This window comes from Streptomyces sp. NPDC048057, from assembly GCF_040653095.1.
Taxonomy (GTDB): Bacteria; Actinomycetota; Actinomycetes; order Streptomycetales; family Streptomycetaceae; genus Streptomyces.
The window spans coordinates 117,905-211,134 of the sequence record NZ_JBEZNF010000016.1 but is presented as its reverse complement, the minus strand read 5'-3'; the positions used below and the strand labels follow the sequence as shown (position 1 = coordinate 211,134).

Sequence of the window (93,230 nt, the reverse complement as noted above, 5' to 3'; positions counted from 1 at the left end):
GTGCAACGGCGGCGTCGTGCTGCGCATCCACCGCGGCTTCGGCTGCCACTCCCGGCCCGGGCCGCCGCACGCGCCGTCGCGGATCAGCGCTCCGAGAGCGGCTTCGGCGCCTCCTGCACCGCCCAGCTGTTGCCGTCGGGGTCCCGGAAGAAGACGAACGAGTTCCACTCGCGCCCCGGGCCCTCGACCCAGCCGTTCTCCCCGGTGTGCATGACCTCGCTCACGTCCACGCCACCGGCCACCAGCGCCGCCCGGGTGGCGGCGATGTCCGTGGTGCACAGCTGGAGCCCGTGCACGGTGCCGGGCTCCGGCGTCGGCTGGCCGTTGGGCCGGGGGAAGACGCTCGACGTCAGGGCGACCGAGCAGCGGGACCCCGGTGGGGTGAGCTGGACCATGCGGATGCCGGGTGCCGGCTGCATGTCGAAGTCGACGGTGAAGCCGCACCCCTCCTCGTAGAACCGCTTGGCCCGGTCGAGGTCGGAGACGGGGACGTCGATCAGCTCAAGTGTCAGTTCCGTAGGTTCCATCGGTGGATCCCTTCGATCGAGTGATGCACAACCGGCCGTCGTGGACGCGGGGCCAGGGGCGCCGTGCCGTCGCCCGGTGGCCGGCCGGGGAGCCGTCCCGCGTCGTGTTGACCACCGCGCGCTCCCCAACCCGGCCACGGACGACCCGTATTCATTCACATGTTCGATTTTTGAGTCCAGTCCCCTCACCCGGGAATGCCGAACGCCGCCGCCGCGGCCCCACCGCAGCGGCGGAAACCCGTCGTGACCACGACGGGACGGCGCACGCCGGGTGAGCACCGCCCGCCTCTTTGGCTAGGCTCGACGCCGGACGTTGATCGTGGGACGGGAGCGCGGGATGACGGCGGCGCCGGGACGCAGAAGCAGCACCTTCACCCGCCTGCTCCGGCACGGCTTCACCGACCCGGGCGCGGCGGAGCGGCTGCTCGACCTGGACGCGATGGCGTCCGTACGCGACGATCCGCTCCTCCTCGACGCCCTCGGCGCCACCGCCGACCCCGATCTCGCCCTGCGCTCGCTGGTCCGCCTGGTGGAGGCCCAACCGGCCAGGGACGGCGACGGCGAGCGGGCCGACCGGGTCCTGCTCGACACCCTCGTCACCGCGAAGCCGCTGCGCGACCGGCTCCTCGGCGTCCTCGGCAGCTCCGAGGCGCTCGGCGACCACCTGGCCCGCCACCCCGGGGACTGGCGGGCCCTCGCCACGTACGAGTCGACCGATCTGCACCCGGGCGTGGAGGAGTTCGAGCACTGCCTCGCCGACGCCACCGACCCCGTCTCGCTCCGCGTCTCCTACCGGCGCTGTCTGCTCTCCATCGCCGCCCGCGACGTCTGCGGCACCACCGACGTCGCCCAGGCCGCGGCCGAACTCGCCGACCTCGCCACCGCCACCCTGCGCGCCGCGCTCGCCATCGCCCGCGCCCACGCGCCCGAGGACGCCGCCCACTGCCGCCTCGCCGTCATCGCCCTCGGCAAGTGCGGCGGCCAGGAGCTCAACTACGTCTCCGACGTCGACGTCGTCTTCGTCGGCGAGCCGGCCGGCGACGCCGACGAGAACGCCGGGCTGCGCGCCGCCACCCGCCTCGCGTCCCACATGATGCGGATCTGCTCCGAGACCACCGTCGAGGGCACCATCTGGCCCGTCGACGCCAACCTCCGCCCCGAGGGCCGCAACGGGCCGCTGGTGCGGACCCTGAGCAGCCATCTCGCGTACTACCAGCGCTGGGCCAAGACCTGGGAGTTCCAGGCACTGCTCAAGGCGCGGGCGGTGGCCGGGGACCCGCTGCTGGGCGAGGAGTACATCGAGGCCGTCTCCCCGATGGTCTGGCAGGCCGCCGAGCGGGAGAACTTCGTCACCGACGTGCAGAAGATGCGCCGCCGCGTCGTCGACAACATCCCGGTCACCGAGGTCGACCGCGAGCTGAAGCTGGGCCCCGGCGGGCTGCGCGACGTCGAGTTCGCCGTACAGCTCCTGCAACTGGTGCACGGCCGCAGCGACGCCACCCTGCACAGCGGCAGCACCCTCGTCGCCCTCCAGGCGCTCGCCGCCGGCGGATACGTGGGGCGCGTGGACGCCGCCCAACTGGACGACGCGTACCGCTTCCTGCGCGCCATGGAGCACCGCATCCAGCTGTACCGGCTGCGGCGCACCCACCTCGTCCCCGAGGACCAGGACGACCTGCGCCGCCTCGGGCGCTCCCTGGGCTTCCGCACCGACCCCGTGGGCGAACTCAACCGCGAGTGGCGCCGGCACGCCGCCGTCGTGCGACGGCTGCACGAGAAGCTCTTCTACCGGCCGCTGCTCGACGCCGTCGCCCAACTGGCGCCCGGCGAGACCCGGCTGAGCACCAAGGCCGCCGGCCAGCGCCTGGAAGCCCTCGGGTACGCCGACCCGGCCGCCGCCCTGCGCCACCTGGAGGCGCTGGCGTCCGGCGTCACCCGCAAGGCCGCGATCCAGCGCACCCTGCTGCCCGTGCTGCTCGGCTGGTTCGCCGACTCCGCCGACCCCGACGCCGGGCTCCTCGGCTTCCGCAAGGTCTCCGACGCCCTCGGCAAGACGCCCTGGTACCTCCGGCTGCTCCGGGACGAGGGCGCGGCGGCGGAGAACCTCGCCCGGGTGCTGTCCGCCGGTCGCCTCGCCCCCGACCTGCTGCTGCGCGCCCCCGAAGCCGTCGCGATCCTCGGCGACCCCAGCGGGCTCAAGCCGCGCGCCCGCAACCACCTGGAGCCGGAGGTCCTGGCCGCGGTGGGCCGCGCCGACACCGCGGAGGGCGCGGTCGCCGCCGCCCGCGGCGTGCGCCGGCGGGAGCTGTTCCGCACCGCGGCGGCCGATCTGATCGGCACGTACGGCACCGAGGAGAGCCCCGCCGAAGCCGACACCGGCGCCCTCGTCGACCAGGTCGGCAGTGCCCTCACCGACCTCAACGCCGCCACGCTCGCCGGCGCCCTGCGCGCCGTGGTCCGCGAAGGGTGGGGCGACCAGCTCCCCACCCGCTTCGCGGTCATCGGGATGGGCCGCTTCGGCGGCCACGAGCTGTCCTACGGCTCCGACGCCGACGTCCTCTTCGTCCACGAACCCCGCGAGGGCGTCGACGACCAGGAAGCGGCGCGGGCTGCGAGCGCCGTCGTCGCGGAGATGCGCCGACTGCTGCAAGTGCCCACCGCGGACCCGCCGCTGCTGATCGACGCCGACCTGCGCCCCGAGGGCAAGAACGGCCCCCTGGTGCGCACCCTCGCCTCCTACGGGGCGTACTACCGCCGCTGGTCCCTGGTGTGGGAGAGTCAGGCCCTGCTGCGCGCCGAACCCATGGCCGGCGACGCTGACCTGGGCGCGCGCTTCATGGAACTCGTCGACCCCCTGCGCTACCCGGCGGAGGGCCTGGGCGAGGACGCGGTCCGCGAGATCCGCCGCCTCAAGGCCCGGATGGAGTCCGAACGGCTGCCGCGCGGCGCGGACCCGACGCTCCACACCAAGCTGGGCCGCGGCGGGCTGAGCGACGTCGAGTGGACCGTCCAACTGATCCAGATGCGCCACGGCTGGGCCGAGCCCGGCCTGCGCACCACCCGCACCCGCGAAGCCCTGGCGGCGGCCCACGCCGCGGACCTCCTCTCCACGGACGACGCCCAGACCCTCGACGAGGCGTGGGTCCTCGCCTCCCGCGTGCGCAACGCGGTGATGCTGGTGAGGGGCCGCCCGAGCGACACGTTCCCCGCGGCGGGCCGCGAACTGGCTGCGGTGGGCCGGTACTTGGGCTACGGCCCGGGCCACGTGGGCGACATGCTCGACGACTACCGCCGCGTGACGCGCCGCGCGAGGGCGGTCGTGGAGGCCCGTTTCTACGACGCGACGTAGCGGGAGCGGACCGGGCCGCCCTGCGGGCAGGCGCCCGCGCCACCGGGAGACCCTCGCCGCAGCGCCGGGGCTCCGGCGCCACCTGGACATCGCCGCCGCATCCCTGCGGGCGCGTTGGTCTGCGCGGCCCGCTGGACGGCTGGTCGCGCAGTTCCCCGCGCCCCTGATTGCCCACGCCCTGCGGGCGTAGGGCCGCGGTGTGACCTGGACGCATCCGGGACGGAGCTTCGTGAGCAACCAGCCATGGTCCGCAGAGAAACGAGGGTTTGGGGGCGCGGGGAACTGCGCGACAAGCCACAGAGGCCCGCAGAGACCAACGTTCGCGCAGGGGTGTGGCGCGTGCGTCTGAGTAGTGCCCGGCCCGTCCCGCCCGCGGCGCAGGGGTTTTGGGGGCGCGGGGAACTGCGCGACCAGTCACCCACCGGGGCGCGGAGGCACACGCACCCCCTACCACTGGGCGATGGGCGGGGCGTCCCGCCCGTGACGTTGCCAGGCCGCGTTCAGGCGGACGAGGCGAGCGGCGGTGGCGACGCCGCGGACGGTCGCGACCTTGCCGCCGGCGAGGTCGAACGTCACCGCGCCGATGACCCGGTCGCGGACGACGAAGAGGATCGCGGGGGTGCCGTTCACGCGGGCGTAGTGGGCGGAGTACGCGCCGCCGACGAGACGCCGCTTCGCGGCGGTGGGCTTGAAGCCCGCCCGCGCCACCGCGGCGACGCGCTCCGGAGTGTCGAACCGCAGCAGCTTCTTCGTCAGGCCCGCGCCGTCGGAGATCGCCGTCGCGTCGTCCGTGAGCAGCGCCACCAGCCGCTCGGTGCGGCCCGAGGACGCGGCGGCGAGGAACTCCTCGACGATCCTGCGGGCCGACGCCGCGTCGGCCTCCCCGCCGCCGCGCCGCGCAGCGGACACGCGCCGCCGGGCCCGGTGCAGGTGCTGCTGGCTCGCCGCCTCCGTGATGCCGAGGACCTCGGCGATCGCGGCGTGGCTGTCGGAGAACGCCTCGCGCAGGACGTAGACGGCCCGTTCGACGGGGGACAGGCGTTCCAACAGGGTCAGCACCGCCAGGGAGACGGACTCCCGCTGCTCGAAGGTGTCGGCGGGGCCGAGCATCGGGTCGCCGTCGAGCAGCGGTTCGGGCAGCCAGGCGCCGACGGCGCGTTCGCGGCGGGCGTGCGCCGAGCGGAGCCGGTCCAGGCACAGGTTGGTGACGACCTTGGTCAGCCACGCCTCCGGGACCTCGATCCGCTGCCGGTCGGCGGCCTGCCAGCGCAGGAACGCTTCCTGCACGGCGTCCTCGGCGTCGGTGGCGGACCCCAGCAGCCGGTACGCCAGGGAGGCCAGCCGGTTGCGGCTGGCCTCGAACCGGCCGGCGTCGAAGCGATCCGCGGCGGTGCCGTCCACGCGTACCACCTTAGGAGGCGGCGACACGACCGTCTTCCTTGCCGGCGGACACGTCCGTCACCGCGGCCAGGCGGTGCCTGCGGTGGGGCAGGCCGAGGGTCGGGTGCCGGGTGGCCCACAGCGACATGTTGAGGATGCCCGCCTTGATCCGCGCGGCCTTCCGCCCGCCCACGTACTTCGGCTTCGCCCGCCCTTCCTCGTCGACGAACTGAAGGATCCCGTCCCGTCGCCCGAGGCTGATGTGGTTGCCCACGTACGTCAGCCTGGTGTTCGGGACCTCGCGGCCGGTCAGGCGTCCCACGATCGCGGCCGTGGCCTGCCGGCCGGTGTCGCCGGCGGACGCGCAGGACATCGGCAGCGGGCGGCCGTTGTCGCGGACGGCCCGGGCGCTGTCGCCGGCGGCGTACACGTTCGGGTGCGAGCGCGACCGCATGGTGCGGTCGACGACGATCCGGCCCTGCTCGGTGACCTCCAGCCCACCGGCGGCGGCGATGGGGTCGACCGTGAACCCGGCCGTCCACACGGTCGCGTCCGCCGTCAGGGCGGTGCCGTCGGCGCACAACACCCGGGCCGCTTCGACGGCGTCGACCCGGGTGTGCTCCCGGACGTCGACCCCCAGCCGCTCGCAGGCGCGGCGCAGATGGCCGCGGGCCCCGGGGGAGAGCGGTGCGCCCAACTCGCCCCGGGCCACCAGCGCCACCGACAGCCCGGGCCGGGACTCGGCGATCTCGGTGGCGGTCTCGATGCCGGTCAACCCGTCGCCCACGACCACCACCCGTCCGCCGTCGCCCACGCCGTCCAGCCGCTCGCGCAGCCGCAGCGCCGAGGGCCGGCTGGCGACGTCGAAGGCGAACTCGGCCGCGCCGGGGACGCCGTGGTCGGCGCCGCGGCTGCCGAGCGTGTAGACGAGCGTGTCGTACCCGATCTCGCCCCCGCCCTCGGCATCGGCCACGGTGACGACCCCGCCCTCGGGGTCGACGGCGGTCACGCGGGCCAGCCGCAGCCGTACCCCCGAGCCCGCGAAGACGTCGGCGAGCTGTGGAGCCTCGACGTCCTGGCCGGCCGCGAGCTGGTGCAACCGCAGCCGCTGAACGAAGTCCGGCTCGGCATTGACCAGGGTGATCCCGACGTCCGCCGACACCATCCGCCGCGCCACGTTCGCGGCCACATGGACCCCGGCATAGCCGGCCCCGAGAACGACGATGCGGTGCTTCATGTGATGCTCCCGTCGATTGGCGTGCTTTCACCGACTTGAGCGAAACGGCTCCTCGATCCCTGACAGCGACTGACTGTGTTCCGGCTCACACCCCTCACTCCGTGCGTCCCCGCCCCGTGGCTGCATCTGCCGTGTGCACGGGTCTTTGCGCGGTCATCGTGCGTGGTCATCGCGGGGCGCTGGAGGGACTCGCCGTCTTCCTGCGGGCGCGTGGGCCGCGGCGCTGGTGGAGGGCAGCTCCACCCGTATCAGCAACGCATCCGAGGAGCCCCGCACCGGCTCAGAAACCAGACAAGAGGCCGTTCTCCCCCTATGCGCTCCCGAGCGGGCGCAGGACAATCCCCGGTACCGATTCCCCGCCGTTGCGGCGAAGTCCATCCATGCACGCACCGGCGCGCCCCGGCGCCCGGGAGCGAGGCCGCACCGTCGTGGCCGCTCCCGCCGCCGGGCCGCCCCCGCGTGACCGGAGGTGTCTCATGACCACCAGCCACGAGGTTTCCATCCCGGTCCTCGGCAGCGACGGAGGTGGCCGGCTGTACGAGCAGATCGAGGAGCTCCGCGCCGCCGGGCCCGCCGTGCGGGTCCGGCTGCCCCAGGACGTCATCGCTTGGTCCGTCACGCGCGGCGACGTCGTCAGGCGGCTGGTCACCCATCCCGATGTCACCAGGGACGCCCGTGGCGTCTGGGCCGGTTACCAGCCAGGCGCCGTCCCCTGGCTCTTCCCCTGGGTCGACGCCCGCTCCATGGCCACCTCCGAAGGGCCCGAGCACACCCGGTTACGGAGGATGGTCGGGCCCGCGTTCACACCGCGACGCATGGAGTCGCTGCGGCCCTCGATCGAGTCCGTCGTCACCGACCTCCTGGATGGTCTGGAGGACCTGGAGGACGGCGCGGCAGTGGATCTGCGGGAGCACTTCGCACACGGTGTGCCGACCCGTGTGATCTGCGATCTCTTCGGTGTCCCCGAGGAGCAGCGCCCCGCCATGCTCTCCGTCGTCGATGCGGTCCTGGCCACCGATGTCCCCCCGGGGGAGTCGGAGGGGATCAGGAGCGAGCTGAACACCGTCATGCACCGCCTCGTGGAGGCGAAGCGGCGGGAGCCCGGCGATGACATGACCAGTCTGCTGCTCACCGCCCATGAAGGGGACCGGCTGACCGAGGCGGAGCTGATCTCCACCCTGATCCTGATGATCGGCGCCGGGAGCCAGACCACGATCGCGCTGATCGGGAGCGCCGTCCGGGCGCTCCTCACCCACCGTCAGCAGCTGAGCGCGACCCTGGCCGAGCCCACCCGCTGGGCCGATGTCATCGAGGAGACCCTGCGGCTCCATCCGCCGGTCGTCCATCTTCCGTTGCGGTTCGCGGTCCGTGACATCGATCTCGGCGAGGGCGTCACCGTGGCGGCCGGGGAGGCCATCCTCATCGGGTTCGGGGCGCACGGCCGGGACCCGTCGTTCCACGACACCGCGCACGGCTTCGACATCGACCGCGTGGACAGGGACCATCTGGCGTTCGGGTACGGCGTCCACTACTGCCTCGGCGCCCCGCTCGCCCGGCTGGAGGCCGCCGTCGCGCTGCCCGCCCTGTTCGACCGGTTCCCGGACGTCGTGCTTGCGGACGAGGGGAACACCCCTGACCCGCAGTCGTCGTTCATCGGCAACGACGTCCTCGCCCTGCCCGTCCTCCTGCGGCCCGCCGGGCGTGCGGCCCGGTGAGCCGACCGCTCCGGTGAAAGCGGACCGTCTGTCCCCCGTGGGCGGGCGGTTCACCCGGTCATGCGGGTGGCCGTCGATGACGACATCACCGCGGTCAGCCGCTGCCGCAGCATCGACCTGCCCACCACCGCCAAGAAGTGGCGCGGCCCGGCCGCCCGTCCACCGTGCCCGCCCCGTACGACCTCACGCATCCCCGCCCGGCGAAGCCACCCGTAGCGATGCGAAGTGCGACAAGCACCCCGTCAGCGCCAGCTCGAACGCCGTGTTCGCGCGCGGCCCCGCCGGCCCCGACAGCGCCCGCGCCAGCCACGGCGTCGCCGACTCGTCCGGCAGCACCCACATGGGCTCCGGCGCCGCCATGTCGAGCGCCGAGCCCAGGATCAGGTTCTCCAGCGCGATGATCACCTTCATCACGTCGTCGACGGCGAACCCCGCGTCCAGCAGCACCCGAACCGCCCGCTCGTAGTGCTCCAGCACCCGCGGCGCCCGTACCGGGGAGGCCATCAGCAGCGGGATGGCCCGCGGGTGCGCCGCGAACGCCGCGCGGTACGAGCGGGCCCAGCCCGCCAGGGCGTCCTCCCACGCGGGCGCCCCCAGCGCACCCGGGTCGATCGCCTCGCAGACCCGTTCCCGCAGCAGCTCGACGATCCCGTCCCGCCCGTCCACGTGGTGGTACAGCGAAGCCGTCTGCACCCCGAGCCGCCGCGCCACCTGCACCAGCGTGAACTCGCCCTTCTCGTCGACCAGTTCCAGCGCGGCCGTGGCGATGCGCTCGCGATCTATCAGCGGTGTCCGCGGCCGTCCCATTCGTCCGATCCCCCTGTACGTCTTCCCGGATCCTCCGTCGGAGGCTACATTGCGGAAAACCGAATGCCGTTAGGTTTCCGTTCACCTCCGCCGAAAGGGCTTCCGCAGGTCCGGTTCACCCGTCTCCACCCTTCGCCAGGAAGGCTCCACCCGCATGTCAGAAACCTCTCCAGGGCTGAGAAGGGGCACCCTCGGGACCACCGACATCGCCTTCTTCGTCGTCTCCGCCGCGGCCCCGCTCACCGTGATGGCGGGCGTCGCGCCCATCGCCCTCACGCTCGGCGGCCTCGGCGCCCCGGCCGGCTACGTCCTCGCCGGCATCACCCTGGCGATCTTCTCCGTCGGCTTCACGACGATGAGCCGCCACGTCCGCAGCGGCGGCGCCTTCTACGCGTACATCACCCGCGGCCTCGGCCCCGTCGCCGGCATCGGCGCCGCGCTGCTGGCGCTGATCGGCTACAACGGCATGGAGATCGGCATCTTCGGGCTCCTCGGCTCGGCCACCGCCGACACCGGCGCGGCCCTGTGGGGCGTCGACATCCCCTGGCTGCCCGTCTCCCTCGCCGGGATCCTGCTCATCTGGTACGGCGGCTTCCGCTCCGTCGACTTCGGCGCCAAGGTCCTCGGCGTCCTGCTCGTCGCCGAGACCGGGATCCTGCTGCTGCTCGCCGGCGGCGTGCTCGTCGAGGGCGGGGCGAACGGCCTGGACCTCGCGCCCTTCGCGCCGTCCAACGTCCTGGTCCCCGGCACCGCCGCGGTACTCGCCTTCGCGTTCGCCGCGTTCACCGGCTTCGAGTCGACCGTGATCTACCGGCGCGAGGCCCGCGACCCGGCCCGCACGGTCCCGCGCGCCACCTACGCCGCCGTCGCGTTCCTCGGGATCTTCTACGCGTTCATCGTGTGGACCGTCATCCAGGCGTTCGGCAACGACCAGGTCGTCCGCGCCGCCACCGACGACCCCGGCGGGCTCTTCTTCGCCGCCATCACCACGTACGTCGGGAGCTGGGCCGCCGACCTGATGCACGTCTTCATCGTGACCAGCATCGTCGCCTCGCTGCTCGCCTTCCACAACGCGATCAACCGCTACGCCCTCGCGCTCTCCGAGGAGGGCGTGCTGCCGAAGGCCTTCGGCCGGGTCCACCCGCGCCACCGCTCCCCGTACGTCGCGGGCATCGCCCAGAGCGTGCTGGGCGCGGTCATCGTGCTCGGCTTCGCCGCGGCCGGCGCCGACCCGTACACCCAACTCCTGCTCTGGGTGAACACCCCGGGCATGGTCGGGCTGATGGCGTTGATGCTGCTCGCCGCGATCGCGGTGCCGTGCTACTTCCGGCGCGTGCGGCACGACGAGGGCGCGCTGCGGACCGTCGTCGCGCCGGTGCTGGCCGCGGTGCTGCTCGCCGTGGCGATCTATCTGATCGCGACCAAGGTCCACCTCTTCACCGGGGCGTCCACCCTGGTCAACACCGTGCTCCTGGCGCTCGTCCCGACCGTCTTCGCCATCGGCGCCCTGCTGGCGCTCTGGCTCAAGCGGCGACGGCCCGAGGTGTACGAGGGGTTCGCCGCGGAGCCGACGGAGCAGGCCCCCACGGCTGACGTCGTCGCGCCGCGCGACTTCGACCACCCAACGACAAGGAAGGCAACGCACCGTGCCAGCAGCTGACATCGTCCTGACCGGGGCCGCGGTCCGCACCCTCGACCCCGCCCGGCCGCACGCCACCGTCGTGGCCGTCGCCGGCGGCCGGATCGCGGCCGTCGGCGACGAGGCGGACGTACGGGACTGGCGCGGACCCGGCACCGAGACGGTCGACCTCGCCGGCGCCACCCTCGTCCCGGGGCTCACCGACGCCCACAGCCACCCCGTGTGGGGCCTGGACCTGGCGTCGGGTGCGGACCTCACCGCCGTCACGGACCTGGAGGGGCTACGGGCCGCGCTGCGCGACGCCGAACGGCGCGACGGATGGGTGCTGGCCTGGGGACTCGACCACAACGCCTTCGGCGGACGCGACATCCACCACGACCTCGTCGAGGACGTCCTGGCCGGCGCCCCCGCCTTCGTCCGGCTCTACGACGGCCACTCCGCCCTGGTCAGCGCCGCGGCGCTACGGGCCGCCGGCGTCGACGGGCCGCGCACCTTCGCCCAGCGGGCCAGCGTGGTCTGCGACGCGGCCGGCCGCCCGACCGGCCACCTCGTCGAACACGCCGCCATGGACCTCGTCGCGCAGGTCGTCCCGCGCGCCCCCGCCGCCGAACGCGGCGCCCGACTGCTCGACCTGCTGTCGCAGATGGCCGCGACCGGGCTCACCGCGGCGCACGTGATGGACCTCGGCGGGGACGCCCTGGAACTGCTCGCCGCCGTCGAGGACTCCGCCGACCTGCCCGTACGGCTGCGGCTCGCACCCTGGTGCATGCCCGGCGCGGGGGAGGGGGAGTTGGCGGAGCTGATCGCCCTCCAGCGCGAGCACGGCCGGGACTGGCGCGTCGGCGGCGTGAAGTTCTTCATGGACGGCACCGTCGAAGGCGGTACGGCCTGGTTGGAGCACGCCGACTGCCACGGCCAGGGCACGGACGCCTTCTGGCCCGACCCCGTCGCGTACAGCGCCGCCGTCCGCCGGCTGCACGAGGCGGGCGTGGCGACCGCGACCCACGCCATCGGCGACGCCGCGGTACGGCACGTGCTGGACACCGTCGAGGCGCTGGGCCCGCGCGGCGCCGGGGCTCCGGTGCACCGCATCGAGCACATCGAGACCGTGCCGGACGACCAGATCCCCCGGTTCGCCCGGCTCGGGGTCGCGGCGTCCATGCAGCCGCCGCACACCGCGTACACCCGCGCCGACCACACCGACGAGTGGTCCAAGCGACTCGGCGACGAACGGGCCTCCCGCGCCTGGCGCTACCGCGACCTGCGCGACGCCGGCGCGACGCTCGCGCTCGGCTCCGACTGGCCCATCGCCCACTACGACGTGCGCCAGGTCCTCGCCACGGCCCTGGCTCCGCGGGGCGCGGCGAGCGTCCGCGCCGGGCTGACCGGCCTGATGGCGCTGGAAGGCTGCACCACGCACGCCGCGCGCGCCGCCGGCGAGCAGGACGCGGCGGGCCGGATCGCGGTGGGCCACCGCGCCGACCTGACCGCGCTCGGCGTGGACCCGGGGACGGCCACCGCGGACGAACTCACCGAAGCCCCGGTCCCGCTGACCGTCACTTCGGGCCGCATCACCCACCGCGGGTGACCCCGGCGCCCTCCCGGCGCCCCTGACCCCGGAGCCGCCCGCAATCCCCCGGCGGGCGGCTCCGGCCTTCCCTCCCACGGCTGCGGGAAAATCACTTGAGCGGTGCCGACGCTGCCCGGTAACGTCCCGTGACATGTGTGGTGTAGCAGCAGCCTCTTCCGCCGCGACGCGGACCCGCCGCTCCTAGCGGCGGACCCCCTCTCCTCCTTCGGGACCCCCGCCGCTCTCGTGCGTACGCGCCGAGCGGCCCTCTGTGCTGCCCGGCTGACTTCGAAGCCGCGGAGACACCTCCTTGCACTCGCACCACCCCGGTCGGCATGAACTCGGCCAGAACTTCCTGATCGACCGGCACACCATCGACGCCTTCACCGAACTCGTGAGGCGCACCCACGGGCCCATCATCGAGATCGGCACCGGAGACGGCGCCCTGACGCTGCCGCTCCAGGGGCTCGGCCGCGACCTCACCGGGATCGAGATCGACGGCCGGCGCGCCGCGAAGCTGCGCAGCCGCACCGACCGCTCCACCACCATCGTGACGGCGGACTTCCTGCGCTACCGGACCCCGACGACCCCGCACGTGCTCGTCGGCAACCTGCCCTTCCACGAGACGACGACGATGCTCCGCCGCATCCTGCGCTCCTCGGGGTGGACCGACGCCGTGCTCCTGGTGCAGTGGGAGGTCGCCCGGCGCCGGGCCGGCGTCGGCGGCGCGACGATGATGACGGCCCAGTGGTGGCCGTGGTACGCCTTCCGCCTCGAACGCCGGGTCCCCGCCGCCGCGTTCCGCCCCCGGCCGAACGTCGACGGCGGCCTGCTGACCGTCGCCCGCCGCCCCCGCCCGCTGGTGGGCGCGGCGGACCGGCAGGACTACCAGGACCTGGTCGCCCGCGTCTTCACCGGAAAGGGCCGCGGCCTGGCGCAGATCGTCGCCCGCGCCGCCCCCGAACTCCCGCGGCGCCACGTCCAGGAGTGGCTGCGCACCCATCGGATCGCCGCGACCGCGCTGCCGAAGCAGCTCACCGCGGAGGAGTGGGCCGACCTCCACGCCCGGTGCGCGCTCCAGCGCCGCTGACCCGGCCGACCAACTCGCCGCGGCGCAGCACCACCACGCATCCGCAGGGCGCGGAGCAGTACTCCACCACGCCCTCGGAGGTGCGGTGCGCGGACCGCAGCGCCCAGTCGCCACCACCGCCGGGCGCCCAACAGTACGGACAACAGTCCCCGGCGGCGGCGACGACGACGGGCGGGGTGGCGGGCGCGGGCGGTACGGTGCCGCCGCGCCCGTACACCGCCGCCGCGCTCGCCACCACGATCAGCAGCACCGCCGCCGCCTCCCGCGCACTCAGCACCTCCCCGAGCACCAGGGCCCCCACCACCGCCCCCACGGCCGGACTCAGCGCCAGCAACACCCCGAACGTCCGCACCCCCACCCGCCGCAGCACCACCATGTCCAGCGTGTACGGCACCAGCGACGACAACACCGCGACGAGCGCCCCCACGGCCAGCACCTGCGGATGCGCCACGACCTGGTGCCCCCCGGTCGCCGCGGCCACCGGCGCCAACAGGCACGCCCCGACGGCAAGGGCCAGCGCCAGCCCCGTCGCGTCGTCAAACCCCCGCCCCACCCGATGACTCAGCACGACGTACGCCCCCCGACACACCGCTGCCCCCGCGCCCCACAGCAGCCCCACCCACGCCAGGTCGGCCCCCGGCGCCGTCAACAAGAACACCCCACCCGTCGCCGCAGCGACCACGGCCAGATCCCTTGGCCGTCGCGACAGCGCAGCCGCCAGCGCCAACGGCCCCAGCAACTCCACCGCGGACGCCACCCCGATCGGAAGGTGCGCGATCGCCTGGAAGTACAGGGCGTTCATCAGCGCGATGACCGCCCCGAAGGAAATGACGGCCCGCCACTGCGCCCCGTCCAACTCCCGCGGCCGGGGCCGGACGACCGCGCAGATCACCGCCGCCGAGATCACCAGCCGCAGCCCGGCCAGCGCTACCGGCCCGACCTGCCCGTACACCCCCTTCGCGACGGCCGCCCCGAGCTGAAGGCTCAACATCTGCCCCAGCACGAGCAACACGGGCAGCCGCGCGTTTCGACTGTCGGTGACCAACGACCTCACCCCCCTTCCGGCCGACACGACGGGGACCGGTCCGGGGCCACGATGAGGTAATGCCCATATGCAGTTCAACCATTACAAGGCGAGGCGCCCCGGCCCGACGCTGCACCCCCGACCACTCGCCCACCCGGCGAGACTCCGAGCGGTGACGAAGCCGGGCCTGCCTGCGTCATGTGCTGTGCTTCGCCCGACTGGCTCGGCTGCTGAGCATCCCCGCGAGCGCGGGGCCGACCGTACCGGCACCCCGTGCGGGTGGTGCGCGATGGGAACACCTCCGCGGGCGCGGGGTCGACTCTTGTTGACCTGGGGTTCTTTCAGAGGGTGACGCAGATTTCGTTTAGTTGGAACGCGGGGGCACGGCTACAGGCCGAGCATGCGTGAGGGAAATCAGGCACCGCTGTGGTCGTCATCACCGAAGAACCTTCAGAGGCAGGCATGAGGCCATATGACGCGCCAGACCACCCCTCGTCGCGGAATGGTCGAACAGCATCGCCATCGTTCCCCACGCCGCCGATCCCCGCCCAGCACGCCATGGACCCTTGGAAGCCCCGTGCTTTGCCCCCGACGGGTGGAACAGGGTGGCTCCTACTCGGGGATGGCCAGCGCGTCCGCGAGCCCGTCGCGGCCGGGGGTGTCGCGTGGCAGCGTCCGGTACAGCGCAGTCGCTCGTGTCCGCGTGAGCCCGGTTCGGTAGGGCTCGGGCAGCTCGCCGAACGCCTGGGATGCGATGCGTGCCGCAGCCTCGCGCTCGCCGTCTTGAGCCCGGCACGATGCCTCGTCGATGGCGATGAGCGCCCGCGTCATCACGGATGGGGACCGCGAGAGCGTGAGCGCCGCTGCCTGAGTTTCGTAGGCCCGGCGGGTCTCCCCGAGGTGGGTGAGGGCCTGGGAGAGGTGCACGTGGTGCTTCTGCATGGGGTAGCCGAACCAGGTGTCCGTACGTTGCTGCGGAGTCAGCTGCTCGGCGGCCCGCTCCACTTCCGCGACCGCAGTGAGCGCGCGTTCCCTGTCGCCGCTGACCGCGTGCGCCCGTGCGGCGACGGCCGCCGCCAACGCGCCCGCGGGGCTTGGTTGGGAGCCTGCGAGGTTGCGAGCCTTGTCCGCGAGCTTGGCCGCCGCCGGCGCCGCGCCGAAGTTCAGCGGCACCATGGCTTCCCTGGCCAGGACCCATGCGTGCAACTGGTGGTCTCCGGACCTTTCGGCTGCACGAGTTGCGGTGGCGCTCCACCCGTGAGATTCGCGATGGTGCCCGAGGTCGTGCAGGACGATGGCGACCATTCCGGCCATCTGCGCCGTGACGTGCGCGAGGGCCGCTCGGTTCCGGTCGGTCTGCGGGCGGTCGAGCAGGGGGCGCAGCTCATCGAACTCGGCGATCAGATCGCCCAGGACGGCGACGGGTGCTTGGCCGTGGTAGCCGTGGCCGTAGCGTTCGGCGGTGGACTGCCATCGGTCGAGGTCGGTGGCGTGGTCGGTGGCGGCGAGTGCCGCGTCGATGTCGGTGCGGGTGGTCGTGAGTGCGGCGGCGAGCCCGGGACCGGCCAGTCCGGCCACGAGCGCGCCACGCAGGATGTCGCGGCGCTTCACTGGGTCCTCTTCTTCCTCAGGATGGGGGACGGGGAGTGGGGCCCCGGTCTCCCATGGACGTGCCGCCAAGCCTAAGTAGGCGCCGGGGATTTGGAGCCCGTCGCAGATGCGCTCCAGAACGGGGAGCGACGTGACGGTCCCGTCTCCGCGCGCCATCTTGCTGACGCGCTCCGGGCGGATGTCGCACGCTTCGGCGATCTTGTTGTAGCTGATACCGCCTTCGTCGTGGGCGAGCGCGAAGACGGCTCCGACGTCCCGTCGCGCCAGCGCCCCCCGGACTCGCGGATCGTTCCGCAGCTCGCTGGGCAGTGCAGCCGGTGACACTGGTCGCTGCATTCTCGCTCCCTGGCTGAACAGCAGTACCCACACCATGTGTACCCCCAAGCGAGGGGCCGCACCGTGTGGTTACCGCACCTTCCGACCTGACCTTGACTGGTCCAACGAGCTGATCGGTGGGAAGGAGCGCAGCCGTGGTCAGTGCGGGCAAGGGCGCGGAAGCCACGCGGCAGATCGCCGAGATGGGCATGGAGCCTGTCTGGCTGGAGCGACCCCGGCGTGCGGATGACGTAGACGTAGGAGCCTCCCTCTGCAACCTGGCCGGGCTCGGGGTGTGCCAACTGGATGGAGTCGACGCGATGCAACGTACTGGCGACCACCGCCGCGCGGGAGGTTCCCCGCCGGGTGCCGAACTCGGCCCGGCGCACGAGCGCGAAGTGGTCAGACCGTCCAACGAGGCGCAGTCCGCGATGACGATTCGGGTGTATCGCGTCGGTGTGGACGGTACGCGGTGGCCGGTGGAGCGGGAGGTCAGTGTGGTTGCGGGGAAGGACGTGCCGGCCGAGCCGATGAAGTTCCCGCCGTGCACCTGCCCGCGCTGTGCGCGGAGGGTCTGGTGAGCCCGCGCGTGAGTCTGGTGGACGTCACCCGTGACGTGCGCCTGGCGGGTGCGGTGTGTCTGAGCCGGCCGCCGAGCGCTGCTGTTGAAGCGCTCCGGGATCGGTTGCGGGCGCACATCGCGATGCTGGTCGTACCTGCTGAGGAGTACGGGCGCAGTCTGAGCGGGGAGTGGTACGGGCAGCACGTGCTGACCTGTGTCGCGAGTGCGAGGAAGGCGGCGATCGGGGTCGAGCCCGGCATACGCATTGATGAGGAACTGCTGCTTCTGGCCGAGTACGTCAAGACGCTGCTCATGTACACGGGGCGTAAGCCGCGGCACAGCGCCTGAACTCCGTGTGCCGGCGCACGGGCAAGGGACCAACGCGTCGGCACACGGGTCCAACCGGCCCCGGCCCTGCTTTCCGATCCCCCGCGACAGGGCCGGGGCCACCCACCCACAGGAGCACCACATGCTCACCCTGATCCCCGTCAGCGCAGCCAAGCTGACCGCGACCGACGTCACGACATGCGAGGCGTGCTGGCGCCAACCCGTCACCACGATTCGCACCGCACCCGGCGTCCGGGACCTGCTGTGCGACACCTGCGCCACAGAAGGCAACCCCGTACGCGTCGAACTCTTCCCGCCCCTCGGGATCTACCGCCTCACCGAACGCCAGCTGGAAGCGGGTAAGCACGGGAAGCCCACGCCGCAGATGCCGCCGGACCCCGGCCCGCATCCGCCCCGACCGGCACCCACCCCAACGCCCGGTGTACCCCCGGTGTAGGAGACGCGCCGGCGGTCATCAGGAGGTGGCTGCATCGGGCGACCGTGGCGTTCCAGGCTTAGTTCGGCGGCTGTTCGAGCTGCGGAGAGGCCCCCGCTGAAGCGGGGACGACGACCACCGCCTTGTCCTGCTCTGCTTCGAGGAAGGAACACCCCCATACACGTAGCAAACGCAACCACTCCCTCCCACAGCCCAAGACCATGCTGTAATGCCCGTATGCAGTTCAACCATTACGGCGGAGAGGCCGCCCAACTCGCTGTAGATCTGGTGAACAGCTCAGCGCTCTGGACCCCGGACGAACTGGAACGGCTCCTGGTGCGGCGTCGGCTGGCGCCGGGGCTGCCCGACGTGGATGAGATCGCGGGCGCTTGGGAATGGCGCGAACGGTTGGCGGGCTGTTTCGGGGCGCAGCCGCTGGAGCAGCGGTGCGGCATCATCAACGACCTGCTTGATGAGGCTGCGAGTCGGCCGTACATCTCGCTGCACAAGGGGCCGCCGCATCTGCACTACACGGCGGAGTCGGCTGGGCGGCCGGCGAGGCTTCGGGCGGTGACGGCGACCGGGCTGTCGTACGTCGTCTGCTTTGCCTCGGCCGACCGGCTCGGCCGCTGTCACCGCGCGGAGTGTTCCAGGGTCTTCGTCGACACCTCACGCAACGGGCGGCGCAGTTACTGCTCGCTGCGGTGCGCCAACACGGACGCGGTTCGCAGGCACCGCGCTCAGCAGCGCGGTGCCGCGAAGCCCCTGGGGGCCTGAAGCCGGACGCGTGCTCGCCTCAGCGTCCCCAATCCTTGACTGCTTTCACAGCAGTCACTTCCGACCCTTTCCTCACTTCACTTCCCGCAGCAACCCCGTCTCCACGTCGAAGACGAATCCGCGAATGGAATTCTTGTGCGGTACGAAGGGGTCGACCTCGATGCGGCGGATCGACTGCCGAACGTCTTCGTCGAGATCGGTGAATGCCTCGGGGGCCCAGGGTGGGCGAATTCCCGTCTCGCCGTGGATCTCCGCCTTGAACTCGTCGTCCCTGAAGGTCTGCATGCCGCAGTCCGTGTGGTGGATGAGCATGATCCTTCGGGTGCCCAGAAGGCGCTGGCTGATCGACAGCGACCGGATCGCGTCCTCCGTCACCTCGCCGCCCGCATTGCGGATGACGTGCGCATCTCCCTCCCGCAGGCCCAGCATCGAGAAGATGTCGAGCCGCGCGTCCATGCACGCGACGACGGCCAGTCGGCGCGCCGGCGGGAGCGCCAACTGGCCGCCGAAGGAAGCGGCATATGCCTCGTTGTTCACCAGTGATTCATCGATGACGGACATCTTTTCCTCCCGTTTTTCTTGCACTGCGGAGCGCTGAGGGGAGCCCCGCACGCGGCACTTTTCTCCGCCCTGGAAGAAAACGTACCCACCCCAAATTCGAACACAGGAGAACGTGGCAGATATACGCCACGGGTGCGTCGCCACCGCCGGGCGTGTACCCGCCAACGGTCGAAAGGTCAACTGGTGTAGACCTCTTGTGCGGTGCGGAATGGCCGGATACGTTTCTCCCCGCAGATCACTGGTTAGCCCGATGAAACGTCACTTCTGTTGGTTCGGTTAGGTATCAGAGGAGTTGCGTCCATGGTGAAAAGGTTCGGAGTCCTCGTTGCGGCGCTCGCCGCCAGCGCCGGTCTCGTCCTCAGTGCCGCGCCCAGCGCGTCGGCGACCGGCGGCTTCTACGTCCGCAGCCATCACTCCAGCTACGCCGACTGCGACGCGGCCGGCAAGGCGGGTGCGCACTTGTGGGGGCAGATCTACTTCTGCAAGCCCTTCCCGCCGAAGCCCAGCGTCTACGAGCTGTGGGCCCGCTAGCCAGCGGAGCCGGCCGCTGACAGGAGCCGATCCTCCCGTCGAGCCCCCACTCTCCCCGTCGTTCACGAGCCGCCCTCCGCCCACCCCGCGGAGGGCGGCTCACGCGCGTCGGCCCCGGGTGCCCCTCCCCGTCCCGGCCGCGCTCGCGGGCGGACGCCTCGCTCTCGGCGAGTGACGAAGCGCGACGCCTTCAGGGCCGGGTCGAGGGGGAGGCGGTGGTGCCGGTGCGGGAACGGTTGGCGCGGATCTCGTCGTGGTGCTCGGCCGCCCAGCCGATCAACTGCCTGACGATGTCGTTCAGGCCACCGCCGAGCGGGGCGAGCGCGTACTCGACGCGCGGGGGCACCTCGGCGTAGGCGGTACGGCTGATCAACCCGTCCTCGGTGAGTTGGCGAAGGGTGCGGGTCAGCATGCGCTGGGAGATGCCCGGGATCTGGCGCTGCAAGTCCGTGTAGCGCATCGGGCCGCCCTCCAGGACGGCGATGACCAGCATGCTCCACTTGTCGCCCACCCGGTCGAGCACCTGGCGGATGAAGTCCATGTGATCGACGGGGATGCTCGCGCACGGCCCGACCGAAGCTGCCATCCCGATATCCGCGCTGTCCTGCATGGCGTCCCTTCCTCTCCGTCGCGCACACCGATGTGCCTTTTGTGTCGCCTTCCATGCTGGCTCATAGTGGCGTTACGAACAAACAGTAGGAATTGGAGGTCAGGCCATGAAGGTAGAGATCTGCCAGGTCTGGGACGAGGCCCGTCCGCCCGTTCTCGGTGCCGAGGGCGACGCGGCGGTCTGCGGCCCGGACGGCTGCGCTGTCACCGTCGACCACGCCGCCCACACGTCCGACCCGCACGCCTGATCCACATCCCTGATCCACGCGCCGGCCGGGCAGCCGATCTCGGCGTGCCCCGGCGGCCACCACACGGAAGAGGTCCCACTGTGCCCACTCTCGCCATCGTCGGCGCCGGCCCCGGCATGGGCCTGGCCATCGCCCGCACCTTCGGCAGTCGCGGCTTCGACGTCGCCCTGATCGCCCGCACCAAGGAGAAGCTGGAAACGCTGGTCGCCCAGCTCGGTCGGGAGGACATCACGGCCGCCGCGTTCCCCGCCGACATCCTCGACCGCGCCTCACTCACCGACGCCCTGGACGCGGCCAGGGCCCGCTTCGGCTCGATCGACGTGCTGGAGTACTCGCCGGCCCCGCACTCCCCGGTGCCCGGCCTCACCCTGGCCGCTCCCTCGGAGGTCACGGTGGACAACCTGCAGCCGATGATCGAGTACGGCTTCTACGGCGCCGTCGCGGCAACCCGGGCCGTACTGCCCGCCATGCGCGAGGCGGGCGCCGGGACCCTGCTGTTCACCACCGGTGGTGGTTCCGTGGACCCGGTGCCGATGTTCGGCAACGCCAACGCGGCCCAGGCGGCCCTGCGCAACTGGGTGATCAACCTGAACAAGGAGCTGGCCGGCAGCGGTGTGCACGCCGCCCATGTAGCGATCAACGTCTGGATCGGCGGGGGCGGCCCGGAAGGCGGCCCGGCGGCCACGCCCGAGCAGATCGCCCCCCTGTACTGGGACCTGTACGAAGACCGCAACCGCTCCGAGGTCGTCTTCGACGCCTGATCGGCCAACCGGCCAACCGGCCAACCGGCCAACCGTTCAACTCGCCCCGTACGCGCACTCCAGCGCCCTCGCGTCACCACACTCCCCCCCCAAATACGAATCTCAGATTCGTGTTAGTTAGAGTCGGTGCCGTGCGGATGACCAAAGGCACCGATCTCGCCCTTCGCATCGCCATGCGCCTCGCAGTGCTCGGCGATGACGACGGCGCGCCCACGACCCGAGACGTCGCCGACGCCGTCGGCGTCCCCTACAGCCACGCCGCGAAGGTCGTGACCCGCCTCCAACGCCTCGGCGTCGTCGAGGCCCGCCGCGGCCGGGGCGGCGGCCTCGTCCTCACCGCCGAGGGCCGCACCGGCTCGCTGGGGCGGATCGTGCGGGAGCTGGAGGGCGCCGGCGACGTCGTGGGCTGCGAGGACGACCCGCCGTGCCCGCTGCGCTCCGCCTGTCGGCTGCGCGGGGTGCTGCGCCAGGCGCAGGAGGCGTTCTACGCCGTGCTCGACCCGTACACCGTCGACGCGTTGGTCGCCGATCCCACCGGTCCCGTCCTCCTCGGCCTCCCCCTCGGGCCGCCTCCCGGCTCCCGGCCCGATCCGCGCGCCCCTGGCGCCGTCCGGCCGGAGCCCTGACCGCCGCGCACCCACCCCGGGGCGCGGCGCACCACCCACCCGTCACCCACCCCACCAGGAGTTCGACGATGCTGTCCGAAACGTCGGCCGCCACCATCCGCGCCTCGCTGCCCGCCGTCGGCGGTGCCATCGGCGCGATCACGAAGTGCTTCTACGGCAGGCTCTTCGTCGCCCACCCCGAGCTGCTGCGCGACCTGTTCAACCGCGGCAACCAGGCCAACGGCGAGCAGCAGCAGGCCCTCGCCGGATCCATAGCCGCCTTCGCGTCCGCCCTCGTCGCCCACCCCGACGTACGGCCCGACGCCATGCTGGAGCGCATCGCCCACAAGCACGCCTCGCTCGGCGTCACCCGCGACCAGTACGCCATCGTGCACCGGCACCTCTTCGCCGCGATCGTCGAAGTCCTCGGCGACGCCGTCACCGACGAGGTGGCCGCGGCCTGGGACGAGGTGTACTGGCTGATGGCGAACGCGCTGATCGCCATCGAGGCCCGGCTGTACGACGCGGCCGGCGCCGCCCCCGGCGCCACCCTGCGCCCGTACGACGTCGTCGCCCGCCACCGCGAGACCGACGACGTCACCACCTTCGTCGTCCGCCCCGCCGACGGCACGCCCGCCCCCGCGTTCCGCGCCGGGCAGTACGTCTCCGTCCAGGTCGAACTCGCCGACGGGGCCCGTCAGATACGTCAGTACAGCCTCTCCGGAGCCCCCGGCCGGGACCTCCAGTTCACCGTCAGGCGCGTCGCCGCGACCGTCGACGGCGACCCGGCCGGCGAGGTCTCCCAGCACCTCCACGACCACGCCCACGAGGGCACCGCGCTGCTCGTCTCCGCCCCCTTCGGGGACGTCCAGCTCGACGAGGGCGCCGGCCCGCTGCTGCTGGCCTCCGCCGGCATCGGCTGCACCCCCATGATCGGGATGCTCTCCCACCTGGCCGCCGCGGGCTCGCACCGCCGTGTCACCGCGGTGCACGCCGACGTCAACCAGTCATCCCACGCCTTCCGCGCGGAGCTGGACCGGCTCGTCGCCAAGCTCCCGCAGGCCGAGAGCCACGTCTGGTACGAGTCCCCCGAAGGGGACTGGCCCGCGCACCGCACCGGCCGCGCCGACCTCACCCTCCTCTCCGAGCAGCCCGGCATCGAGCTGGCGCCGGACACCACGGCGTACCTCTGCGGCCCGCTGCCCTTCCTGCGCGCCGTCCGCACCCAGCTCATCGAACGCGGCCTCGCCCCCGCCGCGATCCGCTACGAGGTCTTCGGCCCCGACCTGTGGCAGGCCGAGCGCTGACCCCAACCGACCCCAGGGTTACGGTCCGTCGGGGCCCAGCTCCTCGCCCCGGCCGAACGCCTCCGCGTACCCTTCGGCGCCCAGTCGGGCCCGTGCGCCCGCGCTGACGCGGTCCACGTCGCCCCGCTCGCCGAGGGGGAGCGGCACCCCCACCGAGGCGCGCGCCCGGGCCGCGGCGCCCAGGAGTTCGGCCGCGTGCACGGCGCGGCCGGACGCCAACTGGGCCCCGGCCAGCCCTTCCAGGGCCAGCGCCACCGCCCGCGGATCGCCGGCGGCCCGCGCCGCGACCAGCCCCTGCTGCTGGAGCTGCCGGGCCTTCGCCGACTCGCCCCGCGCCTCGGCGACGAACCCCAACTCGGCCAGGATCAGCGAAGGCACGCCCGGCTCGTACCGCTGCTCGCGGTGCAGCCGCAGCACCGCCTCCAGGTGTTCCTCGGCCGCCGCGAGCCGGCCTTCCCTGCGGGCGCCCATCCCCAACCCGATCTCGGCGTACTGCTCGCCGAAGGCGTCGGACTGCTCGACGGCCATGCGCCGCGCCCGCTCGTGGTACTCCCTGGCCTGCGCCAGGTCCCCGGTGAGCAGGGCGATCCGGCCGAGCCCGGAGAGCTGGAACGACACCTCCGGCCACAGGCCCAGGTCCTCCGCGATCCGCAGCCCGTCCCGGTACAGCCGACCCGCGAGCGGATAGTCCCCCACCACCTCGGCGTGCGTCTGCAAGGGCACCATCGCCTGCAACTGCCCCCATCCGTCGCCCAGGTCGCGGAAGATCGCCAGGCTCCGCTCGCCCTGCTCGCGCACCGCGTCGAAGTCGCCCCGCAGCTTGGCCTGGAACGCCCGGCTCGCCAGCGCCGCCGCGGTGCCCCACGCGTCCCCGAGGGCACGGAAGGTCATCAGCGCCCGGAGGACCAGGTCCCGGCTGGGCGCCAGGTCCTTCACGCCGTAGAGGTTGGAGCCCACGTACCACCGGGCCCTGGCCAGCCCTGCCGGGTCGTCGACGTGTTCGTACGGCTCAAGGGCCGCCCCGTACTCCGCCAGCGGATCGCTGCTGCCGCCGAGCGCCAGCCGCATCCCGCCGAGCCAGGCCCTGGCCGCCGCCACCTGCACCTGGCCCCGCCCCGAGGGCGCCAGCGCGAGCGCCTGCGTCAAGGAGCGCTCCGCCTCGCCGTACCGGCCGCGCAGCCGCCAGTACCAGGCGAGCGCGTTCACCAGGCGCAGGGCCCGCACCGCGTCCCCGGCCTCGACGGCGCCCTCCAGGGCGGTGCGGAAGTTGGCGCTCTCGGCGTCCAACAGCCGCAGCCAGCGCCGCTGCTCGGGACCCCGCAGATGGGGCTCTGCGCGCTCCGCGAGCGCGGCGTAGTGGTCCCGGTGGCGCAGCCGCAGCTCCGCCGACTCGTCACGTTCGCGCAGCTGCTCGACGCAGTACGCCGCCACGGACTCCCACAGGCGGTAGCGCGGCCCGTCCGGGGTGTCGGTCACCACCACGAGCGACGCCTCCACCAGCCGGCCCAGCAGGTCGAGCACCTGCGCCCGGTCCACTCCGGCCGTGGGGCACACCTCCTCGGCGGCGGCCAGGGTGCAGCCGTCCGCGTGCACCGCGAGCCGCCGCAGCACCACCTGCTCCGCGTCCCCCAACAGCCCCCAGCTCCAGTCGATCACCGCCCGCAGGGTGCGCTGCCGCGCGGGCGCGCCCCGTACCCCGGAGGCCAACAGGTGGAAGCGGTCGTCCAGTCGGGCGGCGAGTGCGGCCACCCCCAGCACCCGCACCCGCGTCGCGGCCATCTCCAGCGCGAGCGGTATGCCGTCCAGCCGTCGGCAGATCGCCGCCACGGCCTCCGTGTGGGTCGCGTCCAGCGCGACGTGCGGGGCGGCGGCCCGCGCCCGGGCCGTGAACAGCTCCTGGGCGTCCCGCCCGGCCAGCGGCTCCACCTCGTGCAGCCACTCGCCGTGGACCTGGAGCGGCACCTGGCCGGTCGCCAGCACGGTCAGCGAATCCGTCGTCGACAACAGGTCCGCCACCAACGCGGCCACGGGCTCCACCACGTGCTCGCAGTTGTCGAGGACCAGCAGCGTCGGCCGCTCGCCCAGCGCCTGCGCCACCCGGTCCGTCAGCGACGGCGGCTCGGCGGCGGCCGTCGGTGCGACGTCGTCCCGTACGCCGAGCACCCCGGCGACCAGCTCCAGCACCTCCGGCGCCGCCGCAGTGCGTACGGGGGCGAGCGCGGCGAACTCCACCAGCCGCACCCCGCCGGGGAACGCCCCGCCCAGCCGGGCCGCCACCGCCAGCGCGAGCTGCGTCTTGCCGACGCCGCCGGGGCCGGTGAGCGTGACGAGCCGGCGCCCGGTCACGGCCGCCGCCAACTCCCTCAGCGCCCCGTCCCGGCCGATCAGTTCGGTCAGCGCGGCACGGGGCACGTTCGACGGCGGACGGGCCGCGGTCGTGGCCGGCGACGGTACGGCGGTGAGCGCCGGGTCCTGCGCCAGGACCGCCCGGTGCAGCGCGGTCAGCTCCGGGCTCGGGTCCACCCCCAGGCGGTCGGCCAGCACCTCGCGTGCCTCGGCGTAACTGCGCAGCGCAGCGCCCTGCCGCCCGGCCAGGTACAGCGCCCGTACGTGCGCGGTGCGCAGCCGCTCCCGCAGCGGATGGAGCGCCACCAGGTCGCCCAGGTCGTCGGCGACCAGCGCGTGTTCACCCAGCTCCAGCCGGGCCTGCGCCTGCTCCTCCAGCGCGGTCAGCCGCTGCTCCTCCAGGGAGGCGGCGGCGACGCGGGTGAACTCCTCGTCGGCGAAGTCGGCGTACGCGGGCCCCCGCCACAGCGCCAACGCGTCCGCGAGCAGCGCGGTGCGGGTGCGCGGGTCGGCGGCGGCCCGGGCGCGCTCCACGAGCCGTTGGAAGCGGTCGGCGTCCACCGCGTCGTCGTCGACGAGGAGTTGGTAGCCGGGGGAGCGGGCGGCGAGCAGCGCGCGACCACCGGGCTCGGCGCCCTCCAAGGCGCGGCGCAGGTGCCAGACCTTGTTCTGGAGGGCGGCGGCGGGCCGGCCCGGCGGCCGCGCGCCCCACAGGTCGTCCACGAGCCGGTCCGCGGACACCGGCCGGTCCCGGTGCACCAAGAGGCCGGCGAGCAGGGCGCGGACCTTCCGTTCGGGCACCCGGACCGGTCGCCCGGCGGCGGTCCACACGCCCAAGGGCCCGAGCACTCCAAAACGCATGCGAGCACGCTAACCGAGCAGTGCCACCGGTCGCACGGGCGTTCCACGCCGGTACCCGGGGGTGGCGAGAGGTGACCGAGAGCGGACCGAGAGCGCCGCCGCGCACCGTGGAGCCGCGGCGGTCGCCGGGCCCGTACGCCCCTCTTCGGACAGCTCCGCCCTCCTCTCCCCGTCCGCCCGCACCCGCACCAGCCCGGCGCATCCGCGCGCCACGGAAAGGAACTCCATGTCGTCCACCGCATCCCCGGGCGCGGCCCCGCAGAAGGCCGGCGCCCGGGAATGGGCCGGGCTCGCCGTCCTCGCGCTGCCCACCCTGCTGCTCTCGCTCGACCAGAGCGTGCTCTTCCTGGCGCTGCCGCACCTCGCGGAATCCCTCGCCCCCACCGGCACCCAGACCCTGTGGATCATGGACGTGTACGGGTTCATGATGGCGGGCTTCCTGGTCACCATGGGCACCCTCGGCGACCGGATCGGGCGCCGTCGGCTGCTGATGATCGGCGCCACCGCCGTCGGCGCCGCGTCGCTGCTGGCCGCGTTCTCCACCAGCGCGGAGATGCTGATCGTCACCCGGGCCCTGCTCGGCGTCGCCGCGGCCACCCTGATGCCGTCCACGCTCGCCCTGATCGGAAACATGTTCCGGGACCCGCACCAGCGCGGCCGGGCCATCGCGGTGTGGGCGAGCTGCTTCATGGGCGGCACCGCGCTCGGCCCCGTCGTCGGCGGGGTGCTGCTGGAGTACTTCTGGTGGGGCTCGGTCTTCGTCCTCGGGGTGCCCGTGATGGTGGTCCTCCTCATCGCCGCGCCGCTGGTGCTGCCCGAGTACCGGGACGAGGGCGCCGGCCGGATCGACGCCCTGAGCGTCGCGCTCTCCCTCGCCGCGATCCTGCCGGTGATCTACGGACTGAAGGAGACCGCCCGCAGCGGCTGGGAGCCGCAGGCCGCGGTCGCCGTGGCGCTCGGGCTCGTCTTCGGAGTCCTCTTCGTCCTGCGCCAGCGCCGGCTCGCGCACCCGCTGTTGGACCTCGCGCTGTTCCGGCACGCCGCGTTCACCTCGTGGCTGCTGATCCTGCTGCTCTCGATGGCCACGATGAGCGGGGTGTACTTCTTCGTCACCGGCTACATGCAGATGGTCGCCGGGCTGTCGCCGTTCGAGGCGGGGCTGTGGATGGTGCCGTCCGCGCTGATGTCCGTCGTCGCCGCGACCCTCGCGCCCACGCTGGTGCGCCACCTGCCGATGGGCGTGGTCGTCGGCGCCGGCCTCGGCCTCGCCGCCGTGGGCTACCTGGTGCTCGCCTTCGTCGACCCGGTGGGTGGACTGCCGCTGCTGATCACCGGCTTCGTCGTCAGCTTCTTCGGTACGGGGCCGATCGGCGCGCTCGGCACCAACCTGGTCGTCAGCTCCGCCCCGCCGGAGAAGGGCGGCTCGGCCGCGTCCCTGTCGGAGACCAGCGGCGAGTTCGGCGTCTCCTTCGGCCTCGCGGCCTTCGGCAGCCTCGGTGCCGCGCTGTACCGGGGCGGCGTCGAGGTGCCCGACGGGGTGACGGGGGAGGACGCGGAGGCCGTACGCGGCAGCGTCGAGGGCGCGTTGGCCGTGGCGGGCACGCTCCCGGCGGACCTCGGCGACCAGGTGCTCGCCGCGGCGCGTGAGGCGTACACCGGCGGGCTGACCGCGGTGGCGGTGGCCTGCGCGGTGCTGGCGGCCGTCACCGGCGTGGCCACGGTGACCGCGCTGCGGAACGTCGGGGCCCAGCGCCCGGAGGCCACCAACTCCGACTCCGAGTCCGAGCTCCAGCCCGACGCGATCGCCCGCTGAATCCTTCCTGAAAAGATCCTCCACCTCATGCAGTTTCTATAGAGAAATCATCTGTCGTGAGTTTCCATCGGGCCGGTCGAGCGAGGTGCGGATGCGCTCGGGCTGCGCGCACGGGATCGAACGGGTGCGAAGGAAGGGGATCGTGGAATCCATGTGGACGTACGAACACACCATCGTCACCACGGCGTCACCCGAGGCGGTGTGGGGGTCTTGTGCCGACCCGGCCGTCTGGCCCGAATGGGACGAGGAGATACGGGAGTTGCAGCTCGACGGGCCGTTCGGCGCCGGGGTGACCGGGACGATGCACCTGTACGGGCTGCCGCCGCTCGCCTTCGCCGTCACCGAGGCGACGGAGCGCCGGGGGCTGAGCACCGAGACCGCCCTGGAGGACGGCACGGTCATCCGCTTCGTCCACCGCCTCACCGACCGGGCCGACGGCGGCACGCGCATCGTGCACCGGGTGGAGTTGGAGGGCCCGTCCGCGGGGGACCCGCTGGGCGGCGAGGTCACCGGACCGGTGCCCGCCGCGATGCGCAGGCTCGGCGCGGTCGCGGCGGCGCGCGGCAGGTGAGCGCGGGTGTCGCCGCGCAGGGGAGCCCCCCCCACGACCCGGTGGTCGTCGGGGGCTTCTCGGCGTCCGCGCGCCGCGCGCCGCGAGGACCGCGGGCAGTACTCCCAGCAGCCCGGCCGCCGCCATGGCGGACCCGATCCACAGCGGCGAAGTGAGCCCCAGCCCCGCGTCGATGGCGAGCCCGCCGGCCCACGGGCCCAGCATCACGCCCACGTTGACCGCGGACGCGCTCGCCGTGTTCACCAACGGGCCCGTGTTGGACACCTGGACGACCCGTGCGCTCATCGCGGGGCTCAGCGGCAGCCCGATCAGGCCGAGCACCGCGACCGCCGCCAGGGTCACCGCCCGGTCCTCGGCGACCAGCGCGAACGCCGCGAGCACGAGCGCGACCGCCGCGAGGCCGTAGCCGAGCATCGGCATCATGAAGCGGCCCGTGTACCGGCCCATGACCGCCTTCCCGACGATCCGCTTCCCTTTCCCGTGTAGATGATTCCCGCAAATGATTCCCTTGTGGAAACTACTTGCATCGGCTCGGGAGAGCGATGTCAAGCCGGGCGATGACGACCGCAGGCCGCCCCGCCCGGGTGGATCCGGGCGGGGCGGCCTGCGGTAGGGTGCTTTCCGGAGGGAAAAGGTGGCGTGCGGTGTCCGCGCCCGTGTCGTTGACGGCGACGGGCGATGGGCGGCCACGGTCGAGGACGGTGACGTGATGGCGGCGGACGGATCGGGGGCGGCCCCGGGCGGAAGGGCGCCCGACGTCGCGGAGTTGGAGGACGCGCTCTCCCTCCTCCAGTGCGTCCTGGTGGCCCGGCGCGCCGCGGCCAGCCCCGAGTCGATCAACTGGCAGCAGTACGACGTGCTGGAACTGCTGCGCATCCAGGGCGCGATGACCCCCTCGCTGCTCAGCGAGTCGCTGGGGGTCTCCCGGCCGACGGTCTCCAAGTCGCTGCGGGTGCTCAAGGACCTCGGCCTGGTCGAACAGGCGGCGCTCGGCGACGACCGTCGCGAGCAGACGACCTCCCTGACGCATGAGGGTCATCTCTTCCTCTCCCGTGCCGCCAGGGGGCGTCGGGAGAACGCCCGGGCGGTGACGGGGGTGTTGACCGCGGAGGAGCAGGCGGCCTTCGCCGCGATGTGCCGCAGGGCGGCCGGGGCGGTCAAGGAACTGCTGCCGTAGGGGGTGGGCGCCGTCGCGCGGACGCGCCCGAGCGCTCGTCCGCGCGCTGTCAGCGCACCCGGCTGTAGGTGCGCACCAGCGTTCCGTTGCCGAAGGCGCGGACGGAGTCGAGCGAGAACTCGGTGACGCGGGCGTCCGAGCCGAACATCGGCATCCCGGAGCCGTAGGTCATCGGATACGTCTTGATGATCAGCTCGTCGATCTCGTCCAGCAGCTCCCCGGCGATCTGGGAGCCGCCGCACAGCCAGATGTCGAGCTCGCCGTCCTCCGCCTTCAGCTCGCGGACGCGGCCGAGCAGGTCGTCGGAGATCATCTCGACGTTGGGGTCGGGGGACTCGGTGAGGGTGCGGGAAGCGACGTACTCCCGCATGTGCCCGTAGGGGCTGGTGATGCTGATGTCGAGGGCGAGCTGATAGCTGGACCGGCCCTGGATGACGGTGTCGAAGCGTCGGCTCGGGCCGTCCAGGCCGAGGATGCGTCGACCCTCGACGGAGATCGTCTCCGGGTACTCCGTCATGAGGTAGTCGCGGAACTCGTCGTCCACGAACTTCATCATCGCGTTCGCATCTCCCGACGGGTCACCGATGAAGCCGTCGATCGAGCAGGCGATGAAGTAGGTGAGCTTGCGCAAGTGGTGTCGCCTTCCAGGGGGAGTGAGGTGATGCGGTCGGGTGCCGTTGTTCCGGCCCCCAACCACTACGTACATAGTGCTCCATGTGTAGTGGTTACGCAAGGCGTATTCCGCGGCGTCTCGTCAGCGCCCCGCCAGTGCCTCGTCGGACGGGTGGCTCCGGACGCACGAAGAGGCGCGGAGGGCTCTCCCTCCGCGCCTCTCGGCGAGCTGTGTACGGGCTACTTCGCCAGCAGCGACGAGCTCGTGGGGGACGAACTCGTGGGGCTCGGCCGCCGTCGCTCGGGCTGGAGCACCGGCACCCGGGGCAGTTGGTGCGGCAGCGAGCGGTACCACCCGTACGAGACCAGGAAGCCGAAGCCCAGGCAGAGCGCCCCGCCCACCGCGTCCAGCCAGAAGTGGTTGGCCGTGGCCACGATGACCACCAGCGTGGCCGCCGGATAGAGCAGCCCGAGCACCTTGACCCACGGCACGGACGCCAACGCGAAGATGATCACGCCGCACCACAGCGACCAGCCGATGTGCATCGACGGCATGGCCGCGTACTGGTTCGACATGTTCTTCAAGTCGCCCGACGCCATCGAGCCCCAGGTCTCGTGGACCAGGACCGTGTCGATGAAGCCCTGCCCCGTCATCAACCGAGGAGGAGCGAGCGGATACAGGTAGTAGCCGACGAGGGCGACACCGGTGGTGACGAACAGCGCCAGCCGCGCCGCCGCGTACCGCCCCGGATGCCAGCGGTACAGCCACACGAGCACGCCGATCGTGACGACGAAGTGCAGCGTGGCGTAGTAGTAGTTCATGGCCACGATCAGCCAGGTGACCGAGTTCACCGCGTGGTTGACCGAGTGCTCGAAGGCGAGCCCCAGGGACTTCTCCAGGTCCCAGATCCAGTCCGCGTTCCGCAGCGCCTGGGACTTCTGCTCCGGCACGGCGTTGCGGATCAGCGAGTACGTCCAGTAACTCACCGCGATCAGCAGCACTTCGAACCAGATTCTGGGGCGGCGCGGAGACCGCAGGTCCTTGAACCGCGCGAACCGCGAACGCGGCGATCCGACGGCCTCGTCCGCCATGGGTGACGGGGTGGCCGGCCGGCCTTCCAGTGTCTTCACGGTTGTTTCACCCATGGGACGAAAGTCTGCCAGATGCGCACCCACGCACCGATCATCCCCCGGTCCCGTTCCGGGCGCACGCGCTCCCCCTCAGGGACGAGACGGAGGAGGTGACCGGGGGTGAGGGCGCCCTGGTCAGAGGCGCCCACCGGAATCGGGCGCCGAGGCGGCCGATGCGGTGGAACCCCGTACGACCAGCTCGGGCATGAAGACGAACTCACTGTACGCAGCCGAAACGGAACCACGAGGGGCAGGCGGAAGGTTTCCCTGGATCTCCTCCAGCAACGTGCGCACCGCGGCCTGCCCCATCGCCGGCACCGGTTTGCGGACGGTCGTCAGCGGCGGATCCGTGAAGGCGATCAGTGGGGAGTCGTCGAAGCCGACGACGGAGACGTCGTCCGGCACTTCGAGCCCCCGCTGCCGGGCCGCCCGGATCGCCCCCAGCGCCATCATGTCGCTGGCGCACACCACGGCCGTGCACCCCCGGTCCATCAGCGCCGACGCCGCGGCCTGACCGCCCTCCAGGGTGTAGAGCGAGTGCTGCACCAGCTCGGTGGTGATCGTCTCGGTGGCCAGCCCGAGCTGCTCCTGGACGACCTCGATGAACCCCTCGATCTTCCGGATCACCGGGACGAACCGCTGTGGCCCGAGCGCCAGCCCGATCCTGGTGTGCCCCAGCGAGACGAGATGGGTCACCGCCAGTCGCATCGCCGCCCGGTCGTCCGGTGAGATGAAGGGGGCCTGCACCTTGGGGGAGTACCCGTCGACGAGGACGAAGGGGACCCCTTGGGCGCGCAGCTGCTCGTACCGCCCCATGTCGGCGGTGGTGTCGGCGTGCAGCCCGGAGACGAAGATGATGCCCGAGACCCCCCGGTCCACCAGCATCTCCGTGAGTTCGTCCTCGGTCGAACCGCCCGGTGTCTGGGTCGCCAGCACCGGGGTGTAGCCCTGGCGGGTCAGCGCTTGGCCGATGACCTGGGCCAGGGCGGGGAATATCGGATTCTCCAACTCCGGGGTGATCAGGCCGACGAGCCCGGCGCTGCGCTGACGCAGCCGCACCGGGCGCTCGTAGCCGAGGACGTCGAGTGCGGCGAGGACGGACTGGCGGGTGGTCGCGGCGACTCCGGGCTTTCCGTTGAGGACGCGGCTCACCGTCGCTTCGCTGACCCCCGCCTGGGCAGCTATGTCGGCCAGTCGTGCGGGTGCGGTCACGGGATGGGACTGTACCGGGCGCATCTCAGACTGCCCACCACACGCATGTCTCGCCCGGCAGGCGCACCGCGCCGCCGCCGAACTCCAACGCCCCCGAGGAGAGCACCGGCCGCCCCGGGACCGGCAGCTCGACCTCCTCCGCGAGGGTGTTCAACGTGCAGACCACGCCCGGTCGGGAGAAGACCAGCACCCCTTCGGGCGCCGGCAGCCACTCCAGGGCGCCGTCCCCGAGGCCCGGCAGCTCCTTGCGCAGCGCCAGCGCGGAGCGGTACAGCTCCAGCGTCGACCGCGGGTCGCCCGTCTGTGCCTCGACGGAGAGGCCGGCCCACGCCGCGGGCTGCGGCAGCCAGCTCGCGCCGGGCCCGAAGCCGTACGGCGCGGCCGTGCCCGACCAGGGGATGGGCACCCGACAGCCGTCCCGCAGCCCGTCCTGACCGTCGCCCCGGAAGAAGGCCGGGTCCTGACGCACCCCGTCCGGCAGGTCCGAGACCTCCGGCAGCCCCAGCTCCTCGCCCTGGTACAGATACGCGGACCCGGGCAGCGCCAGCGTCAGCAGCGCCGCCGCGCGGGCGCGCCGCAGCCCCTGCGCATCGCCGCCGTACCGCGTGGTGTGGCGGACCACGTCGTGGTTGGAGAGGACCCAGGTGGTGGGCGCGCCGACGGAGGCGGTCGCCGCCAGGGAGGAGTCGATCACCTGCCGCATCGCGGCGGCTTCCCACGCGCAGGTGAGGAACTGGAAGTTGAACGCCTGGTGCAGTTCGTCCGGGCGCACGTAGAGCGCGAGGCGCTCGGAGGTCGGCGCCCACGCCTCGGCGACGCCGATGCGCTGCCCCTCGTACCCGTCCAGCAGCAGCCGCCAGGAGCGGTGGATCTCGTGCACCCCGTCCTGGTCGAAGAAGGGCAGCACCTGTGCGCCGATCATCTTGGCCTGCTCGCGCAGCCCGATGTCCGGCAGGCCCTCCGCCTTCACCATGCCGTGCGCCACGTCGATGCGGAAGCCGTCCACGCCCAGGTCCAGCCAGAAGCGCAGGATCGACTCGAACTCCTCGCGCACCGCGGGGTGTTCCCAGTTGAGGTCGGGCTGCTCGGGGGCGAACAGGTGCAGATACCAGTCGCCGGCGTCGGTGCGGGTCCAGGCCGGGCCGCCGAAGACCGACTCCCAGTCGTTTGGCGGGAGGTCGCCGTCGGGGCCGCGGCCGGGACGGAAGTGGTACAGCGCGCGCTCGGGGGCGTCCGGGCCGCCCTCGACGGCCGCGCGGAACCAGACGTGCTGGTCGGAGGTGTGGTTGGGCACGATGTCGACGATCACGCGCAGTCCGAGCCGGTGCGCCTCGCGGACCAGGTCGTCGGCGTCCGACAACTCGCCGAACAGCGGGTCGACGGAGCGGTAGTCCGCGACGTCGTAGCCGCCGTCGGCCTGGGGGGAGGCGTAGAAGGGGGTGAGCCAGACGGCGTCCACGCCGAGGTCCGCGAGGTGCGGCAGGCGCTCGCGCACGCCGCGCAGATCGCCGATGCCGTCGCCGTCGCTGTCGGCGAACGAGCGCACGTACACCTGGTAGATGACGGCGTCCCGCCACCAGCCCGCCGAGGGCGCGGCGGACTGGTCACGGAGGGTGGGAGCGAGCTCCTGGGTCATGTACTTTCCCTTGAAAGTCGTCACAAACAGTGTCGTGCGGGTATGTGCTGATGTCTGCGGTCGTCTGCTCTTGTCTGCTGGCTTCTGCGGTGGTGTGGGCACGTCTGCGCCGTCATGGACAGGGATGTTCTGCCCCGTCGGCCGGTGCTCAACGCGCCGTTCGCCGTTCTGGCGTGGATACGCCAGCAGTCCCGCCAGCAGTCCCACCAGCGGTCCGCCGGCGCCTCAGCCCTTGGTGCCGCCGGCGGTCAGCCCGGCCACCAGGTGCCGCTGCGCGAAGAAGAACAACAGCCCGGCCGGGAGCATGATCAGCACCGAGGACGCGGTCATCAGACCCCACTCGGCGCGGTGCGGACCGACGAACGTCTGGAGGCCCACGGCCAGCGTGTACTTGCCCTCGCTGCTCAGGAAGGACGTCGCGAACGCCACCTCGCTCCACGCGGTCAGGAAGGTGTAGAAGGCCGTCACCGCGAGCCCCGGCCGGGCCAGCGGCACGATCAGCCGCCAGAAGGTGCCGAAGGGGGTGAGCCCGTCCATCCGCCCCGCCTCGTCGATCTCGGTCGGGATGGTGTCGAAGTACCCCTTGAGCATCCACGCGCAGAACGGCACGGACACCGAGCAGTACGTGACGATCAGACCGCCGTAGCTGTCGAGCAGCCTCAGCTCGCCGAGGATGTTGTACAGCGGCACGATCAGCACGGCCACCGGGAACATCTGGCACACCAGGAAGGTCCACATCAGCGACCGGTGCCCGGGGAAGCGCAGCCGGGAGACCGCGTAGCCGGCGCTGGCCGCGATCAACACGCCCACCAGCATCGTCCCGCCGGCGATCAGCACCGAGTTCAGGAACCAGGTCGCGAACTCCGTCCCGCCCAGCAGGTGCCGGTAGTTGGCGAGGGTGAAGCCCTCCAGCTCCATCGGGTGCGTCCAGCCGTTCTCGCCGCGGATCGAGACGAGCACGATGAAGACGACGGGGAAGAGCGCGATGACGCTGGCGGTGACCAGGGTGGCGTGCAGGGCGACGGACGCGCCGCGCGAGCGCTCGTCGCGCCCGCGCACCCGCCGCACCGGCGCGGCGGCCTCGACCGCCTTCGGCTCGACCCGTACGGGCGGGGACTTCTCGACGGCACTCACTTGGCGGCCTCCTGACGGTTGAGCATGCCGCGGTAGAACACGGAGAACACCAGGAGCAGCGAGAGGATCACGATGCCGTACGCCGCCGACCCGGCGTAGTCCCGCACGCCCTGGAAGGCGAGGCGGTACGCGTAGGTCACCAGGATCTCGCTCTCCGTACCGCCCGCCTGCCCGATGACCAGGTAGATGATCGGGAACATGTTGAAGGTCCAGATGGTGCCCAGCAGGACCACGGTGGTGCTGACGGGCTTGAGGCCGGGCAGCGTCACGTGCACGAACCGCTGCCAGGGCGATGCGCCGTCCATCTCGGCGGCCTCGTGCAGCTCCCGCGGGATCGACTGGAGCCCGCCGAGGATGGCGACCATCATGAACGGCACCCCGAGCCAGGTGTTCACCGCGATGACGGAGAGCTTCTGTACGAAGGGGTCGCCGAGCCAGTCGACGGGGGCGACGCCCACCTTGCCGAGCAGGGCGTTGAACACCCCGTTGTCGGTGTTGTACATCAGCTTCCACGCGAACGCGGCGACGAACGCGGGCACCGCCCACGGCAGCACCAGCAGCACCCGGTACGCCGACCGGCCGCGCATGCGCCGGTTGAGCAGCAGGGCGAGCCCGAGCCCGATCCCGTAGTGCAGCAGCACGCAGCTCAGCGTCCACAGCACGGTCCACGTCAGCCGCGGGTAGAAGGACCCCTCCTGGCCGGAGAGGATGTTCCAGTAGTTGTCGAGGCCGACGAAGGAGTACGAGGACGGCACCTCGAAGTCGCCGATGGTGCGGCCGATGTTGGCCTCGTTGGCGTCGGTGAACGACAGGTAGATCCCGCGGCCCAGCGGATAGCCGATGAGCACGCCGAGGACGATCACCACCGGCAGGACCATGGCCCACGCGTACCAGTGGGTGGTGAAGGACCGTCTGGTCCTGACTATGAGGGTGCTCATCTTTCTCCGTACGTCCCTGGGTGCGGCGGCGAGGTATCCGAGCAGCGCCCTAGTTCGTCTTGTAGTCCTTCAGGAGCTTGGTGTTCCACTCCTTGGCGAGCGCGTCCAGCCCTTCCTTGGGAGAGGCGTCGCCGCGCAGCACCTTCACGTAGTGCTGGTCGAAGGCGACGAACAGGTCACCGACGCCGGGGATCACCGGGCGGGACCGGGCGATGGAGAGCGCCTGCTGGAACGCCTTCTTCGCCGGGTCCGCGGTGACCTCCGCGGTGTACGCGGACTTCCGCGTCGGGAGCGTGTTGATCTCCTTGGCGGTCAGTTCCTGGCTCTTGGCCGACGCCATGAACTTCACGAACAGGTACGCCGCGTCCTTGTTCTTCGAGCCCCGGTAGACGGAGTAGTTGTGGCCGCCGATGGGCGCCGCGGCCTTGCCCGAGGGGCCGGCGGGGACGTTGGCGATGCCGAGGTTGTCCTTGTTCTTGAACGCCTTGCCGCTGTAGTCGTCGGAGACCGACCACGGCCCGTTGATCACCATGGCGACCTTGCCGTCCTTGAAGGACGTCTGGGCGGCGACGTACCCGTCCGTGCTGGCGGGCTTGAGCGCCACGTCGGGCTGCGCCAGCTTGAGCGCGGTCTCCATGCCCTTGACGGCCTCGGGGCTGTTGACGGTGATCTTCTTGGCGTCCACGTCGAGCATGTCCGCGCCCTCGCCGTACAGGAACGGCAGGGAGAAGTAGCCCTCGGGGTTCAGCTGGGTGCCGGTGACCCCGGTCTTGTCCTTGACGGTCTTCGCGGTGGCGATGAACTCGTCCCAGGTGGCCGGGGGCTTGCTGATCCCGGCCTTGGCGAAGACCTCCTTGTTGTACAGGAGCGCCAGGGTGTCGGTGACCTGGGGGACGCCCACGGTCTGGCCCTGCCACTTGGCCGTGGACAGCGGCCCGGGCAGGAAGTCGTCGACGCCGTCGAGCGCGGGCGTGCCGTCCAGCGGCTGGAGGTAGCCGAGGTTCGCGAAGCCGGCCGACCAGCCGACGTCGGTGCGGATCACGTCGGGCGCGCCCTTGCCGTTCTGGGCCGCGGTCTTGAACTTCTGCTCGGCCTGGTCGAAGGAGACCGAGGTGCGGTTCACCTTGATCTTCGGGTACTCCTTCTGGAACTGGGCCACGAGCTTGTCGTACGTCGGCCCCTCGGCCTCGTTCGACGTGTCCCACCAGGTGATCGAGCCGGAGACGCCCTGGGGGTCCTCGGCCGCCTTCTTGCCGCTGCTGTCGCCGGAACCGCCGCCGTCGCTGCCGCCGCACGCGGTCAGGGTCAGCGCCAGTACGCCCGCTATCGCGGTGGCCGTCATGCCCTTGCGCATCGTGAACTCCTCATTGAGGTCAGGACCTGCCAGTCCTCAACGGGCCTGGCTGCTGCGGCGTGAAGCTAACAGTCCTGCAAGAGTTTGCGAAAGACCTTGCAGAAAGAAAAGGGATCCGATGTCCAGGTCGTAACCTCCCCGTGTCCTACAGATTTCGTGGTCGTGGCACGGGGGTTGACCGTCCTTCAGGGCGTCTTCTACGGTCTGCTGCCAGGCGGGGCGGTGGAGTTGTTGCAAGAAGCGACAAGTTCTTGCATAAAAGTTGCGAAGACTTCCAGGAGGAGACATGCCCCGCAGCAGACCCCTGTCCGCCCTGCTCGCCCTCGCCGCAGCGGCTTCGTTCGCCCTCGCGTCCTCCGCCCCCGCCGCGCAGGCGGCACCGCCCGGCCCCAAGGACGTCACCGCCGTCCTCTTCGAGTGGCGCTTCGACGCCGTCGCCCGCGCCTGCACCGAGCAACTCGGCCCCGCGGGCTACGGCTTCGTCCAGGTCTCGCCGCCCCAGGAGCACATCAGGGGCGCGCAGTGGTGGACCTCGTACCAGCCCGTCAGCTACGAGATCGCCGGTCGGCTCGGTGACCGCGCCGCCTTCGCCGCCATGGTCAACACCTGCCGCACCGCCGGCGTGAAGGTCGTCGTGGACGCCGTCGTCAACCACATGGCGGCGGGCGACGGCACCGGCACCGGCGGCTCCCGCTACACCAAGTACGACTACCCCGGCATCTACTCCGGCTTCGACTTCGACGACTGCCGCCACCCCATCAGCAACTACCGCGACCGCTGGCACGTCCAGTCGTGCGAGCTGGTCGGCCTCGCCGACCTCGACACCGGCGAGGAGTACGTCCGCGGGCGCATCGCCGGCTACCTCAACGACCTGCTCTCCCTCGGCGTCGAAGGGTTCCGCATCGACGCCGCCAAGCACGTGCCCGCCGCCGACCTCGCGAACATCAAGTCCCGGCTCACCAAACCGGACGCCTACTGGAAGCAGGAGACCATCCACGGCGACGGCGAGGCCGTCCGGCCCGCCGAGTACCTCGGCAACGGCGACGTCCAGGAGTTCCGCTACGCCCGGGACCTGAAGCGGGTGTTCCAGCAGGAGAACCTGGCGTACCTGAAGAACTACGGCGAGGGCTGGGGCTACCTGGAGTCCGGCAAGGCGGCCGTCTTCGTCGACAACCACGACACCGAACGCGGCGGCGACACCCTCTCGTACAAGGACGGCGCCGCCTACACCCTCGCCTCCGTCTTCATGCTCGCCTGGCCCTACGGCGCACCCGACGTGCACTCCGGCTACGAGTTCACCGACCGCGACGCCGGACCGCCGAACGACGGCGCGGTACGGGCCTGCTGGAGCGACGGGTGGAAGTGCCAGCACGCGTGGCCCGAGATCGCCTCCATGGTGGCCCTGCGCAACACCGCCCGCGGCGAGCCGGTGACCCACTGGTGGGACGACGGCGGCGACCGGATCGCCTTCGGCCGCGGCAGCAAGGCGTACGTCGCCATCAACCACCAGGGCACGCCCCTGACCAGGACCTTCCAGACGTCCCTTGCGCCCGGCACGTACTGCGACGTGCAGACGAAGCGGCCGGTGAACGTGAACGGGTCCGGGCAGTTCACCGCCACCCTGGCGCCGTCCACCGCGCTCGCCCTGCACACCGGCGCCCGCACCTGCACCTGAGCGACGCCCGCCCCCGAAGACACCCCGCACCAGCCAAGGAGAAGTGACACGTGGTCCGCAACGGACGGACACGACGCGGCGTCGTCGCCCTCGTCGCCGCGCTCACGGTCGGGCTGCTGCCCGGTGCGCCGGCGCTCGCCGACACCCCGAGCCCCGCCCCGGCGGGCGCCCCCGCGCTCGACCTCCGCAGGGCCGAAGCCCAGTGGATCGACCGCACCACCGTCGTGTGGAAGGTCGCGGCGACGGGCGCGACCAGCGAACAGTTGGTGTACGCGACCGGGCGGCCGGTCTCCCCAGCGGGCGGCGACCGCGGCGACGACGGCCGCCGCCTGCGGCTGGAGCCCACCGCCCTCACCGACGCCCAGAAGACGAAGTACCCGCACCTCAAGGACCTGCCGGCGTTCGCCGTCGACGCCCGTGACGCCCGCCGGGCCCCCGCGGCCCTGCGCGGCCACCTGGTCGCCACCCAACGCGACGCCTCCGGGGCGCTGCTGGCCGCGACCGGGGTGCAGACCGCGGGCGTCCTCGACGACCTGTACGCGGCGAAGGCCACCGAGGCCGCCCTCGGACCGGTCTTCACCCGGCGGGGCGTCACCCTCTCCGTGTGGGCGCCCACCGCCACCACCGTCTCCCTCGACCTCGACGGCCGGGCCGTGCCGATGCGCCGCGACCACGCCTCCGGCGTCTGGTCGGCGACCGGTCCGCGCTCCTGGGCCGGCAAGCCGTACCGCTACCGCGTCACGGTCTTCGCCCCCGGCGTCCAGCGGACCGTGGTCAACGAGGTCACCGACCCGTACTCCACCGCCCTGACCGCCGACTCCCGCCGCAGCCTGGTCGTCGACCTCAAGGACCCCGAGCTGGCGCCCGTCGGCTGGGGCACGCTGCGCAAGCCGCCCGCGGTGCCGCTGCGCAACGCCCAGATCCAGGAGCTGCACGTCCGGGACTTCTCCGTGGCGGACCCCACCGCCGACCACCCCGGCACCTACCGTGCCTTCGCCGACCGCGACTCGGCCGGCACCCGGCACCTGAAGGCGCTGGCCGCCAGCGGCACCTCCTACGTCCACCTGCTGCCCGTCTTCGACATCGGCACGATCTCCGAGCGCCGGCAGGACCAGCAGCAACCGCCCTGCGACCTCACCGCGTACCCGCCCGACTCCGCCGAACAGCAGGCGTGCATCGCGAAGACGGCAGCCAAGGACGCGTACAACTGGGGGTACGACCCGCTGCACTTCACCGTGCCGGAGGGCTCGTACGCCACCGACCCGAACGGCACCCGCCGCACCGTCGAGTTCCGCGAGATGGTCGCCGCCCTGAGCGCCAACGGGCTGCGCACCGTGCTGGACGTGGTCTACAACCACACCGTCGCCAGCGGCCAGGACGACAAGTCCGTCCTCGACCAGATCGTGCCCGGCTACTACCAGCGGCTGCTCGCCGACGGCAGCGTGGCCACCTCCACCTGCTGCGCCAACACCGCGCCGGAGCACGCGATGATGGGCAAGCTGGTGGTGGACTCCGTCGTCACCTGGGCGAAGGAGTACAAGGTCGACGGCTTCCGCTTCGACCTGATGGGCCACCACCCCAAGGCCAACGTGCTCGCCGTCCGCAAGGCCCTGGACGCGCTGACCCCGGCCCGCGACGGCGTCGACGGGAAGAAGGTCCTGCTGTACGGGGAGGGCTGGAACTTCGGCGAGGTCGCCGACGACGCCCGCTTCGTCCAGGCCACCCAGAAGCACATGGCCGGCACCGGGATCGCCACCTTCTCCGACCGGGCGCGGGACGCGATCCGCGGCGGCGGCCCCTTCGACGACGACCCCGGAGTCCAGGGCTTCGCCTCCGGGCTGTTCACCGACCCCAACCCGGCCGCCGACAACGGCACCCCCGCGCAGCAGCGCGCCCGGCTGCTGCACCACCAGGACCTGATCAAGGTCGGGCTGACGGGCAACCTGGCCTCGTACGCCTTCACCGACACCCGCGGACGCACCGTGCGCGGCCGGGAGGTGGACTACAACGGCGCCCCGGCCGGGTACGCGGCGGTGCCCGGCGACGCCGTCGCCTACTCCGACGCCCACGACAACGAGACGCTGTACGACGCCCTCGCCTTCAAGCTGCCGCGCACCACGTCCGCGGACGACCGGGCCCGGATGCAGGTGGTGGCGCTGGCCGCGTCGCTGCTGTCGCAGGGCCCGACGCTCTCCCAGGCGGGCACCGACCTGCTGCGCTCCAAGTCGCTGGACCGCAACTCGTACGACAGCGGCGACTGGTACAACGCCATCCGGTGGGACTGCCGGGAGGGCAACGGCTTCGGCCGCGGACTGCCGCCGGCCGCCGACAACCGGGGCAAGTGGGACCGCGCCCGGCCGCTGTTGGCCACGCCCGGGATCACGGCGGGCTGTCCGCAGATCGGGGCCGCGTCCGCCGCCTACCGCGACCTGCTCGCGATCCGCACCGCCGAGCCGGCGTTCAGCCGGGCCACCGCCGAGCAGGTGCAGGAGTCGGTCTCCTTCCCGCTGTCCGGGCCGGCCGAGACGCCCGGAGTGATCACGATGAAGGCGGGTGACCTCGTCGTCGTCTTCAACGCGACGCCCGAGCGGCAGACGCAGCAGGTGCCGTCCCTCGCGGGCGCCGAGTACCGGCTGCACCCCGTCCAGGCGCAGGGCTCCGACCGTACGACGGCCACCTCGTCGTACGGGCGGGGGGCGGGCTCCTTCACCGTCCCGGCGCGCACGGTGGCGGTCTTCACCAGCAGCTGAACACCCGTGGTCCGGGTCCCTCAAGGGCCCGGGCCACGGCTCAGCGCGGCGCCGGCACCTGGCCCGTCGCGCCCTGCCGGTCAGCCGCCGGGTCGGCCGGCACCAGGGCCATCAGCCGGCCCAGCAGATCGGCGAACGGGCCGTCCACCGGCTCGTCCTTGAGGACGCCGGCGATCACGGCCGCCGTCTCGGCGTCGTACGCCGCGCTCACCGCGCACAGCGCCGCGAAGTCGTGCACCAACGTCAACTCCAACTCGGCGCGCGGAATCCGCCGCCCGTCCAGCCACAGCAGCGCCGTCGTCTCGGCGAGGGAGACCCAGGAGCGGACCACGAGCGCGAGGCGCACCGGGGGTTCCGCGACCCGCAGGTGCGCCAGGATCTGGTCGTACGCCGCCTGCCGCACCTCGTCGATCATCGCGGTCGTCCGCGAGGAGCCGACGGCGGGGCCGCCGCGCATCAACGCGAAGAAGCCGGGCCCGTGCTCGTCGACGAAGTCGAAGAAGCGGCGCATCACCCGCAGCAGCCGGGTGCCCAGCGGCCCCTCCTGCGGTTCGACGAACCGGGCGGCCAGGTCGTCCGCGGCCCGGCGCAGCGCCGCCTCGTACAGGCTCTGCTTGCCGGGGAAGTAGTGGTACACCAGCGGTCGGGAGATGCCGGCGGCCGACGCTATCTCGTCGATCGACACCTCGTCGGGGGAGCGGGCGCTGAAAAGGTCCAGCGCCACGCCGATCAGCTGCTGCCTGCGCTCGTCGACGCCCATCCTGCGGCGTACCCCGGTCGTCATGTCCACCAGCGTACCGACTGTCCCCCGTTCACATGTTCTACAGGTCCCACACCGGGTCGTCACAGGTCGAGCGCGAGGCGCCGGCCGCGGCAGCGCGAGACGCAGATCAGCATCGAGTCGTCCCGCTCGGCGTCGGTGAGCAGGTCGTCGCGGTGGTCCACCTCGCCGGCCAGCACGGTCTGTTGGCAGGTCCCGCAGAAACCCTGCTGGCAGGAGTACGCCACGTCCGGCAGCGCGGCGCGCACCGCGGCCAGCACGGACTGGTCGGCCCCGACGCGCACCGTCCGGCCCGAGCGGCGCAGTTCGACGTCGAAGGCGGTGCCCGGCGCCGTCGCGCCGGCGTTCGCGGCGAACCGCTCCAGATGCAGCGCCCGGCCCTCGGGCAGCAGTCGGGCGACCGCGTCCATCAGCCCGTTCGGTCCGCAACAGTAGACCGCGGTCTCGGCGCTCACGGACGTCATGAAGTCCAGCGCCGGCCGGCCGTCGACGTCCCCGGCGACGACGGTGACGCGCCCGCCGTCCGCGCCCAGCTTCTCGACCTCGTCGAGGAACGGCATCGAGGCGCGCGACCGGCCGCAGTACAGCAGCCGCCAGTCGGCGCCGGCCGCGGCGAGCGTCCGCAGCATCGGCAGGACGGGCGTGATCCCGATGCCGCCCACGACGAAGAGGTACGCGCGCGACTCCACCAGCGGGAAGCGGTTGCGCGGCCCGCGGACCTCGATCCGCACGCCCACGCGCAGCCGTTCGTGCACCTCGCGGGAGCCGCCCCGACCGTCCTCGACCCGGCGGGTCGCCACCGTGTACGCCCCGGTCTCGGCCGGGTCGCCGCACAGCGAGTACTGCCGTACGAGCCCGGAGGGCAGCACCACGTCGAGGTGGGCGCCCGGCTGCCAGGGCGGCAGCGGCGCCCCGTCCGCCGCCTGGAGCCGCAGTCGGACGACGCCCTCCGCCGGCTCGGTCCGCTCGGTGACCGCGAGGGTCAGTCGGCGCGCGGCGGTCGCTCCCCGGCCGGCGACCGGGGCCATGCCGCGCACCCGGCCCTGCCCGGAGACGGGATCCGCCAGCGCGGGCATCGGCCACAGCGGGGAACGCCCGATGCGGCGGCGCGCCGCCCGCTTGGCGAGGACGGCGACACCGGCCGCACCGGCGGCGAGGGCCAGGCGCAGGGGGCGGGGCGCCATCGCTCAGCGGCCCCCGTTCGCACCGGGGGAGGTCGCCAGATAGGCCACCGCCTGGGCCGTGCTGCCCTCCTGGGAGGGGTGGTAGGCGCGGCTGAGGTAGCGGGGGACGGAACGCAGCATGTCGCCGGTGGCCGGCAGCACCCCGGCCCGGCCCGCCCGGTGGAACTGCCCGAAGGACGCCCTGCCGTCGGTGAGCAGCGGATCGTTCGCCATGAAGAACCGCACGCCGCGCTGCCAGAGGAAGACCAGGGTGGAGAACGCGGTCGCCCAGGTGCGCACCCGGCGCCGGTAGTCGCCGTCGACGTGGGTGAACAGGTCGAAGGCGACCGCCCGGTGCTCGACCTCCTCCGCGCCGTGCCAGCGCAACAGGTCGAGCATCATCGGGTCGGCGCCGCGCCGGTCCAGCTCCTCGGCGTTCAGGACCCAGTTGCCGAGGAAGGCGGTGTAGTGCTCGATCGCGGCGATCAGCGCGACGCGCTCCAGCAGCCACCAGCGGCGCGCCCGCCCCGGCGGCAGCGTCCGGTCGCCCAGCAGCTTCTCGAACAGCCAGTCCACCTGGGCGGTGTACGGGGTGGGGTCAAGACCGAGCGACTTGAGGTGCGGCAGGACGTCGTCATGGGCCTGCGAGTGGACGGCCTCCTGCCCGATGAAGCCGATGACGTCCGCGCGCAGCCGGTCGTCCTCGATCAGCGGCAGCACCTGCTTGTAGACGTGGATGAACCATCGCTCCCCGGCCGGGAGCAGCAGGTGGAGCACGTTGATGGTGTGGGTGGTGAAGGGGTCGCCGGGGACCCAGTGGAGAGGGGAGTCCACCCAGTCGAACGAGACCTTGCGGGCCTTGAGTTCGATGCGCTCCGACGCGACCGGGGCGGGCTGCGTGTTAGACATGCCGTCAATGTACTGACGGGTAAAGCACGCGACCAGATGCGTGCGCGTGCTTTCCTCCGCGGGAGGCTTCTGCGCGAGTGACCGTCGCCCCAGCGGGCCCGGCGTGATGGGGCGGCCCGGCGGCGCTCGTCTGCGGAGTTCCGCCTCCGGTGCCACCTGACATGGGCGCCGTTTCCCCGCAAGTGCATGGGTATCCGCGGCCCGGGGTGGGTTGTTCGCGCAGTTCCCCGCGCCCCTGAAACCCCTCCCCCCAGCCCGCAGACAAGTGACGGGGGCAGCGAATCAGGGGCGCTGGGGGTACCATCACGCCCTCCGGGCGCAGGTGGGGGTGCCCCCGTGCCCGCAAGGGCACAGGGGGAGGAACTGCGCGACAAGCCCACCACCGGGGTGCAGTCGCCGATACCGCACACCTGCCACGGCGGCACCGCGCCCGCCAGGGCAACCGCAGGGGCTCCGGTGCGGAGGTTGCTTCATCCGCACCGGAGACCGGCGGGTCACGCGCGCGTCACGCTCCACGCGCTGAAGCCGACCGTGCCCCGCGCCCCGCTCCCTCCGTTCGCCGCGGTCATGAAGACGCCGACGTCCTGGACGCCCGCCGCGCCCGGTGACGAGACCGTGGCGATCGTGCGCCACGTCGCGCCGCCGTCCGTGGACAGCTCGCCGGTGAACCCGGTGCCCGTGCCCCGGGTCAACCGCAGCAGGACCGGCGCGCGGACGCCCGTGATGCGGCGGTACACGTCGAGGGTGCCGTCGCCGTTGGAGTCGTACGACAGCACGACGCCCTGGCCCGGCGTCACCGCCAGGTTGACGAAACCGGTGGTGCCGGCGCGCGCCAGGTCGTCCCGGACGACGATTCCGGCCCGCGCCCAGCTGCTGGTGCTGTCCTGGGAGTCGACCCGGACCGTGACCGCGGTGCCCGGGGCGAACAGCCCCTTCCGGTACGCCGTGCCGAAGTGCGCGGTGCCCCGCCACAGGTCGTTGCCCGCGCCGTTGATCGCCAGCCGGTCCCCGAGCTGCCCGAAGACCGCCGCGTTGTTGGTGTACGTGAGCCACTCGGCCGCCAGCGGGGCGGCGACGTGCAGCTCGCCGACCTGGGTGACGGGCACGGCGTCCCCGCCGGTCGGCCCGTACCGCACGGTGAGCCGGTACGGCAGCGCCCGCAGCGGCTCCGTGAGGGCGTCACCGGGCGCGGTCACCCGCCAGCGGACCGCGCCGCTGCCGCCCGCGGCCACGCCCATCAAGGAGCGGTCGGCCGGCGGCTCGGGGGCCAGGTCGGCCGCGGCGAGGGTGAAGTCCACCCGGCCCGTGGCCCGTAGCCCGCTGAGGTTGCGGAAGGTCGCCGTCAGCTCGCCCCGGCTGCCGGGCCGGAAGACCGGCGGGTCCACCGTCACCGCTGTCGTGCCCTGGTACGCGGCGGTCGCCAGCGCGTCGCGCACCCGCAGCGCCGTGCGGTGGGCGTCGCCCGTGGGCCGGGTCGGATACGCGCGGCGCTCCTTCGTCCACGCCTCCTCCGAGGGGTACCAGTCGAAGGACTTGGGCGCCCGCCCCTGCTCCAGTGCCGCCGTCAGCTCCGTCAGGTACGCCTCCCACTGCGGGACGTGCACGTCGGCGATCAGGCCGTGCCAGTCGCGGTTGGCGTAGTTGGACAGGGCGTTCGCGGCCGGCCGGTCCGCCCAGGTCGTGACCAGCGCCCGCGCGGTCCGCTCCAGCTCCACCGCCTCCGCCGGGCTGGTCGCCAGCCGCTTGGCGTCCTCCAGCCACGGCCCGAGCAGGAACGCCCGGTGACAGCCGGCCATCGTGTCCGCGAGCCGCATCAGCTTCAACCAGACCGCGGCCACGCCCTTGAACGCCTCCACGTCCTTGCTGGCGTACGCCGACCGCAGGGCGAACTGCAAGGTGCGCGAACGGTTCGCCAGCGCCTGGCGCGCCAGGTCCGTGACGTCGTGACGGTAGGTGTCGCTGTCCCGTAGTTCCCCGTCCACCTCCAGCAGCGCGGCGAAGGCCCGGTCGAAGCCGGCCGGGTCGAACGCGGTGCCGATGGACGACGTCAGGCTGGGCCTGCGCAGGAAGTGCGAGTCGTACGGCCGACCGTCCGTGCTGGTCAGCTTGTACGCGGTGGCGGCGAGCGCGGCGAAGGCGGTGCGCGCCGCCGCGTCCTGCTCGCCGTAGCGGACGTGGGCGTACTCCGCGAACCACGCCGCCCGGTCGATCTTCTCCTCGCGCCACGCCAGTTCGCTGAACAGCTCCAGCGCGACCGGGTCGCGCTCCGCGGCCTCCGGCATGTACGCCGTGCCGACGAGCGCGCTGCCCGAACGGTCCCGCCAGAGCGTGAACCGCTCCGTCCAGCGGTCGGTGTTCGCCCCCATCGTGGTGCGCCCGCCGAAGTTGGGGATGGTGCCGAAGGCGTACGGCGCGCCGCCCCACTCCTTCTCGCGGTCGACGGTGGTGTCCAGGTCGGACAGGCCGTCGACGATCAGCACCCGACGGGTGTCGATGGCGTCCAGCAGCGCCGGCCGCGGGTTGGACTGCCAGCCGAGGATCACCCACGTCGCCTCCGGGCGGGCGGTGCGCAGCGCCTTCTCCACGGCGCGCGCCGCGTCCGGCACCGGCACGTCACCGGCGCTGCCGCCCTCGTGCAGCAGGTCCATCTTGAACAGGTCGGCCGCCCCGAACAGCTCCTCCTGGTGCCGGTAGAAGGCGGCGGCCACCTCGGGGAAGACGGAGGTGCGAGGGTCCAGCCAGTCCGGCCTGCGCAGCCCGTTCCACAGTCCCTGCGCGATGACCCGCGACCCCGGATTGCGCTCCGTGAAGCCGTTGGGCACGGTGCCGAAGTAGCCGGGGAACACGGGCCGCATCCCCAGCTCGCGCAGCCGATCCGCGATCTTCAGGCCCAGCTCGGCGCGGCGCGCCAGCAGTTCGGGCGAGACCGGCCCGCCGTACTCGCTCATGTTCTGGAGCAGCCACCACGCCTGGTGCGAGGGCGCCGGCAGCCAGGTGCGGGCCTCCAGGTCGGAGTAGCCGAAGTCCTTCAGGAGCCGGTGGTACACGACCTCTTGGCCCGGGGTCACCAGCACTTCGTTGCAGCCGTGCAGGGCGAGCACGTCGATCAGCCGCTCCCAGCGCGCCCAGTCCGCGTAGGGGGCGGTGTAGCCGTCGTGCGTGTCGTTGTACGCGAAACGGTGCGGCACCGTCGCCGACCGCTCCAGCGCGGCGCGCGGTGCCGGCAGCTCGTCCGGCAGGTCGAGCCGGCTGCCCGACCAGGAGACGTGCGCCCGGCACACGTACTTCAGGTACCAGTGGACCCCGGTGAGCGCGACGGCGGCGGAGGGGGCGGCGACCTCGATGCGGCCCTTGGAGCCGGTCACGGAGAACCGCTCCGGGCCCTCGTTCGCCTTCAGGTGGAACTGGTCCGCGTGGCCCGGCAGCAGCCGGCGCAGGGCGGCACGGGCCGCGGTCAGCCCGGCGGCGCGGGCGGTGGTGGTGACGGTGGTCGGTGGTGGGGCCTGTCCGGAGGGGGTGAGGTGATCGGCGGCGGCTGCGCGGCCCCCGAGGGCCGCACTCGCTCCGATCGCTCCCGCGGTGCCCAGGACCGTACGTCTCGACGGCTCGAACATCGGCGCTCCTCTGCGCGAAACGATGTAATCCACGTCACAACAGATGCGTGCGTGGCGCAGGTTACCGGGCGTTCGGCCCCTGGCAACGGCTCCCCGCGGGCACCATGGCCGGATGGGGACCAGGACGGGGGCCGGCGCAGCGCGTACGGCCCGTACGGCACGGGCAGTTGTGGCCCTGACGGCGCTCGCCGCGTGCGGTCCGGGCGACGACGGCGACGGGCGTGGCGACGTCGACCGGCCCCGTGGTGCGGGCGCCTCGAAGAGCGCTCCGAGGGAGGCGGCCGGCACGCTGGAGGAGCTGGCCGCGACGGCGCGGTGCGCCCCGAAGGTCCGGACGGACACCGCGGAGCTGCGGCAGGCGAACTGCCGGACCGGGGCGGGGGCGTACGTCCTGACCACCTTCGCGACCGAGCGCGGGCTGCGGGCGTGGCTCGACGCGGCCGACGACTACGGCGGCACGTACCTGATCGGCCGCACATGGGTCGTCTCGGGCGGCGAAGAGGTCGTCACGGCGCTGCGCGACCGGCTCGGCGGGACGGTGCACCGGGGCGCGGATCACGGCACACCGGATCACGGGCACCACTGACGGCGGGATCCGGTCCTGCGGACCCCGCCGCCTGGGCCCTTCGCTCAGCGGCAACGGCGTCCGGAGTTGATGCAGGAGACCATCCGGTCCATCAGCCGCTCGTCGAAGACGTTGATGAAGTCCCCGTGGTCGGTGACCGGCTTGTGCAACTGCTCGGGGAAGGAGTCCACCGCGAAGCGCGCGCCGCGCGGCACGTCGTACACGATCCGCTGCACCAGCTGCGGGATCCGTTGGAATCCGGGTGGGCAGGCGCCGCGGGCGTCGGTGAAGGCCACGTGCGTGCGGTGGTTGGGGCTGTCGATGTTTTTGGGGTCCCGGCCGTCCCAGCAGCTCTGGAACCGGAAGGTGCGCACCACGTCGCTGCCCCGCGGACACCGCGGGTACTTGTCCTTGAGCTGCCGGTTCTCGAAGCCGGTGCAGCTCCAGGAGGCGTTGGCGTTCGCCGTGCCGTTGGTGAACGCCTTGGCGTCGCCGGTGATGATGCGCAGCAGCCGCGGCATGGCGGTGACCCGACCCGTCGGACTGCCGCCGAAGGTGAGCGTGACCTGGACGGGCGTCTGGATCTCCCCGACGTTCTTGTCCCGGCCGCCGCCGTCCTGGCCGGCGTCGACTTCGGCCCGCCCGTTCTGGACCCGCAGCACCGGCCAGTAGTACGAGGAGCGGTCGCCCCGGTTGCGGCAGGTGGTGGCGCCGGCCGCGAGGTCGTCGTCGCTGGCGAAGGCGTCGTTGGCCTGGTTGCCGACGTAGTCGTGCATGTGGTGCGCGCCGTTGGCCACCCCGGGGGCGACGATCACGTTGTCGGAGTTGAACAGCCCCTGGGCGTTCACCCCGCAGCTCGTGGTGAAGGTGCCGCGGGAGGCGCCGCGACGGTTCGGCGGCAGCTGCACATTGGGGCGTACGGTGCGGATGTCGACGAAGTCGGCGGCAACGGGGCCGTTGCCGGCCTGCCCGCCGCCGCCCCTTTGCTGCTCGGGGCCCCGATCTCCGGCCCGCTGCTCGTCGTCGTCATCGTCGCCGTCGAAGCGCTCTCGCTGTCCCGACCCGCCGTCCTCGGCGGAGGCGTACACGTCGACAGCCATCAGCCCGCCCCCGCCGAGGACGAGGGCGACCGAGGCGGCGATCGCCCGGTGGGCCAGGGTGGTGCGTTTCCTTCGGTTGCTCCTGTTGCGTCCCATGGAACTCCTCTGCTTCGTTGCCGGGGAGAGGGTGTTTGTTGGGGCCCGGCAGAGGGAGAAGCGCGCCCCTTGATACGGGCGGGACGCCCGGGACGTTCAGCATTGAGGAGTCGGCAGGGCGCCCCGGTCAGCCCTGCGCGCCGTGGTCGAGGTACGCCAGGACCGCGAGCACCCGGCGGTTGTCGTCGTCCGACACCGGCAGGCCGAGCTTTCCGAAGATGTTCGAGGTGTGCTTGGCCACCGCCCGCTCGGTGACGACCAACTGCCCGGCGATGGCCGCGTTCGACCGGCCCTGCGCCATCAGCTCCAGGACCTCCAGCTCGCGCGGGGTCAGCCCGCCCAGCGGGCGGTCCTTCGCCCGCCGCGACAGCAGCTGGGAGATCACCTGCGGGTCCATCGCGGTGCCGCCGCGGGCCACCCGCCGCACCGCGTCCACGAACTGCTCCGCGTCGAAGACGCGGTCCTTCAGCAGATAGCCCACGCCGCCGTTGCCGTCGGCCAGCAACTCGCGCGCGTACAACTGCTCCACGTGCTGGGAGAGCACCAGCACCGGCAGTCCCGGCCGGGCCCGGCGCGCGGCCAGGGCGCACTGGAGGCCCTCGTCCGTGTGGGACGGCGGGAGCCGGACGTCGACCACGGCGACGTCCGGCTCCAGTTCGGCGAGCGCCCGGCTCAGCTCGGGCCCGCTCTCCACGGCCGCCAGGATCTCGAAGTCGTACGCCTCCAAGAGTCGGACCAGCCCGTCACGCAGCAGGAACAGGTCTTCGGCTAGAACAACTCGCAAGGGATCTCCATGGTGACCATGGTGGGGCCGCCCGCTGGAGAGCTGACGGCGAGGACGCCGTCGAATGTACCGAGCCGGCGTTCGACCCCGCTCAGGCCGGACCCCGCCCCGATCGACGCACCGCCCCGGCCGTCGTCCGTGACCGCGATCCGCAGCGAGCCCTGCTCATGGGACACGTCCACCCATATCCGTCCGGCGCCCGCGTGCTTGACCGCGTTCGTCAGGGCCTCGCTGACCGCGAAGTACGCCGCCGACTCCACCGGGGCCTCCATCCGGCCCGTGAACTCCACGTCGACCTCCGTGGGCACCGGCAGCCGCAGCGCCAGCGCCTTCACCGCGTCGCCGAGCCCGCGCTCCGCCAGCACCGGCGGATGGATCCCCCGCACCAGGTCCCGCAGCTCCGTGAGCGCGTCCGCGGACGACTCCCGTGCCGTGGCCACCAACTCCTTCGCCTTCGCCGGGTCCTTCTCGATCAGCGCTTCGATCGTGCTCAGGTTCATGCCCATGGCGACCAGCCGCGCCTGCGCCCCGTCGTGCAGATCGCGCTCGATGCGGCGCAGCTCCGCCGCCGAGCTGTCCACCGCGTCGTGCCGGGTCTCCGTCAGCCGGTCGATGCGCTGCTCCAGCTCCTCCTGCCGGTTCGGCACCAGGACGGCGGCGGTCAGCCGGAAGTGGGCGCCGACCAGGGCCGGGGCCAGCCGGACGCCCGCGGCCAGGAACACCACGCCGACGCCGGCCGCGATCCCCGCCGTGCCCCAGCCGGTGACCGGGACGAACATGTACCAGTACGTGCCTTCCGCGGCGACGATCGGGGACCACAGGCCCGCGCCGAGCAGCAGCCCGAACACGCCCTGGAGGGGCACTCCGACGGCGAGGACGGCCACCACGGCGCCCGCCGTCATGTCGACCAGCAGCCACTGGAGGTCCCGCCAGGTCGCCGGGTCCTTCAACAGCAGCGCGCAGCGCTCGACCTGGCCCGTGATCCCCGTCCGCAGGTCGCGCGGGAAGGGGCGGTACCCCGGGGGGATCCGGGTCCCCGCCCAGCGGGCCGCCAGCAGCCGGCGCTGTCCGGTGTGCATCCGCACCAGGGTGAGCACCGCCGGGGTGGTGAACACCCCCACGCCGATCGGGATCAGCGCGATGGAGACCACCGACAGCACGAACAGCGTGATCGAACCGACCAGCGCCAGCAGGGTCAGGGCGAGGCCCTGGATCCCCGCCGTCACCGCCGCCCGCCCGCGCTCCGCCGCCGTCACCCGCGTCGACCGTGTGGTTTCCATGCGGCCCTCCCGTTCCCGATCGTCTTCCTCGCGCTGCCCGTCCAGTCTCCGACGTCGTCCCCGTCCGGGCACGGGGCTCCGCCACCGCATCGGGGGTGGTGCTAGCACCACCCCCCTGGCCTCGCCTTTTGGCTCCGCACAGGGGGCTGAAGCGGCTGGGGCGGCTGCGCCGGGCTGCCTAGCGTCAGGGGCAACCTAACCGGCGCAGGACCTGGGGAGCGAAACCACCATGAGACGCAATGTCGCCGCGCGGATCGGCGTATGGAGCGCGCACCACCGCAAGACGGCCGTCATCGGCTGGCTCCTGTTCGTCGTGCTCGCCACCGTCGGCGGCGGCGCCGCGGGCACGGTGGAGATGACCGGCTCCGAACAGGGCGCGGGGGACTCCGCCCGGGCCGAGAAGATCCTGGAGGACGCCCGGCTCGACGCGCCCGCCGGGGAACTCGTCCTGGTGCGCAGCGACGCCGCCGGCGGCTGGCGCCAGCCGGCGCGGGAGCTGACCGCGGCGATCGAGAAGACCGGCGAGACGACCGGGATCGAGGCGCCCCTGGCGTCCGCGGACGACAAGGAGGCCCTGATCCGCTTCGAGATGGCGGGCGCCTCCGACACCGCGGCCGACCGGGTGCAGCCGGTGCTGGACGCCGTACGGGACGCCGGGCGGGGGCACGAGGGCGTCGAGGTCCACCAGTTCGGCGACGCCAGCGCGGAGAAGTGGCTGAACGACCTGCTCGCCGACGACTTCAAGAAGGCCGAGTTCACCGCCGTACCGCTGGCCCTCGGGATCCTGCTGGTCGCCTTCGGCGCGGTGGTGGCCGCCCTGCTGCCCGTCGGCCTCGCGCTCACCGCGTGCGCCGCGGCCTTCGGACTGCTCTCCCTCGCCAGCCACCAACTGCACGTGTTCCAGACCACGTACTCGGTGATGTTCCTGATGGGGCTCGCCGTCGGCGTCGACTACTGCCTCTTCTACCTGCGGCGCGAACGGGACGAGCGGGCCGCGGGCCGGGACGCCGAGACCGCGCTGCGGATCGCCGCCGCGACCAGCGGGCGCGCCGTCCTGGTCTCCGGCGTCACGGTGATGCTCGCCATGGCCGGCATGTTCCTGTCCGGGCTGATGCTCTTCAAGGGCTTCGCCGTCGCCACCATCCTGGTGGTGGCCATCGCCGTCCTCGGGTCGGTCACCGTGCTGCCGGCGCTGCTCGCCTGGCTCGGCGACCGGGTCGACGCCGGCCGCGTCCCCTTCCTCAACCGCCGCCGCGGCAAGCGCGGGACCCGGGCGAGCGGGGCGCTCGCGGGCTCCCTCCTCGGCCCGGTGCTGCGCCGCCCCCTGCTCTTCGCCGTGCTGGGGACCGCACTGATGCTGGGGCTGGCCGTGCCCGCGGCCGGGATGAAGACCGAGCAGCTCGGCATGGAGAAGCTGTTCGGCTCCGACGCGCCGCTGTCCGTCGCGTACGAGCAGATCACCGACAGCTTCCCCGGCGGCCCCGACCCCGCGCGGATCGTGGTGAAGGCCGACGACATCGAGGCGGAGCCGGTGCGCAAGGCGCTGGCGCGCTTCGAGGAGGACGGCGGGCGGGGCGCGACCGTCACCGTCCACCGCGAGCAGGACGTCGCCGAGATCGAGGTGCCGCTGCCGGGCGACGGCAGTGACGGACGCTCCCGGGACGCCCTGACCGAACTGCGCGAACGCACGGTCCCCGCCGCCTTCGCCGGCACCGGCGCCGAAGCCCGCGTCACCGGCAAGCTCGCCGAGTCCGTCGACTTCAACGAGCAGCTCAAGAGCGGCATCGGACCCGTCTTCGCCTTCATCGTCGCCGTCACGTTCCTGCTGATGCTGTTCTGCTTCCGCTCCTACGTGATCGCCGTGACCTCGATCCTGCTGAACCTGCTGTCCGTTGCGGCGGCGTACGGCGTGATGGTCGCCGTCTTCCAGCACGGCTGGGGCGCCGCCCTGCTCGGCATGGAGGCGGTGGGCGCGGTCGAGAGCTGGATCCCGCTGTTCGTGCTGGTGGTGCTGTTCGGGCTGTCGATGGACTACCACGTCTTCGTGGTCTCCCGGATCCGCGAGGCCCGCGACCGCGGCGCGGACAACCGCACCGCGATCGCCGAGGGCATCCGCCGCACCGCGGGCGCGGTGACCGGCGCCGCGGCCATCATGGTCGCCGTGTTCGCGGTCTTCGGCACCCTGTCCATGCAGTCCATGCAGCAGATGGGCGTCGGCCTGGCGGTCGCGGTCCTCCTGGACGCCACGGTCGTCCGGATGGTCCTGCTCCCGTCGGTCATGTCCCTGCTGGGCGACCGCAACTGGCGCACCCCGAAGCTGCTGCGCCGCCTCCCGCAGCTGGAGCACGGCGACGAGGACGAGCCCGCCGCGCCGCCGGCGCCGCGCGCCCCCAGCGTCAGCGGCGTGTGAGGAAGCCACCGGGGAGGTGCGGCGGGGGCCGTGCGGGGGAGACCCTCACAGCCCCCGCCACACCTCTTCCTTCTCCGCCGGAAGGCCCGTACCCCGCTCGCCCCGGACCTCCCCGCCCACGGTCCGCAACCACTCCCAGGTGTCCACCACCGTCTCCGCCAGCGGCCGGCACTCCAGCCCCGTCGCCCGCGCCCTGCCGACGTCCAGCGAGTACAACGCGCCCACCAGGTCGGACGCCTGCGGCGGCACCCACAGCGGCAGATCCGTCCACGGCTCGATCCCCGCCTCCAGCACCCGCTCCGGGGCGACCCACCGCAGCTCGGCGCCCGAGCCCGTCGCCGCGACGCACGCGTCGAGCACCTCGCCGAAGGTCGCCGCACCCGGCGGACCGACCAGGTTGTACGGGCCGCTCAGCCCGGCCTGCGCCGCGGACAGCGTCCACTCCGCCAGGTCCCGGGCGTCCACGTACTGCACGGACGCGTCCGCCGGCCCCGGCGCGGTGACCTGCCCGCCGCGCGCGATCCGGGCCAGCCACCACGGCAGCCGCCCGACGTTCTCGAAGGGCCCCAACAGCAGCCCGGCGCGCACCAGCAGCGACCGCTCCGCGCCGAACGCGTCCACCGCCGCCAGCTCACCGCCCCGCTTCGCCTCCGCGTACGGCACGTCCCGCGCGTCCGGCGCCCCCTCGACCAGCGGCGCCGTCTCGTCCGAACCCGGCGGCGCCGGCCACGCGTAGACGGAACAGCTCGACACGTACGCGTACCGCCCGGCCCGCTCCGCGAGCAGCCGGGCCGCGTCCCGCACCGCGACCGGCGCATCGGCCCAGGTGTCGACGACGACGTCCCACCCGTCGGGCGCCGACGCCAGCGCCGCCAGCCCGTCGGCCGCCGTGCGGTCGCCCACCAGCGCGGTGACCCCCTCCGGCGCCGGCCTGGTGCCCCGGTTGAAGACGGTGACGTCCCAGCCCCGCGCGAGCGCGGACCCGACGAACGCGCGCCCCACGAACTCCGTACCACCCAAGATAAGAAGCCTCATGCTCCGACCCTGCCGTGCCGACCCGCCCAGTGCCAGGGCTTCCGCTCCCAGGAGAACGCCACGCCCCCTCCCGCCAACGGGACGGGAGTGGCAGCATGTGCGGATGTGACCTCCGCCCGGCCGCCGTTGCGCGCCCTTCGGGCCGCGCTCTTCGCGGCGGTGTGCACGGCGCTGTCCGCGGCCGGGCACGCGTACACCTCCGGTCACGACCTCCCGCCGACCGCGCTGGCGCCCGCCCTCGCCGGCACCGCCGTCTTCGGCTGGCTCGCCGCCGCCCGCCGTCGCGGCCCGTACGCCATCGGCGCGGGCCTGCTCGTCGGCCAGGGCGCGCTGCACCTGCTCTTCGCCCGCACCCAAGCCCACCATCCGCCCGCACCCGCACCCGCGCCCGCACCGGCGGCCGGCACGGGACCGCACGGCGGCGCACCCGACGCCGTGCCCGCGCTGATCGACCCGGCCGTCCTCACCGGCGGCTACGGGATGCTCGTCGCCCACCTCGTCGCCGCCGTGTTCTGCGCGCTGTGGCTCGCCCGCGGCGAAGCGGCGTTCTTCCAACTAGCCCGCGCCGTGGGCGCCCTCGCCTTCGCGCCGCTGCGGCTGCTGCTCGCCCTCGCGGCCACCCCGGACGACCCGCGGCGCCGCGCCGCGCCCCGGCACTCCACCGCGACCGCACGGCCGCACGCCGTACTCCTCGACCACTGCCTGGTGCGCCGCGGGCCACCCGCCGCCCGCTCGGCCTGCCCCTTCGGGCCGCCGAGCACCCGCGCCACGGCCCCTGGAGCAGCCGTCTGACCCGGGGGTCGCTTCCCCCTGTCGTCATCGACTCCCAGGATCGCCATGTCTCTCGACACCCCTGCCCCCGGCAGCAGAGAACACCGCCCGTCAGCCGAGTCCGGGGCCCCGCCCGCGCTCACCACCGAGACCGAACAACAAGCCGCGGCCGAGCAGGAAGCCGCGGCCAGCTCCCGCTGGAGCGCCCTGCGCCCCCTCGTCCTGCGGCTGCACTTCTACGCCGGAGTGCTCATCGCCCCGCTGCTGCTGGTCGCCGCCGTCAGCGGACTTCTGTACGCCCTCTCGTTCCAGGCCGAGAAGATCGTCTACCGACAGGAGCTGACGGTCCCCGACGGCGACCGCTCGCGCGCGCTCCTGCCGCTCGCCGACCAGGTCGCCGCCGCCCGCGAAGCCCGCCCCGACGGCACCGTCACCGCCGTCTGGCCGAGCAGCGAACGGGGCGCGACGACCCGGGTGCTGATGGACGCCCCCGACGTCGACGAGGGCAAGTCCCTCGCCGTCTTCGTCAACCCCCACACCGGGGAGATACGCGGCGAGCTGCCCTCGTACGGCAGCTCCGGCGCCCTCCCGCTGCGCACCTGGCTCGACGAACTCCACCGCGACCTGCACCTCGGCGAAGCCGGCCGCTACTACAGCGAACTGGCCGCCAGTTGGCTGTGGGTCGTCGCGCTCGGCGGCCTCGCCCTGTGGATCGGCCGCCGCCGCACCGCGCGGCGCGCCCTGTTCGTCCCCGACCGCAAGGCGAAGGGCCGCCGCAGGACCCTGTCCCTGCACGGCACGGTCGGCCTGTGGGCCGTCGTCGGGCTCGTCCTGCTCTCCGCGACCGGACTGACCTGGTCCCGGTACGCAGGCGAGAACATCGGCGCCGTCCAGGACCAACTCGGCGGCGCCACCCCCGCGGTCTCCGCGAGCCTCGACGGCTCGGCGGGCGGCGGCGGTGAGCACGCCGGACACGGCGCCGGCGCCGGCGGCGCGCACCAGGGCGCGGACGTCGGCATCGACCGGGCGCTGGCCGCCGCCCGCGCCGCCGGGATCGACGGCCCGCTCGCCGTCACCCTGCCCACGGACACCACCGGTTACGTGGTCAAGGAGACGGACACCACCTTCCCCGTCCGGCTCGACTCCGTCGCGGTGAACCCCGCGGACGGCCGGGTCATGGACAAACTCCGCTTCGCCGACTACCCGGTGCTGGCGCAGCTGACCCGCTTCGGCATCGACGCCCACATGGGCGTCTTCCTCGGCCTCGCCAACCAACTGGCGCTGGCGGCGCTCGCCCTGGCGCTCGTCCTGGTGATCGTGTGGGGCTACCGCATGTGGTGGCAGCGCAGGCCCACCAAGGGGCGGGCGCTGGGAGGCCGGCCCGTGCCGCGCGGCACCTGGCGCCGGGTCTCGCCCGCGCTGCTGTTCCCGCTGGCCGCGCTCACCGTGGTGATCGGCTGGTTCGTGCCGCTGCTCGGCATCAGCCTGGCGGCGTTCCTCGTCGTGGACCTCGCCCTGGGGGCGGTGGCCCGCAGCCGGCGCGCCTGACGACGACCCGTTCGGGCCGGCCCGCCACCGCGGCCGGCCGGCCCGAACGGCCCTGGTCAGGGCGCGTACTTGTACCCCACCCGGCGCACCGTCTGGATGGCGTGCCGGTGCTCCGCCCCCAGCTTGCGGCGCAGTCGCGCGACGTGGACGTCGACCGTACGGCCGTCGCCGACGTGCCCGTACCCCCACACCGTCGTCACCAGGTGGTCCCGCGAGTGGACCCGGTGCGGATGCGCCACCAGGTGCGCCAGCAACTCGAACTCCAGATACGTCAGGTCGAGCGGCCGGTCGTCCACCAGCGCGACCCGCTCGGCGGAGTCGATCCGCACCGGACCGCCCCCGCCCACCGCACCCGCCGCCACCGCGACCGGGGCCAGCGGCTGCGCCGGCTGCTGCTGGTCGGCCGGGACGAGCACCAGATAGCCCACCATCGGCGGCCGGCCCGCCACCGCCGGCAGGTTGTGCTGCGGCGCCGGCAGCCAGGTGGCCCCGGGCGGCAGGACGTCGGCGACGCTGCGGAACGTCCCCAGCGGCACGACCTCGTCGGGGGAGACGGCCCGCAGCCGGTGCCGCACCGGCCGGGCCGACGGCGGCAGCGCACCGGGCCGGAGCGGGGCCCCGGCGGCGCGGTTCGCGGCCGGGACCGCGGAGAACGTACGGGGATGAGCGGGGTTCGCCATGAGAGGTCAGCTCTCTTTCGCGCGGAGGAGTCGACGAGTCGATGGGACGGACGTACGTCGTGCGCGCTGGCCGAAGGCCGGACGACCGGTTTTAGTGGGCCCGCGCGTTCTGCGCGAGGCAACACACCCGGTCGAAGTCGTGGTGCTGCCGGGAAGGCCAGAACGGCTCCAGGTCACTGGGACCCGTCACGGAGTTCTGGAAGCCGGCCATGGGCTCATTGAATCAGATGAACGCCCCGCGGAGCAGGGTTCCTCTCACGGACCGAGACGCCGATCTCGTCACACTCGCGCGGCATGGCTCATTCCGGGGACCGGCGACCGGAGCCGGCCGCGCCGCTTGCCGCACCCCGCGGCAACGACGGTGAGGGCGCCCGCAGTTCACCCGCGGACGCCCTGCACGCATGTGGCCGAATCCTCCTCCTGACGGCCCGTCGAACGGGGGTCGTCAGACCTGCCCGGCCTTCTCCAGCGCGGCGCAGCAGGTGTCCACCATCAGCCGGGTCACCACGTACGGGTCGACGTTCGCGTTCGGCCGGCGGTCCTCGATGTACCCCTTGCCGTCCTTCTCCACCTGCCACGGGATCCGCACGGACGCGCCCCGGTCCGACACCCCGTAGCTGTACTCGTTCCACGGCGCCGTCTCGTGCAGCCCCGTGAGCCGGTCGTCGATGCCCGCGCCGTAGTTCTTGACGTGGTCCAGCGGCTTGGAGCCCTCGCCCAGCGCCTCGCAGGCGGTGATGATCGCGTCGTACGTCCCGCGCATCGCCCTCGTCGAGAAGTTGGTGTGCGCGCCCGCGCCGTTCCAGTCGCCCTTCACCGGCTTCGGGTGGAGCGTCGCCGACACCTTGAAGTCCTCCGCCGTGCGGTACAGCAACCAGCGGGCGATCCACAGCTGGTCCGCGACCTCGACCGGGGAGAGCGGGCCGACCTGGAACTCCCACTGGCCCGGCATGACCTCGGCGTTGATCCCGGAGATGCCCAGCCCCGCCTTCAGACAGTTCTCCAGGTGGGCCTCCACCACGTCCCGGCCGTGGATCTCGTCCACGCCGACCCCGCAGTAGTACCCGCCCTGCGGCGCCGGGTAGCCGCCGACCGGGAAGCCGAGCGGGCGGTCGCCCTCGAAGAAGGTGTACTCCTGCTCGATCCCGAAGATCGGCTCCTGGTCGGCGAACCGCTCGGCGACCTCGACGAGCCGCGCCCGGGTGTTGGAGGGGTGCGGGGTCATGTCGGTGTCCAGGACCTCGCACAGGACGAGGACGTCGGCGCCGCCGCGGATCGGGTCGGGACAGGAGAAGACCGGCTTCAGGACGCAGTCGGACGCGTTGCCCGCGGCCTGGTTCGTGCTGGACCCGTCGAAGCCCCAGACGGGCAGGTCCGCGCCGATCGGCAGGATCTTCGTCTTGGAACGGAGCTTCGCGGTCGGCTCGGTGCCGTCGATCCAGATGTACTCAGCCTTGAAGGTCACGGGTCTCATCCTTTGCGGGTGCTGCGGTATGTCCGACAGCTTCGCAATGGGCGATTTCCCCACCGTTGCCCGTTCGTGAACCCCGTGTTACGCACCGCGTCACCCGTGTAACGCCCGTCACGGCGGCCGGAACCACCGGCTCCGGGGTCCCCTGGGGCGGGCGGTGGGCAGACTGGGGCCATGACATCGCAGTCGCAAGCAGCCGCAGCAGCCACCGGGACGGACGCCGCGGGCTCCGCGGGCACGACGAGGACGACGAGCACGACGGGGACGACGGGGACGACGGGGACGACGAGCGCGACGGCGCCGATGCGCATCGGGCTCGTCGGCGCGGGCCCCTGGGCGGAGCGGACCCACGCCCCCGCGCTCGACGGCCACGACGGGGCCGTCTTCACCGGCGTCTGGGCGCGCCGCGAGGAGGCCGCACAGGCGTTGGCGGACCGGTACCGGGTGCCGGCGCACACGGGCGACGACGGCATCGACGCGCTCCTCGCGGCGTGCGACGCCGTGGCCTTCGCCGTCCCGCCGGACGTCCAGGCGCCGCTGGTGGCCCGCGCCGCGCGGGCCGGCCGGCACGTACTGCTGGACAAGCCGGTCGCGACGGACCCGGCCGCGGCGCGGGAGGCCGCGGACGCCGTGGCGCGCGCCGGGGTCGCCTCGCTCGTCTTCTGCACGATGCGGTTCGCCGAAGGGCCGCGCGGCTGGCTGGCCGAACAGGCCGCGAAGGGCGGTTGGTTCACCGGCCGGACCCACTGGTTCGGCTCCCTGTTCGCGGCCGACTCGGACAGCCCGTACGCGGCCTCCCCGTGGCGGCGCGAGAAGGGCGGGCTGTGGGACCTCGGCCCGCACGCGCTGGCCGCGCTGCTCCCGGTGCTCGGCGACGTGACCGGGGTGACGGCGGCCCGCGGCCCCGCGGACACCGTCCACCTGGTGCTGCGGCACGACGGCGGGGCGTCCAGCACCGTGACCCTCACCCTCAGCGCGCCCGCCCGGGCGCAGGGCGTCGCGCTGGAGTTCGTCGGCGAGGAGGGGACCGCGAGCCTGGACGGGACGTGGGACGCGGTGACGTCGTTCGCCGCCGCCGTCGACGCGTTGGCGCTCAGCGCGCGGACGGGACGCGCCCACGACTGCGACATACGGTTCGGGCTGCGGCTCACCGAGGTCCTGGCGGAGGCGGAGGCGCAGTTGGGCTGATCCGCCGACCGGGTCCCGGGTCAGCCGCGGCCGATGGCGTCGCGCACCGCGTCGTCGGTGCGCGCCACCACGGCCGACCCGTCGTCGGCGGTGATGATCGGGCGCTGGATCAGCTTGGGGTGCTCGACCAGCGCCGCGATCCACTGCTCGCGGGACGCCTCGTCCCGCGCCCAGTCCTTGAGCCCGAGCTCCTTCGCCGCGGCCTCCTGGGTGCGGGTGACGTCCCACGGCTCCAGCCCGAGCCGGTCGAGCACCTCCGTGATCTCGGCCGCGGAGGGCACGTCCTCCAGATAGCGCCGCACGGTGTACGAGGCGCCCTCGGCGTCGAGGAGGGTGAGGGCGCTGCGGCACTTGGAACAGGCGGGATTGATCCAGATCTCCATGGCGCAACCGTACCGCCGGAACAGCCCCGGAATGCCGTCTGGCCAGCGGCGATTGTCAGTGCCGGACCGTAGAATGAACACTAGTTCGGGATGGTCCCGCCACCGCAACGGGAGGTTGTCGATGGCCGTATCCAGACTCATGAGGAAGCCCGTTCAAGCAGGGCACAGCGCCCAGTACACCCAGTACGCACCCCTGGCGAAGCGGCCCCTGCCGGCCGGCCGCCCGCGCGAGTGGTACGTGACGCACAACCGTCGGCTGAAGGCGATGCGGCTGGCGATAGCCCTGCTGGACTCGGGGGTGTACCACCCGGCGACGGCGGACAACGCGCGGATCCGCTCGACGGCGGACGAGCTCGACATCCACCCCCCGTCGGACACCACCTGCCGGATGGTCAGGGCACTGATCCGCTACGGCCGCTGAGGCGGTCGCCCGCGGGGTCCCGGTGGTCGGGGCCCCGCGGGGCGCGGTGTCCGCGCGCGGTCGTCGGGTGTCAGTGCGCGATGCCGTCGATCAGCTCGCGCGCGCCCTGGCGCAGCAGGGCCACCGCCACCGAGGTGCCCAGCGTCGCCGGGTCCAGCGGGCCGGCCCACTCGTGCGCGTTCAGCACCCGCTTGCCGTCCGGGGTGAACACCTTCGCCCGCAGGGACAGTTCCCCGCCGCGCTCGGCCGTGGCGTACCCGGCGATGGGCGAGTTGCAGTGCCCCTGGAGCACGTGGAGGAACATCCGCTCCGCGGTCGCCTCCCGGTAGGCGTTCGGGTCGCCCAGCCCGCTCACGACGTCGATGGTCTCCGTGTCGTCCTGTCGACACTGGAGCGCCAGGATCCCGGCCCCGATCGGCGGGCACATCGTCTCCACCGACAGGACCTCGCTGATCACGTCCGGGCGCCCGATGCGCTCCAGCCCGGAGACGGCGAGCAGCAGCGCGTCCGCGTCCCCCGCCGCCAGCTTCTCCAGCCGGCGGTTCGCGTTGCCCCGCATCGGGACGCACTCCAACTCCGGGTGGGAGGCGGCGAGCTGGGCGATCCGGCGCACGGAGGAGGTGCCGATGCGGGTGCCGGGCGGCAGCTCGTCCAGGGTCAGCCCGTCGGGGTGCACCAGCGCGTCCCGGATGTCGTCCCGCGCCAGGAAGGCGGCGAAGGTGGTGCCGGCCGGCAGCGGACGGTCCGCGGGCACGTCCTTCACGCAGTGCACCGCCAGATCGGCCTCCCCGGCCAGCAGCGCCGCGTCCACCTCCTTGGTGAAGGCGCCCTTGCCGCCCAGCTTGGCGAGGTCGCCCATCCACCGGTCGCCGGAGGTCGTGACCGGCACGACCTCCGTACGGATCTCCGGCCGCAGCGCGGCGAGTTCGGTACGGACGCGCTCCACCTGGGCGAGGGCCATCGGGGACGAGCGGGTGACGATGCGGATCAGCTCGGGAACGGACATGGCGAACACCCTAGGGGGTCGAACGCCGCGGACCGCGCTTCGGCCACCGCGTGGCACACGGCACAGCCGTACGGCCGAGGGACGCCTCAGCGCCCCTTGTGCGCACCGCCGTTCACGTGCAGCACCTGCCCGGTGACGTGCCGGGCGGCGGGGGAGGCGAGGAAGGCGACCGCCCCGGCGATGTCCGCGGGCGTCCCCGCCCGCCCGGTCGCGGTCGCCGCCACCAGCGCGTCGCGCCGCGCGTCGGCCAGCTTGTCCCGGAAGAACTCGGTCTCGACGGTGTAGCCGGGCGACACCACGTTGGCCGTGACGCCGCGCGCCCCCAGCTCCCCGGCCAGGCTCGCGTTCCACGCCACGAGCCCCGCCTTGGCCGCCCCGTACGAACCGGCGCCCTGGTCGGCGGCGATCGAACCGATGCTGACCACCGAGCCGCCCTCGACGAGCCGCTGCTCCACCGCCTTGGTGGTGAGCGCCGCACTCACCAGGTTGGCGTCCAGGTTGGCGTGGAAGTCCCGGGCGTACGCGGCGAGGTCCGACGCCCCGTCGGCGTCGAAGTCGGTGTTCCCGCCCGCGTTGTTCACCAGGACGTCGATCCGTTCCGGCAGTTGCTCCACCAGCCGCTCCAGGCGCGCCGGGTCGACGTGGTCGCACTCCAGCGCCATCACGCGGGCCGCTTTGCCCGGCCTGTCCGTGATGTCCAGAACCGCCTCGGCCAACACCCCGGAACGGCGGCCGGTGATGACGATCGTGCCGCCCTCCTCGGTCGCGGCGAAGTGGTGCGCGAGGGCGCGGCCGATGCCCGTACCGCCGCCGGTGATCAGGATGGTGCGTGACATATGCTGGTCTCCCTAGTCGTTCAGGCCTAAATTCAGGTCTAAACATAACCCGGGTGAGAGGCACCGTGGCAAGCGAAATTCCCCCGACGCAGGCATCGGCCCAGGACATCGCGGACGCCTGGGCACGGGAACTCCCCGACGTCCCGGTCTCCTCGATCGGCGTCGTGACCCCCCTGTGGCAACTGGCCAAGCTCTTCGGCGACGACCGCCGCCGGGTCCTCACGGGCGCCGGGGTGGACCCCGCCACCCTCGACCTCCTCAGCGTCCTGCGCCGCGCCGGCGCCCCGTACACCCTGACCACCCGCGAACTCAGCCGCCGCGCCCTGGTCACCGCGGGCGCGATCTCCCAACGCGTCGCCCGCGCCGAATCCGACGGCCTGGTCACCCGCACCCGCCCCCAGGGCCGCCCCCGCACGGTGGACGTGACCCTCACCCCCGCGGGCCACGCCCTGGTCGAAGCCACGGTGGGCCGCGTCCTCACCCGCGAATCGGACTTGCTGGCCGCCCTCCCACCCGCCCAACAGACCCACCTCGCGGAACTCCTGACGGCGCTGCTGCGCGGGGTCCAACAGACGGTGGGCGACACCCGTGTGACGCAGGTGGGCGACGAGTCGTGAGGAAACGGCCCTTCGGCCGCGCACGACCGCGTTTCGGCCGAAGGGCCGTGAGCGCCGGACGCCCGCCCCGTACGTCCCCGACGATGTCGACAAGGCATCGAAGCGACAGGAGGGCACATGGGCAAGCAGGTCACATGCCGATCGACGAAGACGGTGAGCGGCAAGCCCTGTCAGAACCCGGCGATGGTCGGCTACTCCCGCTGTCAGCTCCACCGGGGAGAGTGGACGCCGCGCCAGAAGAGGAAGACGAAGAAGCGCTGACCGAACCGGTGCGCGGGGGGCATTGTCGTAGGGCGGCACTACGGTGCCGCCATGTCACGCGAACCCTCCACGGCCACGGGCTCCCCGATCCCTTCGGAGCCCCGGCCGCCCCAGGACGGCGACTGGGACCGCCAACTCGCCGCCGCCTTCGCCGTCCTGCTCGGCCGCCCCCTCGGGGAGTACGACCCCGACGCGACGTACGCCGCCTGCGTCGCAGGCAATCTGCTGTACGAGGTCGGCTTCCGGCGCGACCCCGCCTGGGTGCGCCCCGAAGCGCTGCGCGGCGCCGAACCCGTCGTCTGGGACTGCGCCCTGTTCGACGACGCCGAACGGTCCCCGCTCTTCGACGCCAGCGGATCGATCTTCGACTTCTCGACGGCCGATGACACGAGCCCGGCGCTCCCCGCGGACTTCGCCGCCGCCCTCGGCTCCGCCTGCTTCGCCCGGATCCTGATCCGGGGCGCCGACCTCGCCCCGCTGGTGGCGCAGTACGGCATCGACCTCGCTGCCCCGGCCCACGCCGACACCTGGACCGTGTTCGTCGCCCGCCTCGCTTCCGACGGCACGCTCCCGGACGCCCTCCGCACTGCCCTGGCCACCGGCCGCACCCCCGAGGACCTGATCCCCTTCACGGCGGAGCCCGACGAAGAGTGGGCGGACGCCCTGGCATCCATCACCCACCCCGAACTCCGCGCCCACCTCGGCTACTTCTGCACCGACGGCGAAGAGGGCCTGATGCCCCTCGGCGCCGACGCCACGGCCTGCGGCCTGGAGGACGAGGGCTGCGCCCCGATCGCGGCCTGGGAGGATGGTCACGGCCAAGTCGACATAGCCATTCTCCAGCTGAGCCCTCTGGTCGCCGGCCCGCACCCGTCGTCCACCTGACCGTGTGAACGTCTGACCGCACGGCTGAGGGCCGCCGCCTCCCGAAGGAGGCGGCGGCCCTCAGATCTGGGCGCGGACGAGTCCGGCGTCGCGGCTTAGATGTCGAAGTACAGCTCGAACTCGTGCGGGTGCGGGCGGAGCTGGATCGGGGCGATTTCGTTCGTGCGCTTGTAGTCGATCCAGGTCTCGATCAGGTCCGAGGTGAAGACGCCGCCCGCCTGCAGGTACTCGTTGTCCGCCTCCAGGGCGTCGAGGACCGCGGGGAGGGAGGTCGGGACCTGGGGGACGCTCGCGTGCTCCTCGGGGGCCAGCTCGTAGAGGTCCTTGTCGATCGGCTCGGCCGGCTCGATCTTGTTCTTGACGCCGTCGATGCCCGCGAGGAGGAGGGCCGCGAAGGCCAGGTACGGGTTGGAGGACGGGTCGGGGGCGCGGAACTCGACGCGCTTGGCCTTCGGGTTGGAGCCGGTGATCGGGATGCGCATCGCGGCGGAACGGTTGCGCTGCGAGTAGACCAGGTTCACCGGGGCCTCGAAGCCGGGGACCAGACGGTGGTAGGAGTTCACCGTCGGGTTGGTGAAGGCGAGCAGCGACGGGGCGTGCTTGAGGATGCCGCCGATGTAGTAGCGGGCGGTGTCCGAGAGGCCGGCGTAGCCCTGCTCGTCGTAGAAGAGGGGGACGCCGCCCTGCCAGAGGGACTGGTGGACGTGCATGCCCGAGCCGTTGTCGCCGAAGATCGGCTTCGGCATGAAGGTCGCGGTCTTGCCGTTGCGCCAGGCGACGTTCTTCACGATGTACTTGAAGAGCATCAGGTCGTCGGCGGCGGCGAGGAGGGTGTTGAACTTGTAGTTGATCTCCGCCTGGCCGGCCGTGCCCACCTCGTGGTGCTGGCGCTCGACCTGGAGGCCCGCCTTGTCCAGCTCCAGGGAGATCTCGGCGCGCAGGTCGGCGAAGTGGTCCACCGGCGGGGCGGGGAAGTAACCGCCCTTGTAGCGGACCTTGTAGCCGCGGTTGTCCTCGACCGCACCGGTGTTCCAGGCGCCGGCCTCGGAGTCGATGTGGTAGAAGCCCTCGTTCGCGGAGGTGTTGAAGCGCACCGAGTCGAAGACGTAGAACTCGGCCTCGGGGCCGAAGTACGCGGTGTCCGCGATGCCGGTGGAGGCGAGGTACGTCTCCGCCTTCTTGGCGATGTTGCGCGGGTCGCGGCTGTACTGCTCGCCCGTGATCGGGTCGTGGATGAAGAAGTTGATGTTGACCGTCTTGTCGCGGCGGAACGGGTCGACCCGGGCCGTCGAGAGGTCGGCGCGCAGCGCCATGTCGGACTCGTGGATCGCCTGGAAGCCACGGATCGACGAGCCGTCGAAGGCCAGCTCCTCGGCCGGGTCGAACGCATGCGCCGGGATGGTGAAGTGCTGCATCACGCCCGGGAGGTCGCAGAAGCGGACGTCGATGAACTTGACGTCCTCGTCTGCGATGAACTTCTTCGCGTCGTCGGCGTTCTGGAACATCCAACTCCTCCTACTCCCGACCCGGAGGGGCGGGGTGGTAGCTCGTCCGTGCGGCCAGTGCGGTGGCACACGCAGGTCCCGACCATAGGCAGGAGGCATTTCTCCAGCATGACCCGATTGTTTCGCCCGCGTTAACCGGGCCGGTCGTCGGGTTGCGTACGTCACCCCAGCGGTCGCCCCCCACGGCCGTTCCCGCGGCCCGGGCCCAGTACCGTGGACGGGTGGACGTGGACAAGAGGCAAGCAGTCGGATCGTGGCTCTCCGGGCCCCGCGCGGCGGCCGAGGACATGGGCGTCGACTTCGGTCACCGGGGCAAGCGGCTCGGTCTGCCGGAGGAGGGGCCGGGCGCCATCGCGCCCACGGGGCGGCGCCTCGGCGCCATCTTCGTGGACTGGGGGCTCTGCTTCCTGATCGCGAACGCGTTCTTCAGCAGCGGCGCGCCCCAGACCACGGCGAACATCGCGGTCGGCATCCTGTTCGTGGTGAACGCCCTCGCCGTCGGGACCCTCGGTTTCACCCCCGGCAAGCGGCTCTTCAAGCTCCGGGTCGTCTCCGTCGACGGCGGACGGCTCGGCTTCGGCCGGGTCCTGCTGCGCACCGCGCTGCTCTGTCTGGCGCTGCCCGCCCTGATCTGGGACCGCGACGGCCGCGGACTGCACGACCGGTTCGCCAAGGCCGTACAGGTACGGCTCTGAGGGCGTAGGCGCCAACCTTACGCACAGCGAGAGTCAACCGCACGCACAGCGAGAGGGGCGGCCCGGATTCGATCCGGGCCGCCCCTCTCCACGTCACGCGCAGTCGGCTGCGGAAGGCTTTCCCGACAGGTCCGACGGACCCGGTCGGTCAGCGCATCTTCGGGCCGCCGCGCGGCATGCGCATGTTCTTCGGCAGGGGGCCCTTGGGCATCGGCATGTTGCTCATCAGGTCCCCGAGCGCCCGCAGCCGGTCGTTCGTCGCCGTCACCTGCGGGCCCGAGAGCACCCGCGGCAGCTTCAGCATGGTCGTGCGGACCTTCTTCAGCGGGACCTGGCCCTCGTCGTTGCCGACGACGATGTCGTGCACCGGCACGTCCATCGCGATCCGCGCCATCTTCTTCTTCTCGGCCGCGAGCAGCGTCTTCAACCGGTTCGGGTTGCCCTCGGCCACCAGCACGATGCCCGCACGGCCCACGGCGCGGTGCACCACGTCCTGGTTGCGGTTCATCGCGACCGCCGGCGTCGTCGTCCAGCCGCGCCCCACGTTCTGCAGGACCGCGGCAGCCGCACCCGGCTGGCCCTCCATCTGGCCGAAGGCCGCCCGCTCGGCACGGCGTCCGAAGACGATCGCCGCGGCGAGGAGGGCGAACAAGAAGCCCAGGATGCCCAGGTAGATCGGGAAGCCGATGAGGTAGCCGAAGCCGAGGAAGACACCGAAGGTGACGACTCCCACGGCGGCGATGATCAGACCGACCTTCGGGTCGGCCTTGCGCGTCATCTTGTACGTCAGGGCGATCTGTTTCAGTCGCCCGGGGTTCGCAGCAGCGTCAGTGCTGTCTGTTTTTGCCTTCCTCGCCATAAACCGAAGTTTACGTGGCCCGGGGCGCGCGGTCCGCCACGGCCTCCAGTACGTGCAGCGCCTCGACGCGGTCCTTGGCCCGGCGGCGGTCCGCCAGCACGGCCGACCAGGCGTTGCGGCGCGCGGTGCGCTGCCCGCGGCCCAGCAGCAGCGACTCGACGGCGCGTAGGGCGCCGGTCACGGAGGGGAGGGCGGTGGAGCGCTCCGGAAGTGCCTGCATTGGGGGTGGCCCCCTTCGGGGAGGGAGGGCGGCCGTGGCCGCTGCGGACCCGGGCGGGCCGCAAAAGTAGGGTTACCCGTCGGTGTTACCAGCGCGTGACCGGGTGGTCAAACGGTGATGAAACCCTGACGTGGTGCCCGGAAAACACCGACGCGGCCCGTACGCCGCCCCGACCTGCGGGGAGCGTCCGGACCGCACCGTCCGCCTCATTACCGGGCGGTAGTTGCTTGTGCTCGAATTCACATGGTGCTGGTCCGCGCTGCCTCGCGGCGCGGGCTCACACCACCGGGAGCTGGGCGCGGTCGCCGGTCACCCGGCGCTCCATCGCCTGCTGGTACAGCCGACCGGCCCGGTACGACGAACGCACCAGCGGGCCGGACATCACGCCGGAGAAGCCGATCTGCTCGGCCTCCTCCTTCAGCTCCACGAACTCCTGCGGCTTCACCCAGCGCTCGACGGGGTGGTGGCGCACCGTCGGCCGCAGGTACTGCGTGATCGTGATCAGCTCGCAGCCCGCGTCGTGCATCTGCCGCAGCGCGTCGGTGATCTCGGCGCGGTCCTCTCCCAGCCCCAGGATCAGGTTCGACTTGGTGACCAGCCCCACCTCGCGGGCGCGGGTGATCACCTCCAGCGAGCGGTCGTAGCGGAAGCCGGGGCGGATGCGCTTGAAGACCCGCGGCACGGTCTCCACGTTGTGCGCGAAGACCTCGGGGCGGGAGCTGAAGACCTCAGCCAGCGCTTCGGGCGCCGCGTTGAAGTCGGGAGCCAGCAGCTCGACCTTGGTCCGGCCGTCGGCGCGGTCCGCCGTCTGGGCGTGGATCTGGCGCACCGTCTCCGCGTACAGCCAGGCGCCGCCGTCCGGCAGGTCGTCACGGGCGACGCCGGTGATCGTGGCGTAGTTCAGGTCCATGGTGACCACGGACTCGCCGACCCGACGGGGCTCGTCGCGGTCCAGGGCCTCGGGCTTGCCCGTGTCGATCAGACAGAAGTCACAGCGCCGGGTGCACTGGTCACCGCCGATGAGGAACGTCGCCTCGCGGTCCTCCCAGCACTCGAAGATGTTGGGACAGCCGGCCTCCTGGCACACCGTGTGCAGCCCCTCGCTTTTGACGAGCTTCTGCATCTTGGTGTACTCGGGGCCCATCTTCGCCCGGGTCTTGATCCACTCGGGCTTGCGCTCGATGGGGGTCTGGGCGTTCCGGACCTCCAGGCGCAGCATCTTGCGTCCGTCGGGTGCGACAGCGGACACGTGGTGCCCCTTTCTGCGTGGCGCTGCATTGCGTTGCGACGCGCACGGCTTTGCGGCATTCGAATCAGCGGCGCACACCAGGGTACGCCCGTCGTTTGTACGGCCCTGTGTCATCCCAACCCGGTCACACACAGGCACATTCCCCCGAACGGCCCGTGACCGCGGCACCGAGGGAATGCGGTGCGGCTCACAGCGTTGCACGCCGTGCTCGCACAGCGTTCAGACCGCGGTCTCGACCTCCCTCGGTCGTGGCTCCGCGCCCTCCAGCACCTCCCGCAGGTGCTTCTCCACCACCGGGAGCACGTCCGCGATGGTGAGGTCCGTGCCCGACTCGTCCGCCAGCGAGGCGACGCCCGCGTCCCGGATGCCGCACGGCACGATCCGGTCGAACCAGGTGGTGTCCGGGTTCACGTTCAGCGAGAAGCCGTGCATGGAGACGCCCTTGGCGATGCGGATGCCGATGGCAGCCAGCTTGCGGTCCTCGCGCCGCTGGCCCGCGTTCGACGGGGCGTACTCGGGGCCGTTCAGCCGCGGGTCGAACTCGTCGTCCGTGAGCCTCGGGTCGAACTCCAGCGAGAGCCCGCCCGGCGACGGCCGCTGCTCCACCGGGTCGCCCAGCACCCACACCCCGCTGCGGCCCTCGATCCGGCTGGTCGCCACGCCGAACTCGGCGCAGGCGCGGATCAGCGCCTCCTCCAGCCGGCGCACGTGCGCCACCACGTCCACCGGGCGCGGCAGCTTCAGGATCGGATAGCCCACGAGCTGGCCGGGGCCGTGCCAGGTGATCTTGCCGCCGCGGTCCACGTCGACGACGGGGGTGCCGTCCAGGGGGCGCTCGCTGTCCTCGGTGCGCCGGCCGGCCGTGTACACCGGCGGGTGTTCCAACAGCAGACAGGTGTCCGGGACCTCGTCCGCGAACCGGGCGGCGTGCACCTCGCGCTGCTTCTGCCACGCCTCCACGTACTCGACCGCCTCGTCGCCGAAGCCCAGCCGGACGAACCGCAGCTCACCCACGGCACTGCCTCCCTCGAACCGTCCACTCGCGCTGCCGCGCCTGCTGCACCTCCGCCACTGTACGGCGGTCGGCCGAACCGGGCGGGCGGCGGCCCTTCCCGTCAGCGCCGGCCCCCATCCTCACACGATCGGATGAAGCTGCGTCGAACCCCGTCGGCGGGCCTGGAGGGGCCGCTAAATTCGCGCCGTTCCATGAGGGCTGCGACCGGCCCGGAAGGCAGGAGACCGCACAGCTGATGACGGAACGACCCCCGCAGCGCACGCCCAACCGCCAGCTCGCCTCGCTGATCGCCGAGGCCGGATTCTCCAATGCGGGACTCGCCCGCAGAGTGGACCAGCTCGGGCAGGAGCACGGGCTGGACCTGCGGTACGACAAGACCTCCGTGACGCGTTGGCTGCGCGGCCAGCAGCCGCGCGGCACGACCCCCGCGCTCATCGCCGAGGTGTTCACCAGACGCCTGGGCCGACGCCTGTCGGCCCAGGACCTCGGCCTCGACGCCTGCGCCCCCGTGTACGCGGGGCTGGAGTTCGCCGCCACGCCGGAGGAGGCCGTCGACATCGTCGGCGGTCTGTGGCGCAAGGACTCCGGCAGCCACGCCGAACTGCGCAAGATCGCCTTCACCCCGGCCGGGCTCGTCGTGCCCAGCCGGGACTGGCTGATCGGGCGGGCCGACGAACGCGTCAGCCGTGGCGAGGGAGCCCAAGCGAGCCGCGCCGAGGCGCCGGCGACCGGACTGCGGGTGCCCCACCAGGGCGGCCCGGCCGTCGCCGTGCCCCGCCAGCGCGGCATCGACCGCAGTACGGACCGCGGCCCCGGGCAGCGGGTCTCCAGCGGCGACATCGCCGCCCTGCGCTCGGTCGGGGAGCTGTTCCGCTCCATCGACGACGCGTACGGCGGCGGCCACGCCCGCCAGGCCCTCGTGCGCTACCTGGAGCACGAGGCCGAGCCGATGCTGCGCGGCACCTACGGCGAGGTCACCGGGCGCCGGCTGTTCGGCGCCGTCGCCGACCTGACCCGGCTCGCCGGCTGGACGTCGTACGACATCGCCGCGCACGGGCTCGCCCAGCGCTACTTCGTCCAGGCGCTGCGGCTGGCGCAGGCGGCGGGGGACCGGGCGTACGGCAGTTACGTGCTGGTCACCATGAGCCGTCAGGCGGTCTATCTCGGGCACGGGCGGGAGGCCGTGCAGCTCACCCGGGTCGCCCAGCAGGGCCTCGGGCCGTCCGCGCCGCCGGTCGTGCAGTCGCTGCTGCACTCGGTGGAGGCCCGTGGGCACGGCGTGCTCGGCGAGGCCCGCGCCTGCACCGCCTCCCTCATGCGGGCCGAGCGCGCGCTGGAGTCGGCGCGGCCGGGCGACGAGGTGCCGCACTGGGCGCGCTTCTTCGACGAGGCACAGCTCGCGGACGAGTTCGGGCACTGCTACCGCGACCTCCAGCAGTACCGGGCCGCGGTGCAGCACGCCGAACGCTCCCTCCAACTGCGCCCGCACTCCCTCGCCCGCAGCCGCCTCTTCTGCCGGGTGGTGCTCGCCACCGCCCGGCTCGGCCTCGGCGAACTCGACCAGGCGTGCGCGCTGGGCGCGGAGGCGGCCCTCCAGGCGTCCGAGATGCGCTCGGCCCGGGCGCAGGAGTACGTGCGCGACTTCGAGCGCCGTCTGGAGCCCTACCGGGACGCGGCGGCCGTCCGCACCTACCGCGAGCGCATCGCGGCGATGGGGTGACCCGTCGCGCGGCACCGGGCACGCCCCAGGGCGTGCCCGCACGGCCGCGCTCGCACGCGCCCCGCTCCGTCGTCACCGGTGCGGGGCGACCTCCTGGGAGCTGCGCCCTACGCCGCGGCGCTCAGCCCGGCACCGGCCGGTGCCGCGCCGCCGGCGAAGTCGCGGAGGACCTCGTCGGCCACTCTGCGGGCGGAGTGCAGCGCGCCCTGCACGGTGCTGGTGTCCCGGTGGTCACCGCACACGTACAGGCCCGCCAGCACCCGCACCGGGCGCCGCAGGTCGTGCCCGGCGGGCATCGCGGGGACCGCCTCGGGCGCGTGGTGGACGGCGAGCAGTTCCCAGTCGTCCGTGGGGACGCCGTAGAGCCGGGACAACTGCTCCCGGACCGTGCGGTCCAGGTCCGGCGGGGGAGCGCCGAGCACCGTCGAGGTGATCAGGGCGCGGTCGCCGGGGGCGCGCACGGGATCGACCTCGCTCATCACCGCGGTGTGCGCGACCGGGCCGCTGCGGTCCGCGTCGAGGACCAGCGACGGGCCCGTCGGGGGTGGCTCGGGCGCCGCGTGGTGCACCACCGTCACCGGGTGGAACGGGGGTATTCGCAGGCCCGGCAGGAGCTCGGCGGCCTCCCGCGCGCCGGTGGCCAGTACCAGCGCGCGACAGCTCAACTCCCCGTACTCCTCGGTGCTGACCCGGTCGATCGACGCGTCCTTGACCCGTACGCCCGTCAGGACCGTGCCGGTCGGCAGCCCGTCGGCGAGCAGTCGGGGCAGGGTCGCGGCGCCGCCCTGCGGCACGCACGTCCGCCCGCGGGCGAAGCCGTGCAGGGCGAGGTCGGCGCACCGGCTGGACGTCGTCAGCTCCGGGTCGGACAGCAGGGCGGCGAGCAGGGGGCGCAGGAAGCCGCCCACCGTGCGGGACGGGAGGCCGCGGGCGGCGAGCGCCGCGGCTGCCGTGCGTTCGGGGCGGGCGGCGATGCGGTCGGGCGCGGTGCCCGCGAGCCGGGTCAGGAAGGCGCCGAGCCGGGCCTCGTCGAGCGGGCGGGGGGCGCTCGCCAGGGCGCGCGCCACGGTGAACGCCCCCTCGAAGGCGCCTTCCCCGGCCGCCGCGGCGCTCCGGCGCAGCGTGACCTCGCCCGTACGGTGCAGGCGTCCGTCGCGGTGGACGAGTGCGCCCGGCGCGAAGGGGCGCAGGGGCAGCCCCGCGAGGCCCGGCGTGCGGTGCAGCTCGGGCTGCGCGGTGTTGAGCAACTGGCCGACGCGGTCCAGCAGGAAGCCGTCGACCTCGTCGGTGGCCATCCGGCCGCCCGGCTCGGGTCCGGCTTCCAGCACGGAGACGCTGACGCCCGCCTCCGTGAGCAGCCGGGCCGTCGCGAGCCCGGCGACGCCGGCTCCGACGATGATGACGTCCGCGTGGTCCGCGTCGTGAGCGGTGCTGATGAGCACGTGCCCCTCCCCGAGGTCGGCAACGCTGGTGGGGGGCGCCGGGCCACGGACTGCCGGGCTCCCACAGGGTCATGCCCCCAACGGGCGCGGTGAATACCGCGGTGGGGAGGGCGGGTGCGGAGGCGTGGCCGATCTGCGCTGCGGGCGCGGGTGGTGCGTGCGGGTGGTGCGGCTCTGCCGACGCGCCCCCTCTGCCGTGCGACGCCCTCCGCCAGGGCACCGCGGCCCTGCCCGCGCAGGCCCGCGCCTGGTGCTTCTGACGTGTCCGCGGCTTCCCTGCGGTGCGTTGGTCCCTGCGGGCCGTCTGTGGCTTGTCGCGCAGTTCCCCGCGCTCCTGACGTGTCCGCCGTTTCCCTGCGGGAGCGTTGGTCTCTGCACCTCGGTGGTGGGTTGCTCGCGCAGTTCCCCGCGCCCCTTATCACCCACGTCCTTCGGGCGTAGGGGCACCGGGGCAACCGGCCGTAGACAAGTCGCAGTGAGGCACCGAGGGAGGCGAAACAGGGGCGCGGGGAACTGCGCGACAAGCCACCCACCGGGCCGCAGGGACGAACACACCGCAGGGAAACGGCGAGTACGTCAGGGGCGCGGGGAACTGCGCGAGTGGCCCGACACCGGGGGCAGAGACCAGCACCCCGCAGGGAAAGCGCGGGGGCGGCTACGCGGAGTCGGCCAGCGCCGCTGCGATCGCCGCGTCGATGCCGGGGAAGGCGAACGAGAAGCCCGACTCCAGGAGCTTCGTCGGGACCGCGCGCTGGCTCGCGAGGACGTCGTCGGCCATGTCGCCGAGGGCGATCCGCAGGGCGAACGCGGGGACGGCGAAGACCGCGGGGCGCCGTACGGCCCGCGCCATGGCCGCGGTGATCTCCCGGTTCGGCAGCGGGTCGGGCGCCGTGAGGTTCACCGGCCCGGTCAAGGAGGGGGTGTCGATGATGTGCCGCAGCGCCGCGACCTCGTCGTGCAGCGCGATGAAGCTCCAGTACTGCCGGCCGTCGCCCAGCCGGCCCCCGAGGCCCGCCTTGAAGAGGGGGAACATCCGGCCCCACGCCCCGCCGCGCCGGGACACCACCAGACCGGTGCGGGCGTGCACCGTACGGATGCCGGCCTCCTCCGCCGCCGCGGCGGCCTCCTCCCACTCCACGCAGACTTTCGGCAGAAAACCGTCGCCCGGCGGGGCGCTCTCGTCCACCGCGCGGTCGCCGGTGTCGCCGTAGAACCCCACCGCGCTGCCGCACAGCAGCACCTGCGGCGGGGTGTCCAGGCCGGCCACGGCCTCCGCGAGCGCGGCGGTGCCCAGCACCCGGCTGTCGCGGATCTCCTTGCGGTACGCCGCCGTCCAGCGGTGGTCGCCGACGCCGGCGCCCGCGAGGTTCACCACCGCCTCGCAGCCGACGAGCCCGGCCGTGTCCACATGTTGCCGCTTCGGGTCCCACCGCACCTCGTCCCCGGCGCGGGCGGGACGCCGCACCAGGCGCACCACCTCGTGCCCGTCGGAGCGCAGGGAGCGCACGAGCGCCGTACCGATGAGTCCGGTGGAGCCGGAGATCGCGATCCGCATGAAATCCATCCTGCCCGGACGGTCCGCCGTGGCACAGTTACCCGCATGCCCGAGTCGCTTGCATCTGCCACCCATCACGTCCGGCCCGCCCGCGCGACCGACGACGACGCGCTCGCCGCGCTGGACGGGGACACCTGGTCCCCGCTGCACGCCGTGACGCCGCGGAAGGCGCCGCCGTACGGCCCCTTCTTCCACGAGCGGAACGCGCCCGAGGACGTCCTGGTGGCGCAGGACGGCGAGCCGGGCGGGGCGGACGGGGCGGTGCTCGGCTACGTCAAGCTGGTGTCGCCGACGCCGCTGCCCTGCAACCAGCACGTGCGCCAGATCCAGGGGCTCGCGGTGGCCCGGGCGGCCCGCGGCCGGGGCGTCGGGCGGGCGCTGGTGCGCGCCGCCTGCGAGGAGGCCCGCCGGCAGGGCGCGGTGCGGATCACGCTGCGGGTGCTCGGCCACAACGCGCCGGCGCGCGCCCTGTACGAGGCGGAAGGCTTCGTCGTGGAGGGCGTGCTGCCGGGGGAGTTCCTGCTGGAGGGCGCGTACGTGGACGACGTCTGCATGGGCCGCCCGCTGGACTGAGCCACCGCGTCTCACTCGGGGCCGAAGCGCTCCCACAGCCGGGGGAAGCGGTGCGCCAGCGCCGCGTCGTCGTCGAAGTCGAACGGAGTGCCCACCGGCTCCGAGGTCTGTGGCGCGATCCCCAGCTCCGGCGCCACGACCCCGGTGAGCTGCTCGTATGCCTCGTCCGCCGCGTATCCCAGCGCCTCGCCGTCGCCGTCGACATCTTCGTCGAAGTCGTCCAGCAGCTCGGCGAGCGCGTCCGCGTCGTGCAGCGCGCCCTCGAAGACCTCCCGGCCCTGGCCGATGAGCCAGCAGCGGAAGTAGTCGAAGGCGTCGTCGCTGGCGCCGGCGAGGAGCAGCGCCGCCGCACCCCACAGATCCCAGGTGTACGCGCGGTTGTACCGCGCCTCGAAGTGGCGGGCGAAGTCCAGCACGGAGTCCGGGTCGAGCTGGAGCAGCCGCTCGACGAGCAGGTCGGCGTGGTCCTCCGGGTCGCCTTCGGCGGCCTCGCGGGTGCTGTCGACGATCTCCCAGAACTCCGTCTCGTCCATCACGCGTCCAGCATCGTGGCTGGCGCGACCGGGCGCACGCGGAGCCCGGAAAAAGCCGGACAGCAGGTGTCCGGAATCCGTGCGACGGTCGTTGCCATGACGACGAGCCACATCCGAGGAACGACGCCCACCGGACCGCTGACGGGGAAGGTCGCCCTGGTCGCGGGCGCCACCCGGGGCGCCGGGCGGGCCATCGCGGTCCAGCTGGGGGCCGCGGGCGCGGTCGTGTACGCCACCGGGCGCACCACCCGCGAGCGGGTCAGCGAGCTGGGCCGGGCGACCGAGACCATCGAGGAGACCGCCGAGCTGGTCACCGCGGCCGGCGGCGAGGGCGTCGCGGTGCCCACCGACCACCTGGTGCCCGAGCAGGTGCGTGCGCTGGTCGCCCGGATCGAGCGCGACCACGGCCGGCTCGACGTCCTCGTCAACGACGTCTGGGGCGGCAACCCCCTGCTCGACTTCGACACCCGGATGTGGGACGTCGACCTGGAGCGCGGGCTGCGGATGATCGACCTGGGGGTGCGCACCCACATCGTCACCAGCAGCATCGCACTGCCCCTGCTGGTGCGGCGGTCGGGCGGGCTGCTGATCGAGGTCACCGACGGCACCGCGGAGACCAACCGCGAACCGCGCGAGAACTTCTACTACGACCTCGCCAAGAACGCCCCGATCCGGATGGCGTACACCCTCGGCGCGGAGCTGCGGCCCCTCGGCTGCACGGCCGTCGCGGTCACCCCGGGCTTCCTGCGCTCCGAGGAGATGCTGGACGGCTTCGGGCTCACCGAGGAGACCTGGCGGGACGGCATCGGGGAGCAGCAGCCGCACTGGGCGCTGTCCGAGTCGCCGCTGTACGTCGCGCGGGGCGTCGCCGCGCTCGCCGCCGACCCCGACCGGGCGCGCTGGAACGGCCGGTCGCTCGACAGCGGGCAACTGGCGCGGGAGTACGGCGTCACGGACGCGGACGGCAGCCGGCCCGACGTGTGGGGCTTCATGCTCGCCGAGAAGGCGGGCGGACGACCGCGGCTCGCCGACTACCGGTAGCGGGCCGCCGTCCGCTCGGCCGCCGCGGCGAAGGTCGCCCGCAGCTCCGCCGGCGCCAGCACCTCGACGTCCGGCCCCAACGCCATGAGCTGGGCGTACGCCACCTCGTGCGACTCCACGGGCAGCGTCACCGTCCGTTCGCCCGCGGCGTCCGGCCCCTCCGCGGCGGCCAGGGCGTCCCGGGCCGCGGCCCGGTCGGTCACGAACGGCAGCCGGCGCGCGCCCTCCTCGGTGACCCGGAGCACGACCTGGGTGCGCAGGATGGAGCGGGCGAACTGGGCGGCCCGCTCGGCCCAGAAGGCGGGCAGGTCGAAGTCCGGGTCGCGCTCGAAGTACGCGTCCGCCGCGTCGTCCACGTCCCGCAGACCGCCGCCCGCACCGCTGCCCGTACCGCCGTCGTCCGGGCCGTCGAGGACGACCGGTTCGACCGCGGAGAACCGGTCGATCCGGTACACCCGGTACGTGCCGTCGACCCGGGCGCACAGGTACCAGACGCCCGCCTTCAGCACGAGCCCGTACGGCTCCAACAGCCGCTCCACCCGCTCGCCCCGCCGGTTGCCGTACTCCGCCCGCACCCGGCGGTCGTCCCACACCGCCTCCGCGATCCGCGCCAGCATCGGCGGCGTCCGCGGCTCGTGGTACCAGCCGGGGGCGTCCAGGTGGAAGCGCTGGGCCGCGCTCGCCGACGCGTCCGCGAGCGAGGGCAGCAGCGCGGCGGAGACCTTCAACCGGGCCGCGGACGCGGCGTCCGCCAGCCCCATCTCGCGCAGCGCGCCGGGCAGTCCGGACAGGAACAGGGCCTCCGCCTCGCTGCGGCCGAGGCCGGTCAGCCGGGTGCGGTAGCCGCCGATGAGCCGATAGCCGCCCGCCCGGCCCCGGTCCGCGTACACCGGGACGCCCGCCTCCGACAGGGCCACGGCGTCCCGGGTGACCGTCCGCTCCGAGACCTCCAACTCACGGGCCAGCTCCGCCCCCGTCATCGACGGCCTGGACTGGAGCAGCAGCACCATCTTGATCAGCCGGGCAGCGCGCATCCCCCCATCATGCCCCCGCCCGCGTGGCCACTACACCAAGGGCTCCTGGAGTTCGGTCACCCACCCGTCGAGGTCGGCGGGGCACTCCAGGGTCACCTCGCGCGCATAACCGGCAGAACGGTGGCCGTACGCGTCGATCCAGCGCGCCAGGGCCTGCGAGGCGGGGACGACGCCGTCCATCGAGCCGCGGTGCACGATCGTCGCCGCCGACCGCAGCGCCGGGAGCACGGCCAGCTGCACCCCGCTGTCCGGGGCGGGCAGGGACTCCCGCGTCACCCGCACCGCCGCGTGCACCAGGACCGCGCCGCCGCCGTCGGGGGAGTCCTCGTAGTACGCGATGCCGGGCCCGGCCGGCGAGACGCCCGCCGCCGCGAGCCGCCCGAACAGCTCGTCGTACAGCGGCTGGATGACGGGGCCGACGTGCTCGGGGCCGTAACTCGCCGCCGTGGCGGTCAGCTCGGCGACCCGCACGGCCGGGACGGGCTTCACCACGACCTCGTCGACCGGCAGCCGGCCCTCGTCCTCGATCGACCGCAGCCGTGCCTCGACCCCCGCGAGCCGTACCGCCGCCGCGGCCATCGCCTCCTCCAGCTCGGCGCGGCGCACCACCAGCATCCGGCGCAGCTCCTCCGCGCCCACGTCCTCGCCGAGGATGCGGCGCACCTCCTGGAGCGTGAAGCCCAGGTCCTTCAGGGCGACGATCCGGTTGAGCGCGGCGAGCTGGTGCGCCGCGTAGTGCCGGTAGCCGGTGGCCGGGTCGGTGCGCTCGGGCCGCAGCAGCCCGATGGCGTCGTAGTGCCGCAGCATCCGCGCGGACACCCGGCCGTGGCGGGCGAAGTCTCCGATGGTGAACATGGCTCCCTCGAAACGCGGAACGCACGGATCGCCGGACCCGTGCCCTCCCTTGAGCAGCTTCGTGGTCCACCCAAGCATTTTTCGGGGGTGCCGCGCCCGCGCGGGGCGCCCGGACACGGCATCACCCCCGGGCGGTGGTGCGAGCCGTCCGGGGGTGATCTTCGGGAGCGTCAGAGCCCGTAGCGCTCCCGGGCCTCCTTCACCGCCGCCGCGGGGACCTCGCCCCGCCGCGCCAGCTGCGCCAGCGCCGCCACGGTGATCGACTGCGCGTCCACGCCGAAGTGCCGGCGCGCCGCGTCCCGGGTGTCCGACAGGCCGAAGCCGTCGGTGCCCAGGGACGACCAGTCCTGCTCGACCCACTGGCTGATCTGGTCCGGCACCTGCCGCATCCAGTCGCTGACCGCGAGCACCGGGCCCGGTGCGCCGCTGAGGGCCTGGCGCACGTACGGGGTGCGGTCCTCGCCGCGCAGCAGGGCCTCGTCCGCCGCGAGGGCGTCGCGCCGCAGCTCGCCCCAGGAGGTCGCGGACCACACGTCGGCCGTGACGCCCCAGTCGGCGGCGAGCAGCTGCTGCGCCTCCAGCGCCCAGTGGATCGCCGTGCCGGAGGCCAGGAGCTGGATCCGGGGGGCCTCCGGGCGGGCGGCCTCCCCCTCCTTGAAGCGGTACAGGCCGCGCAGGATGCCCTCCTCGACGCCCTCGGGCATCGCGGGCTGCTGCTTGGGCTCGTTGTAGACCGTCAGGTAGTAGAAGACGTCCTCGGCGTCCGGACCGTACATCCGGCGCAGGCCGTCCTTGACGATGACCGCGATCTCGTACGCGAACGCCGGGTCGTAGTTGAGCGACGCCGGGTTCGTGGCCGCGATCAGGTGGGAGTGGCCGTCCGCGTGCTGGAGGCCCTCGCCCGTCAGGGTGGTGCGGCCCGCGGTGGCGCCCACGATGAAGCCCTTGCCGAGCTGGTCGGCGAGCTGCCACATCTGGTCGCCGGTCCGCTGCCAGCCGAACATCGAGTAGAAGATGTAGAACGGGATCATCGGCTCGCCGTGCGTCGCGTACGACGTGGAGGCGGCGATGAAGTCCGCCATGGAGCCGGCCTCGGTGATCCCCTCGTTGAGGATCTGGCCGTCCTTGGCTTCCTTGTAGTACATCAGCTGGTCGCGGTCGACCGGCTCGTACGTCTGGCCCAGCGGCGAGTAGATGCCGGCGGACGGGAAGAGCGACTCCATGCCGAAGGTCCGGGCCTCGTCGGGCACGATCGGCACCCAGCGGCGGCCGGTCTCCTTGTCCCGCATCAGGTCCTTCACCAGGCGGACGAAGGCCATGGTGGTGGCCATCTCCTGGTTGCCCGAACCCTTCTGGAGGGCCTTGAAGCCGCGCTCCTCCGGCTCGGGCAGGGCGACGGCCACCACCCGGCGTGCGGGGGCCGGGCCGCCGAGGGCCGCGCGCCGCTCCTGGAGGTAGCGCAGCTCGGGGGAGTCGGCGCCCGGGTGGGCGTACGGCACCACGCCGTCGTCGAAGGCGCTGTCCGGGATCGGCAGTTCGAGCAGGTCGCGCATGCCCTTGAACTCGTCGATGGAGAGCTTCTTCATCTGGTGGTTCGCGTTCTTCGACGCGAAGCCCTTGCCGAGGGTGTGGCCCTTGACGGTCTGCGCCAGGATCACGGTCGGCGCGCCCTTGTGGGCGAGGGCCGCGCGGTAGGCCGCGTACACCTTGCGGGCCTCGTGGCCGCCGCGGGAGGTGTAGAAGCACTCGGCGATCTTCGCGTCCGTGAGCACCTTCGCCAGCTCGACGAGCGCGGGCTCGGCGCCGAAGAAGTGCTCGCGGATGTAGGCGACGTCCCGGGTGGCGTACGTCTGGAACTGGGCGTCCGGCACCTCGCGCAGCCGGCGGACCAGCGCGCCCTGGGTGTCGAGCGCGAACAGCTCGTCCCAGGCGGAGCCCCACAGCGACTTGACGACGTTCCAGCCGGCGCCGCGGAACTGGGCCTCCAGCTCCTGCACGATCTTGAAGTTGGCGCGGACCGGGCCGTCGAGGCGCTGGAGGTTGCAGTTGATGACGAACGTCAGGTTGTCCAGCTGCTCGCGGGCCGCGAGCGCGATGGCCGCGGTCGACTCGGGCTCGTCCATCTCGCCGTCGCCGAGGAACGCCCAGACGTGGGAGCCGGAGGTGTCCTTGATCGAGCGGTTGTGCAGATAGCGGTTGAAGCGCGCCTGGTAGATCGCGGAGAGCGGGCCGAGGCCCATGGAGACCGTGGGGAACTCCCACAGCCAGGGCAGCCGGCGCGGGTGCGGGTACGACGGCAGACCGGCGCCGCCCGCCTCCTGGCGGAAGTTGTCCAGGTGGGCCTCGGTGAGGCGGCCGTCGAGGAAGGCGCGGGCGTAGATGCCGGGCGAGGCGTGGCCCTGGATGTAGAGCTGGTCGCCGCTCCCGTCGCCCTCCTTCCCGTGGAAGAAGTGGTTGAAGCCGGTCTCGTACAGCCAGGCCGCGGAGGCGAAGGTGGCGATGTGGCCGCCGACGCCGTACCGGGCGCCGCGGGTCACCATGGCGGCGGCGTTCCAGCGGTTCCAGGCGGTGATCCGGGACTCCATCGCCTCGTCGCCGTCGAAGGCGGGCTCGGCGCTGGTGGGGATGGTGTTGACGTAGTCCGTCTCCAGGAGCCGGGGCACGGGGACGCCGGCCCGCTCGGCGTGCTGGAGGGTGCGGCGCATCAGGTACGAGGCCCGGTGCGGGCCCGCGTGCTGGGTGACGGCGTCCAGGGAGGCCGCCCATTCGGCGGTCTCCTCGCTGTCACGATCCGGGAGCTGGTCGAGCTCGCTCGGAAGCTTGCCTGCGGGGTCGGTCATGTCGCCGCCTTCCGGACTGGAGGGGGGTGGAGATGGTGGGAGGCAGGTGGTACTGGGTGGTACGGGTGTCTGCCGGGGGGTGCCTTGTCTGGCAGGACAGGGCGTGGGGGCGTCGTGCCCCCAGCGACTGTAAGCCTCTGATCGATGATCGATCAAAGTGCTAGGAGGTAAAACTTCTCCGAAGGGCGAAATTGGCATTCCGTGCCTCGAAATGGGGCACGCAGTGCCCTCAAAAAGGGCGCAAAACACCCCGGATGAAAGGGCGAAGGCTCAGGTGAGCAAGGGGCTTCGGGGTGGCGGCGGTGCGGGTGGTGCGGGAGCGTTACGGGGCGGAGCGCTCGGGCGCGGGAGCGCAGCCCAGGACATGCGCCTTCACCAGGGGGCCGATCTCCGGATCGTGCCTGAGGAAGGCGTCGACGAGGGCCTGGTGCTCCTCCGCGTACGACTGCTGGACCGTGCCCAGCCAGCGGATGGAGAGCGCCGTGAACACCTCGATGCCCAGCCCCTCCCAGGTGTGCAGCAGGACGTTGTTGCCCGCGGCCCGGACCAGCTCGCGGTGGAAGGCGACCGTGTGGCGGACCTGGCCCGCGGGGTCGCCGACGCGGTCCGCCTCGTACAGCGCGGCGACGTGCGGGGTGAGCACCGAGCAGTCCACGGAGAGCCGCTCGGCCGCGAGTTCGGCCGCGATCTGCTCCAGACCGGCCCGGACCGGATAGCTCTCCTCCAGGTCCGCCGCGGTGAGGTTGCGCACCCGCACGCCCTTGTTGGGCGCGGACTCGATCAGCCGCAGGCTCTCCAGCTCGCGCAGGGCCTCGCGGACCGGGGTCTGGGAGACCTGGAGCTCCGTGGCGATGCCGCGCTCCACGATCCGCTCGCCGGGCTTCCACCGCCCGCTGACGATCCCCTCCACGATGTGCTCGCGGATCTGCTCCCGGAGCGAGTGGACGACGGGCGGGGTCATGGGAGCTCCCGGGGGGACGCGGACGAGGTGCACGGGGTGCCAAGTATCGCTGCCGAAGGTGTGCGGGAAGAGTCCGCGACCGGACACGCAGCGGGACGGCCCCAGGTCACAGGGGTGGCTTCCATGCCGGCGGCCGACGCCGGACCGTCCGCGGCCCGGAAGCGGCCGATGGCCTTCCGCCCCTGGTCGGGCGGGGTGCGGGCGCCGTCGACGGGGGCGCGCGGCTACCGATCGGTACGCCCGGGACGGCCGCGCGGCGACGCCACGCGGCGGAGGCGAACGTACTCGGGGCGTAATGCAATTCATACGGGTGAGTGTCACCACAAGGCCCCGGCGGCGGCTTCCAGGGGGGTGTTCGCCGCCGAACGGGCCAGCGCCCCCGGCCGGAGGGCCGGGGGCGCTGGTGGGTGCTGCTCGGGTGCGATCCTCGCGGGCCGCGTTCTTACAGGCCGAGCTCGACCTCGAACTCACCGGCCTCCAGGATCGCCTTGACGGCGCTCAGGTAGCGGGCGGCGTCGGCGCCGTCCACCAGGCGGTGGTCGTACGAGAGCGACAGGTACACCATGTCGCGGACGCCGATGACGGTGCCCTCGGCGGTCTCGATGACGGCCGGGCGCTTCACCGTGGCGCCGATGCCCAGGATGGCGGCCTGGGTCGGCGGCACGATGACGGTGTCGAAGAGCGCACCGCGCGAACCGGTGTTGCTGATGGTGAAGGTGGCGCCGGCCAGGTCGTCCGGACGGATCTTGTTGGTGCGCACGGCACCGGCGAGCTCCGCGGTCTTCTTGGCGATGCCGGCGATGTTCAGGTCGCCCGCGCCCTTGATGACCGGGGTCATCAGCCCCTTCTCGGAGTCCACGGCGATGCCGATGTTCTCCGTGTCGAAGTAGGTGATGGTCCCTTCGTCCTCGTTGATCCGGGCGTTGACGATCGGGTGGGCCTTCAGCGCCTGGGCCGCCGCCTTCACGAAGAACGGCATCGGGGAGAGCTTGACGCCCTCGCGGGCGGCGAAGCCGTCCTTGGCCTGGTTGCGCAGCCGCATCAGCTTGGTGACGTCGACCTCGACGACCGAGGTCAGCTGGGCCTGGCTGTGCAGCGCCTTCATCATGTTGTCGCCGATGAGCTTGCGCATCCGGGTCATCTTGACGGTCTGACCGCGCAGCGGGGAGACCTCAAGCGCCGGGGCCTTCGCAGCGGCCGGCGCCGGAGCGGCGGCAGCGGCGGGGGCCGGGGCAGCGGCGGCGCGGGCGGCCTCGGCCGCGGCCACGACGTCCTGCTTGCGGATGCGGCCACCGACGCCGGTGCCCTTGACCGCGGACAGGTCCACGCCGTTCTCGGCGGCGAGCTTGCGGACCAGCGGGGTCACGTAGGCGTCACCGGCCGCGGGGGCGGCCGGAGCAGCCGGAGCCACCGGAGCAGCCGCGGGGGCCGGCGCGGGCGCGGGAGCCGCGGGAGCGGGCGCAGCGGCGGGGGCCGGAGCAGCCGGGGCGGCGGGCGCGGCCGGAGCGGCACCGGCGGCGCCGATCACCGCCAGCTTGGCGCCGACCTCGGCGGTCTCGTCCTCGCCGACCACGATCTCCAGCAGCACGCCGGCGGCCGGCGCGGGGATCTCGGTGTCGACCTTGTCGGTCGAGACCTCCAGCAGCGGCTCGTCCTCCACGACCGACTCGCCGACCTGCTTCAGCCAGCGGGTGACGGTGCCCTCGGTGACGCTCTCACCGAGCGCCGGCAGGACGACGTCCGTACCGGCGGCGCCGCCGGCCGGAGCCGCGGCGGGCTGCTCGGCCACCGGGGCGGGGGCCGCGGGGGCCTCGGCCACGGGAGCCGGAGCGGCGGCGGGCGCGGGGGTCGGCTCGGCGGCCGGGGCGGGCGCCGGAGCGGCCTCGGCGGCGGGCGCCGGGGCAGCGGCGGGCGCGCCCGTGCCGTCGTCGATGATGGCCAGCTCGGCGCCGACCTCGACGGTCTCGTCCTCGGCGACCTTGATGGAGGCCAGTACGCCGGCGGCCGGCGCGGGGATCTCGGTGTCGACCTTGTCGGTCGAGACTTCCAGCAAGGGCTCGTCTGCCTCGACGCGCTCACCCTCGGCCTTCAGCCAGCGGGTGACGGTGCCCTCGGTGACGCTCTCACCGAGCGCCGGAAGGGTTACGGAAACCGGCATGGTTTCTGTTGCTCCTAACGAATGTGCGGGGAAGTGGTCGTCGTCTGGCCGAAGGCTCAGTCGTGGGCGTGCAGCGGCTTGCCGGCGAGCGCCAGGTGGGCCTCGCCGAGCGCCTCGTTCTGGGTCGGGTGCGCGTGGATGAGCTGCGCCACCTCGGCCGGCAGGGCCTCCCAGTTGTAGATGAGCTGCGCCTCGCCGATCTGCTCGCCCATCCGGTCGCCCACCATGTGGACGCCGACCACGGCGCCGTCCTTGACCTGGACGAGCTTGATCTCGCCCTGCGTCTTGAGGATCTTGCTCTTGCCGTTGCCGCCGAGGTTGTACTTCAGCGCGACGACCTTGTCCGCACCGTAGACCTCCTTGGCCTTGGCCTCGGTGATGCCGACGGAGGCGACCTCGGGGTGGCAGTACGTCACCCGCGGAACGCCGTCGTAGTCGATCGGCACGGTCTTGAGACCGGCCAGCCGCTCCGCCACCAGGATGCCCTCGGCGAAGCCGACGTGCGCGAGCTGGAGGGTCGGGACCAGGTCGCCGACCGCCGAGATCGTGGGCACGTTCGTCTGCATGTACTCGTCGGCCAGGACGTAGCCGCGGTCCATCGCGACGCCCTGCTCCTCGTAGCCGAGGCCGGCGGAGACCGGGCCGCGGCCGACGGCGACCAGCAGCACCTCGGCCTCGAAGGTCTTGCCGTCGGCGAGGGTGACGCGCACGCCGTCCTCGGTGTACTCGGCCTTCTCGAAGAAGGTGCCGAGGTTGAACTTGATGCCCCGCTTGCGGAAGGCCCGCTCCAGCAGCTTGGAGCTGTTCTCGTCCTCGACCGGGACGAGGTGCTTCAGGCCCTCGATGACGGTGACCTCGGCGCCGAAGGAGCGCCACGCGGAGGCGAACTCGACGCCGATGACGCCGCCGCCCAGCACGATCGCGGACTTCGGCACGCGGTCCAGCTTCAGCGCGTGGTCGGAGGAGATGACGCGGTTGCCGTCGATCTCCAGGCCCGGCAGCGACTTCGGCACGGAGCCGGTGGCCAGCAGGATGTGGCGGCCCTCGATGCGCTGGCCGTTGACGTCGACGGAGGTGGGCGAGGACAGCCGGCCCGCACCCTCGATGACGGTGATCTTGCGGGAGGCGATCAGCCCCTGGAGGCCCTTGTACAGGCCCGAGATCACGTCGTCCTTGTACTTGTGTACGGCTGCGACGTCGATGCCCTCGAACGTCGCCCGCACGCCGAACTGCTCCGACTCGCGGGCCTGGTCCGCGATCTCGCCGGCGTGCAGCAGCGCCTTGGTGGGGATGCAGCCGTAGTGCAGGCAGGTGCCGCCGAGCTTGTCCTTCTCGATCAGGGCGACGTCCAGGCCCAGCTGGGCCCCGCGCAGCGCCGCAGCGTAACCGCCGCTACCGCCGCCGAGGATCACTAGGTCGAAAACGGTGCTGGCGTCGTTCGCCACGTCACGTCCTCCATGCATGTGCGCCGGTCGCCGGTCCCCCTTCTCGCCGGGGACGACCGGCCTGTCGGCTGGTGTGCGGCCGATGTCTCGTCGGCCCTGTGGTGGGGGCCCTGTCCTGCCGAGGCCCATCTTCGCATTTGTTGGCGGAAGACGGGACGCGGGGCAGTGCTCTGGTGGCGTCTGATCGATCACCCCAGGAGTTACCCGTGGGTAGAACATCCGGACGCGTCCGCCGATTCCCTGCCAAGTGGTCGGTGGTCGGCGTTTCGTCCACAGCGAACGCGGTACGCCCCGGGAGGAGCGCCACGGCGTGCGTACGGCCCCGGACGCATCCGGGGCCGTATCGACGGACAGGCTCAGCCGAGGTCGCCGGCGCCCATCCGCTCCGCCAGCCTCACCAGCGTGCGGACCGAGGAGCCGGTGCCGCCCTTGGGGGTGTAGCCGTAGGGTGCGCCCTCGTGGAACGCGGGGCCGGCGATGTCCAGGTGCGCCCAGGTGATGCCCTCGCCCACGAACTCCTGGAGGAAGAGGCCGGCCACCAGGCCGCCGCCCATCCGCTCGCCCATGTTCGCGATGTCGGCGGTGGGGGAGTCCATGCCCTTGCGCAGCTCGGCCGGGAGCGGCATGGGCCAGGACTGCTCGCCGACCTCGTCGGCGATCTCGTGGATCGCGGTGCGGAACGCGTCGTCGTTCGCCATGATCCCGAAGGTGCGGTTGCCGAGCGCCAGCACCATCGCGCCGGTGAGGGTGGCCACGTCCACGATCGCGTCGGGCTTCTCCTCGGACGCCTTCCACAGCGCGTCGCCCAGCACCAGACGGCCCTCGGCGTCGGTGTTCAGCACCTCGACGGTCTTGCCGCTGTACATGCGCAGCACGTCACCGGGGCGGGTGGCGGTGCCGGAGGGCATGTTCTCGGCGAGTGCGAGCCAGCCGGTGACGTTGACCGGCAGCCCGAGCCGGGCGGCGGCGACGACCGCGGCGAACACGGCGGCGGCACCGCTCATGTCGCACTTCATCGTCTCGTTGTGGCCGGCCGGCTTCAGGGAGATGCCGCCCGAGTCGTACGTGATGCCCTTGCCGACCAGCGCCAGCGTCTTGGCGTTGCGGGAGTGCGTGTACGTCAGCTTGACCAGGCGCGGCGGGTTCGCCGAACCCTGCCCGACGCCCAGGATCCCGCCGAAGCCGCCCTTGACCAGCGCCTTCTCGTCGAGGATCTGGACCTTGAGCCCGTGCTCCTTGCCCGCGGCGCTGGCCACGGCGGCGAACGCCTCGGGGGTGAGGTCGTTCGGCGGGGTGTTGATCAGGTCGCGGGCGCGGTTGATCTCCTCGGCGAGCGCGAGGGCGCGCTCCGCGGCGGCCTTGTGGGCCTTGTCCCGCGGCTTGGCGCCGAGCAGGGCCACCTCGGCGAGGGGCGCCTTGCCGCTGCCCTTGGCGTCCGCGCCGCCCTGGTAGGCGGTGAAGGCGTACGCACCCAGCAGCGCGCCCTCGGCGATCGCCGCGGTGTCGGCGGCCTCCGAGATCGGCAGCGCGAACGCGGCCTTCTTCGTGCCGGTCAGCACGCGGGCGGCGGTGCCGGCGGCGCGGCGCAGGGCCTCGGCGTCGTACGACCCGTTCTTCTCCGGCGCCGCGCCCAGGCCGACGGCGAGGACGACGGGCGCCTTCAGGCCGGCGGGGGACGGGAGCTTGGTGGCCTCGCCCTCGGCGCCCGCGGCGCCCAGGGTCTCCAGGACGGAGGCGAGCTTTCCGTCGAACGCCTTGTCCACGGCCTCGGCGCCCGGCGCGACCACCGGACCCTTGGCGCCCTTCGCGACGCCGACCACGATGGCGTCGGCGCGCAGCGTCGCGGCGCCGGCAGTGCTGAGAGTGAGAGCAGTCACGGTGGTGATTTCTCGCTTCCGTTGAGTTCCAGGGCCGATGGGGCCACGAGGGGGCTGCGTTGGCGCCCCGTCCGGGAAGAGCCTACGCGCGGTCACCGCGCGGGCTCACGGCGGCGCTTCGCCTCGGGCGCCGTCCGGGTGCGTCGTGCTGCCCCCGCCGCTGCAACTGCGCTGCGCCCGCGCGGGGTTGACGGCGCGCCGCCCCCTTGAGGCCCACTTCCCCGGCGTCCCGGAAAGCCGCCTCCCCGCCGTTGGACGAGACCCTGTCGTGCGTCCGCGGCCCGGTGGTGGGCTACCTGCCGCATGGGCGATAGACCCTAGGGCGTCAGGGTGAGGACCACGAGGGTTGTGGTGGGGGCCGACTCGGCGAGCGCGCCGAAGACGTCGCCGGTCACGCCGCCGAAGCGCCGCACACAATGCCGCAGCAGCGCTTCCGACACGAGGAGCCCCGCCAGCACCGCCCCAGCGTGGCGTACCGCGTCGACCGGGCCGAAGCCGAGAGCGACGGACGCCGCCGCGGCGGTGACGAGGAGCGCCAGTGCCAGGGCCACGCGGACGCGGAGAACGCCGGCGACCGCCGCGCCCAGGCCCTCGGGGCGGGCCGGCGGCACGCCGGTGCGGGAGGCGCAGGTCAGGGCGAGGCGCGCGGTGACCGCGGCGACCACGACGCCCAGCGCCCCGTACGCCCAGCCCTGCGCGTACAGCGCGGCGACCGCGGCGACCTGGGCCAGCAGCACGAAGAGCAGGGTGACGACCCCGAAGGGGCCGATGTCGGACCGCTTCATGATCTTCAGCGCGTCCGCCGCGGGCTTGCCGCTGCCGAGTCCGTCCGCGGTGTCGGCCAGCCCGTCGAGGTGCAGCCCGCGGGTGAGGACCGCGGGCACCGCCACCGCGGCCACCGCCGCGAGCGCCGCCCCCGCGCCCGCGGCCAGCAGCAGTCCGCCGGCCGCCGCCGCGAACAGCCCCACCACCAGCCCTGCCAGCGGCGCGCAGGCCATGCCGACGCGGGCCGCGTCCCGGTCCCAGCGGGTGACGCGCACGGGCAGCACGGTCAGGGTGCCGAAGGCGAAGCGCAGGCCCGTGCCGAGGTCGGCGCGGGCGGGGGAGGTGGGGTCGTCACTCACCGGCGCAGGGTAGCCCAGGGCCCGGCTCGCACCGACTAGATTGCGCGTACCCGGATGATCCGGTGATACCTCGGATATCCGGCTAACCGTCAGGAAGCGGATGGGTGCAGGGAGAGCGGTCCATGGGGCAGTGGTTCCACGACAACATCACCGAGCCCGGCAAGCTACCGACGCTGCTCGCCCTCGCCGCCTTCGTCCTCACGTTCGTGATCACCCGCACCATCACCCGGCTGATCCGCGCCGGCCGCGGTCCCTTCCGCGACGTCTCGCCCGGCGGGCTCCACATCCACCACGTGGTGCCGGGCGTGGTCCTCACCGTCGTCGGCGGCTTCGGCGCGGTCGGCAGCGGTCGGCACGGCTGGGCGGCCGGCGTCTTCGCGGTGTTGTTCGGGATGGGCGCGGGGCTGGTGCTCGACGAGTTCGCGCTGATCGTGCACCTCGACGACGTGTACTGGACGGAGGAGGGCCGGCGCAGCGTGGAGGTCGTGGTCCTCGCCGCCGCGCTCGCGCTGCTGGTGCTCGGCGGCTTCTCGCCGCTCGGCGTCGACTCCCTCACCCCCGAGGAGCGCCAGAACCGGGCCGCCGCCCTGGTGACCGTTCTGCTCAACTTGCTGCTGGTGCTGGTCACCTTTGTGAAGGGCAAGCCGAGGATGGCCCTGATCAGCGTCTTCGTGCCGTTCGTCGCGTTCTTCGGGGCGGTGCGGCTGGCCCGGCCCGGTTCCCTGTGGGCCCGTCGCCTCTACCGCAACCGGCCGCGGGCGCGCGCCCGGGCCGCCCTGCGTTCCTACCGGCACGACCGCCGTTGGGACGGACCGCGCCGGAAGTTCCAGGACCTGATCGCGGGCGCCCCCGACCGGTTGCCGTCCCGGAACCGGTCCCGCCCCGGCGACTGAACGCCGCCGCCGGCGCACCTCGGCCGCCGCGCAGAGCACCAGCGCGGCGACGATGGCGGCCAGGTGCTCCTTGCCGGCGAGGTTCGGCTTGACGACGACCTCGACGACCATGGCGAGGACGACCGCGGCGGCGGTCCAGCAGGCCCGCAGCCGCCAGCACGCGTACACCGCGAGCCCCACGACCGCGGCCGACGGTCCGGTGTCCACGACGCCGGCGTCGGACGCGGGCACTGTGACGAGCCCGCCGAGCCCGCCGAGCCCGCCGGGGTCCAGGGCGATGCCGACGCGGGCGTACAACGTCCCAGCGAGGGTGCAGACGTACGCGACCAGCAGCGTGCGCGTCCGCCCGAGCGCGCACTCCGCGATGCCGAACACCAGCAGGACCTGCGCCAGGGCGCCCCACACGGGCAGGTCCAGCGCGGGCACGAACAACGACAGGGGGGTACGCAGCAGGGCCAGCCACAGGGGGTCCTCGGCGCGGACGGCGCCGACGGTGCGGACGACCTCGTACCCCCAGGTGCGGTGCTGCACCACCTGGAAGGCGGCGATCAGGCAGACCGCGGTGAGCGTCAGCGCGAGGGCGCGCGGCCCGCGGGCGGTGAGCGCCGTGCGCACGGCGGTGTACGGCGGACCCCACTCGCGCCGTACGAACGCGCCCACCGCGCCGGCCGCGGTCATCGCGGGGTCGCTCGTGCCGTCGGGGCCTCCAGGTGTCGGCGGTGCAGCCAGCCGGGCAGGCCCGGCGCTTCGAGGAAGCCCTCGGCGCGGGCCGCCGCGATGGCGATGCGTGGCAGGTCCGCGCTCTTCTCGAAGAGCAGGAACCGAGGCTCCCAGATCGGGCGGTACTTGGCGTTCGCGCGGTACAGCGACTCGATCTGCCACCAGCGGGAGAAGAACGTCAGCAGCGACCGCCACAGCCGCAGCACCGGGCCGGCGCCGAGGCGCGAGCCGCGTTCGAAGACGGAGCGGAACATCGCGAAGTTCAGCGACACCTGGGTGATCTGCACCTCCGCGGCGCGCTGGAGGAGTTCGATGACCATGAACTCCATCAGGCCGTTGTCGCTGTCGCGGTCACGGCGCATCAGATCGAGCGAGAGCCCGTGCGGGCCCCACGGCACGAAGCTGAGCACGGCCCGCAACTCGCCCTCGGCGTCGGTGCACTCCAGCATCACGCACCGGCCGTCGTCCGGGTCGCCGAGCCGGCCGAGCGCCATGGAGAAGCCGCGTTCGGTGGCGCCGTCGCGCCAGTCGTCGGCGCGGCGCAGCAGGACGGCCATCTCCTCGGGCGGGATGTCCGCGTGCCGTCGGATCCGCACCCGGTACCCGGCGCGCTTCACCCGGTTGTACGCCTGGCGCACGGTCCGCATCGCGCGCCCCTCCAAGGTGAACTCGGCGGTCTCCACGAGGGCTTCGTCGCCCAGCTCCAGGGCGTCGAGGCCGTGGCGGGCGTAGATCGTGCCGGCCTCTTCGCTGGCGCCCATCACGGCCGGGATCCAGCCGTGCTCACGGGCCTGGGCGAGCCAGGGGGTGATCGCGCCCGGCCACGCCTCCGGGTCGCCGATCGGGTCCCCGGAGGCCAGGCTGACCCCGCCGACGACGCGGTACGCGACGGCCGCCTTGCCGGTGGGGGACCA

At 72.9% G+C, this 93,230-nt stretch carries 79 protein-coding genes and 2 pseudogenes (1 of these 81 cut by a window edge); 34 read left to right on the top strand and 47 right to left on the bottom strand.

The genetic code is table 11. The annotated features are described in order from the left end of the window. Positions 1-83 precede the first annotated feature (83 nt). Positions 84-527: a VOC family protein gene (locus tag AB0E05_RS20735; RefSeq protein WP_361965472.1), complete on the bottom strand. Its 444-nt coding sequence runs from the start codon at positions 525-527 to the stop codon at positions 84-86. A 337-nt stretch (positions 528-864) separates the two neighbouring features. On the opposite strand from AB0E05_RS20735, the gene AB0E05_RS20730 reads away from it, so the two are divergent. Beyond that, positions 865-3,876 carry a bifunctional [glutamine synthetase] adenylyltransferase/[glutamine synthetase]-adenylyl-L-tyrosine phosphorylase gene (locus AB0E05_RS20730; protein ID WP_361965470.1) on the top strand — a complete coding sequence of 1,004 codons (3,012 nt, stop codon included), beginning with the start codon at positions 865-867 and terminating at the stop codon, positions 3,874-3,876. Positions 3,877-4,323: 447 nt separating this feature from the next. Here AB0E05_RS20730 and AB0E05_RS20725 read toward each other — a convergent pair whose 3' ends face one another. Together AB0E05_RS20725 and AB0E05_RS20720 are read right to left on the bottom strand one after the other, a co-directional pair. Next, entirely contained in the window at positions 4,324-5,277 is a 954-nt protein-coding gene (locus tag AB0E05_RS20725) for a sigma-70 family RNA polymerase sigma factor (protein ID WP_361965468.1), read from the bottom strand. 10 nt (positions 5,278-5,287) lie between these two features. Next, a complete protein-coding gene (locus AB0E05_RS20720; RefSeq protein WP_361965466.1) occupies positions 5,288-6,493 on the bottom strand; it encodes an FAD-dependent oxidoreductase in 1,206 nt (401 codons plus the stop codon). 476 nt (positions 6,494-6,969) lie between these two features. Between AB0E05_RS20720 and AB0E05_RS20715 the strand changes: the two genes are divergently transcribed. After that, positions 6,970-8,208: a cytochrome P450 gene (locus AB0E05_RS20715; protein ID WP_361965464.1), complete on the top strand. Its 1,239-nt coding sequence runs from the start codon at positions 6,970-6,972 to the stop codon at positions 8,206-8,208. A 183-nt stretch (positions 8,209-8,391) separates the two neighbouring features. Here AB0E05_RS20715 and AB0E05_RS20710 read toward each other — a convergent pair whose 3' ends face one another. After that, positions 8,392-9,015, bottom strand: a complete 624-nt coding sequence (locus tag AB0E05_RS20710) for a TetR/AcrR family transcriptional regulator C-terminal domain-containing protein (protein ID WP_361965462.1) — start codon at positions 9,013-9,015, stop codon at positions 8,392-8,394. A gap of 154 nt (positions 9,016-9,169) precedes the next feature. On the opposite strand from AB0E05_RS20710, the gene AB0E05_RS20705 reads away from it, so the two are divergent. From AB0E05_RS20705 to erm, 3 genes are all read left to right on the top strand, one after another. After that, positions 9,170-10,675 (top strand): APC family permease, encoded by a 1,506-nt coding sequence (locus tag AB0E05_RS20705; protein ID WP_361965460.1) that lies wholly within the window; start codon positions 9,170-9,172, stop codon positions 10,673-10,675. Beyond that, positions 10,662-12,242: an amidohydrolase gene (locus tag AB0E05_RS20700; RefSeq protein ID WP_361965458.1), complete on the top strand. Its 1,581-nt coding sequence runs from the start codon at positions 10,662-10,664 to the stop codon at positions 12,240-12,242. Before AB0E05_RS20705 ends, AB0E05_RS20700 begins: the two co-directional genes overlap by 14 nt. A 292-nt stretch (positions 12,243-12,534) precedes the next feature. Then, positions 12,535-13,314, top strand: a complete 780-nt coding sequence (gene erm / locus AB0E05_RS20695) for a 23S ribosomal RNA methyltransferase Erm (protein ID WP_361965456.1) — start codon at positions 12,535-12,537, stop codon at positions 13,312-13,314. Here erm and AB0E05_RS20690 read toward each other — a convergent pair. Together AB0E05_RS20690 and AB0E05_RS20685 are read right to left on the bottom strand one after the other, a co-directional pair. Next, positions 13,259-14,305 carry an EamA family transporter gene (locus AB0E05_RS20690; RefSeq protein WP_361965455.1) on the bottom strand — a complete coding sequence of 349 codons (1,047 nt, stop codon included), beginning with the start codon at positions 14,303-14,305 and terminating at the stop codon, positions 13,259-13,261. The two genes, erm and AB0E05_RS20690, sit on opposite strands and share 56 nt — an antisense overlap. Before the next feature lie 645 nt (positions 14,306-14,950). Further along, positions 14,951-16,285, bottom strand: a complete 1,335-nt coding sequence (locus AB0E05_RS20685; RefSeq protein ID WP_361965453.1) for a hypothetical protein — start codon at positions 16,283-16,285, stop codon at positions 14,951-14,953. 134 nt (positions 16,286-16,419) lie between these two features. On the opposite strand from AB0E05_RS20685, the gene AB0E05_RS20680 reads away from it, so the two are divergent. The 4 genes from AB0E05_RS20680 to AB0E05_RS20665 all read left to right on the top strand — a co-directional run bounded on the left by AB0E05_RS20680 (position 16,420) and on the right by AB0E05_RS20665 (position 18,366). After that, complete coding sequence (locus AB0E05_RS20680) at positions 16,420-16,845, top strand: hypothetical protein (RefSeq protein WP_361965451.1); 426 nt, start codon at positions 16,420-16,422, stop codon at positions 16,843-16,845. Then, entirely contained in the window at positions 16,842-17,174 is a 333-nt protein-coding gene (locus AB0E05_RS20675) for a hypothetical protein (protein ID WP_361965449.1), read from the top strand. Before AB0E05_RS20680 ends, AB0E05_RS20675 begins: the two co-directional genes overlap by 4 nt. 121 nt (positions 17,175-17,295) lie before the next feature. Continuing rightward, entirely contained in the window at positions 17,296-17,610 is a 315-nt protein-coding gene (locus tag AB0E05_RS20670) for a hypothetical protein (RefSeq protein ID WP_361965447.1), read from the top strand. Positions 17,611-17,826: 216 nt separating this feature from the next. Then, on the top strand, positions 17,827-18,366 hold the full coding sequence (locus tag AB0E05_RS20665; RefSeq protein ID WP_361965445.1) for a CGNR zinc finger domain-containing protein: 540 nt from the start codon (positions 17,827-17,829) through the stop codon (positions 18,364-18,366). Between the two features lie 72 nt (positions 18,367-18,438). Here the strand turns inward: AB0E05_RS20665 and AB0E05_RS20660 are convergent, their stop codons facing one another. Beyond that, a complete protein-coding gene (locus AB0E05_RS20660) occupies positions 18,439-18,927 on the bottom strand; it encodes a carbonic anhydrase (RefSeq protein WP_361965443.1) in 489 nt (162 codons plus the stop codon). A gap of 300 nt (positions 18,928-19,227) precedes the next feature. On the opposite strand from AB0E05_RS20660, the gene AB0E05_RS20655 reads away from it, so the two are divergent. Then, the gene (locus tag AB0E05_RS20655; protein ID WP_361965441.1) at positions 19,228-19,458 is read left to right on the top strand and encodes a hypothetical protein; all 231 of its coding nucleotides are present in this window, start codon (positions 19,228-19,230) and stop codon (positions 19,456-19,458) included. A gap of 190 nt (positions 19,459-19,648) precedes the next feature. On the opposite strand, the gene AB0E05_RS20650 is transcribed toward AB0E05_RS20655, so the two are convergent. Beyond that, entirely contained in the window at positions 19,649-20,044 is a 396-nt protein-coding gene (locus AB0E05_RS20650) for a helix-turn-helix domain-containing protein (RefSeq protein WP_361965439.1), read from the bottom strand. Positions 20,045-20,174: 130 nt separating this feature from the next. Between AB0E05_RS20650 and AB0E05_RS20645 the strand changes: the two genes are divergently transcribed. From AB0E05_RS20645 to AB0E05_RS20630, 4 genes are all read left to right on the top strand, one after another. Next, entirely contained in the window at positions 20,175-20,315 is a 141-nt protein-coding gene (locus AB0E05_RS20645; protein ID WP_361965437.1) for a hypothetical protein, read from the top strand. Positions 20,316-20,395: 80 nt separating this feature from the next. Continuing rightward, complete coding sequence (locus tag AB0E05_RS20640; RefSeq protein WP_361965435.1) at positions 20,396-21,076, top strand: SDR family NAD(P)-dependent oxidoreductase; 681 nt, start codon at positions 20,396-20,398, stop codon at positions 21,074-21,076. 131 nt (positions 21,077-21,207) lie between these two features. Then, entirely contained in the window at positions 21,208-21,702 is a 495-nt protein-coding gene (locus tag AB0E05_RS20635) for an Rrf2 family transcriptional regulator (protein WP_361965433.1), read from the top strand. A gap of 68 nt (positions 21,703-21,770) precedes the next feature. Then, positions 21,771-22,988, top strand: a complete 1,218-nt coding sequence (locus AB0E05_RS20630) for a globin domain-containing protein (RefSeq protein ID WP_361965431.1) — start codon at positions 21,771-21,773, stop codon at positions 22,986-22,988. An 18-nt stretch (positions 22,989-23,006) separates the two neighbouring features. On the opposite strand, the gene AB0E05_RS20625 is transcribed toward AB0E05_RS20630, so the two are convergent. Beyond that, entirely contained in the window at positions 23,007-26,195 is a 3,189-nt protein-coding gene (locus AB0E05_RS20625) for a BTAD domain-containing putative transcriptional regulator (RefSeq protein ID WP_361965429.1), read from the bottom strand. A 226-nt stretch (positions 26,196-26,421) separates the two neighbouring features. Between AB0E05_RS20625 and AB0E05_RS20620 the strand changes: the two genes are divergently transcribed. The 4 genes from AB0E05_RS20620 to AB0E05_RS20605 all read left to right on the top strand — a co-directional run bounded on the left by AB0E05_RS20620 (position 26,422) and on the right by AB0E05_RS20605 (position 29,756). Beyond that, a complete protein-coding gene (locus tag AB0E05_RS20620; RefSeq protein WP_361965427.1) occupies positions 26,422-28,008 on the top strand; it encodes an MFS transporter in 1,587 nt (528 codons plus the stop codon). 151 nt (positions 28,009-28,159) lie between these two features. Then, positions 28,160-28,579 (top strand): SRPBCC family protein, encoded by a 420-nt coding sequence (locus AB0E05_RS20615; RefSeq protein ID WP_361965490.1) that lies wholly within the window; start codon positions 28,160-28,162, stop codon positions 28,577-28,579. Positions 28,580-28,730: 151 nt separating this feature from the next. Then, positions 28,731-28,985, top strand: a complete 255-nt coding sequence (locus AB0E05_RS20610; protein WP_361965425.1) for a hypothetical protein — start codon at positions 28,731-28,733, stop codon at positions 28,983-28,985. 303 nt (positions 28,986-29,288) lie between these two features. Further along, entirely contained in the window at positions 29,289-29,756 is a 468-nt protein-coding gene (locus AB0E05_RS20605) for a MarR family transcriptional regulator (RefSeq protein ID WP_361965423.1), read from the top strand. Positions 29,757-29,805: 49 nt separating this feature from the next. On the opposite strand, the gene AB0E05_RS20600 is transcribed toward AB0E05_RS20605, so the two are convergent. The 7 genes from AB0E05_RS20600 to AB0E05_RS20570 form a co-directional block, all read right to left on the bottom strand. Next, positions 29,806-30,387, bottom strand: coding sequence for a dihydrofolate reductase family protein (locus AB0E05_RS20600; RefSeq protein ID WP_361965421.1), 582 nt, complete (start codon positions 30,385-30,387; stop codon positions 29,806-29,808). Between the two features lie 221 nt (positions 30,388-30,608). Beyond that, complete coding sequence (locus tag AB0E05_RS20595) at positions 30,609-31,514, bottom strand: phosphatase PAP2 family protein (protein ID WP_361965418.1); 906 nt, start codon at positions 31,512-31,514, stop codon at positions 30,609-30,611. A gap of 120 nt (positions 31,515-31,634) precedes the next feature. Next, positions 31,635-32,735, bottom strand: coding sequence for a LacI family DNA-binding transcriptional regulator (locus AB0E05_RS20590; RefSeq protein WP_361965416.1), 1,101 nt, complete (start codon positions 32,733-32,735; stop codon positions 31,635-31,637). 1 nt (position 32,736) lies between these two features. Beyond that, positions 32,737-34,347, bottom strand: coding sequence for a glycoside hydrolase family 13 protein (locus AB0E05_RS20585; RefSeq protein WP_361965414.1), 1,611 nt, complete (start codon positions 34,345-34,347; stop codon positions 32,737-32,739). A 225-nt stretch (positions 34,348-34,572) separates the two neighbouring features. Continuing rightward, on the bottom strand, positions 34,573-35,415 hold the full coding sequence (locus AB0E05_RS20580) for a carbohydrate ABC transporter permease (protein WP_361965488.1): 843 nt from the start codon (positions 35,413-35,415) through the stop codon (positions 34,573-34,575). 62 nt (positions 35,416-35,477) lie between these two features. Further along, complete coding sequence (locus AB0E05_RS20575; RefSeq protein WP_361965412.1) at positions 35,478-36,419, bottom strand: sugar ABC transporter permease; 942 nt, start codon at positions 36,417-36,419, stop codon at positions 35,478-35,480. Between the two features lie 49 nt (positions 36,420-36,468). Next, the gene (locus AB0E05_RS20570) at positions 36,469-37,773 is read right to left on the bottom strand and encodes an extracellular solute-binding protein (protein WP_361965410.1); all 1,305 of its coding nucleotides are present in this window, start codon (positions 37,771-37,773) and stop codon (positions 36,469-36,471) included. Positions 37,774-38,059: 286 nt separating this feature from the next. On the opposite strand from AB0E05_RS20570, the pseudogene AB0E05_RS20565 reads away from it, so the two are divergent. Together AB0E05_RS20565 and pulA are read left to right on the top strand one after the other, a co-directional pair. After that, positions 38,060-39,442, top strand: a pseudogene (locus tag AB0E05_RS20565) (alpha-amylase family protein); the annotation flags it as partial. Positions 39,443-39,498: 56 nt separating this feature from the next. Next, complete coding sequence (pulA, locus tag AB0E05_RS20560) at positions 39,499-42,198, top strand: pullulanase-type alpha-1,6-glucosidase (protein ID WP_361965408.1); 2,700 nt, start codon at positions 39,499-39,501, stop codon at positions 42,196-42,198. A 40-nt stretch (positions 42,199-42,238) separates the two neighbouring features. Here pulA and AB0E05_RS20555 read toward each other — a convergent pair whose 3' ends face one another. The 4 genes from AB0E05_RS20555 to AB0E05_RS20540 form a co-directional block, all read right to left on the bottom strand. Beyond that, complete coding sequence (locus AB0E05_RS20555) at positions 42,239-42,982, bottom strand: TetR/AcrR family transcriptional regulator (protein WP_361965406.1); 744 nt, start codon at positions 42,980-42,982, stop codon at positions 42,239-42,241. Positions 42,983-43,041: 59 nt separating this feature from the next. Beyond that, positions 43,042-44,163: a PDR/VanB family oxidoreductase gene (locus tag AB0E05_RS20550; RefSeq protein ID WP_361965404.1), complete on the bottom strand. Its 1,122-nt coding sequence runs from the start codon at positions 44,161-44,163 to the stop codon at positions 43,042-43,044. A gap of 3 nt (positions 44,164-44,166) precedes the next feature. Beyond that, positions 44,167-45,051 (bottom strand): metal-dependent hydrolase, encoded by an 885-nt coding sequence (locus AB0E05_RS20545; RefSeq protein ID WP_361965402.1) that lies wholly within the window; start codon positions 45,049-45,051, stop codon positions 44,167-44,169. Positions 45,052-45,545: 494 nt separating this feature from the next. Beyond that, on the bottom strand, positions 45,546-48,665 hold the full coding sequence (locus AB0E05_RS20540) for an alpha-N-acetylglucosaminidase (RefSeq protein ID WP_361965400.1): 3,120 nt from the start codon (positions 48,663-48,665) through the stop codon (positions 45,546-45,548). Between the two features lie 112 nt (positions 48,666-48,777). Between AB0E05_RS20540 and AB0E05_RS20535 the strand changes: the two genes are divergently transcribed. Beyond that, the gene (locus AB0E05_RS20535; RefSeq protein WP_361965398.1) at positions 48,778-49,251 is read left to right on the top strand and encodes a hypothetical protein; all 474 of its coding nucleotides are present in this window, start codon (positions 48,778-48,780) and stop codon (positions 49,249-49,251) included. 44 nt (positions 49,252-49,295) lie between these two features. Here the strand turns inward: AB0E05_RS20535 and AB0E05_RS20530 are convergent, their stop codons facing one another. The 3 genes from AB0E05_RS20530 to AB0E05_RS20520 form a co-directional block, all read right to left on the bottom strand. Next, positions 49,296-50,426 carry a DUF1996 domain-containing protein gene (locus AB0E05_RS20530; protein WP_361965397.1) on the bottom strand — a complete coding sequence of 377 codons (1,131 nt, stop codon included), beginning with the start codon at positions 50,424-50,426 and terminating at the stop codon, positions 49,296-49,298. 127 nt (positions 50,427-50,553) lie between these two features. Next, entirely contained in the window at positions 50,554-51,210 is a 657-nt protein-coding gene (locus AB0E05_RS20525) for a response regulator transcription factor (RefSeq protein WP_361965394.1), read from the bottom strand. Then, a complete protein-coding gene (locus AB0E05_RS20520) occupies positions 51,195-52,490 on the bottom strand; it encodes a histidine kinase (protein ID WP_361965392.1) in 1,296 nt (431 codons plus the stop codon). Before AB0E05_RS20520 ends, AB0E05_RS20525 begins: the two co-directional genes overlap by 16 nt. A 229-nt stretch (positions 52,491-52,719) precedes the next feature. On the opposite strand from AB0E05_RS20520, the gene AB0E05_RS20515 reads away from it, so the two are divergent. Beyond that, the gene (locus tag AB0E05_RS20515; RefSeq protein WP_361965390.1) at positions 52,720-54,900 is read left to right on the top strand and encodes an MMPL family transporter; all 2,181 of its coding nucleotides are present in this window, start codon (positions 52,720-52,722) and stop codon (positions 54,898-54,900) included. Between the two features lie 45 nt (positions 54,901-54,945). Here the strand turns inward: AB0E05_RS20515 and AB0E05_RS20510 are convergent, their stop codons facing one another. After that, complete coding sequence (locus tag AB0E05_RS20510; protein ID WP_361965388.1) at positions 54,946-55,935, bottom strand: NAD-dependent epimerase/dehydratase family protein; 990 nt, start codon at positions 55,933-55,935, stop codon at positions 54,946-54,948. A 105-nt stretch (positions 55,936-56,040) separates the two neighbouring features. Here AB0E05_RS20510 and AB0E05_RS20505 point away from each other — a divergent pair, with 105 nt between their 5' ends. Both AB0E05_RS20505 and AB0E05_RS20500 read left to right on the top strand, forming a co-directional pair. After that, positions 56,041-56,727 (top strand): hypothetical protein, encoded by a 687-nt coding sequence (locus AB0E05_RS20505; RefSeq protein ID WP_361965386.1) that lies wholly within the window; start codon positions 56,041-56,043, stop codon positions 56,725-56,727. A gap of 45 nt (positions 56,728-56,772) precedes the next feature. Continuing rightward, positions 56,773-58,254 (top strand): PepSY domain-containing protein, encoded by a 1,482-nt coding sequence (locus AB0E05_RS20500; protein ID WP_361965384.1) that lies wholly within the window; start codon positions 56,773-56,775, stop codon positions 58,252-58,254. A 56-nt stretch (positions 58,255-58,310) separates the two neighbouring features. On the opposite strand, the gene AB0E05_RS20495 is transcribed toward AB0E05_RS20500, so the two are convergent. After that, a complete protein-coding gene (locus AB0E05_RS20495) occupies positions 58,311-58,934 on the bottom strand; it encodes a winged helix-turn-helix domain-containing protein (protein ID WP_361965382.1) in 624 nt (207 codons plus the stop codon). Positions 58,935-59,379: 445 nt separating this feature from the next. Further along, positions 59,380-60,399: a glutamine synthetase gene (glnII, locus tag AB0E05_RS20490; protein ID WP_361965380.1), complete on the bottom strand. Its 1,020-nt coding sequence runs from the start codon at positions 60,397-60,399 to the stop codon at positions 59,380-59,382. 309 nt (positions 60,400-60,708) lie between these two features. Here glnII and AB0E05_RS20485 point away from each other — a divergent pair, with 309 nt between their 5' ends. Then, positions 60,709-61,593, top strand: coding sequence for a Gfo/Idh/MocA family oxidoreductase (locus AB0E05_RS20485; RefSeq protein WP_361965486.1), 885 nt, complete (start codon positions 60,709-60,711; stop codon positions 61,591-61,593). 20 nt (positions 61,594-61,613) lie between these two features. Here the strand turns inward: AB0E05_RS20485 and AB0E05_RS20480 are convergent, their stop codons facing one another. Further along, positions 61,614-61,976, bottom strand: coding sequence for an arsenate reductase family protein (locus tag AB0E05_RS20480; protein WP_361965378.1), 363 nt, complete (start codon positions 61,974-61,976; stop codon positions 61,614-61,616). A 121-nt stretch (positions 61,977-62,097) separates the two neighbouring features. Between AB0E05_RS20480 and AB0E05_RS20475 the strand changes: the two genes are divergently transcribed. Continuing rightward, a complete protein-coding gene (locus AB0E05_RS20475; RefSeq protein WP_361965376.1) occupies positions 62,098-62,397 on the top strand; it encodes a hypothetical protein in 300 nt (99 codons plus the stop codon). Positions 62,398-62,467: 70 nt separating this feature from the next. Here the strand turns inward: AB0E05_RS20475 and hemC are convergent, their stop codons facing one another. Next, positions 62,468-63,403, bottom strand: coding sequence for a hydroxymethylbilane synthase (gene hemC, locus AB0E05_RS20470; protein ID WP_361965374.1), 936 nt, complete (start codon positions 63,401-63,403; stop codon positions 62,468-62,470). A gap of 86 nt (positions 63,404-63,489) precedes the next feature. Beyond that, a complete protein-coding gene (locus tag AB0E05_RS20465) occupies positions 63,490-64,239 on the bottom strand; it encodes an SDR family oxidoreductase (protein ID WP_361965372.1) in 750 nt (249 codons plus the stop codon). Positions 64,240-64,304: 65 nt separating this feature from the next. Here AB0E05_RS20465 and AB0E05_RS20460 point away from each other — a divergent pair, with 65 nt between their 5' ends. The 3 genes from AB0E05_RS20460 (at position 64,305) to AB0E05_RS20450 (ending at position 66,002) form a co-directional block, all read left to right on the top strand. Continuing rightward, positions 64,305-64,856 carry a MarR family transcriptional regulator gene (locus tag AB0E05_RS20460; protein ID WP_361965370.1) on the top strand — a complete coding sequence of 184 codons (552 nt, stop codon included), beginning with the start codon at positions 64,305-64,307 and terminating at the stop codon, positions 64,854-64,856. A 117-nt stretch (positions 64,857-64,973) separates the two neighbouring features. Beyond that, positions 64,974-65,117 (top strand): HGGxSTG domain-containing protein, encoded by a 144-nt coding sequence (locus AB0E05_RS20455; protein WP_361965368.1) that lies wholly within the window; start codon positions 64,974-64,976, stop codon positions 65,115-65,117. 51 nt (positions 65,118-65,168) lie between these two features. Then, the gene (locus AB0E05_RS20450; RefSeq protein WP_361965366.1) at positions 65,169-66,002 is read left to right on the top strand and encodes a hypothetical protein; all 834 of its coding nucleotides are present in this window, start codon (positions 65,169-65,171) and stop codon (positions 66,000-66,002) included. 95 nt (positions 66,003-66,097) lie between these two features. Here the strand turns inward: AB0E05_RS20450 and glnA are convergent, their stop codons facing one another. Further along, complete coding sequence (gene glnA / locus AB0E05_RS20445) at positions 66,098-67,507, bottom strand: type I glutamate--ammonia ligase (protein ID WP_361543157.1); 1,410 nt, start codon at positions 67,505-67,507, stop codon at positions 66,098-66,100. 227 nt (positions 67,508-67,734) lie between these two features. Here glnA and AB0E05_RS20440 point away from each other — a divergent pair, with 227 nt between their 5' ends. Continuing rightward, the gene (locus AB0E05_RS20440; RefSeq protein ID WP_361965484.1) at positions 67,735-68,202 is read left to right on the top strand and encodes an RDD family protein; all 468 of its coding nucleotides are present in this window, start codon (positions 67,735-67,737) and stop codon (positions 68,200-68,202) included. A 148-nt stretch (positions 68,203-68,350) separates the two neighbouring features. Here AB0E05_RS20440 and AB0E05_RS20435 read toward each other — a convergent pair whose 3' ends face one another. From AB0E05_RS20435 to lipB, 4 genes are all read right to left on the bottom strand, one after another. Continuing rightward, entirely contained in the window at positions 68,351-69,061 is a 711-nt protein-coding gene (locus AB0E05_RS20435; RefSeq protein WP_361965363.1) for a DUF4191 domain-containing protein, read from the bottom strand. A gap of 10 nt (positions 69,062-69,071) precedes the next feature. After that, positions 69,072-69,281 (bottom strand): hypothetical protein, encoded by a 210-nt coding sequence (locus tag AB0E05_RS20430; RefSeq protein WP_361965360.1) that lies wholly within the window; start codon positions 69,279-69,281, stop codon positions 69,072-69,074. Positions 69,282-69,558: 277 nt separating this feature from the next. Then, a complete protein-coding gene (gene lipA / locus AB0E05_RS20425) occupies positions 69,559-70,530 on the bottom strand; it encodes a lipoyl synthase (RefSeq protein WP_361965358.1) in 972 nt (323 codons plus the stop codon). A gap of 219 nt (positions 70,531-70,749) precedes the next feature. After that, complete coding sequence (gene lipB / locus AB0E05_RS20420) at positions 70,750-71,544, bottom strand: lipoyl(octanoyl) transferase LipB (protein WP_361965356.1); 795 nt, start codon at positions 71,542-71,544, stop codon at positions 70,750-70,752. A 236-nt stretch (positions 71,545-71,780) separates the two neighbouring features. Here lipB and AB0E05_RS20415 point away from each other — a divergent pair, with 236 nt between their 5' ends. Next, positions 71,781-73,265 carry a regulator gene (locus tag AB0E05_RS20415; RefSeq protein WP_361965354.1) on the top strand — a complete coding sequence of 495 codons (1,485 nt, stop codon included), beginning with the start codon at positions 71,781-71,783 and terminating at the stop codon, positions 73,263-73,265. Positions 73,266-73,372: 107 nt separating this feature from the next. Here AB0E05_RS20415 and AB0E05_RS20410 read toward each other — a convergent pair whose 3' ends face one another. Beyond that, positions 73,373-74,707, bottom strand: coding sequence for an NAD(P)/FAD-dependent oxidoreductase (locus tag AB0E05_RS20410; RefSeq protein WP_361965352.1), 1,335 nt, complete (start codon positions 74,705-74,707; stop codon positions 73,373-73,375). A 655-nt stretch (positions 74,708-75,362) separates the two neighbouring features. Then, a complete protein-coding gene (locus AB0E05_RS20405) occupies positions 75,363-76,271 on the bottom strand; it encodes a TIGR01777 family oxidoreductase (protein WP_361965350.1) in 909 nt (302 codons plus the stop codon). 36 nt (positions 76,272-76,307) lie between these two features. Between AB0E05_RS20405 and AB0E05_RS20400 the strand changes: the two genes are divergently transcribed. After that, a complete protein-coding gene (locus tag AB0E05_RS20400; RefSeq protein WP_361965348.1) occupies positions 76,308-76,835 on the top strand; it encodes an N-acetyltransferase in 528 nt (175 codons plus the stop codon). A gap of 11 nt (positions 76,836-76,846) precedes the next feature. Here the strand turns inward: AB0E05_RS20400 and AB0E05_RS20395 are convergent, their stop codons facing one another. After that, positions 76,847-77,368 (bottom strand): DUF4240 domain-containing protein, encoded by a 522-nt coding sequence (locus tag AB0E05_RS20395; protein ID WP_361965482.1) that lies wholly within the window; start codon positions 77,366-77,368, stop codon positions 76,847-76,849. A 96-nt stretch (positions 77,369-77,464) separates the two neighbouring features. Here AB0E05_RS20395 and AB0E05_RS20390 point away from each other — a divergent pair, with 96 nt between their 5' ends. Continuing rightward, positions 77,465-78,409: an SDR family oxidoreductase gene (locus tag AB0E05_RS20390; RefSeq protein WP_361965346.1), complete on the top strand. Its 945-nt coding sequence runs from the start codon at positions 77,465-77,467 to the stop codon at positions 78,407-78,409. Here AB0E05_RS20390 and AB0E05_RS20385 read toward each other — a convergent pair. The 8 genes from AB0E05_RS20385 to AB0E05_RS20350 all read right to left on the bottom strand — a co-directional run bounded on the left by AB0E05_RS20385 (position 78,400) and on the right by AB0E05_RS20350 (position 90,703). Next, the gene (locus tag AB0E05_RS20385) at positions 78,400-79,443 is read right to left on the bottom strand and encodes a WYL domain-containing protein (protein ID WP_361965344.1); all 1,044 of its coding nucleotides are present in this window, start codon (positions 79,441-79,443) and stop codon (positions 78,400-78,402) included. The genes AB0E05_RS20390 and AB0E05_RS20385 overlap by 10 nt on opposite strands. A gap of 30 nt (positions 79,444-79,473) precedes the next feature. Continuing rightward, on the bottom strand, positions 79,474-80,298 hold the full coding sequence (locus AB0E05_RS20380; protein ID WP_361965342.1) for a MerR family transcriptional regulator: 825 nt from the start codon (positions 80,296-80,298) through the stop codon (positions 79,474-79,476). A 170-nt stretch (positions 80,299-80,468) separates the two neighbouring features. Beyond that, positions 80,469-83,138 (bottom strand): pyruvate dehydrogenase (acetyl-transferring), homodimeric type, encoded by a 2,670-nt coding sequence (gene aceE, locus AB0E05_RS20375; protein ID WP_361965340.1) that lies wholly within the window; start codon positions 83,136-83,138, stop codon positions 80,469-80,471. Positions 83,139-83,460: 322 nt separating this feature from the next. Next, positions 83,461-84,099 (bottom strand): GntR family transcriptional regulator, encoded by a 639-nt coding sequence (locus AB0E05_RS20370; RefSeq protein WP_361965338.1) that lies wholly within the window; start codon positions 84,097-84,099, stop codon positions 83,461-83,463. 442 nt (positions 84,100-84,541) lie between these two features. Further along, positions 84,542-86,257, bottom strand: a complete 1,716-nt coding sequence (gene sucB / locus AB0E05_RS20365; protein WP_361965336.1) for a 2-oxoglutarate dehydrogenase, E2 component, dihydrolipoamide succinyltransferase — start codon at positions 86,255-86,257, stop codon at positions 84,542-84,544. 56 nt (positions 86,258-86,313) lie between these two features. Continuing rightward, positions 86,314-87,702, bottom strand: coding sequence for a dihydrolipoyl dehydrogenase (lpdA, locus tag AB0E05_RS20360; protein WP_361965333.1), 1,389 nt, complete (start codon positions 87,700-87,702; stop codon positions 86,314-86,316). 356 nt (positions 87,703-88,058) lie between these two features. Then, the gene (locus AB0E05_RS20355) at positions 88,059-89,579 is read right to left on the bottom strand and encodes a leucyl aminopeptidase (protein WP_361965331.1); all 1,521 of its coding nucleotides are present in this window, start codon (positions 89,577-89,579) and stop codon (positions 88,059-88,061) included. A gap of 317 nt (positions 89,580-89,896) precedes the next feature. Further along, positions 89,897-90,703, bottom strand: coding sequence for an adenosylcobinamide-GDP ribazoletransferase (locus AB0E05_RS20350; RefSeq protein ID WP_361965329.1), 807 nt, complete (start codon positions 90,701-90,703; stop codon positions 89,897-89,899). 122 nt (positions 90,704-90,825) lie between these two features. Here AB0E05_RS20350 and AB0E05_RS20345 point away from each other — a divergent pair, with 122 nt between their 5' ends. After that, positions 90,826-91,596, top strand: coding sequence for a hypothetical protein (locus AB0E05_RS20345; protein ID WP_361965327.1), 771 nt, complete (start codon positions 90,826-90,828; stop codon positions 91,594-91,596). Between the two features lie 30 nt (positions 91,597-91,626). On the opposite strand, the pseudogene AB0E05_RS20340 reads toward AB0E05_RS20345, so the two are convergent. Continuing rightward, positions 91,627-92,274, bottom strand: a pseudogene (locus tag AB0E05_RS20340) (hypothetical protein); the annotation flags it as partial. Then, positions 92,271-93,230, bottom strand: partial view of a phosphatidylglycerol lysyltransferase domain-containing protein gene (locus AB0E05_RS20335; protein ID WP_361965325.1) — the 3' portion only. 846 nt of this gene lie beyond the right edge of the window; only the last 960 of its 1,806 coding nucleotides appear in the window; its start codon lies beyond the right edge, outside the window; the stop codon is at positions 92,271-92,273. The gene AB0E05_RS20335 and the pseudogene AB0E05_RS20340, both read right to left, overlap by 4 nt.

Coding starts and splice junctions, on each gene's coding strand:
- AB0E05_RS20735 (WP_361965472.1), bottom strand. CDS start 527: ATGGAACCTACGGAACTGACACTTGAGCTGATCGACGTCCCCGTCTCC.
- AB0E05_RS20730 (WP_361965470.1), top strand. CDS start 865: ATGACGGCGGCGCCGGGACGCAGAAGCAGCACCTTCACCCGCCTGCTC.
- AB0E05_RS20720 (WP_361965466.1), bottom strand. CDS start 6,493: ATGAAGCACCGCATCGTCGTTCTCGGGGCCGGCTATGCCGGGGTCCAT.
- AB0E05_RS20715 (WP_361965464.1), top strand. CDS start 6,970: ATGACCACCAGCCACGAGGTTTCCATCCCGGTCCTCGGCAGCGACGGA.
- AB0E05_RS20710 (WP_361965462.1), bottom strand. CDS start 9,015: ATGGGACGGCCGCGGACACCGCTGATAGATCGCGAGCGCATCGCCACG.
- AB0E05_RS20705 (WP_361965460.1), top strand. CDS start 9,170: ATGTCAGAAACCTCTCCAGGGCTGAGAAGGGGCACCCTCGGGACCACC.
- AB0E05_RS20690 (WP_361965455.1), bottom strand. CDS start 14,305: ATGTTGAGCCTTCAGCTCGGGGCGGCCGTCGCGAAGGGGGTGTACGGG.
- AB0E05_RS20685 (WP_361965453.1), bottom strand. CDS start 16,285: ATGCAGCGACCAGTGTCACCGGCTGCACTGCCCAGCGAGCTGCGGAAC.
- AB0E05_RS20670 (WP_361965447.1), top strand. CDS start 17,296: ATGCTCACCCTGATCCCCGTCAGCGCAGCCAAGCTGACCGCGACCGAC.
- AB0E05_RS20665 (WP_361965445.1), top strand. CDS start 17,827: ATGCAGTTCAACCATTACGGCGGAGAGGCCGCCCAACTCGCTGTAGAT.
- AB0E05_RS20660 (WP_361965443.1), bottom strand. CDS start 18,927: ATGTCCGTCATCGATGAATCACTGGTGAACAACGAGGCATATGCCGCT.
- AB0E05_RS20655 (WP_361965441.1), top strand. CDS start 19,228: ATGGTGAAAAGGTTCGGAGTCCTCGTTGCGGCGCTCGCCGCCAGCGCC.
- AB0E05_RS20650 (WP_361965439.1), bottom strand. CDS start 20,044: ATGGCAGCTTCGGTCGGGCCGTGCGCGAGCATCCCCGTCGATCACATG.
- AB0E05_RS20645 (WP_361965437.1), top strand. CDS start 20,175: ATGAAGGTAGAGATCTGCCAGGTCTGGGACGAGGCCCGTCCGCCCGTT.
- AB0E05_RS20630 (WP_361965431.1), top strand. CDS start 21,771: ATGCTGTCCGAAACGTCGGCCGCCACCATCCGCGCCTCGCTGCCCGCC.
- AB0E05_RS20625 (WP_361965429.1), bottom strand. CDS start 26,195: ATGCGTTTTGGAGTGCTCGGGCCCTTGGGCGTGTGGACCGCCGCCGGG.
- AB0E05_RS20620 (WP_361965427.1), top strand. CDS start 26,422: ATGTCGTCCACCGCATCCCCGGGCGCGGCCCCGCAGAAGGCCGGCGCC.
- AB0E05_RS20615 (WP_361965490.1), top strand. CDS start 28,160: ATGTGGACGTACGAACACACCATCGTCACCACGGCGTCACCCGAGGCG.
- AB0E05_RS20605 (WP_361965423.1), top strand. CDS start 29,289: ATGGCGGCGGACGGATCGGGGGCGGCCCCGGGCGGAAGGGCGCCCGAC.
- AB0E05_RS20595 (WP_361965418.1), bottom strand. CDS start 31,514: ATGGGTGAAACAACCGTGAAGACACTGGAAGGCCGGCCGGCCACCCCG.
- AB0E05_RS20590 (WP_361965416.1), bottom strand. CDS start 32,735: ATGCGCCCGGTACAGTCCCATCCCGTGACCGCACCCGCACGACTGGCC.
- AB0E05_RS20585 (WP_361965414.1), bottom strand. CDS start 34,347: ATGACCCAGGAGCTCGCTCCCACCCTCCGTGACCAGTCCGCCGCGCCC.
- AB0E05_RS20575 (WP_361965412.1), bottom strand. CDS start 36,419: ATGAGCACCCTCATAGTCAGGACCAGACGGTCCTTCACCACCCACTGG.
- AB0E05_RS20570 (WP_361965410.1), bottom strand. CDS start 37,773: ATGCGCAAGGGCATGACGGCCACCGCGATAGCGGGCGTACTGGCGCTG.
- AB0E05_RS20555 (WP_361965406.1), bottom strand. CDS start 42,982: ATGACGACCGGGGTACGCCGCAGGATGGGCGTCGACGAGCGCAGGCAG.
- AB0E05_RS20550 (WP_361965404.1), bottom strand. CDS start 44,163: ATGGCGCCCCGCCCCCTGCGCCTGGCCCTCGCCGCCGGTGCGGCCGGT.
- AB0E05_RS20545 (WP_361965402.1), bottom strand. CDS start 45,051: ATGTCTAACACGCAGCCCGCCCCGGTCGCGTCGGAGCGCATCGAACTC.
- AB0E05_RS20540 (WP_361965400.1), bottom strand. CDS start 48,665: ATGTTCGAGCCGTCGAGACGTACGGTCCTGGGCACCGCGGGAGCGATC.
- AB0E05_RS20535 (WP_361965398.1), top strand. CDS start 48,778: ATGGGGACCAGGACGGGGGCCGGCGCAGCGCGTACGGCCCGTACGGCA.
- AB0E05_RS20530 (WP_361965397.1), bottom strand. CDS start 50,426: ATGGGACGCAACAGGAGCAACCGAAGGAAACGCACCACCCTGGCCCAC.
- AB0E05_RS20520 (WP_361965392.1), bottom strand. CDS start 52,490: ATGGAAACCACACGGTCGACGCGGGTGACGGCGGCGGAGCGCGGGCGG.
- AB0E05_RS20515 (WP_361965390.1), top strand. CDS start 52,720: ATGAGACGCAATGTCGCCGCGCGGATCGGCGTATGGAGCGCGCACCAC.
- AB0E05_RS20510 (WP_361965388.1), bottom strand. CDS start 55,935: ATGAGGCTTCTTATCTTGGGTGGTACGGAGTTCGTGGGGCGCGCGTTC.
- AB0E05_RS20500 (WP_361965384.1), top strand. CDS start 56,773: ATGTCTCTCGACACCCCTGCCCCCGGCAGCAGAGAACACCGCCCGTCA.
- AB0E05_RS20495 (WP_361965382.1), bottom strand. CDS start 58,934: ATGGCGAACCCCGCTCATCCCCGTACGTTCTCCGCGGTCCCGGCCGCG.
- AB0E05_RS20485 (WP_361965486.1), top strand. CDS start 60,709: ATGCGCATCGGGCTCGTCGGCGCGGGCCCCTGGGCGGAGCGGACCCAC.
- AB0E05_RS20480 (WP_361965378.1), bottom strand. CDS start 61,976: ATGGAGATCTGGATCAATCCCGCCTGTTCCAAGTGCCGCAGCGCCCTC.
- AB0E05_RS20475 (WP_361965376.1), top strand. CDS start 62,098: ATGGCCGTATCCAGACTCATGAGGAAGCCCGTTCAAGCAGGGCACAGC.
- hemC (WP_361965374.1), bottom strand. CDS start 63,403: ATGTCCGTTCCCGAGCTGATCCGCATCGTCACCCGCTCGTCCCCGATG.
- AB0E05_RS20465 (WP_361965372.1), bottom strand. CDS start 64,239: ATGTCACGCACCATCCTGATCACCGGCGGCGGTACGGGCATCGGCCGC.
- AB0E05_RS20455 (WP_361965368.1), top strand. CDS start 64,974: ATGGGCAAGCAGGTCACATGCCGATCGACGAAGACGGTGAGCGGCAAG.
- AB0E05_RS20450 (WP_361965366.1), top strand. CDS start 65,169: ATGTCACGCGAACCCTCCACGGCCACGGGCTCCCCGATCCCTTCGGAG.
- glnA (WP_361543157.1), bottom strand. CDS start 67,507: ATGTTCCAGAACGCCGACGACGCGAAGAAGTTCATCGCAGACGAGGAC.
- AB0E05_RS20435 (WP_361965363.1), bottom strand. CDS start 69,061: ATGGCGAGGAAGGCAAAAACAGACAGCACTGACGCTGCTGCGAACCCC.
- AB0E05_RS20430 (WP_361965360.1), bottom strand. CDS start 69,281: ATGCAGGCACTTCCGGAGCGCTCCACCGCCCTCCCCTCCGTGACCGGC.
- AB0E05_RS20415 (WP_361965354.1), top strand. CDS start 71,781: ATGACGGAACGACCCCCGCAGCGCACGCCCAACCGCCAGCTCGCCTCG.
- AB0E05_RS20405 (WP_361965350.1), bottom strand. CDS start 76,271: ATGGATTTCATGCGGATCGCGATCTCCGGCTCCACCGGACTCATCGGT.
- AB0E05_RS20400 (WP_361965348.1), top strand. CDS start 76,308: ATGCCCGAGTCGCTTGCATCTGCCACCCATCACGTCCGGCCCGCCCGC.
- AB0E05_RS20395 (WP_361965482.1), bottom strand. CDS start 77,368: ATGGACGAGACGGAGTTCTGGGAGATCGTCGACAGCACCCGCGAGGCC.
- AB0E05_RS20390 (WP_361965346.1), top strand. CDS start 77,465: ATGACGACGAGCCACATCCGAGGAACGACGCCCACCGGACCGCTGACG.
- AB0E05_RS20385 (WP_361965344.1), bottom strand. CDS start 79,443: ATGCGCGCTGCCCGGCTGATCAAGATGGTGCTGCTGCTCCAGTCCAGG.
- AB0E05_RS20380 (WP_361965342.1), bottom strand. CDS start 80,298: ATGTTCACCATCGGAGACTTCGCCCGCCACGGCCGGGTGTCCGCGCGG.
- aceE (WP_361965340.1), bottom strand. CDS start 83,138: ATGACCGACCCCGCAGGCAAGCTTCCGAGCGAGCTCGACCAGCTCCCG.
- AB0E05_RS20370 (WP_361965338.1), bottom strand. CDS start 84,099: ATGACCCCGCCCGTCGTCCACTCGCTCCGGGAGCAGATCCGCGAGCAC.
- sucB (WP_361965336.1), bottom strand. CDS start 86,257: ATGCCGGTTTCCGTAACCCTTCCGGCGCTCGGTGAGAGCGTCACCGAG.
- AB0E05_RS20345 (WP_361965327.1), top strand. CDS start 90,826: ATGGGGCAGTGGTTCCACGACAACATCACCGAGCCCGGCAAGCTACCG.